General features: G+C 72.8%; 98 protein-coding genes, 1 tRNA gene, 1 pseudogene and 1 riboswitch (1 of these 101 running past the window's edge). Of the genes and pseudogenes, 55 read left to right on the top strand and 45 right to left on the bottom strand.

Going from position 1 to position 112,579, the window contains the following annotated elements; translation table 11 throughout:
- A protein-coding gene (locus ACZ7GJ_RS01935) for a helix-turn-helix domain-containing protein (RefSeq protein WP_470748416.1) crosses the window boundary here: on the bottom strand, window positions 1-379 show its 5' portion. The gene continues 491 nt to the left of window position 1, outside the view; the window shows 379 of its 870 coding nt (coding positions 1-379); it begins with the start codon at window positions 377-379; its stop codon lies beyond the left edge, outside the window.
- A gap of 335 nt (window positions 380-714) precedes the next feature.
- On the opposite strand from ACZ7GJ_RS01935, the gene ACZ7GJ_RS01930 reads away from it, so the two are divergent.
- The 3 genes from ACZ7GJ_RS01930 to ACZ7GJ_RS01920 all read left to right on the top strand — a co-directional run bounded on the left by ACZ7GJ_RS01930 (window position 715) and on the right by ACZ7GJ_RS01920 (window position 3,190).
- Window positions 715-1,383: a helix-turn-helix domain-containing protein gene (locus tag ACZ7GJ_RS01930; protein ID WP_365919022.1), complete on the top strand. Its 669-nt coding sequence runs from the start codon at window positions 715-717 to the stop codon at window positions 1,381-1,383.
- A gap of 65 nt (window positions 1,384-1,448) precedes the next feature.
- Entirely contained in the window at window positions 1,449-2,006 is a 558-nt protein-coding gene (locus tag ACZ7GJ_RS01925; RefSeq protein ID WP_470748414.1) for a toxin-antitoxin system, toxin component, read from the top strand.
- Window positions 2,003-3,190, top strand: coding sequence for an MAB_1171c family putative transporter (locus ACZ7GJ_RS01920; protein ID WP_470748412.1), 1,188 nt, complete (start codon window positions 2,003-2,005; stop codon window positions 3,188-3,190). The genes ACZ7GJ_RS01925 and ACZ7GJ_RS01920 overlap by 4 nt, the downstream gene beginning before the upstream one ends.
- A 4-nt stretch (window positions 3,191-3,194) precedes the next feature.
- Here ACZ7GJ_RS01920 and ACZ7GJ_RS01915 read toward each other — a convergent pair whose 3' ends face one another.
- A complete protein-coding gene (locus tag ACZ7GJ_RS01915; RefSeq protein ID WP_470748410.1) occupies window positions 3,195-3,971 on the bottom strand; it encodes a bestrophin-like domain in 777 nt (258 codons plus the stop codon).
- Between the two features lie 50 nt (window positions 3,972-4,021).
- Window positions 4,022-4,588, bottom strand: a complete 567-nt coding sequence (locus tag ACZ7GJ_RS01910; protein WP_470748408.1) for a hypothetical protein — start codon at window positions 4,586-4,588, stop codon at window positions 4,022-4,024.
- Window positions 4,589-4,726: 138 nt separating this feature from the next.
- Here ACZ7GJ_RS01910 and ACZ7GJ_RS01905 point away from each other — a divergent pair, with 138 nt between their 5' ends.
- The 3 genes from ACZ7GJ_RS01905 (at window position 4,727) to ACZ7GJ_RS01895 (ending at window position 8,994) form a co-directional block, all read left to right on the top strand.
- A complete protein-coding gene (locus tag ACZ7GJ_RS01905) occupies window positions 4,727-5,869 on the top strand; it encodes a cytochrome P450 (protein WP_470748406.1) in 1,143 nt (380 codons plus the stop codon).
- A 141-nt stretch (window positions 5,870-6,010) separates the two neighbouring features.
- Window positions 6,011-7,429, top strand: a complete 1,419-nt coding sequence (locus tag ACZ7GJ_RS01900; protein ID WP_470748404.1) for a M20/M25/M40 family metallo-hydrolase — start codon at window positions 6,011-6,013, stop codon at window positions 7,427-7,429.
- Window positions 7,426-8,994, top strand: a complete 1,569-nt coding sequence (locus tag ACZ7GJ_RS01895; RefSeq protein ID WP_470748402.1) for a YfcC family protein — start codon at window positions 7,426-7,428, stop codon at window positions 8,992-8,994. Before ACZ7GJ_RS01900 ends, ACZ7GJ_RS01895 begins: the two co-directional genes overlap by 4 nt.
- 68 nt (window positions 8,995-9,062) lie before the next feature.
- Here the strand turns inward: ACZ7GJ_RS01895 and metG are convergent, their stop codons facing one another.
- On the bottom strand, window positions 9,063-10,778 hold the full coding sequence (metG, locus tag ACZ7GJ_RS01890; RefSeq protein WP_470748400.1) for a methionine--tRNA ligase: 1,716 nt from the start codon (window positions 10,776-10,778) through the stop codon (window positions 9,063-9,065).
- Window positions 10,779-11,278: 500 nt separating this feature from the next.
- Here metG and ACZ7GJ_RS01885 point away from each other — a divergent pair, with 500 nt between their 5' ends.
- The 4 genes and pseudogenes from ACZ7GJ_RS01885 to ACZ7GJ_RS01870 all read left to right on the top strand — a co-directional run bounded on the left by ACZ7GJ_RS01885 (window position 11,279) and on the right by ACZ7GJ_RS01870 (window position 15,535).
- Window positions 11,279-11,806 (top strand): RNA polymerase sigma factor, encoded by a 528-nt coding sequence (locus tag ACZ7GJ_RS01885; protein WP_470748398.1) that lies wholly within the window; start codon window positions 11,279-11,281, stop codon window positions 11,804-11,806.
- A 746-nt stretch (window positions 11,807-12,552) separates the two neighbouring features.
- A pseudogene (locus ACZ7GJ_RS01880) lies at window positions 12,553-13,323 on the top strand (IclR family transcriptional regulator domain-containing protein); the annotation flags it as partial.
- Between the two features lie 498 nt (window positions 13,324-13,821).
- A complete protein-coding gene (locus ACZ7GJ_RS01875) occupies window positions 13,822-14,574 on the top strand; it encodes a 3-hydroxybutyrate dehydrogenase (RefSeq protein ID WP_470748396.1) in 753 nt (250 codons plus the stop codon).
- A 40-nt stretch (window positions 14,575-14,614) separates the two neighbouring features.
- Window positions 14,615-15,535: an aminoglycoside phosphotransferase family protein gene (locus ACZ7GJ_RS01870; RefSeq protein ID WP_470748394.1), complete on the top strand. Its 921-nt coding sequence runs from the start codon at window positions 14,615-14,617 to the stop codon at window positions 15,533-15,535.
- A gap of 27 nt (window positions 15,536-15,562) precedes the next feature.
- Here ACZ7GJ_RS01870 and ACZ7GJ_RS01865 read toward each other — a convergent pair whose 3' ends face one another.
- From ACZ7GJ_RS01865 to ACZ7GJ_RS01850, 4 genes are all read right to left on the bottom strand, one after another.
- Window positions 15,563-16,570, bottom strand: coding sequence for a hypothetical protein (locus tag ACZ7GJ_RS01865; RefSeq protein WP_470748392.1), 1,008 nt, complete (start codon window positions 16,568-16,570; stop codon window positions 15,563-15,565).
- Between the two features lie 13 nt (window positions 16,571-16,583).
- Window positions 16,584-17,576 carry an LGFP repeat-containing protein gene (locus tag ACZ7GJ_RS01860; protein WP_470748390.1) on the bottom strand — a complete coding sequence of 331 codons (993 nt, stop codon included), beginning with the start codon at window positions 17,574-17,576 and terminating at the stop codon, window positions 16,584-16,586.
- 171 nt (window positions 17,577-17,747) lie between these two features.
- Complete coding sequence (locus tag ACZ7GJ_RS01855) at window positions 17,748-19,175, bottom strand: serine/threonine-protein kinase (RefSeq protein WP_470748388.1); 1,428 nt, start codon at window positions 19,173-19,175, stop codon at window positions 17,748-17,750.
- Between the two features lie 91 nt (window positions 19,176-19,266).
- On the bottom strand, window positions 19,267-20,721 hold the full coding sequence (locus tag ACZ7GJ_RS01850; RefSeq protein WP_470748386.1) for a DUF6056 family protein: 1,455 nt from the start codon (window positions 20,719-20,721) through the stop codon (window positions 19,267-19,269).
- A 287-nt stretch (window positions 20,722-21,008) separates the two neighbouring features.
- On the opposite strand from ACZ7GJ_RS01850, the gene ACZ7GJ_RS01845 reads away from it, so the two are divergent.
- A complete protein-coding gene (locus ACZ7GJ_RS01845; RefSeq protein ID WP_470748384.1) occupies window positions 21,009-22,256 on the top strand; it encodes a glycoside hydrolase family 15 protein in 1,248 nt (415 codons plus the stop codon).
- A gap of 51 nt (window positions 22,257-22,307) precedes the next feature.
- On the opposite strand, the gene ACZ7GJ_RS01840 is transcribed toward ACZ7GJ_RS01845, so the two are convergent.
- From ACZ7GJ_RS01840 to ACZ7GJ_RS01810, 7 genes are all read right to left on the bottom strand, one after another.
- Complete coding sequence (locus tag ACZ7GJ_RS01840) at window positions 22,308-22,751, bottom strand: hypothetical protein (protein ID WP_470748382.1); 444 nt, start codon at window positions 22,749-22,751, stop codon at window positions 22,308-22,310.
- Window positions 22,752-22,909: 158 nt separating this feature from the next.
- A complete protein-coding gene (locus ACZ7GJ_RS01835; protein WP_470748380.1) occupies window positions 22,910-25,024 on the bottom strand; it encodes a PIG-L family deacetylase in 2,115 nt (704 codons plus the stop codon).
- 251 nt (window positions 25,025-25,275) lie between these two features.
- Window positions 25,276-25,407: a DUF6766 family protein gene (locus tag ACZ7GJ_RS01830; protein WP_470748737.1), complete on the bottom strand. Its 132-nt coding sequence runs from the start codon at window positions 25,405-25,407 to the stop codon at window positions 25,276-25,278.
- Between the two features lie 309 nt (window positions 25,408-25,716).
- Window positions 25,717-26,193, bottom strand: a complete 477-nt coding sequence (locus ACZ7GJ_RS01825) for a hemerythrin domain-containing protein (RefSeq protein WP_470748378.1) — start codon at window positions 26,191-26,193, stop codon at window positions 25,717-25,719.
- Between the two features lie 14 nt (window positions 26,194-26,207).
- The gene (locus ACZ7GJ_RS01820) at window positions 26,208-26,483 is read right to left on the bottom strand and encodes an isoamylase early set domain-containing protein (protein WP_365919210.1); all 276 of its coding nucleotides are present in this window, start codon (window positions 26,481-26,483) and stop codon (window positions 26,208-26,210) included.
- A gap of 124 nt (window positions 26,484-26,607) precedes the next feature.
- On the bottom strand, window positions 26,608-27,162 hold the full coding sequence (locus ACZ7GJ_RS01815) for a hemerythrin domain-containing protein (protein ID WP_470748376.1): 555 nt from the start codon (window positions 27,160-27,162) through the stop codon (window positions 26,608-26,610).
- Window positions 27,163-27,262: 100 nt separating this feature from the next.
- The gene (locus ACZ7GJ_RS01810) at window positions 27,263-28,558 is read right to left on the bottom strand and encodes a cytochrome P450 (protein ID WP_470748374.1); all 1,296 of its coding nucleotides are present in this window, start codon (window positions 28,556-28,558) and stop codon (window positions 27,263-27,265) included.
- Window positions 28,559-28,701: 143 nt separating this feature from the next.
- Between ACZ7GJ_RS01810 and ACZ7GJ_RS01805 the strand changes: the two genes are divergently transcribed.
- The 5 genes from ACZ7GJ_RS01805 (at window position 28,702) to ACZ7GJ_RS01785 (ending at window position 31,846) form a co-directional block, all read left to right on the top strand.
- Complete coding sequence (locus ACZ7GJ_RS01805; RefSeq protein ID WP_470748372.1) at window positions 28,702-29,361, top strand: nucleotidyltransferase family protein; 660 nt, start codon at window positions 28,702-28,704, stop codon at window positions 29,359-29,361.
- Entirely contained in the window at window positions 29,358-29,612 is a 255-nt protein-coding gene (locus tag ACZ7GJ_RS01800) for a hypothetical protein (protein ID WP_470748370.1), read from the top strand. Before ACZ7GJ_RS01805 ends, ACZ7GJ_RS01800 begins: the two co-directional genes overlap by 4 nt.
- Window positions 29,609-30,337, top strand: a complete 729-nt coding sequence (locus ACZ7GJ_RS01795; RefSeq protein WP_470748368.1) for a metallophosphoesterase family protein — start codon at window positions 29,609-29,611, stop codon at window positions 30,335-30,337. Before ACZ7GJ_RS01800 ends, ACZ7GJ_RS01795 begins: the two co-directional genes overlap by 4 nt.
- An 88-nt stretch (window positions 30,338-30,425) precedes the next feature.
- On the top strand, window positions 30,426-30,779 hold the full coding sequence (locus ACZ7GJ_RS01790) for a PRC-barrel domain-containing protein (RefSeq protein ID WP_470748366.1): 354 nt from the start codon (window positions 30,426-30,428) through the stop codon (window positions 30,777-30,779).
- Between the two features lie 56 nt (window positions 30,780-30,835).
- Entirely contained in the window at window positions 30,836-31,846 is a 1,011-nt protein-coding gene (locus ACZ7GJ_RS01785) for a glutathione S-transferase family protein (protein WP_470748364.1), read from the top strand.
- A 7-nt stretch (window positions 31,847-31,853) separates the two neighbouring features.
- Here ACZ7GJ_RS01785 and ACZ7GJ_RS01780 read toward each other — a convergent pair whose 3' ends face one another.
- The gene (locus tag ACZ7GJ_RS01780) at window positions 31,854-34,274 is read right to left on the bottom strand and encodes a SpoIIE family protein phosphatase (protein WP_470748362.1); all 2,421 of its coding nucleotides are present in this window, start codon (window positions 34,272-34,274) and stop codon (window positions 31,854-31,856) included.
- Window positions 34,275-34,487: 213 nt separating this feature from the next.
- Here ACZ7GJ_RS01780 and ACZ7GJ_RS01775 point away from each other — a divergent pair, with 213 nt between their 5' ends.
- Window positions 34,488-35,933, top strand: coding sequence for an MFS transporter (locus ACZ7GJ_RS01775; protein ID WP_470748360.1), 1,446 nt, complete (start codon window positions 34,488-34,490; stop codon window positions 35,931-35,933).
- A 57-nt stretch (window positions 35,934-35,990) separates the two neighbouring features.
- A complete protein-coding gene (locus tag ACZ7GJ_RS01770; protein ID WP_470748358.1) occupies window positions 35,991-37,904 on the top strand; it encodes a helix-turn-helix domain-containing protein in 1,914 nt (637 codons plus the stop codon).
- 34 nt (window positions 37,905-37,938) lie between these two features.
- On the opposite strand, the gene ACZ7GJ_RS01765 is transcribed toward ACZ7GJ_RS01770, so the two are convergent.
- A tRNA-Leu gene (locus ACZ7GJ_RS01765) sits at window positions 37,939-38,026 on the bottom strand.
- A gap of 169 nt (window positions 38,027-38,195) precedes the next feature.
- Window positions 38,196-39,677 carry an MFS transporter gene (locus ACZ7GJ_RS01760; RefSeq protein ID WP_470748356.1) on the bottom strand — a complete coding sequence of 494 codons (1,482 nt, stop codon included), beginning with the start codon at window positions 39,675-39,677 and terminating at the stop codon, window positions 38,196-38,198.
- A 77-nt stretch (window positions 39,678-39,754) separates the two neighbouring features.
- Between ACZ7GJ_RS01760 and ACZ7GJ_RS01755 the strand changes: the two genes are divergently transcribed.
- From ACZ7GJ_RS01755 to ACZ7GJ_RS01745, 3 genes are all read left to right on the top strand, one after another.
- Entirely contained in the window at window positions 39,755-40,339 is a 585-nt protein-coding gene (locus ACZ7GJ_RS01755) for a helix-turn-helix domain-containing protein (protein WP_470748354.1), read from the top strand.
- A gap of 33 nt (window positions 40,340-40,372) precedes the next feature.
- Window positions 40,373-40,996 (top strand): class I SAM-dependent methyltransferase, encoded by a 624-nt coding sequence (locus tag ACZ7GJ_RS01750; RefSeq protein ID WP_470748352.1) that lies wholly within the window; start codon window positions 40,373-40,375, stop codon window positions 40,994-40,996.
- Between the two features lie 68 nt (window positions 40,997-41,064).
- Window positions 41,065-42,399, top strand: coding sequence for a radical SAM protein (locus ACZ7GJ_RS01745; RefSeq protein ID WP_470748350.1), 1,335 nt, complete (start codon window positions 41,065-41,067; stop codon window positions 42,397-42,399).
- Between the two features lie 20 nt (window positions 42,400-42,419).
- On the opposite strand, the gene ACZ7GJ_RS01740 is transcribed toward ACZ7GJ_RS01745, so the two are convergent.
- Window positions 42,420-43,361, bottom strand: a complete 942-nt coding sequence (locus tag ACZ7GJ_RS01740; RefSeq protein ID WP_365918957.1) for a beta-ketoacyl-ACP synthase III — start codon at window positions 43,359-43,361, stop codon at window positions 42,420-42,422.
- A gap of 216 nt (window positions 43,362-43,577) precedes the next feature.
- Between ACZ7GJ_RS01740 and fdhD the strand changes: the two genes are divergently transcribed.
- Window positions 43,578-44,411 carry a formate dehydrogenase accessory sulfurtransferase FdhD gene (gene fdhD, locus ACZ7GJ_RS01735; protein WP_470748348.1) on the top strand — a complete coding sequence of 278 codons (834 nt, stop codon included), beginning with the start codon at window positions 43,578-43,580 and terminating at the stop codon, window positions 44,409-44,411.
- Window positions 44,412-44,451: 40 nt separating this feature from the next.
- On the opposite strand, the gene ACZ7GJ_RS01730 is transcribed toward fdhD, so the two are convergent.
- From ACZ7GJ_RS01730 to ACZ7GJ_RS01720, 3 genes are all read right to left on the bottom strand, one after another.
- The gene (locus ACZ7GJ_RS01730; RefSeq protein ID WP_470748347.1) at window positions 44,452-44,724 is read right to left on the bottom strand and encodes a hypothetical protein; all 273 of its coding nucleotides are present in this window, start codon (window positions 44,722-44,724) and stop codon (window positions 44,452-44,454) included.
- Window positions 44,725-44,812: 88 nt separating this feature from the next.
- On the bottom strand, window positions 44,813-45,250 hold the full coding sequence (locus tag ACZ7GJ_RS01725; RefSeq protein ID WP_470748345.1) for a (2Fe-2S) ferredoxin domain-containing protein: 438 nt from the start codon (window positions 45,248-45,250) through the stop codon (window positions 44,813-44,815).
- Window positions 45,251-45,259: 9 nt separating this feature from the next.
- The gene (locus ACZ7GJ_RS01720) at window positions 45,260-46,312 is read right to left on the bottom strand and encodes a bile acid:sodium symporter family protein (RefSeq protein WP_470748343.1); all 1,053 of its coding nucleotides are present in this window, start codon (window positions 46,310-46,312) and stop codon (window positions 45,260-45,262) included.
- Between the two features lie 151 nt (window positions 46,313-46,463).
- On the opposite strand from ACZ7GJ_RS01720, the gene ACZ7GJ_RS01715 reads away from it, so the two are divergent.
- The 7 genes from ACZ7GJ_RS01715 (at window position 46,464) to ACZ7GJ_RS01685 (ending at window position 55,859) form a co-directional block, all read left to right on the top strand.
- Window positions 46,464-47,315: a LysR substrate-binding domain-containing protein gene (locus ACZ7GJ_RS01715; RefSeq protein WP_470748342.1), complete on the top strand. Its 852-nt coding sequence runs from the start codon at window positions 46,464-46,466 to the stop codon at window positions 47,313-47,315.
- A 423-nt stretch (window positions 47,316-47,738) separates the two neighbouring features.
- Window positions 47,739-49,571: an AMP-dependent synthetase/ligase gene (locus tag ACZ7GJ_RS01710; protein WP_470748340.1), complete on the top strand. Its 1,833-nt coding sequence runs from the start codon at window positions 47,739-47,741 to the stop codon at window positions 49,569-49,571.
- Between the two features lie 102 nt (window positions 49,572-49,673).
- Window positions 49,674-50,936 (top strand): ABC transporter substrate-binding protein, encoded by a 1,263-nt coding sequence (locus tag ACZ7GJ_RS01705; RefSeq protein ID WP_470748338.1) that lies wholly within the window; start codon window positions 49,674-49,676, stop codon window positions 50,934-50,936.
- A 10-nt stretch (window positions 50,937-50,946) separates the two neighbouring features.
- Entirely contained in the window at window positions 50,947-53,709 is a 2,763-nt protein-coding gene (locus tag ACZ7GJ_RS01700; RefSeq protein ID WP_470748337.1) for an ABC transporter permease subunit, read from the top strand.
- A complete protein-coding gene (locus ACZ7GJ_RS01695; RefSeq protein WP_470748336.1) occupies window positions 53,706-54,476 on the top strand; it encodes an ABC transporter ATP-binding protein in 771 nt (256 codons plus the stop codon). Before ACZ7GJ_RS01700 ends, ACZ7GJ_RS01695 begins: the two co-directional genes overlap by 4 nt.
- A 107-nt stretch (window positions 54,477-54,583) precedes the next feature.
- A complete protein-coding gene (locus ACZ7GJ_RS01690) occupies window positions 54,584-55,432 on the top strand; it encodes an aldo/keto reductase (RefSeq protein WP_470748335.1) in 849 nt (282 codons plus the stop codon).
- Between the two features lie 7 nt (window positions 55,433-55,439).
- Window positions 55,440-55,859, top strand: coding sequence for an RICIN domain-containing protein (locus ACZ7GJ_RS01685; protein WP_470748333.1), 420 nt, complete (start codon window positions 55,440-55,442; stop codon window positions 55,857-55,859).
- A gap of 54 nt (window positions 55,860-55,913) precedes the next feature.
- Here the strand turns inward: ACZ7GJ_RS01685 and ACZ7GJ_RS01680 are convergent, their stop codons facing one another.
- Entirely contained in the window at window positions 55,914-56,219 is a 306-nt protein-coding gene (locus ACZ7GJ_RS01680; RefSeq protein ID WP_470748331.1) for a 4a-hydroxytetrahydrobiopterin dehydratase, read from the bottom strand.
- Window positions 56,220-56,394: 175 nt separating this feature from the next.
- Between ACZ7GJ_RS01680 and ACZ7GJ_RS01675 the strand changes: the two genes are divergently transcribed.
- The gene (locus ACZ7GJ_RS01675; protein ID WP_470748329.1) at window positions 56,395-58,215 is read left to right on the top strand and encodes a hydroxysqualene dehydroxylase; all 1,821 of its coding nucleotides are present in this window, start codon (window positions 56,395-56,397) and stop codon (window positions 58,213-58,215) included.
- A 25-nt stretch (window positions 58,216-58,240) separates the two neighbouring features.
- A complete protein-coding gene (locus ACZ7GJ_RS01670; RefSeq protein WP_470748327.1) occupies window positions 58,241-59,044 on the top strand; it encodes a helix-turn-helix domain-containing protein in 804 nt (267 codons plus the stop codon).
- Here ACZ7GJ_RS01670 and ACZ7GJ_RS01665 read toward each other — a convergent pair.
- On the bottom strand, window positions 59,030-59,473 hold the full coding sequence (locus ACZ7GJ_RS01665) for a hypothetical protein (protein WP_470748325.1): 444 nt from the start codon (window positions 59,471-59,473) through the stop codon (window positions 59,030-59,032). The genes ACZ7GJ_RS01670 and ACZ7GJ_RS01665 overlap by 15 nt on opposite strands.
- A gap of 146 nt (window positions 59,474-59,619) precedes the next feature.
- Window positions 59,620-61,248 carry a ribosomal protection-like ABC-F family protein gene (gene abc-f / locus ACZ7GJ_RS01660; protein ID WP_470748323.1) on the bottom strand — a complete coding sequence of 543 codons (1,629 nt, stop codon included), beginning with the start codon at window positions 61,246-61,248 and terminating at the stop codon, window positions 59,620-59,622.
- Between the two features lie 274 nt (window positions 61,249-61,522).
- Here abc-f and ACZ7GJ_RS01655 point away from each other — a divergent pair, with 274 nt between their 5' ends.
- From ACZ7GJ_RS01655 to ACZ7GJ_RS01640, 4 genes are all read left to right on the top strand, one after another.
- Complete coding sequence (locus ACZ7GJ_RS01655; RefSeq protein WP_470748321.1) at window positions 61,523-62,539, top strand: hypothetical protein; 1,017 nt, start codon at window positions 61,523-61,525, stop codon at window positions 62,537-62,539.
- Entirely contained in the window at window positions 62,536-63,099 is a 564-nt protein-coding gene (locus ACZ7GJ_RS01650) for a toxin-antitoxin system, toxin component (protein ID WP_470748319.1), read from the top strand. The genes ACZ7GJ_RS01655 and ACZ7GJ_RS01650 overlap by 4 nt, the downstream gene beginning before the upstream one ends.
- Window positions 63,100-63,225: 126 nt before the next feature.
- The gene (locus ACZ7GJ_RS01645) at window positions 63,226-64,776 is read left to right on the top strand and encodes an NAD(P)/FAD-dependent oxidoreductase (RefSeq protein ID WP_470748317.1); all 1,551 of its coding nucleotides are present in this window, start codon (window positions 63,226-63,228) and stop codon (window positions 64,774-64,776) included.
- Complete coding sequence (locus tag ACZ7GJ_RS01640; RefSeq protein WP_470748315.1) at window positions 64,773-66,050, top strand: MAB_1171c family putative transporter; 1,278 nt, start codon at window positions 64,773-64,775, stop codon at window positions 66,048-66,050. The genes ACZ7GJ_RS01645 and ACZ7GJ_RS01640 overlap by 4 nt, the downstream gene beginning before the upstream one ends.
- 124 nt (window positions 66,051-66,174) lie before the next feature.
- Here the strand turns inward: ACZ7GJ_RS01640 and ACZ7GJ_RS01635 are convergent, their stop codons facing one another.
- On the bottom strand, window positions 66,175-67,686 hold the full coding sequence (locus tag ACZ7GJ_RS01635) for a peptide MFS transporter (protein ID WP_470748313.1): 1,512 nt from the start codon (window positions 67,684-67,686) through the stop codon (window positions 66,175-66,177).
- A 145-nt stretch (window positions 67,687-67,831) separates the two neighbouring features.
- Window positions 67,832-68,677, bottom strand: coding sequence for a bifunctional 5,10-methylenetetrahydrofolate dehydrogenase/5,10-methenyltetrahydrofolate cyclohydrolase (locus ACZ7GJ_RS01630; protein WP_470748735.1), 846 nt, complete (start codon window positions 68,675-68,677; stop codon window positions 67,832-67,834).
- Between the two features lie 66 nt (window positions 68,678-68,743).
- Window positions 68,744-68,838, bottom strand: a riboswitch (ZMP/ZTP riboswitch).
- A 57-nt stretch (window positions 68,839-68,895) separates the two neighbouring features.
- On the opposite strand from ACZ7GJ_RS01630, the gene ACZ7GJ_RS01625 reads away from it, so the two are divergent.
- Both ACZ7GJ_RS01625 and ACZ7GJ_RS01620 read left to right on the top strand, forming a co-directional pair.
- A complete protein-coding gene (locus ACZ7GJ_RS01625; RefSeq protein WP_470748311.1) occupies window positions 68,896-69,657 on the top strand; it encodes a methyltransferase domain-containing protein in 762 nt (253 codons plus the stop codon).
- Window positions 69,658-69,872: 215 nt separating this feature from the next.
- Entirely contained in the window at window positions 69,873-71,459 is a 1,587-nt protein-coding gene (locus ACZ7GJ_RS01620) for an RNA polymerase sigma factor (protein ID WP_470748310.1), read from the top strand.
- A gap of 5 nt (window positions 71,460-71,464) precedes the next feature.
- Here ACZ7GJ_RS01620 and ACZ7GJ_RS01615 read toward each other — a convergent pair whose 3' ends face one another.
- The 6 genes from ACZ7GJ_RS01615 to ACZ7GJ_RS01590 form a co-directional block, all read right to left on the bottom strand.
- A complete protein-coding gene (locus tag ACZ7GJ_RS01615) occupies window positions 71,465-73,288 on the bottom strand; it encodes a vWA domain-containing protein (protein ID WP_470748308.1) in 1,824 nt (607 codons plus the stop codon).
- A complete protein-coding gene (locus ACZ7GJ_RS01610; RefSeq protein ID WP_470748306.1) occupies window positions 73,285-74,346 on the bottom strand; it encodes an ATP-binding protein in 1,062 nt (353 codons plus the stop codon). Before ACZ7GJ_RS01610 ends, ACZ7GJ_RS01615 begins: the two co-directional genes overlap by 4 nt.
- A gap of 94 nt (window positions 74,347-74,440) precedes the next feature.
- Window positions 74,441-74,881 carry an SRPBCC family protein gene (locus ACZ7GJ_RS01605; protein WP_470748304.1) on the bottom strand — a complete coding sequence of 147 codons (441 nt, stop codon included), beginning with the start codon at window positions 74,879-74,881 and terminating at the stop codon, window positions 74,441-74,443.
- A 54-nt stretch (window positions 74,882-74,935) separates the two neighbouring features.
- A complete protein-coding gene (locus ACZ7GJ_RS01600; protein WP_470748302.1) occupies window positions 74,936-76,357 on the bottom strand; it encodes an amino acid permease in 1,422 nt (473 codons plus the stop codon).
- A gap of 75 nt (window positions 76,358-76,432) precedes the next feature.
- Complete coding sequence (locus tag ACZ7GJ_RS01595; RefSeq protein ID WP_470748733.1) at window positions 76,433-78,595, bottom strand: phage holin family protein; 2,163 nt, start codon at window positions 78,593-78,595, stop codon at window positions 76,433-76,435.
- Window positions 78,596-78,767: 172 nt separating this feature from the next.
- Window positions 78,768-79,172, bottom strand: a complete 405-nt coding sequence (locus ACZ7GJ_RS01590) for a recombinase family protein (protein ID WP_470748300.1) — start codon at window positions 79,170-79,172, stop codon at window positions 78,768-78,770.
- A gap of 138 nt (window positions 79,173-79,310) precedes the next feature.
- Here ACZ7GJ_RS01590 and ACZ7GJ_RS01585 point away from each other — a divergent pair, with 138 nt between their 5' ends.
- Both ACZ7GJ_RS01585 and ACZ7GJ_RS01580 read left to right on the top strand, forming a co-directional pair.
- The gene (locus tag ACZ7GJ_RS01585; protein WP_470748298.1) at window positions 79,311-80,099 is read left to right on the top strand and encodes an MBL fold metallo-hydrolase; all 789 of its coding nucleotides are present in this window, start codon (window positions 79,311-79,313) and stop codon (window positions 80,097-80,099) included.
- A gap of 2 nt (window positions 80,100-80,101) precedes the next feature.
- Window positions 80,102-80,746 carry a DedA family protein gene (locus tag ACZ7GJ_RS01580; protein ID WP_470748732.1) on the top strand — a complete coding sequence of 215 codons (645 nt, stop codon included), beginning with the start codon at window positions 80,102-80,104 and terminating at the stop codon, window positions 80,744-80,746.
- Window positions 80,747-80,767: 21 nt separating this feature from the next.
- On the opposite strand, the gene ACZ7GJ_RS01575 is transcribed toward ACZ7GJ_RS01580, so the two are convergent.
- The 3 genes from ACZ7GJ_RS01575 to ACZ7GJ_RS01565 all read right to left on the bottom strand — a co-directional run bounded on the left by ACZ7GJ_RS01575 (window position 80,768) and on the right by ACZ7GJ_RS01565 (window position 83,841).
- Window positions 80,768-81,847 (bottom strand): MBL fold metallo-hydrolase, encoded by a 1,080-nt coding sequence (locus ACZ7GJ_RS01575; RefSeq protein WP_470748296.1) that lies wholly within the window; start codon window positions 81,845-81,847, stop codon window positions 80,768-80,770.
- Window positions 81,848-81,934: 87 nt separating this feature from the next.
- A complete protein-coding gene (locus ACZ7GJ_RS01570; protein ID WP_470748294.1) occupies window positions 81,935-83,152 on the bottom strand; it encodes an aminotransferase class I/II-fold pyridoxal phosphate-dependent enzyme in 1,218 nt (405 codons plus the stop codon).
- Between the two features lie 116 nt (window positions 83,153-83,268).
- A complete protein-coding gene (locus ACZ7GJ_RS01565; RefSeq protein WP_470748292.1) occupies window positions 83,269-83,841 on the bottom strand; it encodes a TIGR03086 family metal-binding protein in 573 nt (190 codons plus the stop codon).
- Between the two features lie 224 nt (window positions 83,842-84,065).
- Between ACZ7GJ_RS01565 and ACZ7GJ_RS01560 the strand changes: the two genes are divergently transcribed.
- Window positions 84,066-84,914, top strand: coding sequence for a class I SAM-dependent methyltransferase (locus ACZ7GJ_RS01560; protein ID WP_470748731.1), 849 nt, complete (start codon window positions 84,066-84,068; stop codon window positions 84,912-84,914).
- 61 nt (window positions 84,915-84,975) lie between these two features.
- Here ACZ7GJ_RS01560 and ACZ7GJ_RS01555 read toward each other — a convergent pair whose 3' ends face one another.
- Entirely contained in the window at window positions 84,976-86,943 is a 1,968-nt protein-coding gene (locus ACZ7GJ_RS01555; protein WP_470748290.1) for a DUF5107 domain-containing protein, read from the bottom strand.
- 93 nt (window positions 86,944-87,036) lie between these two features.
- Here ACZ7GJ_RS01555 and ACZ7GJ_RS01550 point away from each other — a divergent pair, with 93 nt between their 5' ends.
- Window positions 87,037-87,633, top strand: a complete 597-nt coding sequence (locus tag ACZ7GJ_RS01550) for a DinB family protein (protein ID WP_470748288.1) — start codon at window positions 87,037-87,039, stop codon at window positions 87,631-87,633.
- 46 nt (window positions 87,634-87,679) lie between these two features.
- Here ACZ7GJ_RS01550 and ACZ7GJ_RS01545 read toward each other — a convergent pair whose 3' ends face one another.
- Together ACZ7GJ_RS01545 and ACZ7GJ_RS01540 are read right to left on the bottom strand one after the other, a co-directional pair.
- Window positions 87,680-88,579, bottom strand: a complete 900-nt coding sequence (locus ACZ7GJ_RS01545) for an arginase family protein (RefSeq protein WP_470748286.1) — start codon at window positions 88,577-88,579, stop codon at window positions 87,680-87,682.
- A 45-nt stretch (window positions 88,580-88,624) separates the two neighbouring features.
- Entirely contained in the window at window positions 88,625-89,173 is a 549-nt protein-coding gene (locus ACZ7GJ_RS01540; protein WP_470748284.1) for a GNAT family N-acetyltransferase, read from the bottom strand.
- A 41-nt stretch (window positions 89,174-89,214) separates the two neighbouring features.
- Here ACZ7GJ_RS01540 and ACZ7GJ_RS01535 point away from each other — a divergent pair, with 41 nt between their 5' ends.
- On the top strand, window positions 89,215-89,931 hold the full coding sequence (locus ACZ7GJ_RS01535; protein ID WP_470748729.1) for a hypothetical protein: 717 nt from the start codon (window positions 89,215-89,217) through the stop codon (window positions 89,929-89,931).
- A gap of 15 nt (window positions 89,932-89,946) precedes the next feature.
- Here the strand turns inward: ACZ7GJ_RS01535 and ACZ7GJ_RS01530 are convergent, their stop codons facing one another.
- From ACZ7GJ_RS01530 to ACZ7GJ_RS01515, 4 genes are all read right to left on the bottom strand, one after another.
- Window positions 89,947-91,956 (bottom strand): prolyl oligopeptidase family serine peptidase, encoded by a 2,010-nt coding sequence (locus tag ACZ7GJ_RS01530; RefSeq protein ID WP_470748282.1) that lies wholly within the window; start codon window positions 91,954-91,956, stop codon window positions 89,947-89,949.
- 10 nt (window positions 91,957-91,966) lie between these two features.
- Window positions 91,967-93,316: a M20/M25/M40 family metallo-hydrolase gene (locus ACZ7GJ_RS01525; RefSeq protein WP_470748727.1), complete on the bottom strand. Its 1,350-nt coding sequence runs from the start codon at window positions 93,314-93,316 to the stop codon at window positions 91,967-91,969.
- Window position 93,317: 1 nt separating this feature from the next.
- Window positions 93,318-94,151 carry a M55 family metallopeptidase gene (locus tag ACZ7GJ_RS01520; protein ID WP_470748280.1) on the bottom strand — a complete coding sequence of 278 codons (834 nt, stop codon included), beginning with the start codon at window positions 94,149-94,151 and terminating at the stop codon, window positions 93,318-93,320.
- 195 nt (window positions 94,152-94,346) lie between these two features.
- On the bottom strand, window positions 94,347-94,790 hold the full coding sequence (locus tag ACZ7GJ_RS01515; protein ID WP_470748278.1) for an SRPBCC family protein: 444 nt from the start codon (window positions 94,788-94,790) through the stop codon (window positions 94,347-94,349).
- A 153-nt stretch (window positions 94,791-94,943) separates the two neighbouring features.
- On the opposite strand from ACZ7GJ_RS01515, the gene ACZ7GJ_RS01510 reads away from it, so the two are divergent.
- The 3 genes from ACZ7GJ_RS01510 (at window position 94,944) to ACZ7GJ_RS01500 (ending at window position 98,181) form a co-directional block, all read left to right on the top strand.
- Complete coding sequence (locus ACZ7GJ_RS01510; protein WP_470748276.1) at window positions 94,944-96,002, top strand: Rv2578c family radical SAM protein; 1,059 nt, start codon at window positions 94,944-94,946, stop codon at window positions 96,000-96,002.
- A 115-nt stretch (window positions 96,003-96,117) separates the two neighbouring features.
- A complete protein-coding gene (locus ACZ7GJ_RS01505; RefSeq protein ID WP_470748274.1) occupies window positions 96,118-97,713 on the top strand; it encodes an alpha/beta hydrolase in 1,596 nt (531 codons plus the stop codon).
- A 24-nt stretch (window positions 97,714-97,737) separates the two neighbouring features.
- A complete protein-coding gene (locus ACZ7GJ_RS01500; RefSeq protein WP_470748272.1) occupies window positions 97,738-98,181 on the top strand; it encodes a RidA family protein in 444 nt (147 codons plus the stop codon).
- Here the strand turns inward: ACZ7GJ_RS01500 and ACZ7GJ_RS01495 are convergent.
- Complete coding sequence (locus ACZ7GJ_RS01495; RefSeq protein WP_470748270.1) at window positions 98,178-99,758, bottom strand: FG-GAP-like repeat-containing protein; 1,581 nt, start codon at window positions 99,756-99,758, stop codon at window positions 98,178-98,180. The genes ACZ7GJ_RS01500 and ACZ7GJ_RS01495 overlap by 4 nt on opposite strands.
- A 312-nt stretch (window positions 99,759-100,070) precedes the next feature.
- Here ACZ7GJ_RS01495 and ACZ7GJ_RS01490 point away from each other — a divergent pair, with 312 nt between their 5' ends.
- On the top strand, window positions 100,071-100,472 hold the full coding sequence (locus ACZ7GJ_RS01490; protein WP_470748268.1) for a hypothetical protein: 402 nt from the start codon (window positions 100,071-100,073) through the stop codon (window positions 100,470-100,472).
- A gap of 7 nt (window positions 100,473-100,479) precedes the next feature.
- On the opposite strand, the gene ACZ7GJ_RS01485 is transcribed toward ACZ7GJ_RS01490, so the two are convergent.
- Window positions 100,480-101,049, bottom strand: a complete 570-nt coding sequence (locus ACZ7GJ_RS01485; protein WP_470748266.1) for a HEAT repeat domain-containing protein — start codon at window positions 101,047-101,049, stop codon at window positions 100,480-100,482.
- Window positions 101,050-101,429: 380 nt separating this feature from the next.
- Here ACZ7GJ_RS01485 and ACZ7GJ_RS01480 point away from each other — a divergent pair, with 380 nt between their 5' ends.
- The 9 genes from ACZ7GJ_RS01480 (at window position 101,430) to pssA (ending at window position 112,427) form a co-directional block, all read left to right on the top strand.
- Window positions 101,430-103,232 carry a 3-hydroxyacyl-CoA dehydrogenase family protein gene (locus ACZ7GJ_RS01480; RefSeq protein ID WP_470748264.1) on the top strand — a complete coding sequence of 601 codons (1,803 nt, stop codon included), beginning with the start codon at window positions 101,430-101,432 and terminating at the stop codon, window positions 103,230-103,232.
- A gap of 166 nt (window positions 103,233-103,398) precedes the next feature.
- Window positions 103,399-104,211 carry a TetR family transcriptional regulator gene (locus ACZ7GJ_RS01475; protein ID WP_470748262.1) on the top strand — a complete coding sequence of 271 codons (813 nt, stop codon included), beginning with the start codon at window positions 103,399-103,401 and terminating at the stop codon, window positions 104,209-104,211.
- Between the two features lie 396 nt (window positions 104,212-104,607).
- Window positions 104,608-105,945 carry a crotonyl-CoA carboxylase/reductase gene (gene ccrA / locus ACZ7GJ_RS01470; RefSeq protein ID WP_470748260.1) on the top strand — a complete coding sequence of 446 codons (1,338 nt, stop codon included), beginning with the start codon at window positions 104,608-104,610 and terminating at the stop codon, window positions 105,943-105,945.
- A 30-nt stretch (window positions 105,946-105,975) separates the two neighbouring features.
- Window positions 105,976-108,036 carry a protein meaA gene (locus tag ACZ7GJ_RS01465; RefSeq protein ID WP_470748259.1) on the top strand — a complete coding sequence of 687 codons (2,061 nt, stop codon included), beginning with the start codon at window positions 105,976-105,978 and terminating at the stop codon, window positions 108,034-108,036.
- Entirely contained in the window at window positions 108,033-109,007 is a 975-nt protein-coding gene (locus ACZ7GJ_RS01460; protein ID WP_361762038.1) for an HpcH/HpaI aldolase/citrate lyase family protein, read from the top strand. The genes ACZ7GJ_RS01465 and ACZ7GJ_RS01460 overlap by 4 nt, the downstream gene beginning before the upstream one ends.
- A gap of 4 nt (window positions 109,008-109,011) precedes the next feature.
- Entirely contained in the window at window positions 109,012-109,524 is a 513-nt protein-coding gene (locus ACZ7GJ_RS01455; RefSeq protein WP_030010163.1) for a MaoC family dehydratase, read from the top strand.
- A gap of 2 nt (window positions 109,525-109,526) precedes the next feature.
- Window positions 109,527-110,732, top strand: a complete 1,206-nt coding sequence (locus ACZ7GJ_RS01450) for an acyl-CoA dehydrogenase family protein (protein WP_365925062.1) — start codon at window positions 109,527-109,529, stop codon at window positions 110,730-110,732.
- A 185-nt stretch (window positions 110,733-110,917) separates the two neighbouring features.
- Window positions 110,918-111,574: a phosphatidylserine decarboxylase gene (locus tag ACZ7GJ_RS01445; protein WP_030010161.1), complete on the top strand. Its 657-nt coding sequence runs from the start codon at window positions 110,918-110,920 to the stop codon at window positions 111,572-111,574.
- 34 nt (window positions 111,575-111,608) lie between these two features.
- A complete protein-coding gene (gene pssA / locus ACZ7GJ_RS01440; protein WP_365925067.1) occupies window positions 111,609-112,427 on the top strand; it encodes a CDP-diacylglycerol--serine O-phosphatidyltransferase in 819 nt (272 codons plus the stop codon).
- Window positions 112,428-112,579: the final 152 nt, after the last annotated feature.

Here is a 112,579-nt window from a genome sequence, read left to right as displayed (position 1 = left end):
CCGACTGGAACAGCCGGTCGAAGGCCGAGTTGGTGAGGGCCACGTCCCAACGGTGGTCCACCAGGAAACTCGGGTAGGGCACGGCCTCCATCAGGGCCGCGTAGTCACACAGGTAGTCACGCTGGGCCGGGTCCTCGGGCAGCCGGTTCTCCTCGGCCGCGCGCCAGGTGGGCGGCGGGTCGCGGTCGACCATGACCCGGAAGAGCCAGAAGCGCTGCCGCTCGCTCATCTCCAAGGCCTCGGCCAGGGCGAGCAGTTTGCGGTCCGTCCACTCCTTGACCAGGCCGCGTTCCCAGTTTCCGTACGCACGCACGCTGATCCGCAGCCGTGCCGCCAGGTCCTCCTGGCTCAGCCCCAGCTCTTCCCGGCGTTGGCGCAAAATCTCCTTGCGTCGCTCTGACCGCACGGCGCCGCGTGCGGACTCATCGCCCGCCAGGCGCTCCTCACCGGCTCGGGCGAGGCCATCGGACGGGCCCACCGCTGCGAGATGTGGCACCGAGAGCTCCCCCTCCTCACGGTCTGGATCTTCATTTCCGTGTGGCGATCCTGCTACCGACTTCATTCGAGTGTCAACTATTGTGGCAATTCCAGCCTCTTGACAGCTCATTCCCGCCACAGCTGTGGCAAGTTCTAGCCCTCCGCAGCGTAAGCGGCTAGATTCCAGGAGCCGACCATGTGCCCGTACCGACCTCGCGCGATCTAGGAGAACCACTGGTGACAGACGGCTTCCCGGCTCCCGTCGCGGTGGCCAACGCGCCCCTGGCAGCCACCGTCACGCGCGTCGCCGAACTCGCGGGCAAAATGGGCCGCGACCTGAACCAGGTCTTCGACCTGCGCCGGCTCTCCGAGGCCTCCGGCGTCCCCGCGGACGTGGTCAGGACCCTGCTGGACGGCCGGCCCGCCGGTGAACCCGATCTCCAGGCCCGCTTCCTCCAGCGCCTCGACCTGCTGCGCCGCACCCGGGTCAAGTCCAACGGACGCCGGTACACGCAGCAGGAGATCGCGGACGGCGCCGCCATGTCCCGGCAGCAGGCCGGGGCCCTGATCAACGGGGACCGGCGGCCCACCATGGAGCACTGTGACGCCATCCAGCGCTTCTTCGGCGTCCACGCGGGCTTCCTCACCGCCCACGACGCCGACGCCCTCACCGACGCGCTCCAGCGGACCGAGCAGCAACTGCTCCAGGACTTCGCCGGAAGAGCGCGCGAAACCGTACCGGCCGCGGCCGCTTCGGCGGGCGATCCGCTGGCAAGACTTCTCCAGAACCACGGCGTACGCGGCATCGCCTGGCGAGCCGCCCAACTGCCCAGCGACAAGCACCGGGACAAGGTGACCGAATGGCTGGACATGCTTCTCGAAAGCGTAAAACCGAACGAGTCCTGACCCAGTCGAAAGTCTGGGTCTGATCCTTAGAGTCCTGATCCGGATCCGCGCCGACGGGGAGAACGGTGAGCATAGGCAGAGAGCAGCGGCGGTTGTGCGGGGAGCTGGTGGCCGGCATCACGCTGACCGCGCCCGTGGAACCCGTGGACCTCTACGCCGCCCTCTGCGAGGGCATGAGCAAACACCGCGGCCGCCGGGTGGAGTTCCGGATGGCCTCGTTCCCGCCGGGGACGGCCAGCGGCCTGTGGCTCGACATGGCGGACCGCGATCTGGTGGTCATCGAGGAACGCACGGCGCCGGACCACCAACTGGTGATCCTCGGCCACGAGCTGTGGCACATGAAGGCCGGCCACTGCAGCCACCACGTCGACGGCGCCGCCGTCGCCGCCCGGCTGCTCTCCGACCAGGCCGACCTCGGCGAGACCGTCCGGCGGGTCGCCGCGCGCACGCGCGCCGACGTCCAGGAGGAGACCGAAGCGGAAACCTTCGGTTTACTGCTGGGCAGCAGATGCCGTACGTGGCTGGCCGGTTCGGCGAGCCACCGCGCACCGGCACAGCGTGATCAGTTGGCGGGCCGCATCGAGGCCTCGCTCGGATACCGGGGGCACAGGAACGACCGTTGAACGGCCAGGACTACTACATACCGGCAGTCGCGATGGGGGTCTCCCTCGCCTTCAAGCTGCCGACCCTGCGCAACAACTGGCGGGACCCGCTGCTCCGCTCGGTCTGCGCCCTGCTGACCCTGGCCGGATCGGTGTTCACCTTCGCCGCCCCGCCGACCATCGAGGCGGTCAACCGCTGGACCGGCATCCCGAATTTCTCCGCCCCGCTCGTCTACTGCCTGATCACCGCCTTCAGTGCCGCCTGCCTCGTACTGATCGTCAACTGGCGGGGCGGCCCGCCCGAGGAGACCCGTCGCATCTCCCGCCGCTGGATCCTCGGCTACGGCGCGGTGATCGCGACGTTGCCGGTGCTGTTCGTCCTCGGTGACGCCCCGGTGGAGCGGCTGCGCGACTTCGACACGTACTACGCCAACACCCCGTACATCCGGGAGCTGATCGCCCTCTACCTGGTGGCGCACAACGTGGCCGCCTTCGTGATGGTGGCCATGTGCTGGCGCTGGTCGCTCCAGGTGCGCGGCTGGCTGCGCGTCGGCCTGATGATCATCGTCCTGGGCTACGTCTTCAACCTCAGCTACGACGCGACCAAGATGAGCGCCGTGGTCGCCCGCTGGACCGGCCACGACCTCGACTGGCTGAGCACCGACCTCGCCCCGCCGGTCGCCTCCCTCGGCGCGCTCATCAGCGCGGTCGGCTTCGTGCTCCCACTGGTGTGCCAGCGGTTGTCCGACAGCTGGCAGAACTGGGCCACCTACCGGCGGCTCGGCGCGCTCTGGCACGAGGTGCAGATCTCCGCGCCGGGCGGCACCCCCTGCGTCCGGATGTCCTGGTGGGCCGCCGCCGAGCTCCGGATGATCCAGCGCGAGTCGGACATCCACGACGGGTTCCTGCACCTGGGCCCGTACTTCGACCAGCGCCACCGGGACGGCGCCCTCGCCCGGGCCCTCGCCGGCGGGGCCGACGAGGAGACGGCCCGCGCCGTCGCCGACGCCGCCATGGTCGCGGCCGCCGTACGGGCCCGCTCCGCCGACCCCGAGGGCAAGGTCATCGGGGCCAGCGAGGAGAGCGCGCAGCACGCCGCCGACGGGCCGCGGGACCTCGTACGGATCTCCCACGCGCTGCGGCACTCGCCGGTCGTGGCGGAGGTCCGGCGGCAGACGGCGCTGTCCGGGGCGCCGGGAGTCTGACCACTCAGCTTCCGGCGGCCACCGTCACCGCCGGGAACAGGTCCTGGAAGGCGCCGGCGGAATCGAGGCCGCTGCGGCCATAAGGTGCGTCGAAGCTCCACACCATGAACAGCAGGAACACGATCAGCGCGCTGAACAGTCCGGCGAGCAGCAGTTCCCTGCCCGAGCGCCGGATCTGCAGGGTGAAGATCAGCCCGACGGTGACCACTCCGCCGACCAGGAGCCCGAGCCACACCACGCTCGGCAGCGTCGACTCGTCGCTCTGTGTCCGCGAGTGGCGGGCGTCGTCGGCGGCCGCGATGTGGTCGAGCAGCGGCTGGTAGGCCTGTGCCTGGAGCTCGTTGGCCGGGGCCTGGTGGGTGACGTCGCTGCGCAGCTTGCCCAGCAGCCCGGCGCCCTCGGCGGACGCGGCCTCGCCTGCGGTCAGCCGCGGCCAGTCCACGTTGACGGTGTGGGAGACGTACGCGTCCACCTCGCCCCTGATCCGGTCGCGGACCGGCGCCGGGTAGACGTCGGCGCGCTGGGTGACCTCGTACAGCGACTGGGCCTCCCGGCGCACGCTGTCCTCGGCGGCGCCGCGCGCCTCCCAGACGCCCGCGATGGCCAGACCCAGCACGATCGCGTAGACCACGCCGACCATCATCGTCATGTACTCGATGACGTCGGGGGTTTCGCTGGTGTCCTCGTCTTCCGCGGCCCGGCGGTGCCGGATCGCGGTGATGGCGAGGACGACGGCGCACACGAGCGCCATGGCGATGGCCAGGACCAGCCATTCGGACACGAGGGTTCTCCCGTTGGTGAATCGATCGGACGGATCGAGCGGATGAGGCGTCAGCTGCGGCTCTTGCCCCGGGGCCGCAGCGCGGCGGCCGCGAGGACCGCCGGGGTGGTGACGACGGCCATGAGCATCACGGTGGACAGACCGTCCGGGCCGCGCCGCGCCAGGGCCGATGAGTGGTACGGGCGCACGTGGAAGCGGCGTACGGGCGCGGCCGGCGCTCCGACCGCGGCCGGAACCACGGCTTCGGGCTCGGCCGGCGCCGCAACCGGCTCGGCATCCGCCCCGGGTGGCGGCGGCTTCGACGGCGCCTCCCCCGCCTTCGCCGTCGGCCCGGCGAGCCCCGGCAGCGCGGCCCCGGGCGCGGGCGCGGCCGGCAGCGGCCCGGCCCCGGGGTGCCGCACGGTCGGCAGCACCGGCCCGGGCACGATCGCCCGTACGGAAGGCCGCCCGTGCGGCGGCAGCGCGGACGGGGGCCGGACCGGCTTCGTCCCCGCCGGCACGCACAGGTCGACGCGGGCCCCGCGCCCGTGGCCGTCGCCCGCGACCTCCACGTGGCCGTGCAGCGGGCAGAGCGCCGCCACCAGACCGGCTCCGGCGAAGTACTGCCAAGCGGTCACCGCGCGTCCTCCCGCATTCCGCTGTCAAGGGACCCCTCCTGCAGAAACGATCACGGCAGGGCTTCGATACGCGGCAGACAAGTCAAGATCCCTGTACGAGGGGTCACTTCAAGCCATCGGCGGCACTAGCCTGCCCGGATGGAGGAATGGGAACGCTGGGAGCGGCGCGTACAGGCGGCCGCGCACCCCGTCGCCTACCGGCTGCTGAGCGCGGTCGCCGCCCGGGGCCCCGCCGTGCGGGTGCCCCGCGTCGGGGTGGTGGTCAGCGACGCCGCCCTCGCCCGGGAGGTGCTCCTGGACACCGAGGGCTACACGAAGACCGGGCCGGGCGCGGCGGCCGGCCTGTGGACCCCGGTGCTCGGCCCGCGGGTGCTGATCAACATGGACGGCGCCGAGCACGCGGCACTGCGCGGACGGCTGGCCGGGCTGTTCACGCCGGGCCGGGTGGCGGCCGTGTGCGAACGGGTGCTCCGCGCCCCGCTCGGCGGCCTGGAGCGGCGGCTGGCGGCGGGCGAGGAGGTGGACCTGGTCCGGGTCGTCCGGGACGGCGCCACCGATGTGATCCGGGAGCTGGTCGGACTCCCGGACGCCGGGGCGGACTTCGCCGAGGCCTCCGCGGTGCTGTCGGCGGTGCGGCTGTGGCGCACCTCGCTGACCGGCCGCCAGGCGGACCGCGCCCGGGCCGCGTTGGCCCGGCTGAGCGGGGCGGCGGTCGCCGCGTACCGGGCGGGCGACGAGTCCACGGTGCCGGGGCGGCTGCGGGCGCTGGGGCTGGACGAGGGCGAGGCGCGGGGCGCCGTCGGGGTGTTGCTGCTGACCGGCACCGAGACTCTGGTCTCCTTCGTGCCCCGGCTGATCGCCCTGGTCCACGACAGCGGCCGCGGGCCGGACCGGATCACCGACGCGCTGGTCGAGGACGCGCTGCGGGTGACCTCGCCGACCCCGGTGATGCTGCGCAGCGCCGCCCGGCCGGGGCGCCTGGGGGGTGTCCGGGTCGGGGCCGGAGAGCGGGTGGTGATCGCCACGCTGCTGTGCACCCGGGCGTACGGGCCCTTCGCGCCGGAGCGGCCGGGCGGTCCGGGGCACTCGGCGGAGCTGCGGCGGCTCTGGTTCGGGGCCGGTCCGCACTTCTGCCTGGGGATGCCCTTGGCGATGGCCGAAATACGCGCGGTGGCCGACGCCCTGCGGGGCTTCCCGGAACTGCGCGTCGTCGACCGCCGCCCGGCCCGGGGCGTGCTGATCCCCGCGTACGCCCGGCTGTCGCTGCGCGCGAGCCCGTAGGCCCGCAGTACTTCGCCTCGCCGGGAACGGTTCACCCGTCCGGCGCAGTCCGCCACGCCCCCGGCCCGGCCCCACCGCATGATCGGAGGAGCGGTTCCGCAGCTCAGCGGGGTCACCAGGGGAGCAGAGGGACGGTGCCGGGTGGAATCGGACGACAGCCACACCAGCGGCGGCGCCACCCGCCGCGGGACCCTCGAAGCGCAGGTCGACGCCCTGATGGACGGCCTGCGGGCCGACCTCGAACGCCTCGCGGCGATCCCGTCCATCGCCTTCCCCGGGTACCCGCCGGAACCCGTCCAGGAGGCGCACGACCTCATCGTCTCGCTGCTGCGGGACGCCGGGGTCCCCAGGATCGAGCGCATCGACCTGCCGGACACGCCACCGGTGATCTACGGCGAGATCCCGCCGCCCCATCCGGACGCCCCGACCGTCCTGCTGTACGCGCACTACGACGTCCAGCCCGCCGGCGCCGCCTCCCTGTGGCTCTCCCCGCCCTTCGAGCCGACGCCCGTTCCCGGCGGCCTGCGGGCCCGCGGCATCGCCGACGACAAGTCGAACGTGATCGCGCACCTCGGCATGCTGCGGCTGTACGGAGGCCGCCCGCCGGTCGGGATCAAGCTGGTGATCGAGGGGCAGGAGGAGTACGGCAGCCCCTTCGACGAGTACCCGCCCTCCGACCCGGGGCGCTTCGCCTGTGACGCCATGGTCATCGCCGACCTCGGCAACCTGCGCCCCGGCACCCCCACCCTGACCACCGGACTGCGCGGCGCCTGCGAGGTGATGGTGGAGGTCCGCACCCTCGCCGAGCCCCGGCACAGCGGGGAGTTCGGCGGCGCCGCCCCCGATGCCCTGCTGGTCCTGCTCCGGGCGCTGGCCACCCTGCACGACGCGAGGGGCGACGTGGCGGTGGCGGGCCTGCGGCGCGACCCGTGGGACGGCACGACCTACACGGTGGAGGAGTTCCGCGACCTCGCCTCGGTGCGCAGCGGCGTACCGCTGATCGGTACCGGCTCGCTCGGCGAACGCCTGTGGAGCGGCCCCGCCATCACGGTCATCGGGCTCGACGCACCGGACGTGGCGGGCGCCGCCTCCGCGGTGGTCCCGTACGCCCGGGCCAAGCTGAACCTCCGCTTCCATCCGCACCAGGACCCGGTCGAGGCCAGGGCCGCGCTGGTGCGGCACCTGCGCGCACAGCGCCCCTTCGGCATCCCGCTGACCGTCACCCCGGGCGATACGGGGCCGGGCTTCGAGGCCCGTACGGGCGGGCCGGCGTACCGGGCGGCGCTCACCGCGCTCAAGGAGGCCTGGGGCACGGAGGCCTCGTACGTGGCCACAGGCGGCTCGATCCCGCTGGTGAACGGCCTGGCCAAGGCGGCTCCCGCTGCCGAGGTGCTGCTGTTCGGCGCACAGGACAGCATGTGCAATCTGCACGCGCCCAACGAGCGGGTGCTGCTGTCGGAGCTGCGCAACACGGTGGTGGCGATGGCCGCGTTCGTACGGGAGTACGCGGCCGACCACCGCGACGCGGCAGGCCCCCGCGACGCCGGAGGCACCCGATGACGACCGCCCCGCCGCCCGAGCCCCCGGCGCCGCCCGCTCCCCCGCAGGAGCCGATCCCGGGGCTCGATCCGGATCCGGCCCCCGCGAGGAAGTTCTCCTTCCCGAGCGCGCTGACGATCCTGGCCCTCGTCACGGTCGGGATCTGGATCCTGGCCTTCCTGATCCCGTCCGGCCAGTACGACCGCAACGACAGCGGCGCACCCGTCTCGGGCACCTACCACCGCGTCGACAACACGCAGAGTTTCGCCGGCCGGCTGAACGACCTGTTCCTCTCCCCCGTCAACGGCCTCTACGGCATCCAGGACGAGAAGACCCAGCAGGTCGGGCCGAGCTTCTCCGGCGACCTCTACGGCAGCGCGGGCGTCTTCCTCTTCGTGCTCGCCATCGGCGCGTTCATCACCGTCGTCTTCGCCACCGGCGCCCTCGACCGCGGCATCGCCCGGCTGGCCCACCGGCTGCGCGACCGCGGGGCGCTGCTGATCGCGGCCGTGATGGTGGTCTTCTCGATCCTGGGCACCGTGGAGGGCTTCGCCGAGGAGACCCTCGGCTTCTACGGCCTGCTGGTCCCGATGATGCTGGCCCTCGGCTACGACCGGCTCGTCGCGGTCGGCGCCTCGATCCTGGGCGCGGGCGTGGGCGTGCTGTGCTCCACCGTGAACCCCTTCGCGACGGGCGTGGCCTCGTCCGCCGCCGACATCTCACTGGGCGACGGCATCTTCCTGCGCTTCGCGATGTGGCTGGTACTGACCGCCGTGACGGTGCTCTACGTCATCCGGTACGCGCGGCGCGTCCAGAGGGACCCCGCCAAGTCCCTGTGCGGCTTCCTGCCGGGCGACCGGGAGCAGAAGGCGACCGGCGCCGGCGAGGTGGAACCCGAACTGACCGGCCTGCACAAGACGGTTCTGGTCCTGCTGACCCTGGTCTTCGCCTTCATGATCTTCTCGGTGGTGCCCTGGTCCAGCGCGCTCACCGGCAAGGCAGACGCGACCCCGTACGCCTGGGAGCTGGACTGGACCTTCCCGCAGCTCTCCGCGCTGTTCATGTGCGCGGCGGTGCTGGTGGGCCTGGTGGCCCGGATGGGCGAGGCGAAGCTCAGCGCCACGATCATCCAGGGTGCGGCGGACTTCATCTCGCCGGCCCTGGTCATCATGCTGGCGCGCGGGGTCACCGTCATCATGAACAACTCGAAGATCACCGACACGGTCCTGCACTCCATCGAGGGCGTGGTCAAGGGGACTTCGTCCGGGGTCTTCGCGGTGATCATCTTCCTGGTGAACCTCCCGCTCGCCTTCCTGATCCCCTCCACCTCCGGGCACGCCACCCTCGCCATGCCGATCCTGGCCCCGCTGGCCGACTTCGCCGGCGTCTCGCGCGCGGTGGTCGTCACGGCCTGGCAGTCGGCCAGCGGCTGGATGAACCTCTGGGTCCCCACCACTGCGGTGACCATCGGCGGCGTCGCCCTGGCCAAGGTCGGCTACGACAAGTACCTGCGCTTCGTATGGCCGCTGCTCGCCATCCTCTTCGTGCTGATCTGCGGCTTCGTAGCCCTGGGCGCGGCCCTGTAATGAGGCTGTGACCTTGTACGCCGCAGGGGCGCGACCCGGTGGGTCGCGCCCCTGCGTCAGTTCTGGGGTCAGGCGTCCGGGTTGCCGCCGAAGCGCTCCCGGTACGACTCCAGGTCCTCCTCGGTGATCTTCGCGAAGAGCACCGGCGGCACGGTGAACGGCGTCCCCGCCGGGACCGTGTCCAGGGACTTGGCCTGCTCCGGGGTCACCCACGCCGCCGTGTCGTCGGCGAGGTCGAACGCGGAGCGCATGGCGCGCGCCGAGGCCGGGATGAACGGCTCGGAGACCACCGAGTAGAGGTGGATGAGGTTCATCGCGGTGCGCAGGGTCAGCGCCGCACCCTCCAGGTCGGTCTTGACCTCCAGCCAGGGGGCCTTCTCGTCGAGGTACGCGTTGCCGGCCGACCACAGGGCACGCAGCGCGGCCGCGGCCTTGCGGTACTGGAGGGACTCCATGTGGCCCTCGTACTCGGCCAGCAGCTCGGCGATCTGCTCGCCCAGCTTGGCCTCGGCCTCGCCGGCGGCGCTGCCCGCGGGGACCTCGTCGCCGAACTTCTTGCGGGAGAAGGTCAGTACGCGGTTGACGAAGTTGCCGAGGGTGCCGCCGAGGTCCTTGTTGACCGTGGCGGCGAAGTGCTCCCACGTGAAGGACGAGTCGTCGGACTCGGGGGCGTTGGCGATGAGGAAGTAGCGCCAGAAGTCGGCCGGGAGGAGCTCCAGCGCCTGGTCGGTGAAGACGCCGCGCTTCTGCGAGGTGGAGAACTTGCCGCCGTAGTACGTCAGCCAGTTGAAGGCCTTGACGTAGTCGACCATCTTCCACGGCTCGCGGACGCCGAGCTCGGTGGCGGGGAACATCACCGTGTGGAACGGGACGTTGTCCTTGGCCATGAACTGGGTGTAGCGGACGTCCTCGGCCTCGTACCACCACGACTTGTAGTCGCGGTTCTCCGGATCGGCGTCCGCCCACTCCTTGGTGGAGGCGATGTACTCGATCGGGGCGTCGAACCAGACGTAGAAGACCTTGCCCTCGGCGGCCAGCTCGGGCCAGGTGTCGGCCGGGACCGGGACGCCCCAGTCGAGGTCACGCGTGATGGCGCGGTCGTGCAGGCCCTCGGTCAGCCACTTGCGGGCGATGGAGGACGCGAGCTGCGGCCACTCCTCCTCGTGCTGCGCGACCCAGGCCTCGACCTCGTGCTGGAGCTTGGACTGGAGGAGGAAGAGGTGCTTGGTCTCGCGCACCTCCAGGTCGGTGGAGCCGGAGATGGCCGAGCGGGGCTCGATCAGGTCCGTGGGGTCCAGGACGCGGGTGCAGTTCTCGCACTGGTCGCCGCGGGCCTTGTCGTAGCCGCAGTGCGGGCAGGTGCCCTCGACGTAGCGGTCCGGCAGGAAGCGCTCGTCGACCGGCGAGTAGACCTGCCGGATCGCGCGCTCCTCGATGAAGCCGTTCGCCTGGAGCTGCCGCGCGAAGTGCTGGGTGATCTCGCGGTTCTGCGCCGAGGAGCTGCGGCCGAAGTAGTCGAAGGACAGCTCGAAGCCGTCGTAGACCGCCTTCTGGGCGTCGTGGGCCTGCGCGCAGAAGGCGGAGACCGAGAGGCCGGCCTCCTTGGCGGCGAGCTCGGCGGGCGTGCCGTGCTCGTCGGTGGCGCAGATGTAGAGGACGTCGTGGCCGCGCTGGCGGAGGTACCGGGAGTACACATCCGCCGGAAGCATCGACCCGACCATGTTGCCCAGGTGCTTGATCCCGTTGATGTAGGGAAGCGCGCTGGTGATCAGGTGTCGAGCCATCCTCGGATGCTCCATTTCATATATGCCGGTACAACGTGACGGTGCGTGGCGGATTGATCCGGTTCATCGTATCGAACCGCCGAAACGCCACGTGCGGCATTTCTTCGGGGTGGGCGTAACGCAGAAGCGAGGACAGTGACCACTGCGTCACGGCCCTCGCGCTGGGGACATGCTACAGCGGGGGAACCGGCGCCCCGAACGGCAGCCGGGACCGCGCCCCGGTGCGGGCCGGATCATCACCCCTCGTACGCCCACGGCAGCGCGCGAATGAGGACGGCATATGCGTTTGCGCTGGTTGGGCGGGGTCGTGATCGATACCGATCACAGGTCGGTCATCACCGAACGTAATGCTCCCAGGTTTCATCTATGCGCCCTCCCGGTGCGCCCGCGCTGATTTCCTGGCCCGGCACACGGGATGGGGTGGAGCGGTGAACGATGGCGGACCGGAGGAGTCCGGTGGGGCTGTGGGACTACCGAGCCGGCGACGGCGGCCGACGCCCATGAGTCAGTGGGATCCGACGGCGCGCCTGTCGTACTGGGCCTTTCACACCAACCGGCGCCCGGCGTACATGCGTTTCGCGTACTTGCAGCTGGGCTCCGACGCGGCGGCCGAGCAGGCGGTGGACGCCGCCTTCGATTCGATCATGAACGAGTGGCTGCTGATGCTTCACATGGACCGCCTCGACGCCTACGCCTGGACCGTCCTCAAACAGCGCATCGTCGACCGGCAGCGCCGCCGGAACCCCTGGCCGGAGCCCATGGACATCAGTGCGTTCGAGGCCGCGCTCAAGGAGGCCCACGCGGAGACCGACCAGTACGAGGTGCTCACCGACACCATCCGCTTCTACTCCGCCGTGTCCCGGCTCGCCGAACGGCAGCGCGACGCCGTGCTGCTGCGGTACGGACTCCAGTGCACCCCCGGCGAGGCCGCGGCCGTGATGGGCGTGGACGAGGCCACGGTCCGCTCGCAGCTGGGCCAGGCGCACCGGCGGCTCGCCCGCCTGCTCGACACGCCCGCCGAATCATGAGCCGCAACATGAGCCCGAGCATGAGGCACGACGACGGCGGACTCCCCCGCTCCCTGGCCGAGTTCCTGGCCCGGGCCGGCGTCCGCGACCGCTACCCGCACTACGACATGGGCGCCGCCGAGGCCCGGCTGCTGCGCGGCACCCGGCGCTCGCCGTCGGCGGCCCCCGCCCGGCGCCGTTCGTACGGCTGGAGCGATCCCGTGCGGGACTGCCCGCTCGACTCCGAGCGGGCCCGGCGCGACCTCAAGGCAGTCTGCCTCGCCGCCGTGTGCGGGCCCCGCGCCGGAGCCGACCTCGACACCTTCGTGACCGGCGGCCACGTCCACCTGCCCGGGGCCCTCGTCTTCGGCTGCCTCCTGCACCTGGCCGGGCTGCGCGAGGGGGCCCGCTTCTGGTGGCAGTTCGCCGCCGGGTCCGGGCGCGCGCGGACCGCTCCCGCCGCCTACTGCCTCTTCCTCGACCACTCCCGGCGCGGCGAGCACCACGACGCCCGCGTCTGGGCGCGCGAGCTGGGCCGGCGCTCGTTCCGGCCGAGCGGCCGCCGGGACCTGCGGGAGGTGCGGCTGTGCGCGCAGGCCGCCGTCCTGCGCTACGTCGACCAGCTCGACGACCCCGACCTGGGCCCGGTACCGCTGCCGCGGCCCGGGCTGACCGCTGTCCTGGCCGCGTTCCGGTCGCCGCCGCCCGCGGCCGCGGTCCCGGCCGAACCGCCCCGCCTGAGTCCGGGCCCGCTGCGCCACCCCGCGCTGACGGCCGCCGCCCGCGGAACCGTCGTACGGGCCGACCCGGGCGAGGCCCTGGCCGAGGCGCGCCGCGCCCTGGCCGTCGTACGGGTCCTCGAACGGCATCCGCTCGGAGTACGGGCCGCACAGCTGCGGCGGGAGGCGGGCCTGGCCGAGGCGGAGCTCGGCCCGCTGCTGGCGATGCTGTGCGAGGAGGGCTACGCGTACCGCCCGGGCGTCGGGGTGTACGGCCGCGGGCCCGCCCTCGACCGGCTCGCGGCCCCCGGCGGCCGGGGCCTCGCCCGGCAGCTCCAGCGCACGCTGGCCCTGGCCCGGGACAGCGCGGGCGCGGCCGTGTACCTGAGCCGGTACACCGACGGCGAAGTCCGGATCACCCAGATGGCGGACGGACCCGGAGCCCCGCCGGTGCGGGAGTGGGTGGACTTCCGGGACGCCGCGCACGCCAGCGCGGTCGGCAAGTGCCTGCTGACCCAGCTCGACCACGACCGGCGCGCGGACCACGTGGCCCGGCACCGGCCGGCCCGGCTCACCCCGCACACGATCACCGACAGCCGGGCCCTGTTCACCGCGCTGGACGCACTCGCACCGGGCGCGCCCGTCTTCGACCTGCGCGAGTACTCCCCCGGCGTCGTCTGCTCCGCGGTGCCCATCGCGACCGGCGACGCCGCGGGCAGCCTCGCGCTCTCCCTGCCCGCCACGCACGCCCACCGGCTGAGCGCGGCCACCGAGGCACTGCGCCGCAAGGCCGTACCGGTGCTGCTGGCCCTGCTCCTGTCGGGTGCGATCCCGCCGGACGCCCCGGACGCGGTGGCGGAAGGTGTCACCGGCCCCGACGCCCCGGACGCCGGTGACGACGGGGCCGGGGGCGCCGCCGCGCTCGAAGCCCTGGAGGCCGACGCCGCACTGGGCCTCCCGGAGCAGCCGCTGCGCGGAGCCGTCACCCCGGAGACCGTGCGGCACCTGCGGAGCCTCTTCCGCACCGCCCTCGCGCCGCTCGCCCGTAGCGCCGCCGCGGCCGACGGCCCGCACCTGGTCAGCGACACCACCGCGGCGGCAGCGTACCTCTTCGACGCCCCGGCGGACGCCGGACCGCCGCGGCTGGCGCTGCCGCGCACCTTCGCCCCGCTCAGCCCGGGCAGTCTGCCCACCGCGAACGGGCTGGTGGTGCTGCGCACCTGAGAGCCCCGTGTGCGGGGGCACCATGGCACCGGCCGCGAGTATGGCGCCCCGCACCATGGGCGGCGTACCCGCCGGTGCCTACTGTTGCCCGCCATGACCAGCGAATTCCTTCGGGGGCGGGTCGCCCTCGTCACGGGCGGCGGCAGCGGCATCGGCCGGGCCTGCGCGGTGGCCCTGGCCGCCGCCGGGGCCCGCGTGCACATCGTGGACCGCGACGGGGAGTCGGCCGCGTCCGCGGCGCGGGCGGTGGGTGGGCAGGCCCACACCGCCGACCTGTCCGACCCGGCCGCCATCGCGAACCTGCCGACCGCCGTGGACGTCCTGGTCAACAGCGCCGGGCTGCAACACGTCGCCCCGCTCACCGAGTTCCCGCCCGAGCGCTTCACCCTGATCCAGCAGGTGATGGTCACCGCGCCGTTCCTCCTGCTGCGCCGCGTGCTGCCGCACATGTACGGCGCCCGCTGGGGGCGCGTGGTCAACATCTCCAGCGTCCACGGCCTGCGGGCCAGCGCCTTCAAGTCCGCCTACGTCGCGGCCAAGCACGGGCTGGAGGGGCTCAGCAAGGTCACCGCGCTGGAGGCCGCCCCGTACGGCGTGACCAGCAACTGCATCAGCCCCGGCTACGTACGCACGCCCCTGGTCGAGGCGCAGATCGAGGCCCAGGCCGCCGCGCACGGGATCAGCCCGGACGCCGTGCTGTCCGAGGTGCTGCTGGCCCGGTCCGCGATCAAGCGGCTGATCGAGCCCGAGGAGGTCGCGGCGGCCGCGCTGTGGCTGTGCGGGCCCCACACCGGCCACCTCACCGGAATATCGCTGCCGCTCGACGGCGGCTGGGGGGCAAACTGATCTTGCCGCCCGGCCTTTCGCTCCGCCCGAGGGGATCACCATGACCACCGCGAAGATGCATGCCGACGAGCTCGACATCGACGAGCCGCTCGTACGGCGCCTGATCGCTTCGCAGTTCCCGCAGTGGGCCGGTCTGCCCGTCTCCGCGGTGGCCTCGGCGGGCACGGACAACGCCATGTACCGGCTGGGCGAGAACATGGCGGTGCGGCTGCCGCGCGTTCCGGGCTCCGCCCGGCAGGTCGACAAGGAGCAGCGCTGGCTGCCCCGTCTGGGCCCGCACCTGCCGATGGCCGTACCCGTGCCGCTCGGCCTGGGCGCCCCGGGGGCGGAGTTCGGGCTTCCGTGGTCGGTGTACGGGTGGCTCGACGGGGCCAATCTGTACGACGAGCCGCTCACCGACCTCGCCGGCGCGGCGGCCCGGCTCGGCGGCTTCGTCGCCGCCCTGCGCAAGGTCGACGCCACCGGTGGGCCCGCGTCCTACCGGGGCGGCCCTGTCGCCACCCGCGACGCCGATGTCCGCGCGGCGATCCGCGATCTGGGCGCCGACGGCACGGTGGACGCGGACGCGGCCACCGCGGCGTGGGAGTCGGTCCTGCGGCTGCCGCAGTGGCAGGGGGATCCGGTCTGGGTCCACAGCGATCTGCTGCCGGGCAACATACTGGCCGACCGGGGCCGGCTGAGCGCCGTGATCGACTTCGGCGCCCTCGGTGTCGGCGACCCCGCCGTCGACGTGATGGCCGCCTGGACGCTGTTCACGGCCGAGACCCGCGGCCTGTTCCGGGAGGCCGCCGAGGTGGACGACGACACGTGGGCCAGGGGGCGGGGCTGGGCCCTGGCCTTCGGGCTCACGGCGGATCACTACTACCGCGTCGTGAACCCGGTCAACCCGGTCCTGGCGGGCATCGGCCGGCGGGCGGTGCGGGAGGCCCTGGACGACATCCAGGGCCTCGCGACCTCATGACCTGGCGGCCTTACGGCCTCCCGGTCGTCAGTTGTTGGTGATCCAGGTGCCCTTGGCGGGGTTCCAGTGGATCGTGACCTTCTGGAACTTCTGGGCCTTGCCACCCGCCTCGTCCATCTCGTCGGTCAACGCGTAACCCAGCGCCTTCTCGTGCCCCGCCGCATGGAACGCCTCGTAGATCGCCCCGTGCACCACATGCGTCCCCGTCTGCGGCGACCACAGGAACAGACCCTGCTCGAAGAACTGGTACCGACCCCGCGTCCCATCGGGCGCCTGCGCCGCATCCGCCTCGTCCATCGTCGGGAAACCCCAACGACGCTCCGCATCCGTCGCCCAGAACTTCTGCAGGATGTCCCCGTAGACCGCGTGGGCCACGTCCGGGTGCCAGATCAGGATCCCGTTCTGGAACTGCTGGAACCGACCGCCCAGCGAGGCATCGCGCTCACCCCTGGTCGGGGCGCCCAGCGGGCTGCCCGGGCCGCCCATGGCGTCGTACTTGGCGCCGATCGTGCCGTACGGCATCAGGTCGTCCAGCCGGTGGTACCGGCGGGGCGAGAACCCGCGCAGTCCGTCGTTCCACGCCCGCTCCTCCGCCACTTGGCCGAAGTCGTACGTCTCGCGCACCACGGGCTTGGTGTGGGCGTCGTCGGCCCACCGCAGGAACAGCGCCACGTGGTCCGTGCCGCCGGAGTCGCGCAGCAGGGCGTCGCCGGGCTGCAGGTCGCTCGCGGGGATCTCGTCCGTGACGTTCCACAGGTCCCAGGTGGTCAGGGACGAGTTCAGGTGCCAGGCCATCGACACGAAGCCCGAGCAGTCCGGGCGATAGCAGCCGAACTGGTTGTTGTGGCACCCGCTCTGGCTGTACGGCACCCGCTCGGCGATCCACGACCAGGCGCGGTCCATCGCCTCGCCCCGCCCGATCATCCCGCCGGGTTCCGAGGCGCTCGCGGCGGGCGCCGCGCCGAGCGTGGCGGCGACGGCCGCCAGTGTCAGCGCCACCCCCGCGAGCGCACGCCGAAGGATCAGCGATCGCATGACTGTCTCCCCGTCAGTTGTTGGTGATCCAGGTGCCCTTGGCGGGGTTCCAGTGGATCGTGACCTTCTGGAACTTCTGGGCCTTGCCACCCGCCTCGTCCATCTCGTCGGTCAACGCGTAACCCAGCGCCTTCTCGTGCCCCGCCGCATGGAACGCCTCGTAGATCGCCCCGTGCACCACATGCGTCCCCGTCTGCGGCGACCACAGGAACAGACCCTGCTCGAAGAACTGGTACCGACCCCGCGTCCCATCGGGCGCCTGCGCCGCATCCGCCTCGTCCATCGTCGGGAAACCCCAACGACGCTCCGCATCCGTCGCCCAGAACTTCTGCAGGATGTCCCCGTACACGGCGTACGCCACGTCCGGGTGCCAGATCACGATCCCGTTCTGGAACAACTGGAAGCGCCCGCCCAGCGAGGAGTCCTCCTCGGCGCGGACCGGCCAGCCGAGCGCGCCGTCGCGGCCGCGCAGCGCGTCGTACTTCGCGCCGATCGTGCCGTACGGCTGGAACGCCTCGTCCCGCTGCGCCCGTGCGATGCCCTCCACCTGGTCGTACCGCTCCGGGTAGGCGGAGCGCTGGACGGCCTGGGCGAGTTGCCCGGCGGTGCTGCCCTCCATGCCCGGTTCCATCTGCTGGGCCACCTCGAAGAACTTGTTCGCCGCGTAGTCGACGTCGAGGATCTGCTCCCGCGTGCCCCAGCCCTGCGAGGGGCGCTGCTGGAAGACGCCCAGCGAATCCCGGTCCCCGCAGTCGAGGTTGTTCATACGGGACTCGACCCAGCCCGTCTCGAAGCCGGCGAGCATCACCTTGTCGGACACGCCGCGGCGCTGGCCGACCTCGTAGACCTTGCGGGTCACGGCGATGTCCCGCTCCGCGGGAATGCCGCAGTACACCTCGGCCGTCGCGGTGTGCCCGAGGGGGCCGGGCACCTCGTTCGCGACCTGCGCCGCCCGTGCCGGTCCGGCAAGGGTGGACACGGCCGTCATGACCAGCAGGATCGACATCCTGAATCTCGCGCGTCGTGCAGCAGCCAAGCCAGGCACGGCCTGCTCCTTCGCCTCGGAATCACCTTGCGGCGGAAGGTAGTCGCGGGGGCTACCGGCAAGGCATCCGGAACGATCCGGAGTGACGGCGCACGAACTTCCCTGTTAGGAATTCGTGGTTAGGAATTCGGGTTAGGAGGCGCCGTCGGCGGGGCGGGGGCAATGGGCCAGTTCGGGGTGGTCCTTCGTGCGCACGGCGGGCAGCCAGGCGGTGGGCGGTGTGGAGCCGAGCGGGAGGCGGACGCGGAACCATTCGGTGGACACGGCGTCCGACTCGTCGATGATGGGCACCCCTTGGGTGATCCGGCAGTCGGCCTGGAGGACGTCTCCGTGCCAGACCCGGGTCGCGACGACGTTGTCGGCGGTGTACGCCTTCAACGGGTCGACCGCCAGACCCAGACTGCACTGCGGGTGGCGGTCCGTACGGTCCCGGCAGCTCTGCTCGGCGTTGAACACCCGTATCGGGCCCACGGCTTCGGGACCGGGGCCGGGCGCGCCGTCGCGTGCGGCGTACGAAGACCACACCGCAGCGGCCGCCGCGCACCCGGCGACGGCCACCGCGGCCACCGCGGCGGTGCGGGTGCCGCTCCGCCTACGGGCCGTCGGACGCGGGGCCGGGTCCGCGTCGGGCGCCTGGGCCTCGGCCTCCGCCTCGCGTGCGCAGATGCGCGCCAGCAGGCTCTCGGCGGTGTGCGCGGCGCGCGCTCCGTGCGTCGGGGCCAGGCAGTCCGCGGCCAGCGCGCGCCAGAACGGCGGTACCGCGTCGTCCAGGCGCAGCGGTGCCAGGCCGTGGGCGTACTCCTGGGTCGCGGCGCCGCGCGAGCCGGGCGTGGCGCCGGGGAACGGCAGGGCGCCGGAGGCGAACACCTCGTGGATCACGATGCCGAGGGCCCAGATGTCGGCGCTGGGCCGGACCTGCACCCCGCGCTCGCCGAGCGGGGCGTTCCACCGCTCGGGCGGGAGGTAGTCCAGGGTGCCCATCGGGGGCGCGTACCCGTGGGTGCCGTGGGTGCCGGTCAGTTCCGTGGCGAGCCCGAAGTCCGAGAGCTTCACCGAACCGTCCGCCATGAGCAGGATGTTGTCCGGTTTGAGGTCGCCGTGCACCCAGCCGCTGCGGTGCAGGTGCACCAGGCCCTCGCAGATCTCGGTGATCAGCCGGGCACCTTCGTCCTCGGCCGTCGCCCCGGCGTCGAGGAGGTTCCGCAGGCTGCGTTCCGCCCGCTCCATGACCAGTACGATCGCGCCGTCCAGCAGCGGGTGTTCCGGTTCGCTGAGCACGACGGAGTCCCATAAGCGGATCAGCCTGGGATGGCCGGCCCTGCGGCCGAGTTCGACCTCGCGCCGGGCGGTCTCCGCGACCTTGCGGGCCTGGCGCGGTGCGAGCCCGGCGGTCGGCAGGAACTTCAGGGCCACGCCCTCCCGGCCCGCCGCCGGGTCGCTGGCGTCAGCGTCACCGACCGGCCGTGCCGCATGGACCGTTCCCCAACCACCGGCCCCGATCGGCTCGGTGACCTCCCAGCCGCCGACGCGGTAGCCGCGCGGTGGCAGTTCCGCCCCCACGATCCCCTCCCAGGTCAGCGGTGTTCAAGTACACCGAACGTTACACATCCGGTGGTCGCCGGTAGGGGTGAGGAAGGTCTCCTCGGGCGCTTCAGAGGCGGTGGATCCGGTCGATTCCGTACCACTTCGACAGGCAGGCGGCGACCCAGTCCCGCTGGTAATTGGACGTGTAGAAGGGCTCGGCCAGATTTCCGATGTACATCGGCCGATAGCCGATGTCCGTCGCGCCCTTGGCCGCCTCGGCCCGGATGCGGGAGTTCTGGGCGTCCCAGGCCACGGCGCGCGTCACCGTGGCGGTGGTGAGCTGCTGGACATCGGGGACGAGCACGGCCACCGACGCCAGGGCCAGCCCGCCGGCCGCCAGGGCAGCGGCCGGCAGGGCCAGGGCGGCGTTCGGGCGGGCTGCCAGCGACCGGCGGGCCCAGCCGCCGAGCAGGGCGCCGTAGAGGCACAGCGCCAGTTCCAGGGGGACGAGGTAGCTCGTCCAGGTACGGGCGTACGTCCACCCGCTCGGGCCGTAGCCGCTGCGCAGGCCGACCACCACCGCGAGGGACCCGAGCACCACCACGGGCACGGGAAGCAGCACCAGGGCGACCAGCATCCTGCGCGGCACGGCGATGCGGCGCAGCTCGGGCCTCGCGAGCAGGCCCAGCAGGATGCCGACGGCGGCGGCTCCGAGGTAGGCCCACTGCCCGGTGACGGTGTCCCACATGTGCAGCCAGTCCCGGACGGTGCCCCTGAGTTCGCGCGCGGAGAGCAGGGAGTCCCTCTCCGGCTGCTGGGCGCGGCGCCACCGGGCGCCCGGGGACGTGTAGAGCACGATCAGACCGCACAGGAGTCCGGCGCACCAGGTCAGGCACCAGGTGAACGGGCGCCAGGTCCGGGCCGCTCCGAGGCGGGGCAGTGCCAACAGCCCTACGCCGACGGCGAGCAGGCCGCTGACGAGCGCGAACGGCTCGCTGAGGGTGCCGATCGCGAAGCCGATGAGGAACGCCGCGACGAAGCCGCCGGTGCGTACGGCGGCGCGGGGGTGGCGGACGGTCAGGACGGCCAGCAGGAGCGCCCACACCCCGATGACGCTGGGAACGGTGTGGGAAATCGTGGCGGGTGCCCACAGCAGCACCTGATAACTGCGCGTTCCCGCGAAGTAGAGCAGTGCCTGGATGACCAGGGCGCAGGCGGCCAGGACCAATACCCGGGGTTTTCCGCCGAGGATGCGGATGAACTCGTACCCCAGCAGGACGAGGCCGACCGTGAAGGTGACGACGATCACCGTCGGCAGGACCTTGATTCCGGCCAGTCCGTCACCGTAGATGACGCCGCTCAGGAAGGAATTGGTGATCCGGCCGTTCTGGGTCCGGTAGAAGTCCGAGGTGATGCCGAAGACTCCCAGGTCGCGGGCCTTCCAGCCGGCGCACCAGTCGTCCGACGTGGGCCGCACGTAGAGGCCGAGGAAGCACCCGACGGCGATCAGGGCTCCGGCCGCCGCGACGAGGATCCCGCCCATGACGGGCGGAAATCCGCGGGCGAAGGGGTGTCGGCCCATTCCCCGGCCCATTCCTCGGCCCATTCCTCGGCCCATTCCTCGGCCCATTCCCCGGCTCGCGTCGTGCTCGGTCGAAGGAGTTCTCATTTACCAGCCCTTCGCAGCGAGGCTCGGCCGGAACAATGATGTGCACGGTTGTTCACCACCGGCATCCGAGGGGCGGGGCTGCTGGGCCGCGAGGTTTCGCCTTCACCCGGGTGGCGGCAATTCGTGGCGAGCCCCGAACCCCTCTCCCACGATGGAATTCCGGCTCGCGTGCGCACGGGAGCCCGATGGAAGGAGTGGTGATGCCCGCTGCCTCGCTGGTTCGCTGGGCGGCCGTCACGGCGTCCTTCGCGAGCCTCGTCCTTCCGGCGTCCGGCCCGGGACACCGCGGCAGCGGCGATACCGGGGCCCGGGACGGGCTGAGCAACGTCCTGAGGCTGCCGTCCGGCTGGTCGCACGCCGAGAACCGCGACTGGCTGGCCGCCGGCGCGGTCCCGGGCCGGACACCGGCTCAGCGTGCGGCGGCCGAGCGCGCCCTCCTGGCCATGCGCGCCCTCCTCCAGCCGAACGGCGCCCTCGCGGCGGGGTGGGCGCACGGCTGGAACTACTCCTGGCCCCGCGACTCCAGCTTCGCCGCGGCCGCCTTCGCGCACACCGGCCATGACGCCGAGGCCCATCGAATACTGCGCTACAGCGCCGCGACCCAGCGGAAGGACGGCACCTGGGACGCGCGGACGAAACTCGACGGATCCGGGCCGCCGGACGGCAGACGGTGGCAGCTCGACGCCAACGGCTGGGTCCCCTGGGCCACCTGGCAGTGGTACCAGGCGGCGCCCCGGGCCGGCCGCGGCGCCCGGCTGGCCGGCCTCTACCCGATGGTCCGCAAGGCGGCCGACCATGCGGCGGCCTCCCTGCGGGCCGACGGCCTGCCCCCGGTCTCGCCCGACTACTGGGAGCTGATGACGACCACGGCGAACATAGGCACGGCCGCCCCGCTGCTGGCCGGGCTCAATGCCGCCGCTGACCTCGCCGCGGCGGCGGGCCGGCCGGCCGACGCGACACGCTGGGCCGGTGCCGCCGGGCGGCTGTCCGCCGGGATATCGGCGAAGTTCGCCCCCTTGGGATACCAGCGCACCGTCGACGGACGCCACGGGCACGACAGCGCGGTGGCGTTCATGGCGCCGCCCTTCAACTCGGCCCCGGCCGACCTGCCCCGGGCGCTCGATGCCACGTACGAGGCCCTGCTCCTGCCCAACGGGGGCCTCACGCCGGGGAACGATCCCGGGGCACCCTGGGGAGCGACCGCCTGGACGCCCAGCACCTCCTTCTTCGCCCTCGCATGGGCCGCTACGGGCCAGACGGCGAAGGCCGGACGGGTCCTGGACTGGGTCCTCTCCAAGCGGGACTGGCGCGGCGAACTGCCCGAGAAGGTGGACAGGTCGGGCAGGCCCGCATCGGTAGCCCCGCTGGCATGGACGTGCGCGATAGCCGTGCTGTCCCTGGTGGCGCTCGACGGCAAGGTGCTCCCCACCCCGCCGCTACGGCCGTAGGGGGTGTCTGGCGGATGTCCGCCAGACACCCCCTAGCGTCCCGGCGGCACGTCAGACGGGCTCGGCCCCGTCGCCCGGCGGCGGAGCGGTGCGGACGCTCTCCAACTCGGCGAGCAGACGCCGCAGGGCGAGCCGCTCCGCCACGACCGCGCGCCGCAGGGGCAGGTAGTGCGGATCGTTCCGGAACCGGGCCTGGCGCACGGCGGCTGCGCGGCGTTCCCGCGCCCGGGCCAGATCGGTCCGCGCCCCGAGGTATCCGTCGTCGAGGAGCTCGTGCTCCAGGACCTCGCCGAAGGCGCGCTCCGCCAGTGCGCCGAGCCGGTCGAGTTCGTCCACACAGGTCGCCGGGGTCGTCTCGTCGCAGCGCCGGTCGAGGGCGTCGGAGAACGACTGCAAGGTCGTCCGGAGCTCCGGGTATCCCCAAGGCGGTACGGAATCGTTCCTGCACCCGGTCGCGAACGGCGCGAGGATCGCGACGGCGGCGGAGGCGGCCACGGCGCGGATCGTGCCCGATCTCACACCCACCCGTCGCCGCGAGATGAAGGAAGGGATCATGGCAGCCTCGATCGCCGGTCGGTGTGCCCGCATCGTCGCCCGCCCCGATCCGCGCCGCCACCCGGCGGCTCCAGGTGGCGCACGCCGTACGGGAGGTACTACCGCTGCGGCTGACCAACGGCCGGGGGAACGGCCCGGCGCCACGGGCCCGGGGGCTGGCTGCCGAGCTGCGCGGAGCGGGCCGGAGCGGGCGGCGTGACGTGCAGTTCGGCGTCCAGGCCGAGGACTGCCGCGAAGGCCGTACCGGCCGACTCGGCCACCCCGGCCGGGGCGCCGGTGTACAGCATCCGGGACTCCTGCCAGTACTGCGGATCCGGACCCTCCGGGCCCGCCGTGCTGACCGTTCCGGCGCCCGCGCGGCCCGCGAGCAGGCGGCCCGCGATGCCCACCGCGCCGTACCCGGCCTGGCCGCCCGCGTCGGCCACCGGTGAGAACAGGGGCGCGCCCCCGCCCGCGGCGGCCGTGGCCAGGGTCGTACCGACGGTGCCCGTACCGGGCCGGCGGAAGTACAGGCGGACGCCGTCACCCTCCGGGCTCGCCGAGAGAGCGCCCGTGGTCTGCGGCAGCCCGGTCGGGTACGGGCCCGCGAGCGGGGCGCCCGGTGCCGGCTGGATCCAGGCCAGCACGGACCCGGCCGTGGCCGCGTACACGTGGCGCCGCCCCGACGCGTCGGTCGCGGCGACCGGATCGCCCTGGAGACCGGCGCCGCCCAGGGTCTGCCACGCGCCGAAGGGCGCGTCCGGGGCCGCCTGGGCCCGGGCACGCAGCGTGCGCCCGGAATCCCGTACGTACACGCTCATGCGGCCCGCGGGGTCCACGGCGACGGACGGTTCACCGATCGCCGAGGTGCCGGACCGGTCCGCGGTGTCCGGCGTGCCGAGCGACTGCCACGGGCCGAACGTTCCGTCGGGCCCGCTCTGGACCGCGTACACGACGTCCCGGCCGTAGTCCTGCGGCGCCGTGCCCAGGGTGGTGCGGGTGGCGAGCACCGCGATCCTGCCGTCGGGGAGCCGGGCCGCGGTCGCCCCCGTGTCGATGCCCGTGCCGGGGAGGAAGCGGGGTCCCTGCCAGGGGGCCTTGGGCCCGCTGCGCGTCCAGTACGCCATACGGCCGTCCAGGGCGGCGAAGGCCCACAGCCGGCCGGAGACGCCCTCGGCCATCCAGGAGGTGCCGTCGCCGCGGCTGTAGCGGATGGCCTGGCTCCAGCCGGCGCCGGCGGGCCGGGTCGCGGTCTTGCGGTCGCCGCACCCGGCGGGGCTGCCGCACCAGTCCTGGCGGTCCATCCACGCGTAGGTCTTGAGGTAGCCGAGCTTCTCCTCGGCCGTCCGCGGGTCGAGCGTCGGGGGCAGCGAGCTGTTGGGGTAGCTGACGTAGTTCTGGACCGAGAAGTGCGGCCGGTCCGGGGTCCTCGCGTAGCTGTCGGCGGCGGCCTGCACGAAGCGGGCCCCGTACATGTGGTCCTGGTGGTCGAGGAAGGCGCCGCCGCCCGCCGCCCTGCCGGGCGTCGGGTCCTGGGTCCGTATCGTCGTCGGCTCGTACATCGCGAACACGTCGGCGATGGCCGCTATGGCCTGCTCCTTGGTGTACGTGAAGGGGTCCTTGACCGGCGTCCCCGAGGTCAGCTGGGCGCCCAGGGCGGCGACCTTGCCGTCCCACAGGCCGCGGAGGCTGTCCGGGTTGTCGTCGGAGATGCTGCGGGCCTCGCGCAGCTGCATCCACACCAGGTTGACCTCGGGCCGGGCGACGAGGACGTCGACTTCCGCGCTGCCCCCGCCGGCGGTGGGTACGGACTTGCGCTGCCAGGCGCTGGTGCGGTCACCGGTGGCCATCTGCGCGTAGGCGCCCCGTATGCCGTTCTGGCGGGCCTCGGCGTAGGCGGCGCGGTCGGCGGGTCCCGCGGCGTCCTGCACGTGCGGGCCGTGGGCCTCGTTGCGGCCGTCGGACTCGCCGGAGGTCAGGTAGACGGTGGTGACCTTGATGCCGGTGGATATGGAACGGCTCAGGTCGGGGTTCATGAAGAAGAGGTCGTCGTCGGGATGGGCGACGACCTGGAGGGCGGAGCCCTCGGTCACGCTCGGTCGGACGACCGCCTCGGGGGCGGCGGGCTGCTGCCGCTCGGTCCCGTATCCGTACGCCCAGGTCGTCACGCCCGCGGCACCGACGGAGAACGCGGCGAGCAGGGCCGCGAGGCGGGTGCGGCTGGCCAGGGACATCGAGAACGCCTTGAGGGTCGGTCCGGTGCGGAAACCGGTACGGAAATCCGCCTGGGAGGTCAGTCGGTGCCCCGATGGCTCCACTGCTTCCGGAGACGACCGCGCCGATTATGCCTCGCGCGTTTGTGACTGACACACCCTCAAGAGGCATATGCGGGAAGAAGATACAGAATGGGCAATATGCTCGTTTTTGCGATGCTTCAGGACCTTCGGCCGTGTGCGGACGGCATGCGCATACGCATGCCGTCCGGTCAGCCTTCGACGCCGGTGGCGGTGTGGGCGGCGCCGACCGGTTTGGATTCCGGGGAGCCCCGCTGGCGCAGGTAGATGGACAGCACGACCATGGCCGCCACCGCGAGGAGCTCGGACTGGCAGTTCTGCAGGGACCGGTTCCAGAAGTCGGGCGTGACGACGTAGCCGGCCCACGTGACGGGTCCTCGAGCTGGCGGAGCCGCAGGTCGTTGTAGGCGGCGGTGCCGGTGATGGACTGCGCCAGCCAGGACAGTACGAACAGTCCGCCCATGACCGCGCCGAGGAGACAGCGGCCGCGAAGGCGGCTCCCGCCGCGGCCGCGGCGTCCTGCCGCGCGGCCGGCGCCCCGCACCCGCTCGATCCGAGGGCCACCGCGGTCGCCGCGGACGCCAGGATCAGCGCGTACCCCTGACGGCCGATCCCCCGGGACCGTGCCCGCTTCACTTCGAGGCGGCGCTGGGAACGGCCAGCGGATCACGCGGCGCCCGCTTCTTCCCGGCCTCCATCTCCTCGCCGAGTTCCACGAGCCGGTTGCGGCCCATCGCCTTGCGGACGTCGGGGAACCAGTCCTGTTCCTCTTCCTCGACGTGGTGGCGGACCTGCTCCATGACCACGGTCATCTTGGCCTTGAAGCGTTCGTCGCCCGGATCCATGTCCTTGATCTCCGACAGCATCCACACGACCGCGTGGTGTTCCTCGATGCTCTCCAGGATGTGGTCGGTCGTCTCCGGCGCGGACTGCCGGGCGGCCGGGTAGAAGAACTTCTCCTCGATCCACGCGTGGACCGTGAGCTCCTCGATCACCTCGTCGGCGATCCGGCGGCGTTCCGCCGTGTCGTCGTCGGAGGTCTTCTCGAACTTCTTGAACAGCTTCTCGACCGTCTTGTGGTCCTCGCGCAACAGCACGATCGCGTCCACGAGCGCGCCCCTCCTCAGGTGTGGACGCGGCTGTTGGCGCCGTCGTGGCCGTCGGCCTGGTCGTCGTCGAACCAGTAGTCGCCGGCCGCCAGATAGCGGAACGAATGGCCGCTGTGAGTGGGCAGGACGACCGTGGCCGCGCGGGTGCCGTCGCCGCGGGGGGCGAGGGGGTGCGCGGTGGGGTTCCAGTGGTTGAAGTCCCCCACCACGCTGACCGGCCCGTCCGGTGCGCCTTCCGGGAGGACGAAGGTGACCTGCGTACGACCCTTGAGCTTCTTGCGTTCGAGCACCGGCGAACTCCCACGGAAGGGCTGGCAGAGACTCGAGCACCCTTGCACGGCTCGTGCCGCCCCGGCCCCGCCCACGCCGCGGGCAGCGGGACGGTCACCTGTTCAGGCCCTGGCGGCGGGGCCGCTACTTGCCCCGGCCGGTCACGAAGTCGCGGACGCGGTCCACGAGGCCGGTTCCGGGAGCCAGCAGCAGGTTGGCCGGAGGCCTGTCCGGCGCTCCCGGGTGGGGCCGGGTCGGGGCGAACTTCTTGGCGCGCCGGACCTTGTCGCCCAGTTCGTACAGGTCCTCCGCGGAACACGCCTGTCGGAGCCGGGGGAACAGGTTCTGCTCCTCGTCCCGGACGTGGGCGCTCACTTCGGCCCGGAGAACGGCGATCAGCCGGTCGAACTCGGGTCCCGCCGCGTCCAGCCCTTCGAGGTCCTTGAGCAGCTTCTCGACCCGGGCGTGGTCGGCGATCTCCTTGTCGGCGATCAGATCTCCGTCGGGGAACTGCTCCCGGATCGCCGGATAGAGGTGTTCCTCCTCGGCGACCGAGTGCCGGACGAGCTCGATCGTCAGCCTCTCGGCCCAGGTGCGCCGCTCGTGTGCGGGGGTGGTCTGCTCTATCACGCCGAACATCTCGTCCACCTCCCGGTGGTCGACGGTCAGTTCCGCGATGACGTCTCCGCCGTGTCCCATGGGGTCGTCTCCGTCCCGTTCGGGTTGCGCGACCGGCGGGGGTGCCGGTCGCCCCGCGGTTACCCGGGATACCGCCCCGCTAACGCCGGGCTGACCGGCCTCAGTGGCGGCCCGTGGCGGGTGCCGACGCCATCCGTGCCTTCGCCACGACGAAGCCGCTGCGCGGCCGGGTGGGCATGCGGCGCAGCGGAATCGTCAGGTCCTGGTCCGGGGCCTCGTACTCCAGCCGCGCCAGGGCGGTGGTCAGAGCCGTCAGGAGGCTCACGGTGATGTCCTCCCCGGGACACCGGTGACCGGTACGGGCGTCGCCGCCGCCCTGCGGGATCATGGCGTCGGCGGAGGGCTCGCGGCCGAGGAAGCGGAGCGGGTCGAAGTGGTAGGGCCGCGGCCACAGTTCGGGGTCGTGGTCGTGCCCGTACAGGTCGAGCAGGACGAGACCGCCTTCGGGGAGGACCGTCCCCCGCCATTCCAGGTCATGGGCGGCCAGAGCTCCGAGGAACGGCGCGAAGGGGTAGAAGCGGCGCACCTCGTGGGCGAATGCCCGGGCGTACGTGCCGTTGTCCGCGAGCAGCCGCTCGCGGTGGACCGGTTCGCGGTGCAGCGCGTGCGCGGCGAAGACGCCGAACCAGGCGAGGGCGACGGTGGGGCGGATGATGTTGAGCATCTCCACGGCGGCGGTGCGGGGGTCGAGCAGCCGGCCGTCGGAGTCCCGGTGCACCGCAACGGTCTCCAGCACGGAGCGCGGCCGGTCGTTGACCCGCGTGACGGCGAAGACGCCGCCCGTGGGGCCGGTCCCCCCGCGGACCGCCTCCACAGTGCGGGCCAGCTCACGCTCCTGCCGGCGCCGGGCCCGGCGGGCCCTGAGGTGGCGGGGGCCCACGGTGGCGAAGCCGTCGACCATGGACACGCAGTCCTCGGCGGTCGCACGGGCAGCGTCGGAATCGAGCGGCATTCCCGCCCAGTCGCAGACGGCGGTGGCCAGCACGGCGGCGATCTCGTCGAAGAGCACGACCTCGCGGCCCCGCCAGTCCTCTACGGCGAGCAGCCAGTGGGTCGACACCCGGTCCGTCAGCGCGGCCACGCCGCCCTCGGACATGAGGAGGGATACGAACATGTCCTTGCGGACCCGGTGCCGGTCGCCGTCGAGGGTGTGCACCGCGCCACGGCCGAACAGCGTGTCGAGGACGGGCCCGGGCAGCGCGCCCCCGCGCCGCAGGTGACGCTCGTCGTAGAAGAACTCCACGGCCTCGGGCCCGTGGAGCACCAGCGTCGGTCTGCCCATGAGGCGGGTCCGGACCGGGCCGCCGCCCTGCCGGTGCCGGCGGCGCAGGTCCGGCAGCCATGCGTAGCCACGGGTCAGCAGGGACAGGGTGCTGTCGGTGAAGGGGTACGACATGTGCGGCGCCTACCCCTGCGGCCGCCCCTCATTCCTCGCGGTCGGCGGCCCGCTCGGAGCGGCGAAGCATGGGCGGCCGCCCCGGTGGGTACCGGCCGCATGGGGGGGCGCACGCAAACCTCGGGGCACAGGAGGTGCCGCCCGTGATCGCCGAGAGGAACGGACGTAGCGGACCCGCGCCGCCCACCGCCCTCGGCGCGCCGCCGGACCGGGACGGCCCGCTGCCGCACGATCACACGCAGGCCATCCTCGAGACCACGAAGCACGTCGCGGTGCTGTTGAAGGCCTCCGGGCAGCGGTTCGCGCTCGCCGGGAGCGTGGCCGCCTTCGCGCACGGCCTGCCGGCCACTTTCCAGCACGACACGGACTTCTGCGTCCGTCGCGAGGACGCCGACGCCGTGATCCAGGCGTTGGAGGACGGTGGCATCGCCATGCGTCGGGCGCCCGAGGACTGGCTGGTCAAGGGGCATTCCGACGGGGAGGAGATCGATCTGATCTTCGAGTTCGCCCGGCGTCCGGTGGATACGGAGCTGCTCGACCGGGCCGAGGTCCGGGTCGTGGACTCGGTGTGGATGCCGGTCCTGTCGCCCACCGACCTGCTGGACAGCCGGCTGGCCGCGCTGTGCGAGCACTACTGCGACTTCGGTGATCTGCTGCCGATGGCCCGGATGCTGCGGGAGCAGATCGACTGGGAGCGGATCTACCTGGACCACCGGGACGCTCCGCTGTCCGACGCGTTCCTTTACCTCCTGGAACGGCTCCGCGTCGTGGAGCCGCCGCGGGAGCGGAAGGAGGAGCCATGAATGCGGTGGTGCACCTCGAATACCTCATCGAGCACCTGCGGGACCGGCTGGCGCGCGAGGACATCGCCGAGCTCGGCGTCCGCGTCGAGACCCGCGGGGTCGCCGTGCACATCTGGGGCAGTGTCACCAGCCCCGACTGCCGGGCGGCGGTCCTGCGGATCGCCGCGGAGGAGCTCGCGGACGTCCCCTGGCACGCGGACCTCACGGTGAACTGCCACAACCCGCCCGATCACCCCGAGGAGCTGTCATGATCCGCGTGGCGGCCGTGGGCGACATCCACCTCTCCCCCGGTAGCGAGGGCAGCCTGCGGCCCGCGTTCGAGACCCTGGGGGAATGCGCCGATCTGCTGCTGCTCGCGGGGGACCTGACCCGGCACGGCACACCGGAGGAGGCCCGCGTGGTCGCCGGCGAGGTGGCCGGGCTGCCGGTTCCCGTGGTCGCGGTGCTGGGGAACCACGACTACCAGAGCGACCAGGAGGCGGCCGTCACCCTGGAGCTGGCCCTGGCCGGGGTGCACGTACTGGAGGGGGACGGCGTACTGCTGGACGTGAACGGGTCCAGGGTCGGCGTGGCGGGGACCAAGGGGTTCGGCGGCGGTTTCGCCGGTCGCTGCGCCAGCGAGTTCGGCGAGCCCGAGATGAAGTCCTTCGTCCGCTACACCCGGCGGTGTGCCGACAACCTCGGACGCACGCTCCGTGAACTCCGGGAAGGCGGCGGCACCGTCCTGATCGCGCTCACGCACTTCTCGCCGGTGGCGGACACGCTGGCGGGTGAACCGCTGGAGATCTACCCCTTCCTCGGGAGCTACCTGCTGGCCGAGGCGATGGACGAGGGCGGCGCCGACCTCGCGGTCCACGGCCACGCGCACATGGGCAGCGAACACGGGATGACGGCCGGCGGGGTCCGGGTGCGCAACGTCGCCATGCCGGTCATCGACCGGGCCTTCGCCGTGTACCACCTGGGCTCCGCCCCGTGACCGGCGGGACATGCGTGGCCTCGGCCTTTCCGGGAAGACGCCCGGTGAACGGTGACACGGTCGTCGCCAGGCACAGAGAGGCTGAGCCATGAGCGAGGAAGGCATCTGGGGTTACCACGCGAGCTCGGGATACCGGACGGGCATCGATCTCATCGGCTACAAGGTGGAGGCCGAGGACGGCAGCATCGGAAAGGTGGACAAGCATTCGGAGGACGTCGACGCCTCCCACATCGTCGTCGACACCGGTGCGTGGATCTTCGGGAAGCGGGTCCTGCTCCCGGCCGGCACCATCTCGCGCGTCGACACGGTCGAGGAGAAGGTCTACGTCGGCCGGACCAAGGACCAGATCAAGGGCGCCCCGGAGTTCGACGAAGCCAAGTACGGCGGCGAGCCCAGCTATCTGGAGCAGTTCGCCCGGTACTACGGCCAGCCCCACATGTAGGACCACCGGCCACCGACCACCGGCCCGTGGCCCGTGGCCCGGACAAGGGGTTCCCCGTGAGCTACGTGAAATCCGGCGCGGCGTTCACGCGCGACAGCCGCTACATCACCACCCGGATCACCGCCGACGGGCGCGACGGATTCCCCGTCGAACCGGGCCGCTACCGGCTGGTCGTCAGCCGGGCCTGCCCCTGGGCGGGCCGGGCGGTCATCGTACGGCGGCTCCTCGGGCTGGAGAGCGCGCTGCCGATGGCCATGGCCGGGCCGACCCACGACGAGCGCAGCTGGACCTTCGACCTGGATCCCGGCGGCCGTGACCCCGTACTCGGCATCAAACGCCTCCAGGAGGCCTACTTCGCCCGCGACCCCGGCTACGACCGGGGCATCACGGTGCCGGCGATCGTCGACGTGCCGACCGGCAAGGTGGTGACCAACGACTTCGCGCAGATGACGATCGACATGTCGACACAATGGACGGCCCACCACCGCGAAGGCGCTCCCGAGCTCTACCCGCAGGCGCTGCGGCCGGAGATCGACGCCGTGAACGAGGTGGTCTACCGGGACGTGAACAACGGCGTCTACCGTGCCGGTTTCGCAGGGTCCCAGGCGTCCTACGCCGCCGCCTACGAGGCCTTGTTCGCCCGCCTCGACCAGCTCACGGAGCGGCTCACGCACTCTCGCTACCTGGTCGGTGACGCCATCACCGAGGCGGACGTGCGGTTGTTCACGACGCTCGTACGCTTCGACGCCGTCTATCACGGCCACTTCAAGTGCAACCGGCAGAAGCTGTCCGAGATGCCGACCCTGTGGGCGTACGCGCGGGACCTGTTCCAGACGCCGGGCTTCGGCGACACGGTCGACTTCGACCACATCAGGCGCCACTACTACCTGGTCCACGAGGACATCAACCCGACCGGGATCGTGCCGCTCGGCCCGGACCTGTCGGGCTGGCTGGAGGCCGTGGACCGGGCGTCGCTGGGCGGCCGGCCCTTCGGCCGCGGCACCGCGCCCGGGCCGGTCGCTCCCGAGGAGGCCGTCCCGGCCGGGCACGCACCGCCGGCACCGTGACGGCGGCTCACTCGCCGGTCGAAAGCGGAAGGTGGATGTCCAGGACGCACATGTCGTCCCGCTGGGCCGGGTGCATGGCGGACAGGAGCTCCGCCAGCGGCTCCGGCGCACCAGCGCCCATGGCGGACGCGGCTGCCTCGCCGAGGCGGACGAGCCCCTCGCCGATGTCCTCCCCCGGGACCTCGACGAGTCCGTCGGTGTAGAGGAGCAGGTGGTCACCGGGCTCCAGCCGGAGCGTCTCCTCCGTGTACACGGAGTCGAAGGACGCTCCGAGGAGATTTCCTTCGGGCAGGGGCAGGAAGAGCGCCTCGCCGTCGCGGACCAGCAGGGGCGGCAGGTGCCCGGCCCGTACCCAGGACAGGAGCCGCGCCGACGGCCGGTAGCGCATCATGATCATGGTGGCGGTGGTGGCGGACGCTTCGGCGGCCGTGTGCATGAGGAGCGCGTTGAGGCGGCCCATGGCGTCGGGCAGGGCGGAACCCGTGACGATCATGCCCTTGGCGGTGAACCGCAGCTGAGCCATGGTTCCGACGGCTTGCAGCCCGTGGCCGGCAACGTCCCCGACGACGAAGAGGGCGTTCCCGTCCGGGAGTTCGATGGCGCTGTACCAGTCGCCCCCGACGTTCACCCCGCTGTCGGAGGGCACGTAGGCGATGTCGACGCGCAGCCCGACCAGCTCGATCGACTGCTCGGGTACCGGCAGCAGCGCGTGGCGCAGACCTGCGGCGATCGTCCGCTCGGCCTGGAGCATGCCGCGCTGGACGAGTACGGACCGCTCGCTCTCCAGCAGGGCGAGCTCGGCGGCGCGCAGCCGGCTGAGGTCCTGGAAGAACCCGTGCACCTCCACGGGCGTACCGTCGGCGTCCGTCTCGGCCTCGGCGACGATCCGCAGGTGCCGGACTCCGGCCGCGGTGGCGATGCGGAACGACTGGTCCACCGGGGCCCCTTCGCCCAGCAGCCGCTGGACGGCCGCGGCGAGCACCGGCACGTCGTCCGGGACGGCGTACCGCGGGAGCTCCTCCAGCAGTACGGGCCCCTGCTCGGGCGCCCGGTCGAACATCGCGTAGACCTGCTCGGACCAGTCGATCGTGTCCGTGGTCAGATTCCATTCGGCCCAGCCGAGGTTGCCCAGGCGCCCCATGGTGGCCACCCGGACGTTCTCGCGCTCGCTGGTGTCGTGGCGGGTCCACGAGACGATCAGCCGGTCTCCCAGCCGCGTCGCGCGTACCGAGTAGACGGACGTCCCGGGGACGCCCGCGGTGACCTCCTGGTACTCGAACGGTTCGCCCTCGTAGACGGTCCCGGTGGCCAGGGCCTCGACGTAGCCCTGCCACAGGGGTGTCCCCGCCACCGTGGGATAGGTCTCCAGGATCCGCCGGCCCACGAGCTCCTTCCCGCGGCGGCCGGCCACGTCCACCGAGCCCGGAGCGGCCGCGACGACCCGGAAGTCCTCCACCGCACCGTCCGGGGAGCGCAGGGGCGACAGGAGGATCGCCGACCCCGGCAGGGCGTCGAGGATGCTCTGTACGGCGGCCACCTCCTCGTCCGCCGGCCCGGCCCGGGAGCGCTCCAGGGTGCGCAGGGCCCCGCCGCACAGCCGCACCGCCTCCTGGAGCAGGACCTTGTCGGCGTCACCGAAGGGGGTGGCGAGCGTCCGGAGGAATCCGACGGCACCGACGGTGGGCCCCTCCCCGAGCAGGGGGATCCAGGCGCGCGTGCGCCATCGCTCCGACGGGCCGATGAGCTGGTACCGCTCGGCGTCGCGCTCCATGTCCTCCAGCCATCGCGGCTCCCCGCAAGTGATCGCCTCGCGTGCTGCGACCCCGGTGAGCGGCGGAATGCCCTGCCACTGTGCGGCCAGTGACTCGTCGATCCCCGCGTGGCCCACGAGCCCCAGCCTCCCGGACTCGTCCACGTAGATCATCACGCCGTCCACCCCGAGGGGGCCGCGCAGCGCCTCGCGCAGGGCTTCCGCGGTGTCGCCCGGGCTGCGGGCACCGGCCAGCGCGGCGGCCAGGTCCGCCAGGACCGCGCGCGGGCCCGAGAGACCACGGCGCCCGGTGAGGTGGCGGTCCGCGCGGAAGACCGGGTCGGTCTCCAGGCCGTCCGGGGCCGGACCGCCACCTGCCACGGAGGGTGGGCGGGGCGACGCGGCGGGCCGCGGACGGATCCCGCCGAGCGTGATCCAGCACTGCTCCATCAGGGTCCGGGCCCGCAGCCCGGCCTCCCGGACCAGCGCCTCGTACGCCTCGTCGGCCGTGAAGCCCTCCCGGGCCATCAGTACGCCCTTGGCCCGCTCCACGATCGCCGAGGCGGCGGCAAGGCCTTCCAGGTCCGCCACCTCGGCGCGGAGCCTGGCCACGACCTTGGCCAGGGCGAGCACCTCGGGCGACGCACCGTCGCCGGTGACCGCCGGATCCGTCTGCACCCTTCGAGCATGGCATCAAACCGGCACCGCCTCCTGGAGAGGGGGCGGCCCCGCATTCGAGGCAGTGCGTGCCGCCCGCCCGGGCCGCGATATGGCGATCAGCCACACCAGACGGTGCCTGATTGTGATGACGAGCAACATATGCCGCTGACCTGCGGACTCCTACGTTGTGCCCACACACGACGTCCCCGCAGCCCCCTGGAAGTGGTTCACATGGCCTCCACCGCAACGGCCCCGTCGGCCCCCTCAGCCCCGTCAGGCATCAGACGGATCGTCGCCGCGAGCCTCATCGGGACCACCATCGAGTGGTACGACTTCTTCCTCTACGGCACCGCCGCCGCCCTGGTCTTCAACAAACTGTTCTTCCCCGCCGCCGACCCGCTGACGGGCACGCTGATCGCGTTCCTCACCTACGCCATCGGGTTCCTGGCCCGGCCGCTCGGCGGCGTGGTGTTCGGCCACTTCGGCGACAAGCTCGGCCGCAAGAAGCTGCTGGTGCTGAGCCTGCTCCTGATGGGCGGGTCGACCTTCGCGATGGGCCTGCTCCCCACCCACGCGAGCATCGGCGTCGGCGCCCCGATCCTGCTCACCGCGCTGCGCCTGATCCAGGGCTTCGCGCTCGGCGGCGAGTGGGGCGGCGCCGTCCTGATCGTCTCCGAGCACGGGGGCGACGAGCACCGCGGCTTCTGGGCCTCCTGGCCGCAGTCCGGCGCCCCGGGCGGCAATCTGCTGGCCACCGGCGTCCTCGCGCTGCTCGCCGCCGTACAGACGGACGCCGCGTTCCTCGCCTGGGGCTGGCGCATCCCCTTCCTGCTCTCCGGCGTCCTGGTGGCCGTCGGACTGTGGATACGCCTCTCCGTGTCCGAGTCCCCCCTCTTCCTTGCCGCGCAGGCCCGGGCGAGGGCCACGGCCGAGGCACAGGCCGCCCGCGGAGCCGGTGGCGTCCGGGAGCAGGCCCCCGTCGTCCAGGTGTTCCGCAAGGACTGGCGCCGGGTGCTGACCGCCATCGGCACCCGCTTCGGCGAGAACATCTCGTACTACGTCCTCACCTCCTTCCTCCTCGTGTACGTCACCGTCCACCTCGGCCTGCCCAAGACCACCGCGCTCAACGCCGTCCTCATCGGCTCGGCCGTCCACTTCGTCACCATCCCCGCCTGGGGTGCCCTCTCGGACCGGATCGGTCGGCGCCCGGTCACGCTGATCGGCTCGGTCGGGATGGTCGTGTGGGCGTTCGCCTTCTTCGCGCTCGTCGACACCGAGTCGTTCGCCGTGATCACTGCGGCCGTCACCACCGGCCTGCTCCTGCACGGCGCGATGTACGGGCCGCAGGCCGCCTTCATCTCCGAGATGTTCGACACCGAAGTCCGCTACTCCGGCGCCTCGATGGGCTCCCAGCTGGCCTCGATCATCGCCGGTGCTCTGGCTCCGGTCATCGCCGTCGAGCTCCTCAAGGACTACGGCTCCTCGGTCCCCGTATCGCTCTACCTCTCCGCGGCCGCGGTGGTGACCACCCTCACCGTCGCCTTCGCCGCGGAGACCCGCGGCCGGGACCTGGCGAGTACGGTGTACGCCACCCCGGCCGGCGCCCGCCCGGCGACGCAACCCGGCGCGCGGGCAACCCAGCAGTCGGCTCCGGAGACCACCCCGGACCCCGCCTGACCACCGCACCACCATCCGTATCTACCCGTATCCGTATCCGTACCGGAGGGCCGCCCCATGAACCCCGCGCACGACAAGGCGGCCGCCGCGCTGCGGGAGTTGCTGGACCTGCTGGACCGCGGGGCGCCCCTCGAAGACTTCTCCCGGCCGGCGGCGGCCGCCCGCGACGCCGGCGTCGGACCCGGCGAGCAGGCCCTCGTCGAGGAGGCCACCCGGGTGGCCCTGGACATCCGCCGCACCCTGGACCAGCACCGGCGGCGCGAGGCCGAACTCACCGCCCTCTTCGACACGGCCGGCGACCTCGCCGCCCTGCGCGACCTCGACGCGGTGCTGCGCGCCATCGTCCACCGCGCCCGCATGCTGCTGGGCACGGACGTCGCCTACCTCACCCTCAACGACCCGGCCGCCGGCGACACGTTCATGCGCGTCACCGACGGCTGCGTCTCCCCCGCCTTCCAGCAACTGCGCCTGGGCATGGGCGAAGGGCTCGGCGGCCTGGTCGCCCAGACCGCCCGCCCCTACGCCAGCGCCGACTACCGGACCGACTCCCGCTTCCGGCACACTCCCGCCATCGACAGCGGCGTGCGCGAGGAGGGGCTTCGCGGGATCCTTGGCGTGCCGCTGCGCGTCGGCGACCGGGTCATCGGCGTCCTGTACGCCGCCGACCGCCGCCTTCGGGAGTTCGCGCCCGACGCCGTCGCCCTGCTCGCCTCGCTCGCCGACCACGCCGCGGTCGCCATCGACAGCGCCCGGCTCCTGGAGGAGACCCGCACCTCGCTGGTGGAGCTGGGCGCGGCCACCGAGGCGGTGCGCGCCCACGGCGAGGCGATGCGGCTGGCCGCCGAAACCCACGACCGCCTCACCGAGTTGGTCCTGCGCGGCGGCGACGTCGCCGGTCTCGCGTACGAGGTCGCCGCGCTGCTGGGCGGCGGTCTCGTGGTGCACGACGCCGACGGCAGCGAACTGGCCCGGGTCGACAGCGAGCCGATCCCGCCGCCGGTACGGGGCGCCGCGGCCTCCCGCTCCGGGGGCCGGGCCGTCGCCGCGGACGGCATCTGGGTGTGCGCGGTGCTCGCGGGGCCCGAACTGCTGGGCAGCATCAGCCTCACCGGGCGCGCGGAGCTGGCGGACTCGGACCGGCGCCTGTTCGAGCGTGCCAGCCTGGTCACCGCGCTGCTCCTGCTGCTGCGCCGGTCGATCGCGCAGGCCGAGGACCGGGTCCGCGGCGAACTCCTGGGCGACCTGCTCACCGCCGAGCCCGACGGCCGTCCGCGCGATGCCGGCAGCCAGGCCCTGCGGGTGCTGCGGGCGCGCAAACTCGGCGTCGACCTGACCCGCCCGCACGCCGTGCTGGTCCTGCACTGCGACACCGCGCTACGGCCCCGGCTCGCGGCGGAGGCGGCCCGCCAGGCCCGCGCGCTCGACGGGCTGGCCGGGCTCCACGAGGGCCGGGCCGTCCTGCTGGCCCCGACCCCCGACCGGCCCGGCGTCCTCGCCGAGTCCCTCGCGGCGGACCTGGGCCAGGCCCTGGGCAGCCCCGTCACCGTGGGCTCCGCGGGCCCGGCCGATGGCCCCGCCGAACTCCCGGCCGTGTACGCGGAGGCCCTGCGCTGTCTGGAGGCCCTGCACGCCCTGGACCGCACGGGTACCGGCGCCGACCTCCCGGGCCTGGGCTTCCTGGGCGTCCTCCTCGGGGACCGGACGGACATGCCGGGGTACGTCGAGCACGTGCTCGGCCCGGTCCTCGACTACGACCGCAAGCGCGGCACCGAACTGGTCCGCACCCTGGAGGCGTACTACGCCCACGGCGCCGCCCTGAACCGGGCCAAGGACGCACTCCACGTACACGTCAACACGGTCGTCCAGCGCCTGGACCGCATCGCCCGCCTCCTCGGCGACACCTGGAACACCCCGGCCCGCTCCCTGGAGATCCAGCTCGCCCTGCGCCTCCACCGCCTGATGTCCCCGTAAACGCAAAAGAACCCCACCGAAGTGGGGTTCCTGCTGGTGTCCGAGGGGGGACTTGAACCCCCACGCCCGATAAAGGGCACTAGCACCTCAAGCTAGCGCGTCTGCCATTCCGCCACCCGGACCAGGTGGTCGGCCCCGGTTTCCCGCGGCGACATGGACAACAATAGCAAAGGTTCGAGGTGGTTCCGACCAGGTATTTCGTCCGGCGGTCCCGCGACGCGCCGCGCTGACCTGCGGGCATGTCCCGCGCGGAGTAGGGAGACGGTCCGTCTCGCTGATGGCCGCGGGGAATCAGGGGAGGCGGCCGGGGGCGGCCGCGTCCGGCGCCGCCCGCCGGGAGAGGGTGCGGGCTCCCGCCGCGAGGGCGAGGGCGATGGCGATGAGGGCCGCGGCGACCGCGAAGGTGACCCGCATGCCGGTGGCGACGGCGTCGGGTCGGGCCGCCGTCACGTCCGCCGTCGCCGAGGCGAGCGCGAACACGGCGCCCATGACGGACGCGCCGGTGACCAGCCCGAGGTTGCGCGACAGGTTGAGCATCCCGGACACGACGCCCCGCCGGTCCGGGGCGACGTCCGCCATGACGGAGGTGTTGTTGGCCGTCTGGAACACCGCGTACCCGGCGGTGACGACCACGATGGGGAGGACGTAGCCGAGCACGCCGAACCGTGCGGGCGTCACGGACAGTGCGACGGCGCCGGCCGCGATGGCGGCGAGTCCGGCGATCACCGTGCGCGGCGCGCCGAAGCGGTCCACGACGCGGCCGGCCGGCACCCCGGTCAGCGCGGCGACGAGCGGGCCGGCCGACAGGACCAGTCCGACCAGCGCCTCTTCGAGCCCGAGCGCGCGGGAGAGGTAGAACGGCCCCACCACCAGCGTGGCCATCATGACCGTCGAGACGAGTGCGCTCGTGGCGAGGCCGGCGCTCAGCGCCGGATCGCGGAACGCCGCCGGGCGGATCAGGGGTGCGGCCGCCCTCGCCTCGGTGCGTACGAAGAGGACGACCCCGAAGGCGGCGGCCGCGAGCAGAACCGCGTTGAGCGGGCCGAAACCGCCGCGCCCCAGGGTCATGGCGAGGGCGTAGGCCGCGAGCGTCAGGGCGAGCAGCAGCGTGCCCGCGTGATCGAAGCCGGCCCGGTCCGCCCGGGGCTCCCGGCGGTCGACGGGCAGGTGGCGGTGCGCGAGGGCGAAGGCGAGGAGGCCGAGCGGTGCGTTGACGAGGAAGACCGCCCGCCAGCCGAGGCCCGATATCAGGGCACCGCCGAGCGAGGGGCCGAGGGCGGTGCCGACCGCGGACATCGTTCCGAGCAGCCCCATGGCGCTGCCGGTCCGCTCCTTGGGGACCGTCCCGCCCACGAAGGCCATGGTGAGGGCCATCATGACGGCCGCTCCGAGCCCCTGCGCCGCGCGGGCGGCGATCAGCGCCCACAGCGTGGGCGCGAGGCCGCACAGCACGGAGGCCGCCGTGAAGAGCAGGATTCCGGCCAGCAGCAGCCGTCGGCGGCCGATGACGTCACCGAGCCGTCCGACGCTGACGATCACGGTGGTGATGGCGAGGAGATAGGCGAGGACGATCCACTGGACCTCCTGGAAGGACGCGGTGAACGCCTGCGCCAGGGTCGGCAGGGCGACGTTGGCGACGCTGGTGCCGAGCGAGGACAGCAGCACCGACAGGGAAAGGCCGGCGAGTACCCACCGGACCGACCGGGTCTGTTGCGCGGTCCCGGTCGCGGCCGCAGTGGACCCGGCTCGCCCTGCGCCGATTGGCTTCTTCATGCCGAGGAGAGTCCACCCGCCGCACCCCAGCGGCAATTATTGTTGCCGATTCCGGGACAGCGGGGTGGAATGCCCGCATGGACAATCCGGCGCCGTACCAAGAGGTCCTCGACGAGGTCGCCCCCCGGCTCAGGGCGCTGCGCGCCAAGCGCGGCCTGACCCTGGCCGCGCTCTCCGAGGCGACCGGCATCTCCAAGAGCACCCTGTCCCGGCTGGAGTCCGGGCAGCGCCGCCCCAGCCTGGAGCTGCTGCTGCCGCTCGCCGGCACGTACGGGGTGGCGCTGGACGATCTCGTCGGCGCCCCGGAGGTGGGGGATCCGCGCGTACGGATGACCCCCCGCGCCCTGCCGAGCGGAGGTACGTCCGTGGCCCTGACCCGGGGGCCCGGGCCCCTCCAGGCGTACAAGATGATCATCCCCGACCGGGGCGCCGAGCCGGACCTGCGTACGCACGAGGGCTACGAGTGGCTGTACGTGCTGGAGGGCCGGCTGCGGCTGGTGCTCGCCGAGCACGATCTGGTCCTCGGCTCCGGCGAGGCCGCCGAGTGGGACACCCGGCTGCCCCACTGGTTCGGCAGCGCGGACGGGCGGCCCGTCGAGATCCTCAGCCTCTTCGGGAGGCAGGGCGAGCGGATGCACGTCCGCGCGAAGCCCCGCACCTGACGGCTTGCCGGACCCGTTCGATAGCCTGTTCGGATGATCGATCCCAAGAGCCTTGCCAGCACTGCCGGTTACGGTGAATCCGCGGCCGCCCTCGTCGAGCAGTACGAGAGCGTGTCCTTCGCCGAGGTCCACCGCGACGTACTGCACCTGTTCCCCTCGCGACCCAGCGCGATCCTCGACATAGGCGCGGGCAGCGGCCGCGATGCCGCCGCGCTGGCCGGCCGGGGGCACCGGGTGACCGCCGTGGAACCCACCGCGGAGCTGCGGGCGCTCGGCCGGCGGATCCATGCCGACCGGGACATCGACTGGGTCGACGACTCGCTGCCCGGGCTGGAGGTGCTGCGCGGCCGCGGCGGCCGGTTCGACCTGATCCTGCTGACGGCCGTGTGGATGCACCTGGACGAGCCGCAGCGGGCTTCTTCGATGGAGGGCATCGTCGACCTGCTCGCCGCCGGGGGGCGCGTGGTCCTCTCCCTGCGGCACGGCCCCGTACCGCCCGGCCGGCGCATGTTCGACGTGTCGGGGGACGAGACGGTCGAACTCGCCCGCAGCCACGGCCTGAACCGCGTACACCTCAACGAGCGTGCGGATCCGCTCGGCAGGCCGGACGTGCGCTGGAGCTACCTGGGCCTGCAGCGGGAGCCCGCAGGACCCTGACCATCACGGCCGCGACCAGGGGGTTAGGCTTCGAAGCGACCCTCAACACGTCAGGGATGGAGCAGCACATGGAGAGCCTGAGCCGTACCGCGCTGGTCGAGGGGCTGATGGGGCGATTCCCGCACGTGCCCCGGGAAGCCGTGATCAAGGAGGACCTCCTGCGCGGCGGCATGGCCTTCGACGAGTCCGCGCTCAGCGGCACCGCCGACGGAGGTTCCGGCGAGGTCAAGCCGAAGTCCTACTTCATCTTCTCCTTCGACCACCGCACCCTGCCGGAGCTCGGCGCCGCCGCGCTCAACCGGCCGCCCGAGGAGATCGTGCTCACGGGCGGCCCCTACGATCTGCGCCGCACGGTCGTCTCCGTACGGGTCAACCCGGACTCCCCGTACATCGTGCGGGGCGGCGAGGACGGCACGCTCGGCCTGTACCTGGACGGCTCGCGGATCGCGGACGTCGGCCTGCCGCCGATGCCGGAGTACTACAAGCACAAGCTGTCGAACGGCAAGTCGGTGATGGAGGTCGCACCGACCATCCAGTGGGGCTACCTCATCTACCTGACGGTCTTCCGGGTGTGCCAGTACTTCGGGGCCAAGGAGGAGTGCCAGTTCTGCGACATCAACCACAACTGGCGCCAGCACAAGGCGGCGGGCCGCCCCTACACCGGGGTGAAGCCGGTCGAGGAGGTGCTGGAGGCCCTGGAGATCATCGACCGGTACGACACCGCGGGGACCTCCCGGGCGTACACCCTCACGGGCGGCTCGATCACCTCGCACGTCGCCGGCCGCGACGAGGCCGACTTCTACGGGCACTACGCGAAGGCCATCGAGGAGCGCTTCCCCGGCCGCTGGACCGGCAAGGTCGTCGCCCAGGCCCTGCCGCGCGACGCCGTGCAGCGCTTCCACGACTACGGCGTCAAGATCTACCACCCCAACTTCGAGGTGTGGGACCGCCGGCTGTTCGAGCTGCACTGCCCGGGCAAGGAGCGCTACGTCGGCCGCGACGAATGGCACCGCAGGATCCTGGACTCCGCCGAGGTGTTCGGCCCGCGCAACGTGATCCCCAACTTCGTGGCGGGCATCGAGATGGCCGAGCCCTTCGGCTTCACCAAGGTGAGCGAGGCGATCGACTCCACCGCCGAGGGCCTGCGGTTCTTCATGTCGAACGGCGTCGTGCCCCGCTTCACCACGTGGTGCCCGGAGCCGACGACACCGCTCGGCAAGGCCAATCCGCTGGGCGCGCCGCTGGAGTACCACATCCGCCTGCTGGAGACCTACCGCGCGACGCTGGAGGAGTACGGGCTGAGCTCGCCCCCCGGCTACGGCCCGGCCGGGCCCGGCCGGGCGGTGTTCTCCGTCAGCTCGTTCATGGACAGCCTGGAGGGCCTGGAGGGCTCGCCCTCCTGAGCCCCGGGGCCAGACACCCCCTAGGGGCAGCGGATGACCTGGCCCGCGTAGGAGAGGTTGCCTCCGAAGCCGAAGAGGAGGACGGGGGCCCCGGAGGGGATCTCGCCGCGCTCGACCAGCTTGGACAGGGCCATCGGGATGCTGCCGGCCGAGGTGTTGCCGGAATCGACGACATCGCGGGCGACGACGGCGTTGACGGCGCCGATCTTCGCCGCGAGCGGCTCGATGATCCGCAGGTTCGCCTGGTGGAGGACGACGGCGGCCAGCTCCTCCGGGGTGACCCCGGCCTTCTCGCACACCTTGCGGGCCAGCGGAGGCAACTGGCTGGTGGTCCAGCGGTAGACCGACTGGCCCTCCTGCGCGAAGACCGGGGGCGAGCCCTCGATCCGGACGGCGTGGCCCATCTCCGGCACCGAACCCCACAGCACGGGGCCGATGCCGGGCTCGTCGCAGGCCTCGACGACGGCCGCGCCGGCGCCGTCGCCGGTGAGCACGCAGGTGGTGCGGTCGCTGTAGTCGGTGATCTCGGTCATCTTGTCGGCGCCGATGACCAGGGCGCGGGTGGCGGAGCCGGCCCGGATCGCGTGGTCGGCGGTGGCCAGGGCGTGGGTGAAGCCCGAGCAGACGACGTTGATGTCCATGACGGCGGGGCCGCCGCCCATGCCCAGCTTGGCGGCGACGCGGGCCGCCATGTTGGGCGAGCGGTCGATCGCGGTGGAGGTGGCGACGAGCACGAGGTCGATGTCGTCCGGGCTCAGGCCGGCACTCGCGAGGGCCTTGCCGGCGGCCTGGAAGGCCAGCTCGTCCACCGGCTCCTCGGGACCCGCGACGTGCCGGGTCTTGATGCCGACCCGGGAGCGGATCCACTCGTCGTTCGTGTCGACCATGGCCGCGAGGTCCTCGTTGGTGAGCACTTTCGCGGGCTGGTAGTGCCCTAGCGCCACCACGCGTGAACCGGTCATGGGCGGGGTCCCCCCTCGTACGGCAGTCAGGACCTCCCAGCTTCGCCTGCTACCGATGGGTACGAATGCGTGTGACCCGACAGGATTCCGGCACCGGAATTTGGAGAATTCCGAGGATCTTGCTGCCGGGGACGTCGCCAGGAGCGGATCCGCGAGAATGGGCTCGTCAGATGCACGACGAAGTGCGGGCGAGTACAGAACGGGTGGACTGATCACATGGGACGGGTCACCGAACGCCGTCGCGTCGTCCGGATCCGGAACGGCGTCGCCGGGGCCCGGCCCGACACGCTGGTCGCCGAGGAGCCGCTGGAGATACGCCTGAACGGCAAGCCGCTGGCCATCACGATGCGCACCCCGGGCGACGATTTCGCCCTGGCGGTGGGATTCCTGGTGAGCGAGGGCGTGCTGGGCTCCGCGGCGGACGTACGGGCCGTCACCTACTGCGAGGGGGCGACGGAGGACGGCTCGAACACCTACAACGTGGTCAACGTGCAGCTCGGAGCCGGGGTTCCGCTGCCGGACATCACGCTGGAGCGCAACGTCTACACGACCTCGTCCTGCGGGCTGTGCGGGAAGGCCAGCCTGGACGCGGTGCGCACGGCGAGCCGGTTCCCGGGGCTCGCCGCCGACCCGGTACGGGTGTCCGCGGACCTCCTCGCGGAGCTGCCGGACCGGCTGCGGGCGGCGCAGAAGGTCTTCGACCGGACGGGCGGGCTGCACGCGGCCGCGCTGTTCTCGGCCGCGGGCGAGCTGCTGGACGTGCGGGAGGACGTGGGCCGGCACAACGCGGTGGACAAGATCATCGGCCGGGCCCTCCAGGCCGGCCGGCTCCCGCTGGCGGGCGCGGTCCTGCTGGTGTCGGGCCGGGCCTCCTTCGAGCTCGCGCAGAAGGCCGTGATGGCGGGCATCCCGATCCTGGCGGCCGTCTCTGCGCCGTCCTCCCTGGCCGTGGACCTGGCGCTGGAGACGGGGCTCACGCTGGTCGGCTTCCTGCGGGGCCGGAACATGAACATCTACGCGGGCGAGCAGCGGATCGACCTCCCGGCGTAGCGGGGGCGGGTCCCGCGGCGGGCCCGCCCCCGGGGGATCGCTACCGCGACGCCTTCGCCCCGGCTCCGGTGTGCGGGGTGTCCGGCCCGGCTTCCACGGTCTGGCTGTACGGGTTGTCCTCGGAGGCGGGCCGGACCTGCTGCCCGTCGACGTGGTCCGTACCCGGGGAGGCGTCGACGGTCTGCCGGTGCTGGGCCGGGTCGCCGGAGCCGGAGCCGGAGCCTCCGTCGGCGGCGTGGGCGGCCCCGCCGAGGGCGAGGGTGCCCATCAGGACGGCGGCCGAGGCGGCGGCGATGCGCTTGCTGAGCTTCATGGGAGGGGTTCCTTGTCGTTGGCGCTCGACTGACACCCCGAACCTAGAAGAAGCGGACATTTCCTCACCTTAACGCCCCCGGTGCGACTCAGCGCCCGCGGCGGGCGCGCCGCGACCCCGACCCGGACGTGCCCGGGTTCGGGACCGGTGGCTCGATGCGGTGGAGGTCCAGGGTCGGCGGGACCGGGGTGGCTCCGGGGCCGCCGGACTCGGCCCAGGCGATGATCTCGTCGGTCGCCGTGTCGTCCAGGGCCCACCCGAACCACGCCGCGCGAGCGCCCCGGCGGCGGGCCTCCGTGGTGGGCTGCACCACGATGACGTTGGCCTGCGCACAGGGCCCGAGGCAGTCCGTCGTACGCACTGCCAGGCGGCCGCCGGAGGCTGCGGCGGCCTCGCGCAGCCGGGCCAGTTGGCCGGCGTGGTCGGAGCCGGGGTTCTTGCGGGGGTCGCCGCAGCAGCAGCCGCGGCAGACCACCAGGGTGCAGGGGCGTTCGGCGTGGGCGGAGAGCGGGCGTATCCAGGTCACCGCCGCACGTTACCGGGCCTGCGAGCTGGGGTGTTGACGGCTCGGCGAGACCTCCGCCACACGGGCGGCGGGCAGTTCGGCGCCGGACTCCCCCGCCGGGTCCTGCGCGCGGCGGCGGGCCAGCACCGCACACACCATCAGCTGCATCTGGTGGAACAGCATCAGCGGCAGCACGGCGAGGCTCGCCTGGGCGCCGAACAGCACGCTGGCCATGGGCAGTCCGGCCGCCAGGCTCTTCTTCGAACCCGCGAACTGGATGGCGATGCGGTCCTCGCGGCTGAACCCGAGGCGCTTCGCCCCGTACCAGCTCACCAGGAGCATGACGGCCAGGATGGCGGCCTCGACGGCCAGCAGGACGCCGAGGCGCGGGACGCTCACCTGGTGCCAGATCCCCGCCACCATGCCGGCGCTGAAGGCGGTGTAGACGACGAGCAGGATCGAGCCGCGGTCCACGTATCCGAGCGCCTTCTTCCTGCGGACCAGGAAGGCGCCGACCCACGGGCGCAGTGCCTGGCCGAGGAGGAAGGGCGCCAGCAGTTGGAGGACGATCTTGAGGAGGGAGTCGAGGGAGAAGCCGCCCGCGCTGTTGCCGAGCAGGCCGGCCGCGAGGAGGGGGGTGACGAAGATGCCGGCGAGGCTGGAGAAGGAGCCGGCGCAGATCGCGGCGGGGACGTTGCCGCGGGCGATGGAGGTGAAGGCGATGGAGGACTGGATGGTCGAGGGGACCAGGCAGAGGAAGAGCAGGCCGCTGTGGAGCGGGGGTGACAGCAGGCTCGGTACGAGGCCGCCGGCGGCCAGGCCGAGCAGGGGGAAGAGGACGAAGGTGCAGGCGAGCACGGTGACGTGGAGCCGCCAGTGACGCAGGCCCTCGACGGCCTCGCGGGTGGAGAGCCGGGCTCCGTAGAGGAAGAAGAGCAGGGCCACGGCCGCGGTGGAGGCCGCTTCGGCGGCGGAGGCGGCCGCGCCGCGGGCGGGGAGCAGGGCGGCGACGGCGACGGTGGCGAGCAGACCGAGGATGAACGGGTCGGCGGGGAGCCAGGCGGGGATCTGCGGGCGGCGCATGGGGCAGGGTGCTCACTTGCTCTGTCGGCGTCGGGGGCGGTGTGGTCGGGGGTCCTCCTTCGATGGTCGGCGGTGAGGCGGTGATCGGGAAACCCGCACACCGCACTGACTGTCATCACGGAACACGATGACCACGCCTAGGATGGGCGGTATGTACGATCCCGTGCAGTTGCGCACCTTCCTCACCGTGGCCCAGACGCTGAGCTTCACGCAGGCCGCCGGGCGCCTCGGCGTGCGCCAGTCCACGGTCAGCCAGCACGTGCGCCGCCTGGAGGAGGCGACGGGCCGGACCCTGTTCGCCCGCGACACGCACAGCGTGGAGCTGACGGAGGACGGCGAGGCGCTGCTGGGCTTCGCGCGTTCGATCCTGGAGGCGCACGAGAGGGCGACGGCCTTCTTCACCGGTAAGCGGATCCGCGGGCGGCTGCGCTTCGGGGCGTCGGAGGACTTCGTGCTGACCCGGCTGCCCGAGGTCCTGGAGGGCTTCCGTCACGAGCACCCCGAGGTCGAGCTGGAGCTGTCGGTGGAGCTGTCGGGAACGCTCCACGAGCGGCTCGACGCGGGCCGCCTCGACCTGGTGCTGGCCAAGCGCCGGGGCCCGGGCGACGAGCGGGGCAGGCTGGTGTGGCGCGACCGCATGGTGTGGATCGGGGCGGAGGGACTGCGGGTGGACCCCGACCGGCCGGTGCCGCTCATCGTCTTCCCGCCGCCCGGGATCACCCGGGCCCGCGCGCTGGACGTGCTGCAGGGCCACGGGCGGCCGTGGCGGATCGCGTGTACGAGCGGCAGTCTGAGCGGTCTGATCGCGGCGGCCCGCGCGGGCCTGGGAGTCATGGCCCACACCCGGGGCCTGATCCCGCCGGGGCTGGTGCGCGTGGGCGGCCTGCCGGAACTGGGGCCGGTGGAGTTCGCCCTCCTCCACGGCCGGCGCCCGACCCCGGCCTCCGAGGCGCTCGCGGCCGCCATCCTGGCAGGCGGCGACCGCCTGAGCCGCCCGGCCTAGCGCCTGGCCGGCGGATCGGGGTCGGACAGGCCGCGGTGTCTGGCGCGGTGCATCGCAAGGCGCCGGAGAGCCGTTGGGGCGTTTCGGAAACGCGGCGAGGCGCCGTGCCACAAACCGTGGCCCCGGCCATGATCCGCCGGACACCCCCTAGCGCCGCTGGCGCGGCAGGCAACGCAGGCCCGCCGAGGCGCCCCCGGGCGCCGGGGTGCCCGGCGGGGGCGACCGGCTCCGCGAGCGCCACGGTGCGCTCTCGGCGTGGCGGCCGACGCGGCGGGCGGACGCTGGCCGACGCGGCGCCGGGCGGCCCAGCCGCGCTGGTCACGCCGGGTGGGGCGGGGGGATCTTGTGGAGGTTTCCGCAACGCTGCCGGGCGGGCGGGCCGGTGGGGTAGCGTCACCGCGCTGTGCCGAGAGGAGCGGGGCCTTGCGCGAGATCACCGTCCCACCGGTCGTCACGGGCTCGCCCGTGGGCGGCTTGGCCGACGTCGTCTTCCTGCATGCCCGGCAGGACCCCGGCCGGGTCGTGCTCGGCCGGAAGGCGGACGGCGTCTGGCAGGACGTGACCTCCGGGGAACTGGCCGCCGAGGTACTGGCCTTGGCCAAGGGGCTGCTGGCCCAGGGCATCCGCTTCGGCGACCGGGTCGCGGTCATGTCCCGCACCCGGTACGAGTGGACGCTGTTCGACTTCGCCCTCTGGGCCATCGGCGCCCAGCCGGTGCCGGTCTACCCCACCTCCTCCGCCGAGCAGGTGCACTGGATCCTGTACGACTCCGAGTGCACGGCCTGCGTGGTCGAGAACGAGGACCAGGCCATGACCGTCGGATCGGTCATCGAGGGGCTGCCGCTCCTGCGCAGGCTGTGGCAGCTCGACTCGGGCGCGGTGGACGGCCTGGTCGAGGACGGGCGCGGGGTGTCCGAGGACGTCGTGCACCGCCATCGCGGAGCCGTGACCCCCGATGCGATCGCCACCGTCATCTACACCTCGGGCACCACCGGCCGGCCCAAGGGCTGCGTGCTGACGCACGGCAACTTCATGTACGAGGCCGACACGATGGTCGCGCGCTGGGAGTCCGTCTTCCAGGCCGGGCCGGGGGAACAGCCCTCCACGCTGCTCTTCCTCCCCCTCGCCCACGTCTTCGGGCGCATGGTGGAGGTGGCCGCCGTCCGGGCCCGCGTGAAGCTCGGTCACCAGCCCGTCCTGGCGGCGGCGGAACTGCTGCCGGACCTGGCGGCGTTCCGGCCGACCTTCATCCTCGGGGTCCCGTACGTCTTCGAGAAGGTGTTCGCGGCCGCGCGCCGCAAGGCCGAGTCGGAGGGGCGGACCGGCCCCTTCGACCGGGCGGTGGAGACGGCCGTACGGTACGCGGAGGCGCGCGAGCAGAAGGCCTTCGGCACCGGGGCCGGACCCTCGGCCAAACTGCGCATGGAGCACCAGCTGTTCGAGAAGCTGGTGTACGGGAAGGTCCGCGATGCCATGGGCGGCCGGGTGCGGCACGCCATGTCGGGCGGGTCGGCGATGTCGCGCCGGATGGGGCTGTTCTTCGACGGCGCCGGGGTGACGGTCTTCGAGGGATACGGGCTTACCGAGTCGTGCGCGGCGGCCACGGCGAACCCGCCCGGGGCCACGAAGTACGGAACGGTGGGGCAGCCGATCCCCGGCAGTACGGTGCACATCGCCGACGACGGGGAGGTGTGGCTGCACGGCGGGCACATCTTCTCCGGCTACCTCAACGACCCGCGCTCGACGGAGGCGGTGCTGCGGGAGGGCTGGCTGGCGACGGGGGACCTGGGGCGGCTCGACGGGGACGGCTACCTGACCATCACCGGGCGCAAGAAGGAGATCCTGGTGACCTCCAACGGCAAGAGCGTCTCGCCGACCGCCTTGGAGGAGCGGGTGCGTTCGCACCCCCTGGTGTCCCAGTGCGTGCTGGTGGGCAACGACCGGCCGTACATCGCGGCCCTGATCACCCTCGACATGGAGGGGATAGCCCACTGGCTGTCCATGCGCGGCCGGGCGCAGCTTCCGGCGGCGGACCTGGTGCACGACGCCGATCTCGCGGCGGAGGTCCGCCGGGCGGTGGTGGCCGCCAACACGCTGGTCTCCCAGGCGGAGGCGATCCGCAACTTCAGGGTGCTGGCCGAGCAGTTCACCGAGGAACGCGGCCTGCTGACCCCCTCGTTGAAGCTGAAGCGCCGGGCGATCGAGAAGGCCTACGCGACGGAGGTGGCGGAGCTGTACTCGCCCAGGCCCGCCTGACCCACGAATCTGACGGATCGTCACTTCACTTGTCCCCACGATATTGACGATGCGTCAGGTCGCGCACAGAATGCGGGGATTCCGACCGGAGGGGATCCACACATGTTGCGACCGATCCGCACCCTGGCCGCCGCGGCAGCGGCCCTCGCGCTCGTCTCCGCCTGCAACTCCGCCTCCAACAGCACCTCTCCCGGCAAGCCCGGCGCCACCGGCAACTCCCGCGGGGTGAGCGCCGACTCGATCAAGGTCGGCGGCATCGTGTCGATGACCAGCGCCAGCGGATACAGCAAGAAGGACACCGACCTCGGCGCCAAGGCCAGGTACCTGAGAGCCAACGCCGAGGGCGGCGTCAACGGCCGGAAGATCGACTACATCGGCGCGGAGGACGACGGCCAGGACCCCGCCAAGAACCTCGCCGCCGCCCGCAAGCTGGTCCAGCAGGACAAGGTCTTCGCGGTCTCCCCCATGAGCTCGGTCACCTTCTCCGGAGCCGACTTCCTGGAGCAGGAGAAGGTCCCCACCTTCGGCTGGGGCACGCTGCCCTCCTTCTGCGGGCCCAAGTACATCTACGGCTTCAACGGCTGCCTCGTCCCCACCCCCGGCGGCACCATCAACCAGACCTGGCCGGAGGGCATCGGCCAGCTCCTCGGCGGGGCCCAGGGCAAGTCGGTCGCGATCATCGCCAACGACAGCGACGCCGGCAAGTTCGGGGTGCGCACCTTCCAACAGGGCTTCACCAGCGCCGGGTTCAAGGTGTCCTACGCCAAGGCGGCCGTGCCGGGCACCGCGGTGCCGAGCGACTGGTCGGCGTACGTGAAGGAGATCCTCGACAGCAACGACGGCAAGGCACCGGACGCCGTCGTCTCGGTCATGCAGACCCCCAACAACATCGGGCTGTTCACCGCGCTCAAGCGCAGCGGCTACAAGGGCCTGCTCTCGGACCCGACCGACTACGACCCCGGGCTGCTCGCCAAGGACGCCACCAAGCAGGCCCTGGACGGGGTCCACGTCCTGCTCCAGTTCCAGCCGTTCGAGTCGACCGACCCGAAGATGGCGCAGTTCAAGGCCGACATCAAGGCCGCCGCGGGCGGGCAGGACGTACCGCTCAACATGCACATGTTGACCGGGTACATGTCGGCCGACCTCTTCGTGTCCATCGCGCAGAAGGCGGGCAAGGCCCTGACCGTCGAGTCCTTCCAGGCCGCCGCGCAGAGCTTCTCCGACACCGGCACGCTCGTCGGCGACCGGGCGGAGCCCAAGGGGCAGAAGGACAGCTTCGGCTGCGGGGCGCTCGTCCAGCTGAAGAACGGGGCGTACGAGGTCTCCGTACCGTTCAAGTGCCACGAGCCGATCCCCTTCAAGTAGGGGCACGGGCATGGGAGATCTGCTCGCCGTCGTTCTGAGCGGTCTGGTGTCCGGCGCCCTGTACGCACTGCTCGCCACCGGGCTGGTGCTGTCGTACTCGGCGTCCGGGCTGTTCAACTTCGCGCACGGGGCCACCGCCTACCTGTGTGCGCTCACCTTCTACGAGCTGCACTCCGGGCTGGGGTGGCCGGCCGTCCCGGCGGCACTGCTGGTGGTGTGCGTCCTGGCACCCGGGCTCGGGTGGGCCCTGGACCGGCTGATGTTCCGGCGGCTCGCCCGCGTCGGGGAGACGGCGCAGATCGTGGCCACCATCGGGCTGCTGGTGGCGCTGCCGGCGGCCGGGCTGTGGGCGGTGGAGCTGCTGGCGGACGCGGGGGCCCCCATGAAGCCGGCCGAGAACCAGTTCGGCCTGCCGGGCGTGGGGCCGAGCCCCGCGAAGGCCTGGCAGCCCCTGGAGGGCGTCGGCGTCGACTCCGACCAGCTGATCACCTGGGTGGTGACGGCGGTGGTGGCGGTGGCCCTGTGGGTGCTGATGCGGCACACGCGGCTGGGGCTGCTGCTGCGGGCCGCCGTGGACAACCGCTCGCTCACCGAACTGCGCGGGATCAGCGCCGACCGGCTGTCGTCGGTGGCGTGGATGATCGCGTCGGGGCTGGCGGGACTGGCGGGGGTGCTCGCGACGCCGCTGCTGGGTCTGTCGGCGCACGACTTCACGCTGTTCCTGTTCGTGTCGGCCACGGCCGCGGTCATCGGGCGGTTCGCGTCCGTTCCGCTCGCCTTCGCGGGCGGGCTGGGGCTCGGCGTACTGCAGAACCTGGCCGTCGGGTACGCGCACTTCGCCGACGACATCACCGGATTCCGCACGGCGGTGCCCTTCCTCATCCTGTTCGCGGGGCTGCTCGTGCTGACCCGGCGGGCACGCACCGCCGGGACGGCCGCCGTGGACGCCCCGCCGGTGGACCACCTCGCCGGGGCACCGTGGCTCCGGCGGTGGGGGGTCTGGGCGGGCGCGGCGCTCGTCCTGGGCACGGCGTTCTACACCGTGACCACGCCGTTCTGGAGCGGGCTGCTCGCCCAAGGCCTCGCGCTGGCCCTGGTGTTCATGTCCTTCACGGTCGTCACCGGGCTCGGGGCGATGGTGTCGCTGGCCCAGGGGACCTTCGTGACCGGGGCCGCGCTGGTGGCGGGGCTGCTGATGAGCCGGGGCTGGCCGTTCGTGGCGGCCGCCGCGGTGGGCACCTGTGTGGCGGCGGTGCTCGGAGCGCTCGTGGCGCTGCCCGCGCTGCGCCTGGGCGGGCGCTCGCTGGCGCTGGCCACGCTGGCGCTGGCGTTCCTGGCCGACCAGGTGCTCTTCCAGATGCGGTGGCTGCGCAACGGCGACTCGGGCTGGTCGCTGCCGCGGCCGGTGTTCGGGCCGGTGGACCTGTCCGACGACCGGGCCCTCGGGGTGGCGCTGGTGGTACTGGTCGCCGTGGTGGCTGCGGGGCTGAGCGCGCTGCGGAACTCGCCGACCGGGCGGGCGGTGCTGGCCGTCCGCTCCGCCCCGGCCGCGGCGATGGCCTCCGGGGTGTCGGTACTGCGTACGAAGCTGCTGCTGTTCACGCTGTCGGCCGGGCTGGCCGGTTTCGGGGGCGTGATGTACGCCTCGTACAACACCCGGATCACGGCCACCGACTTCACGGCGATGACGGGGCTGGTCTGGCTCGCGGTGGTCGTGGCGGCGGGCGTGCGCCGGCCGCAGTACGCGATCGTGGCGGGGCTGGTGTTCGCGCTCGCCCCGCGCGTCCTGTCCGACTACGTGACCTCCTCGGCGCACCTGCCGGTGATCCTGTTCGGCCTGGCCGGCCTGGCCCTGGCCAACGACCCCGACGGCTACTGCGCGGCCGTTCCGGTGCGGCTGGCGCGCAAGCGCGCCGCCGCGTCCCAGAGCCCGCCGGGAGGCGTGGTCGGCCGGGAGGCTGCCCCGCCGGTGTTCGAGGTACGGGAGCCCGGGGCCCGGGCGGCGAAGGGCCCCGCGGGGCCCACCGCACCCACCGCGCCCACCGCACCCGTCGCACCCGTCGCACCCGTCGGCGCGCCGGCGCCCGCCCTGGAGCTGCGGGGCGTCACCGCCGGGTACGACGGGGGCCTCGTACTGCACGGGGTGGACCTCGTGGTCCGCAAGGGGGAGATCCTCGCCGTGCTCGGCCCCAACGGCGCCGGGAAGAGCACCGCCTGCCGGGTGGCCGCCGGGCTGGTGCCCGTCGCGGGCGGCAGCGTCCGCGTCGGCGGCCGGGACATGACCGCCGACGGAGCCGTGCGGCGCGCCCGGGGCGGGGTGCTGCTCGCCCCCGAGGGGCGGGGGATCTTCCCCGCACTCAGCATCGAGGAGAACCTGGCCCTGTACCTGGCCGACGCCGCCGAACGGGACGCGGTCTACGAGCGGTTCCCGCGCCTGCGGGAGCGGCGCCGGATCCCCGCCGGGGCCCTGTCCGGCGGGGAGCAGCAACTGCTGGCCCTCGCCCCGCTGCTCCAGCGGCCGCCCGAGGTGCTGATCGCCGACGAGCCCTCGCTCGGGCTCGCGCCCCGCGTGGTCGAGGAGGTGTACGCGCTGCTCACCGAGCTGCGCGCCGCCGGGACCGCGCTGCTGCTGGTGGAGGAGAAGGCCGCCGAGATCCTCGGGATCGCCGACACCGTCGCCTACCTCTCGCAGGGCCGGGTCTCCTGGTGCGGCCCGCGCGCCGAGGTGGAGGCGGACCGGCTCACCGAGGCCTACCTGGGGATTGCCACATGACGACGCCGTACGTGCTTCAGGGCAGCGGGATCAGTGTCCGGTTCGGCGGTGTCAGGGCGCTGACGGAGGTCGATCTCGGGATCAGGGCCGGCGAGGTGTGCGGACTGATCGGTCCGAACGGGGCCGGGAAGACCACCCTGTTCGACGTCCTGTCCGGGATCCGGCGGCCGGACCGGGGGCGGATGCTGCTGGACGGGCAGGACATCACCCGCCGCTCCCCCGTGTGGCGGGCCCGGCACGGGATGCGCCGGACGTTCCAGCGCCAGCAGCTGTTCGGGCAGCTCAGCGTGGCCGACAACGTGCTCGTCGCGCAGGAGTGGCGCGGCGGCGGGGGCGGTTTCGCGGCCGATCTCCTCTCGTCCCCGACCCGGCGCCGCCGCGAGCGGGAGCGCCGGGAGCGAGGGGAGCGCGTACTGGAGGCGTGCGGCATCGGCCCGCTCGGGGCCGCGTACGCCGGGGGGCTGCCCGTGGGGCAGGCCCGGATGGTGGAGCTGGCCCGCGCGGTGGCCGACCCGCCGCGGGTGCTGCTGCTGGACGAGCCCGCGTCGGGCATGTCGGCCCCCGAACGGGAGCAGCTCGCGGCGGTCGTCCGGCGGCTGGCCGAGGAGGAGGGCTGCGCGGTGCTGCTGGTCGAGCACAACGTCGCCTTCGTGATGGACCTCTGCACCCGCGTGGTCGTCCTGGACCTCGGTACGGTGCTGGCCGAGGGCACGGCCGCCGAGGTACGGGCCGACCCCCTCGTGCGGGAGGCCTATCTGGGGGCCTGAACCGTACTCCCGTGCGGATCATCGGGGTGGCTGGGAATACCGGGTACGGGAGGCAGGTTGTCGCCGGTCGTAGGAGCTCCACAGACGACCCCGAGGAACGACGAGACGTGAACCAGGTCCCCAGCACCAAGCTCAACAACGGCACGCTCATGCCCCAGCTCGGCTACGGCGTCTGGCAGGTGCCGGACGCCGAGGCGGAGCAGGCCGTCACGACCGCGCTGGAGGCGGGCTACCGCAGCATCGACACGGCGTCCATCTACGGCAACGAGGCGGGCACCGGCAAGGCCATCGCCGGTGCCGGCGTGCCGCGCGAGGAGCTGTTCGTCACCACCAAGCTCTGGAACGGGTCGTCCGAGACCTGGGGCCGGGACAACGTACTGCGCGAGTTCGACGCGTCGCTCGGCAAGCTGGGCCTGGACCACGTCGACCTGTACCTGATCCACTGGCCGCGCCCGATGCGCGAGGACTTCCTCGCCATCTGGAAGACCTTCGAGGAGATCGCCGAGAGCGGCCGCGCCAAGGCCGTCGGCGTGTCGAACTTCCGCCCGGCCGACCTGGAGCGGCTCGGCGCCGAGAGCTCCCTGGTGCCGGCCGTGAACCAGATCGAGCTGCACCCGCTGTTCCCGCAGGCCGAGCTGCGCGAGGTGCACGCGCGCCTGGGCATCGCCACCGAGGCCTGGTCGCCGCTGGGCCAGGGCAAGGAGCTGCTCACGCTCCCCGCCGTCGCCTCGATCGCGGCCAAGCACGGCCGCTCGGCCGCCCAGGTGGTGCTCCGCTGGCACCTCCAGCTCGGCAATGTCGTGATCCCCAAGTCCGTGACCCCCTCCCGGATCCGGGAGAACCTGGACGTCTTCGGCTTCGAGCTGGACGCCGCCGACATCGCCGCGCTGGACGCGCTGGGCGCCGGCTCCGCGGGCCGCCGGATCGGGCCCGACCCCGCCGTCTTCGACATCTGAGCGGCCGATGAACGTCCCTGACGGCGTCTACCTGGTGCGCAATGTCGCCAGCGGCCTGCTGCTCCAGGTGGAGGCCGGCAACCGGGTGTGCGTCGGCCCCGACGACGCGCCGCCGACCGCCCTGCACTGGGAGATCTCGCCGGTGCACAGCGGCGGCGGCCTCTTCCACCTGGTCAGCGTCCACAACGGCAAGCGGCTGGATGTCGCCAACGCGTCCACCGAGAGCGGCACGCGCATCCAGGTGTGGCGGGCCAATGCCTTCGGCGCCCAGGAGTGGATCGTCGAGGAGCACCTCGACGATCCCGGCGTGGTCTCGCTGATCGCGGCGATCAGCGGCCTGCCCCTGGAGGCGGACGCGGAGGGCCGGGCCCGCCAGTACGAGGACACCGACTCGCCCGCGCAGTGGTGGCGCCTGGAGCCGGTCTGACCGGCCCCGGGCGGCCGGTTTCTGTACGGGGGATCATCGCCCCGGTGTGCGGCGTCAGGCGGCGCCGTGTGCCGGGGCGAGGCCCTCGACGCGCTGGGCCAGCTCGAAGTCCTTCTCGGTCACCGCGTCGCCCGCGTCGTGGCTGTTCACCGACAGGCGGACCGTGTTGTAGCCGAGGGTGAGGTCGGAGTGGTGGTTCAACTCCTGCTGCACGGCGGCGATGTGGGCGACGAGCGCGCTCGCCGCGAAGTGCGTGCCCAGGCGGTAGGTGCGGAAGATCCGGTCGTCCTCGAAGGCCCAGCCGGGAAGTTCCCGCAACCGGTCCTCGATCTCCTTCTGTGACAGCGGCTCACTCGGCATGCACCGGCTCCTTTTCCCCGTGACGTGTCGTCAAGGTTCCCACAGCGCAGGCCGGAGCGAGCCTTTCGCGCCATAGTGCGCTCGGGTACTCCTGCCCGCTTCCATGCCCACCACGCCAGCCCTATGCTCCTGCGCCTGACATCACTGTTACCACCGGTAACCAAGGGGCGTGGCTATGACAGGCACCAGTACGGGCACGGGCGCGGGCAGCTCCAGGCGCACCTTCATAGCGGGTGCGGCGGCCACGGCCGGAGCCCTGTCGGCGGCCGCCGCTCCGGTGGCGGCCGCGGCGTCCGCGGTGGCGGCCGAAGGCGCGGCCGCCACCGCACCGCCGGCCGGCCGCAGCGTCGCCGTCCTCGGCGGCGGGGTCGCCGGCCTGACCGCCGCGCACGAGCTCGCCGAGCGCGGCTACGCCGTCACCGTGTACGAGCGCCGCGCCCTCGGCGGCAAGGCCCGCAGCATGGACGTACCCGGCAGCGCCCGCGGCGGCCGCAGGCCGCTGCCCGCCGAGCACGGCTTCCGCTTCATCCCGGGCATCTACCACAACCTGCCCGACACGATGCGGCGCATCCCCTTCCCCGGCAACGCCAACGGCGTGTGGGACAACCTCGTCGCCCCGCGCGAGATGATGTTCGCCCGCGCCGCCGGCCGCGAGGACCTGCGCGCACCCATCCCCTGGCCCGAGCACTCCCCCGCCGAGCTGACCCCCGACGAGCTGCGCCGGGCGCTGGCCGGCATCATGCAGTCGCTGGTCAGGCTCCCGCCGCACGAGACGGCGTACTTCGTCGACCGCGCCCTCGTCTTCCTCACCAGCTGCGACGAGCGGCGCAACGAGGTCTGGGAGCGCACCCCTTGGTGGGACTTCGTGCGCGCGGCGCGGATGTCGAGCGAGTACCAGCGCATCCTCGCCATCGGCGTCACCCGCAACATCGTGGCGACCAAGGCCGAGGAGGCCTCCACCCGGACGGTGGGCACGCTCGGCGAGGCCTTCGTCTTCAACCTGCTCGGCCGCGGCGCGGACGGCCCGCCGGACCGCATCCTCAACCTGCCGACCAACGAGGCCTGGATCGACCCCTGGGAGGCCCATCTGCGGTCCCTCGGCGTCGAGTTCAGGATCGGCTGGACGGTGCGCGAGGTGCAGTACGCCGGCGGCCGCGTGAGCGGGGTCGTCACCGAGGACCCCGCCGGGGTCCGGAAGACGGTCACCGCCGACCACTACGTCAGCGCGCTGCCCGTCGAGCACGCCCGCCGCACCTGGGGCCCGGCGCTGCGGGCCGCGGACCCGATGCTGGGGCGCTGCGACAAGCTGGAGACCGACTGGATGACCGGCATCCAGTTCTACCTGACCGAGCGGGCACCCCTCGTACACGGACACCTCAACTGCATCGACTCGCCCTGGTCGTTGACGGCGATCCAGCAGGCCGAGCACTGGCCCTCCAGGGACTTCCCCGCCGACTACGGGGACGGCGCGGCGGTCGACTGCCTGTCGGTGGACATCTCGGAGTGGGACAAGCCCGGCATCCTGTACGGGAAGACGGCCAAGGAGTGCACCCGCGACGAGGTCGCCCGAGAGGTGTGGGCGCAGCTGAAGGCCTCGCTCAACGACACGGGCAGGACGCTGCTGGCCGACTCCAAGCTGCACTCCTGGTTCCTGGACCCGGGCGTGGACGGGCTCGGCACCCCGAACCCCACCAACCAGGACCAGTTGCTCATCCACCCGACCGGCACCTTCCACAACCGGCCGAGCGCGGGCACCCGGATCCCGAACTTCTTCCTCAGCGGGGACTACGTGGCCGTCGACATCGACCTGGCCACGATGGAGGGCGCCAACGCCTCGGCCAGGGCCGCCGTCAACTCCCTGCTGGACCGGGACGGTTCGAAGGCCGCCCGGTGCACGGTCCGGCCGCTGTACCGGGCCCCTGAGGTGGAGTCCGCGAAGCGGCACGACCTGTGGCGCTACCGTCTCGGCCTGCGAAACGTCTTCGACCTCGGGTGACCGCGGCTCGGCTACCGTCGTGGGCATGACGACGACGAGTGTGGGAGCCCTGCTGCGCACCTGGCGGGAGCGGCGCGGCATCAGCCAGCTGGAACTGGCCGGCCGCGCCGACTCCTCCTCCCGGCACATCAGCTTCGTGGAGACGGGCCGCTCCCGCCCCAGCGAGGAGATGGTGCTGCGGCTCGCCGACCGGCTCGACGTACCCATGCGGGACCGCAACGCGCTGCTGCTGGCCGCCGGTTACGCACCCCGGTACGCGCACACCCCGATGGACGCCCCGGAACTGAGGGTGCTGCGCGAGGGCCTGGAGCGGCTGCTCAGCGGCTACGAGCCGTACCCGGCGCTGGTGGTGGACGCCACGTACACGGTGGTGGCGGCGAACCGGGGCATCGCCATGCTGCTGGAGGGGATGCCGGAACACCTGCTGGAGCCGCCGCTGAACGCGATGCGGATCACCCTGCACCCCGAGGGGCTCGCCCCGCGGATCCACAACCTGCCCGAGTGGCGCGGGCATCTGCTGGAGCAGATGGAGCGGCAGATCGCACTGGCCCGCTCGGAGCCGCTGCGCGCCCTGTACGAGGAGGTGGCGGCCTACCCGGTGGCGCCGGCGCCCGCCCCGCGGTACGGGGACACCGGGGCGGACGGGGTGGCGGTCCCGTACATCGCCCTGCCGCTGCGGATCGAGCACGACGGGCATCTGCTGTCGTTCGTGTCGTCCATCTCCACCTTCAACACGCCGATGGACGTGACCGTCGCCGAGCTGGCCATCGAGACACTGCTCCCGGCCGACCCGGCGACGGCGAAGTACCTGCACTCACTCGGCTCCTGAGCCCGGGCCTTCCCCCGAGCCGGCCGAGCGCAGCGCCAGGTGCTGGAGCAGGGCGAAGGAGGCGACGGTCAGGGCCTGCGCCGGGATCCACATCGCACCGGCGGCGGTCGGCGAGAACCAGGCGAAGAGCGAGACCAGACTGAGCACCGTCCAGGCGCAGTTCGTCTCGATGACCAACCGCACCGGGAATGCGGCGGGCCGGCTCCGCGAGGCGAGCCAGCTGACCCCCGCGCCGTAGGCGGTGAGGAGGAGCCCCAGCTCGAACAGGGTCGTCGCACCGACCCCGAGCAGCCGCCCGAGCGGGGCGGAGAAGGCGGCGTAGGCGAGGCCGTTGCCGGTGGTGACCACGGCGTCGAGGGCGAGGACCCGGCGGAGCGCGGTCCGCGGGACGGTGGTGCGGGCGACGGTGGCGAGCAGGATTGCGGACACGACGGCTCCCTGGAGGTGGAATCGCTGCTGGTGGGCCGGGTCCCGGAGCCGAGTGCGCGGCCCCGGAACCCGTAGCCACCACCCTGCCGCCGCCGCGGCGCGGGGTCGATTACCTCCGGGGTAAGGAGCGCCCGCAGCGGCCGCGGTCAGCGTCTGCGGCCGGCGCTCAGTTCCAGCCGCTCCGCGAGGAAGCGCCCGCGGAAGCCGCTGTCGTGCGAGACCACGACCACCGCGCCCGGGTACGCCGCGAGCGCCGCCTCCAGGTCCTCGACCAGGTCGAGCGCGAGGTGGTTCGTGGGCTCGTCGAGTACGAGCAGGTCCGCGGGCCGGGTCACCAGGCGCGCGATCTGCAGCCGCCGCTGCTGCCCGGCGGACAGCGCCGCGACCGGTACGTCCAGGTCCTCCTCGCGGAACAGGCCCAGCGCCAGCAGCTGTTCGGCGTGCTCCTGCGGCGGACCGGGCCGCCCGGCCGCGAAGGCGGCGAGCAGCGGGATCCGCGGGGAGCGCACGGGCAGTTCCTGTGCCAGGTACCCGGTCCGGGCGGCGCGGCGCGCCGTGCCCCCGTCGGGGGCGAGGTCGCCCGCCAGGACGCGCAGCAGGGTCGTCTTGCCCGCCCCGTTCTCGCCCGTGACCAGCAGCCGCTGCCCGGGGGTGATCGTCAGCAGCCCGTCCAGACGCAGCCGCTCGCCGACCGTGACGCCGTCGAGTTCGACGAGCGGGCGGTCGGCGGGCCGCCCGGCGTCCGCCGCCGCCGGCCCCGCCGTGAACCGCAGGGGTTTCGGCGGCGGCGCCACGGGGTTGCGCCGTAGCTGGGCCAGCCGCTCGCGGGCCGCCCGTACCTGCCCTCCGAGCTTCGCCTCGTGCGAGCGGCGGTGCTTGCCGAAGCCCTCCCCGGGGTCCCTGCCGGTGGTGGCCAGCCGCTTGCCTGCCGCCTCGACCAGCACCTCGGTACGGGCCACCTCCTGGAGCCAGTCCGCGTGTTCCTGTTCCGCGCGGCGCCGGGCGGAAGCCTTCGCGGCGCGGTAACCGGCCCAGCCGTCGCCGTAGCGGTGCACTGTACGGGTGTCCCGGTCGACCTCCAGGATCGTGGTGGCGATGGTTTCCAGGAACCCGCGGTCGTGGGTGACCGCGACGACGGTGCCCCGGTGCGCCCGCAGGTGTTCCCCGAGCCAGCGCACGGCCGCCGCGTCGAGGTGGTTCGTCGGCTCGTCGAGGAGCAGCAGCTCGGGGGCGGCGGCCAGCACGCAGGCGAGCGCGAGGCGCGACTGCTCTCCGCCGGAGAGCGAGCCGAGTACGCGCTCGCGGGTGATCCCGGGGAGCCCGAGCCCGTGCAGGGCGGCGTCCACGCGGGCGTCCGCCTCGTACCCGCCGCGCTCCTCGTACGCGATCAGCAGCTCCCCGTACGCGTCGAGCTCCTGCTGCGACGCCCCGCCGAGGCCCTCCTCCGCGCTGCGCAGCCGGCGCTCCATGTCGCGCAGTTCGGCCAGGGCGAGGTCGACGGCGTCCTGCACGGTGCGGTCCGGGTCGAGGCCGAGGGTCTGGGCGAGGTGGCCCGTGCCCCCGGGAAAGCTGACGGTGACCTCGCCGGTGTCCGGCGCCTCGGCCGCGGCGAGCAGCCGTAGCAGGGTGGACTTGCCGGATCCGTTCTCGCCGATGACGGCGGCCTTCTCCCCCGGGCGGACGGTGAAGGACACCCGGTCGAGGACGGTCCGGGTGCCGTAGGACTTGGTGACGTTCTTGACGGACAGCTGTGCGGTACTGGCGCGTTCGCGCATGGGGCTTTCCCTGACGGTACGAAGGGTCTACGGGCGGTAGAGACGGCGCGGGCCGTGCCCGGACTCAGAGGAAGCAGAAGAAAGCCATGCCCTCACCATATAACAAGACGGTTCGTCTCGTCTCGATTTATGCACCAACCTTTTTTGAGACAGACGCAAAGAAAGGTTGGGGGGCGGCCTGGTTCGCCACGTAGCGGAGGGCTACTCTTCACGCACAGCAACCGAATCGAACGTCCTCTCTACTTGACGCCTCTCGACTCTGGAGAACCGCCCGGTGCGAGCCGACCGACCCGACCTCACCACGACCTGGGGACGTGTCGTGGAGTTGGCGGAGCGGTGCGGACGCGACCCGGCCGAAGTGCTCTCCGCCGAGCGGCTGAGCCACCTGTCCGGGGTCGAACCCGCCCTCATCCCGCGCGTGCTGGCCGGCACCGCGCCCGAACTGCCGCTGTGCCGACGGGTGCACGAGCGCTTCCTGCGGCTGCGCGCCACCCGCCGGGACCGGTCCGGCCGCGAGTGGTCGCTCGCCGCCATCGCCGAGGACTTCGACGCCCCCGGGGCCTCCCTCGGGCCCCTCAACGCGGGTACCGGACTGCCCCGCCTCGGCCACGCGGCCGGCGTGCAGCGGTTCTTCGGGGTCTACGCGGGCTTCCTCCTCGCCGACAGCAAGAGCGCGGTCGAGCGGGCCCTGGCCACCACCGCCCTCGGCCCGGCGGGCCCGGCCGGTACGGACGACCTGGAGCACCTCTCGTACCTCACCGGCATCACCCCGCAGGGCATCCGGCTCACCCTCGACGGGAAGCCGCCCCGGCTCCCTCTCAAGGAGCAGGTGCGCCGGCGGTTCGAGCACCTGCGCCGCACCCGCCGGCGGGAGGACGGCCAGCCCCACTCGCTCTCCGCCATCGCCGGATCCTTCGACGCCTCCGGCCAGTCGCTGACGCGGCTGGCGCGCGGCGAAGGCCTGCCCAACCTCGCGGCGGCCGCCGGGATCCAGCGCTTCTACGGCGTCGAGAGCGGCTTCCTGCTGGCCGACGACACCGAGGCGCTCACCGCCGCCCTCGCCTGCGTGGAGCGCGGACTGGACTGCGCGGAACGGCCGGCCGAGAACCCGATGCTCGCCGTGATGCGGGCGCACGACGTACGCAACATCGTCACCCGGGCCGGGCGGCTCTCCCCGGGCGGCTGGAAGTCGCTGGCCGACCACCTGGACGACCTGCTCGCGCGGGAGGGACAGCTGAACCCCCCTCCCGCCGCGCCCTACGACCGAACTGCCGAGGGGGGAGCGCCATGAGGACGACACGGGCCATGCGGAGGCTCGGCTGCGATCTGCTGGCGGAGGCGCGCCTGGCGCCACCGGCCGAGGTCGGCGAGATCATCGGGAGCGTGTGCGCGGCGTACGCGCGCGGGCGCGGCGGCCGACCGGTGGAGTTCCGCTTCGCCGTCTTCCCGCCGGACACCGCCAGCGGGCTGTGGCTGGAGCTGGCCGAGCGCGACCTGCTCGTCATCGAGGAGCGCACCCGGCCGGAGCACCAGCTCGTCATCGCCTGCCACGAGTTGTGGCACATGGACGAGGGCACCTGCGACCGCCACGGGCCGGGCATGGCGGTGGCCGCCCGGCTGACCGGCCGCCGCGGCAGCCTCGCCGAGCTGCTGCGCTCCGACACCGGGCTCGGCACGGTGGTCCGGCAGGCCGCCGCCCGCGCGGACCGGGAGGACCCGGCGGAGATCCGGGCCGAGACCTTCGGACTGCACCTCGGCAAGCTGCTGAAGGCGTTCCTGCCACCACCCCGGGAAGAACAGGTCCCCGAAGCGATCGAGCGCATCAAGACCTCGTTCGGCTGGGGACGTTGAGCGCGGAAAAGAAGCAGGCCCTGGGACCCGGGGCGTGAGCACACCGGTGGCCGACCACCGCCTTCCCCGCCGACGCACCTCCTCCGCCGATGCCTCGGGCACGGCCCTGACAGAGAGCACCACACGATGACCCAGTCTTCCCCGCCCCGCCACGCCGTCGTCATCGGCGGCAGCCTGGCCGGTCTGCTCGCGGCCGCCGTGCTCGCCGAACACGCGACGGTCACGATCATCGACGCGGACTCGCTGCCGGACGGCCCGGCGCCGCGGCGCGGACTCCCCCAGGCCCGCCACGTGCACCTGCTGTGGTCGGGCGGGGCCCGTGCCATCGAGGAGATCCTGCCGGGCATCACCGACGACTGGACGGCCGCGGGCGCCTTCCGCCGGAGCCTGCCCACCGACCTGGTGACCAAGACCGCCCAGGGCTGGCTGCGGCGCCACGAGGAGATGCAGTTCAACATCTCCTGCAGCCGCGACCTCCTCGACTCGGTGGTCCGCTCCCGCGTCATCGGGCTGGCCGGCGTCACCACCCTCCAGCGGAGCCGCGTCCGGTCCCTGGAGGGCTCCGCCACCCGGATCACCGGGGTCCGCGTCGACACCCCGGAGGAGGAGAACCGGCTGGTCACAGCCGACATCGTGGTCGACGCGAGCGGCCGCGGCTCCCGGGCCCGCTCCTGGCTGGAGGCCCTCGGCCCGATCGGCCTGCGCCAGGCCGAGGTCGACTCCGGCCTCGTCTACGCGACCCGGATCTTCGAGGCGCCGGCCGGGGCCCACGCCTCGGGCTTCCCCATCATCAACGTGCAGTCCGACCCCCGGGTGCCCGTACCGGGCCAGACCGCGACGATCGTGCCGATCGAGGGCGGCCGCTGGCAGGCCACCCTGTCCGGCACCCGAGGCGGGCAGCCCACGGCGGACCCGGACGAGTTCATCCCGTTCGCCAAGGGCGTGCGCGACCCGATCGTCGGCGAGCTCCTCGAAGGCAAGAAACCCCTCACCGACGTGGCCGTCACCCAGGGCACCGCCAACCGCCGGGTCTACTTCGAGAAGGCCGCCCTGCCCGACGGCTTCTTCGCCGTCGGCGACTCGGTGGCCACCTTCAACCCGCTCTACGGGCAGGGCATGACGGTCGCCGCGCAGGGCCTGCTCGCCGTACGCGCCCTGCTGCGCGCCAAGGGCCTGGGCCACCCGGGCATCGGCCGCGAGGCGCAGCGCGTCATCGCCCCCCAGGTGGCCATCGCCTGGGACCTCGCCACCTCGCAGGACATCCTCTACCCGGGCGCCACCGGTATGAAGCCGCGCGCCGGGGCGGGGCTGCTGAACGGGTACATCGACCGGCTGATGACGGGCGCCCTGACGAACGAGTCCCTGGCCGCGGCCCTGCTCCAGGTCATCACCATGAACCGGCCGCCCACGTACTGGCTGCGCCCCGCCATGGTCTGGGAGGTGCTGCGGGCCTCCGACCGGGGGGCCCTGAAGGCCGCGCCGCTCACCACCGCCGAGCGGGCCGTGGGCGGCCTCGACCCCGCGCCGGGCTCCGCGCAGCCGGTGCGCCCCGGGAAGCCGGCGGGAGCCGCCGACGCCATCGCCCCGCCCGTCACCGTGGAGCCCGCTGAGCCCGCTGAGCCCGCGGACGCGGCCGAGCCCGTGGACGACGCCGACCCCGTCGGACAGGCCCGATGACGGAAGGCCTGATCCTCTACGTGCCGGGGCTGGTGATCGCCGCGGCGCTGATCGTCAAGGCACCGACGTTACGCCGGGGCTGGGACCAGCCCCTCATGCGAGCCGTCTGCACCCTGCTGGTGGTCGGCTCCCTCGCCGTGTTCCTGTCGGCGCCGCCGACGATCACCCTCGTCAACGACCTGACCGGCATCGTCAACTTCTCGGCCCCCCTGGTCTACAGCCTGCTCACCGCCTTCTCGGGGGCGTGCATCGTGCTGATCCTGCACTGGGGCGGCACCCCGACGCCGGGCGTGCGCCGGACCATCCGCCTGACCGTGGCCGCGTACGGCACGGTCACCGTGCTGATCGTCGCCCTGTTCGCCAAGGGCGACGCGCCGGTGGAGCGGCTGCGGGACATGGACACGTACTACGCGGACACGCCCTGGATCCGCGAGATGATCGTCTGCTACCTCGTGGCCCACACCGTGGGCGCCACCGCGCTCACCCTGCTGTGCTGGAAGTGGCTGCGCCGCCTCAGCCTCTCGACGGGCCGCACGACCTCGAAGAGCCCGATGCGCCCGCTGCGCACCGGGCTCGCCCTGCTCATGCTCGGCGGGGCCATGGACATGGCCTTCGTCACCGTGAAGTGGGCGGCCATGGGCGCCCACTGGAGCGGGCGCGACTGGGACGGGCTGTCCACGTACGGGGCTCCGCCCATCGCCGCCACGGCGGCCCTGCTGGTCGGTACGGGGTTCATCGTGCCGCTCGTCGGGGACTCGGCGGCCTGGCGGGACTTCAGCGAGTACCGGCGGCTCCAGCCCCTGTGGGCGGCGCTGCGCGGGTTCGCCGCGTCCAGCGTGATGACCGTACCGCTGACCTGGTGGTCGCCCGTCGGGATCCGGCTGATCCACCGGGAGTCGGTGATCGACGACGGGATCCTGGCCCTCGCGTGCTGGTTCGACCCCGCCGTACGCAGCCGCGCCCACGAGGCGGCGCTCGCCCAGGGCCTGGCCGAGCGGGAGGCCTCCGTGGTCGCGGACGCGGCCATGCTCGCCGCGGCCTGCCAGCACCGGGCCGCCGCGGACCGGGCGGGCGGCGACTGCGACGGGCCGGGGGCGGCGCCCGGCTGCCCGGACCCGTACGGAACGGACCCGAACGCAGCAGCCCCGTACGGATCGGCCCCTCACAGGCTGGGCTCCTACCGGCTGGACGCCCAGCCGCTGGCCGAGCTGGCGCAGGAGTTCCGCGCCTCCCCCATCGTGGCCGCGGCCCGCCGGCAGGCCTCCGGCGTCTGAGGCCGGAGGAGGCCCCGTAAGGCCCCGTACGGGGCCTTACGGGGCCTTACGGGGCCTTACGGGGCCTTACGGGGCCTTACGGGGCCTTACGGGGCCTTACGGGGCCTTACGGGGCCTTACGGGCTCACGCGGCCATCGGCACCTCGCGCCGCACCGCCTGCGCACCCGCCTCGCCCGTGAGCACCTTGAGCCGCTTGGTGAAGAACACCATCACCGCGCCCGCGGCGATGACCACGGCGCCCTGCCACAGGAAGTTCAGGCTCTGCCCGATCACCGCGTCCAGCCGGGGCAGCTGCGCGCCGATCGCGTCGCCGGTGGCGGCCGCGAGGAACCAGACGCCCATCATCTGGTTGGTGAAGGCGCGCGGCGCGAGCTTGGTGGTGACCGACAGGCCCACCGGGCTCAGGCACATCTCGCCCATGACCTGGATGACGTACACGCCGACCAGCCACATCAGCGAGACCTTGACGCCCTTGGCCGCGATGGCCGCGGCTCCCGACATGACCACGAAGGAGGCACCGGTCAGCAGCAGGGCCAGGCCGAACTTGAACGGTGTGCTCATGTGCCGGCCGCGCCGCACCCAGAAGGACGCGAACAGCGGGGCCAGGACGATCACGAACAGCGAGGGCAGCGACTGCGTCCAGCTGGCCGGGATGTGCAGGCCGAGCAGGCTCAGGTCGGTCTTCTGGGCGGCGAACATGTTCAGCTCGTTGCCCATCTGGTCGTAGACCAGCCAGAACAGCGTGGCCGCCAGGAAGAGCCAGACGTAGGCGCGCAGCCGGGTCCTCTCGGTGGCCGTGACCTTGGGGCTGCGGTACATCGACAGGAGCACGCCGGCCGGTACGACCACGGCGACGACCGTGAGCACGAAGGTGATGTTGTCGATGCTCAGCGCGTGCGCGGCGACGAGCAGGCCGATCAGGACGGCCGTGAAGACCAGCCCGTACGAGGAGGACGTGCGCACCCTGGCCCGCTCGGCGGGGGTCAGCCGGACCACGGGCTCCTCGCGCAGCTCCCGGGCGAGACGGCGGCCTCCGAGGACGTACTGGACGAGTCCGAGGGCCATGCCGACGGCGGCGGCGCCGAAGCCGAGGTGCCAGTTGACCTCCTCGCCGAGGAAGCCGACGACGAGCGGGGCGATGACCGCGCCGAGGTTGATGCCCATGTAGAAGATCGAGTAGCCGGCGTCGCGGCGCTGGTCGTCCTCGGGGGCGTAGAGGCGGCCGACGAGGGCGGAGATGTTCGGCTTGAGCAGGCCGGTGCCGATGACGATGAGCACCAGGCCGGGCCAGACGAAGGCGGGGTTCGGGACCGCCATCAGGACGTGGCCTGCCATGATCACCACGCCGCCCCACAGGACGGCGCGGCGGGCACCGAGGAAGCGGTCGGCGATCCAGCCGCCGGGCAGCGCCAGCAGCGAGATCATGGCCATGTAGACGCCCTCCACGGCCTCGGCCGTGCCCTGGTGCAGTCCCATGCCGCCGTGGCCGCGGGAGGCCGCGAGGAAGTGCACGAGGATGGCGACCATGCCGTAGAGGCTGAACCGCTCCCACAGCTCGGCGAGGACGAGGGTGGCGAGGCCGCGCGGGTGGCGCCGCTTCGTGCTCCGGGCCGGGCCGCCTGTCTGCATGTCCATCGATGCGTTCACCTGACCAGTGCACCCTCGGGGCGTCCGGGTACGGATCGGTCTTTCGGCCCCTACCGGGGGAAACGAAACGCCCCGGACCGTTGGGCCCGGGGCGTCCGTCCCTCCTCAGAGGTCAGCTCTCAGGGATCCGCGCTCAGAGGTCCGCGAGCGCCAGCCCGGCCTGCGCGGCAGCCGCCTGGACGGTCTGCTCCAGCAGTACGGCGATGGTCATCGGGCCGACGCCGCCCGGTACCGGGGTGATCAGCGAGGCGCGGGCGGCGGCCGACTCGAAGTGGACGTCGCCGACGTTGCCCTCGTTGTAGCCGGCGTCCAGGACGACCGCGCCGGGCTTGATGTCCTCGCCCCGGATGAACTCGGCCTTGCCGACGGCGGCGACCAGCACGTCCGCCTGGCGCACGATCGACGGCAGGTCGACGGTGCGCGAGTGGCAGTAGGTGACGGTGGCGTTCTGCTCCAGGAGCAGCATCCCGGCCGGCTTGCCGAGGATCGCGCTGCGTCCGACCACGACGGCGTGCTTGCCCGTGAGGTCCACGTCGTAGGCGGCGAGCAGGCGCATGATGCCGCCGGGGGTGCAGGAGACGAAGCCCGGCAGCCCGAAGCCCATGGCGGCGAAGGAGTGCATGGTGACCCCGTCGACGTCCTTGCCCGGGGCGATGGCCTCGAAAGCGGCGCGCTCGTCGATGTGGTGCGGGACGGGGTGCTGGAGGAGGATGCCGCTGATCTCGGGGTCCTCGGAGAGCGCGGTGAGGGTGGCCACCAGCTCCTCGGTGGTGGTCGCGGCCGGGAGCTCCACGTGGCGGGAGGTGATCCCGGCCTTGGCGCAACGGTTCTGCTTCATGCGTACGTAGGTCACGGACGCGGGGTCCTCGCCGACCAGCACGGTCGCGAGGCAGGGGGCGGTACCGGTGCGCTCGGTGATCTTCGCGGCGTACGCGGCGGTCTGCTCCGAGATGCGGCGGGCGAGGGCGGTGCCGTCCATCAGCTCGGCAGTGGCGGTCTGGGCAGTCGTCACGGGGTCTCCTGAACGTCGCTGCGGTTCGCGGTAGCGGTTCGCCCAGGCGCGCGGCAGTCGACGTACGAGACGTACGCCGGGCCGCTCCCCGGTGGTGATCCACCCGAACGCCAGTCACGGCCCGCCGCCCACTGTAGTCGACATATCCGGTGGATGACCGGCGCCCGGGCTGGGACGATCCAGACATGACGCGTACTTTCGACCATCTCGTCGCCGAGGCCGAGTCCGTATCCGTGGACGGCTGGGACTTCTCCTGGCTCGACGGCCGCGCCACCGAACAACGCCCCTCCTGGGGCTACCAGCGGCTGCTGGGCGAGCGGCTTGCCCGGGCCCGCGCCGCCCTCGACATCCAGACCGGCGGTGGCGAGGTCCTCGCCGGATCCGGCCCGCTGCCCCCGCTGATGGCGGCCACCGAGTCCTGGCCGCCCAACATCGCCAGGGCGACCCGGCTGCTGCACCCGCTCGGCGCGGTGGTGGTCGCCGACACCGACGAGCCCCCGCTGCCGTTCGGCGACGAGGCCTTCGACCTGGTCACCAGCCGGCATCCGGTGACCATCTGGTGGGACGAGATCGCACGGGTCCTGCAGCCCGGCGGCACGTACCTGTCCCAGCAGGTCGGCCCGGCGAGCGTCTTCGAGCTGGTCGAGTACTTCCTGGGCCCGCAGCCGGAGGAGGTCCGGCGCGGCCGGCACCCCGACGACGCGGTAGCGGACGCCACGAAGGCGGGGCTCGACATCGTCGATCTGCGCTCGGAACGGCTGCGAACGGAGTTCCACGACGTCGGAGCCGTGATCTACTTCCTCCGGAAGGTGATCTGGATGGTGCCCGGCTTCACGGTCGGGCAGTACCGGGACCGGTTGCGCGACCTGCACGAACAGATCGAACGCGAAGGCCCGTTCGTCGGGCACACCGCCCGTTTCCTCATCGAGGCCCGCAAAACGGGCTGATGAAAGGGGCCGACGGAGTCGCGCCGGAATGGTTGCCTCGCCACAGCGTGGCGCAGGTCACTCAATTCAGCGCGTAACGAATCGACTCGGGCATGCGATGAACCGACAGGTGTCCTCGCGCGGCCCCGGAATACAGACCCCCCTCGGGTCTGTTTCCCGAGTTCGCGCGATGATGTCCCGCCCACCCCTTATCTGTTCGCAACGAGAGGCTCCTTGTGTCGCTCAGCCCGTCCCGTACGTTCCCCACGGAGATCGCCGAATCCGAGGCCCTGGTCGCGCTTGTCGAGCGCGGCCGCGAGCAGGGTCACATCAACGGTGACGACGTGCGCCAGGCCTTCGAGGCCGGCCGCATCCCGGTGGACCAGTGGAAGCGGGTCCTGCGCAGCCTGAACCAGGTCCTGGACGAGGAAGGTGTCGCGCTGCACGTCAGCGCCGCGCCCGCCACGAAGGCTGCCGCCAAGAAGCCGCGCAAGGCGGCCGCTGCCCCGGCCCGCACCGCCACCAAGAAGGCTGCCGCCGCGCCGCGCCCCATCGGCGCGCGCAAGACCTCCGCCACCAGCGCTGCCCCGGCCACCGCTGCGGCGATATCCGCTTCGCCGGCCACCGCCGCCGAGGACGAGGCGACGGCCGAGGCCGCCGCCGAGCCGAAGAAGCGGACGGTCAAGAAGGCCACCGCGAAGAAGACCGCCACCAAGAAGACCGCGGCCAAGAAGACCACCGCCAAGGACGGCGACGAGGGCGAGACCCCCGCGGCCGAGGGCGAGGACTGGGCGGCCGAGGACCTCGTCGACGACACCGAGGAGGAGGCCCCCAAGCCCGGCGGCACCCAGGGCTTCGTCCTGTCCGACGACGACGAGGACGACGCCCCGGCGCAGACGGTCATGGTGGCCGGCGCCACGGCCGACCCCGTCAAGGACTACCTCAAGCTCATCGGCAAGGTGCCGCTCCTCAACGCCGAGCAGGAGGTCGAGCTCGCCAAGCGCATCGAGGCGGGCCTGTTCTCCGAGTACAAGCTCGAAGAGGAGGAGGACCACAAGCCCGCCTTCAAGCGCGAGCTGGAGATCCTGGTCGAGGACGGCCGCCGCGCCAAGAACCACCTGCTGGAGGCCAACCTCCGCCTCGTGGTCTCCCTGGCCAAGCGCTACACCGGCCGCGGCATGCTCTTCCTGGACCTGATCCAGGAGGGCAACGTCGGCCTGATCCGCGCCGTGGAGAAGTTCGACTACACCAAGGGCTTCAAGTTCTCCACGTACGCGACCTGGTGGATCCGCCAGGCGATCACGCGTGCCATGGCGGACCAGTCGCGCACCATCCGCATCCCCGTCCACATGGTCGAGATCATCAACAAGCTCGCCCGCGTGCAGCGCCAGATGCTCCAGGACCTCGGCCGGGAGCCCACTCCGGAGGAGCTGGGCAAGGAACTCGACATGACCCCCGAGAAGGTCATCGAGGTCCAGAAGTACGGCCGCGAGCCGATCTCCCTGCACACCCCCCTGGGCGAGGAGGGCGACAGCGAGTTCGGTGACCTCATCGAGGACTCCGAGGCGGTCGTGCCGGCCGACGCCGTGTCGTTCACGTTCCTCCAGGAGCAGCTCCAGTCGATCCTGGGCACGCTCTCCGAGCGCGAGGCGGGCGTGGTCTCCATGCGCTACGGCCTCAACGACGGCCAGCCGAAGACCCTGGACGAGATCGGCCGCGTGTACGGGGTCACCCGTGAGCGCATCCGCCAGATCGAGTCCAAGACCATGTCGAAGCTGCGCCACCCGTCGCGTTCGCAGGTGCTGCGCGACTACCTCGACTAAACCGGTCAGGTCAGTCGGAAGACCGGCCCCTTCGGTGTGAACGGCAGGGAGGCACCCTGCGGAACCAGAAACGCGTGCTCGCGCCGGATCCGCAGGGTGTCGCACTCCCCGTCCGTGATCACCAGTACGGGGGCCCCGGGCGGGAAGTCCTCCGCCCGCTGCAGCAGGTCGATGCCCGGCTGCAGCACGGTCCCGCCGCGCCCCCGCACCCGTACCCGGCCCTGGGCTCGCCCAGCAAGCACGGTCGGCGGCAGATAGCCCGCGTCGTACGGCGCCGCGTCGCAGAACACGACGCGTGCCGCCGGTACGTCGCGGGCTTGCGCGTACGAGGCGATGGCGCCCAGCGCCTTGCCGAGCAGGGCCGCGTTCATGGAACCCGAGGTGTCGAGCACCACCCCGAAGGTGCAGCGGGCGATCTCCTCGGGCGGGAAGTACCGGCCCGCGCGGGGGATGTCCGGAGTGGACGCCTGGCGGCGTGCCGGGCGCGCGTAGGACCGTACGGGCACGGGACGCGGCACGTACTCGTCGAACCAGCGGGCGAGGCGGGCGTCCCACGGCACCGGCGGGTGGGCGAGCGCCCGGATCTCCTGGATCAGCCCGGCGGGCAGCAGCCCGCGCTCCCCGTGCTCGTGCAGGTCGAAGCCCTGGGTCAGGCCGCGCCGGTAGAAGTCGTCCAGGTCGGAGTACGGACCGCTCCCCGGGTGGGGCAGCGGCTCGCCCAGGATGTCCCCCAGGCCCTTGCCGCGCAGGGTCGCGAGGCGTCGCATCCGGCGCAGGTCGGTCGTGATCCGGTCGTAGACCTCCTCGACGGACAGGTCCCGCAGCTCGGGGTCGTACAGCAGCCCCTCGGGCATCTCGCCGACCGCCATCTCCACGAGCCAGCCGTTGACCACGTAGTCGGCGGCCACGTTGTGCAGGTACGGGTCGCGGGCGCCGCGGCGCTCGCCGTGGCGCAGGGCGGCGTGCAGCATCTCGTGGGCCAGGATGAACCGCCATTGCCCGTCCGTGAAGGTGCGCAGCGGGTTGACGTAGATCTCGCCGGCGCTCGCGCTGACGGCGGCGATGGCGATGCCCTCGGCGCGGGCGAGTTCGGCGTCGGCGACGATCCGCAGGCCGCTCGCGAGGCCGCCGAGCAGCGGGTACGAGGAGACGAACCAGTTCAGCGCCCGGTCCCAGGGATGCTGGCGGGCCCGCTCCCCGGTGATCCGGTCGAGGCGGCCGCCCGCGACGTCCATGGCGGCGGAGACGCTGCGGGTCAGGGCGTGCGCGAAGGCGGTCTCCCAGTCGGGGACCTGTGCGTTGCCCCAGCCCGCCCATGCCTTCAGCACCTGGTCGGGGTGGTCCCCGGCGGTGCCGCAGTGCTCGTTGGCCGCCGGGATGCCGTCGCGGCGCCAGCGGGCGGCGAGCTGCTCCTCGTCGCCGCCGGGGTACTCGGCGGGGAGGTGGTCGGGGGCACGGCCCACGGGGAAGGTCAGCAGGAAGCGGTTGACGACGGTGCAGCGGGCGGCGAGGTCGAAGCGGTCGGGCTGCGGCCGGCCCTCGTCCTTGGCGGCGGGGACGTGGCCGAAGCCGAGGTGGAGCAGGGCGTGGGCGATCGTCCAGGCCCATTCCTTCGGCTCGGCGCGCTTGGTGGGGTGGACGTGGATCGTGCCGTTGGAGGTCACGAGGGCCAGGCCGCCGGCCGGTGTGTGCGGGCACTTGGCCTGGCGGCAGACGTCGGCGGTGAGGGCGGCGAGGGCCGGGTTCCGCTTGACCAGGGCGAGGCCTTCGGCGAAGGCCTGCGTGGCGGGGTCGGGCTTGGCCTCCTTGCTGCGCGCGCCGCGGCTCACCGGCGGGCCTCGACCAGGCGGGGCATGTCGCGGGCGGCCTCGATCAGGAACCAGGCGGGCAGGACCGGCAGTCCGTCGGCGTCGTCGGCGATGACGGTCTGGGCGACCTCGACGGAGATCTCGGCGAGCTGCACGAGCAGGGACTTGGCGCGGTAGGCGGTCTGCCGGACGGCGGGCGAGACGTGCTCCCGCTGTGCGGGGAGTTCCTTGACGAGGCGGCCGCGGAAGGCCTCGGCGAGGTAGTACAGCAGGTCGCGGTCGGCGAGGCGGGTGGGCCAGGAGGCGTCGCCCTTGATGATCGCCTCGATGCCGAAGCTGTGGCGGACGATCTTCGCGTAGCCGCAGAAGGAGACGGCGTGCGCGGGGGTGAGGGTGCCGTGGGCGACGACCTTCAGGGTCTGCTCGTCCAGGCCCGGCCCGAAGGAGTGCAGGGCGTCGGAGAGCATGTGCCAGGACCGCGGGGTGGAGAAGGGCTCCTCCGTCTTCGGCGGCTGCGACCACAGGTGGTCGGGGCGGTCGGTGAGGTAGTCGGTGACCCAGGGGTGGATGCCGTGCTCGCCGGCCCAGACCAGCCAGTCCTGCGCGGAGGCCGTCAGGTGCACATGCGTGAGGCGGTTGACGAGCGCCGAGGCGATGGGCCGGGCCAGCGCGTTGTCCGTGGCCCGGTTGCCCGCGCCGATGACGATGGAGCCCGGGGGCAGCTCGTAGGAGCCGATCCGGCGGTCGAGGATCAGCGAGTAGAAGGCCTTCTGGACGTCCGGGCTCGCGGCGTTGAGCTCGTCGAGGAAGAGGCAGTACGGCTCGTCGCGGGCGATGGCCTCGGGCGGGCAGAAGACGGAGCGGCCGTCACGGATCTGGGGTACGCCGATCAGGTCCTCGGGGGCGAGCTGGGTACCGAGGAGGCTGACGCACTCCAGGCCGAGGGAGTCGGCGAACTTCCTTACGAGCGAGGACTTGCCGATGCCGGGCGCCCCCCAGAGGAACACGGGCCGCACGGTGGCGAGGCCGAGGAGCAGTTCGGGAATCTGGGCGGGGGTGACGCTGACGGCAGCCTGCACGGGGTGTCGATGTCCTTATGGTCCGGGATGTGGTGCGCCCAGTGTGGGCGCACCACGGGGCCCCGAGCACCCGGTTTTCCCGTGGCCGGCGGTGTCAGTGCTCCAGCAGGTGCTTGAGCTTCTCCTCGCCCCGCGGCATCTCCTTGCGGACCATGGGCTTGACCATGAGGGGCACGAGGGCCCTGCCCATGCCGTGGCCCTCGAAGTCGACGGACAGGGTGACGCGTGAGCGGGCCCCGCCGTCGAGGGGTTCGATCCTGCCCCGTACGTCCGGGCGGACCGGGCCGTCGATGCCGTGGATGTGCCAGCTCCGCGGCGGGTCGAGTTCCGTGAACTCCATGGTCGTGGGGATCCTCCGCTTGCCGATCTGCCGGGTGACGACGACCTTCGATCCGACGTGGACGGGGAGGTCGCCCATGGGAACGGCGGATACGGCGCTGTCCTGCCACTCCGGCAGGTGCGTCGGGTCCGTGATGTAGGAGTAGACGTCCTCGGGCCTGCGGTCGATGTCGATGCTGTTGCTGATCGCGGACATGGCGACCCCTTAGAGCCCCCCTGGCGGACCTCTCCTTCCAAGCTACCGCGCGGGTCAGGAGGCCGCGCGGTGCCTGCGGGCGGCCATCACGGCGTAGACGAGCACGCCCGCGAAGAGGAACAGCACGCCCTGGTAGACGGCTGCGTAGCCGGATCCCGCGACCAGCCACATCGAGAACGCGAAGGCCAGGCAGGCCAGGACGGCGTCGCGCACGAGCCGGCCGCGCCGGACCTGCTCGGACCGGCCGGAGGCGAGGAAGTAGATCTGCGCGGCGGTGGAGAGCAGGTAGGGGACGGTCGCGGTGAAGGTGGTGACCAGCACCAGGACCTCGAAGACGCCCTCGGAGCCGAGCGTGTAGTTGTAGAGGGTCAGGCCGGAGGCCAGTACGACCGTGACGATGACGCCGACCACCGGGACGCCGCGCCTCTTCGTCCCGAAGGCCTTCGGGAAGAGCCCGTCCTTGGCCGCGGCGTAAGGGGTCTGCGCGCTGAGCAGGGTCCAGCCGTTGAGCGCGCCGACCATCGAGACCACGGCCGCGCAGGCGACGAGCGTGCCGCCCCAGCTGCCGCCGAACATGCCGTTGACGGCGTCGGTGAAGGGGGCCGTGGAGGTGACCAGCTCCTCGTGCGCGACCAGGCCGAACACGGAGACGGTGCCCAGCAGGTAGACGGCGGCCGCGCCGACCGTGCCCAGGACGGTGGCCCGGCCGACGTTGCGGGCCGGGTCGCGGACCTCGCCCGCGCTGACGGCGGCCGATTCGACGCCGAGGTAGCTGAACAGCAGGATCGCGGCGGCGGCGGAGACGGCGCCGACCGCGCTCTGGTCGGTGGCCCGGAAGGGGCCGAGGTTGGCCGGGTCGAAGAAGAACAGCCCGCCCACGGCGACGAGCAGCAGGGGCGCGAACTTCAGGACGGTGGAGATCAGTTGCACCGCGCCGACGTAGCGCGTGCCGGCCAGGTTGGCCAGCGCGGGCAGCCACTGCACGGTGAGGGCGGCCAGGCACATGGACCACTTGTGCTCCCCCACGGCCGGGAAGAGCACGCCGAGGTAGCCGACGGACGCGACGGCGAGGGCGGCGTTGGAGACCCAGGTGGTGATCCAGTAGCTCCAGGCCGCGAGGAAGCCCGCGAAGTCGCCGAACGCGGCGCGGGCGTACACGTACGGGCCGCCGGTCTGCGGGTGGCGTTCGGCGAGCCGTCCGAAGACCAGGGCGAGGGCGACGGCGCCGAGGGTGAGCACGGCGAAGGCGACGAGGCTGACGGTGCCGAAGGGCGCCACCGAGGCGGGCAGCAGGAAGATGCCGCCGCCGATGATGTTGCCCATGACCAGGCAGGTCGCGACGGGCAGGCCGAAGCGGCGGGCGTGCGGGCTGCCCTGCGGGGCGGGCTCGGCGGTTCCGCGGGAGTCGGCGGCCCCCTGGGTAGCGGCGGCACCCTGGGTATCGGTCGCGGTGGGCGGGGCTTCGGTGCTGGTCATCGGTGGTGCGCCTCGGGGTGTCTCACATGGTGGGCAGGTCAGCACATGGTTGACCAGCGCAAAGGCGGTACCAAATCAGCGGGTTTCGTCCCGTTGCAGGTCCCCTGCGGAAGGAAGGATTCCGTCCGTGGCGCCCTCCGGCCGGGAATCCTCCACCGGGCCGGCGCCGACCCGCACGCCCGGCCGCGGCCCGATCGGCACCTGCGGCCCGTCCGCCTCGCGGAGCCAGCGCCGCAGCACCGCGTGCACCGCCTCCGCGCCGACCAGCCCGGCGCCCGCCTCCTCCGGCTCCGGCTCCGGGCGCGGCTCCGACAGCTCGGTCGGCCACATCAGGAACGCGTGCCCCTGCTCCCCGCCGAGGCCGCCGTGCGAGCCGATCTGCTCCTCGAAGGCGTGCACCGTGCCCGTGTCCGGGTCGTACGCGGAGTTCACCATGATGTCGGCCACGTGCGGGAAGGAGTCGGTCCGGCGCACGGCCCGCGCCGCGCCCGGCCCGAACCTCGCCAGCGCCGCCTCCGCCTCGCCGGGTACGTCCAGCCGCGCCGCGGCCCCGCCGGGCCCCAGCACCACGCCGTCCACCAGCAGGAACCCGATCCCGGGGTGGTTGGCCAGGGTCGCCAGCAGGGCCGGGTGCGCGCGCTCGATCCGCTCCCGCGAAGCCCGGCCCGGCAGGTTCGGGAAGGAGATCAGCCCGAGGTTGCCCGAGGCCAGCACCACCGGGTCCGGGCCGGCTCCGGGGCGGGCCTCCTCGCCCTCCTCCTCGACCGGCCGGTGCAGGGCGGCCCGTACGGCGGCGCGCGCCTCGGCCCCGCTGTGGGTCCGGCCGGCCCGGCGGGACACCGGCAGCCCGCAGCCCGCGCGGACCAGGTCCTTCAGGGTCAGCCCGTAGCGGCCGAGGAAGGTCTCCCCGGGGCTCTGGCCGTGGTCGGACAGCAGCACGATCCGGTACTCCCGCGGCGCGTGCTCGGCGACCCGCGCGATGAGGGCGAGGCTCCGGTCGAGGCGGGCGAGGACCTGGTCGGTGTCCCGGCCGCGCGGGCCCGAGTGGTGGGCGACCTCGTCGTAGGCGACCAGGTCCGCGTACACGGCGGCGCGCCCGGCGAGCATGTCGCCGATCACCGCCGCGACCACGACGTCGCGCTCCACCACGGTCGCGAAGGCCCGGATCATCGGGTAGAGGCCGCCCCGCGACACGCGCGGAGCGTCCCCGCGCAGCCGGGCCCGTACCGACTGGCCGATCTCGCGGCCCACTTCGGCGGTGAAGGAGAGCGCGGTGCGCACCGCGTTGGCCGGGTCGGAGAAGTACGCGAAGTAGCCCGCGCGGGAGCGGTTGGCCCGGCCGCGGCGGGCGGAGACCGAGAGCACCAGGGCCAGCTGGTCGGCGCCGCCGCTGAAGAGGTTGCCGCGGCTGGCCCCGTCGAGGGTGAGCAGCCCGCCGTCCCCGGTGCGCGCGACGGCCCGCCGCTGGAGTTCGGCGGCGCTGGTGGGACGGTTGCAGACCACCACCTCGCCGGTGTCCTTCTCGTACCAGCGGAACGCCGGGACGTCGAAGTTGGAGCCGTGCAGGATGCCGAGCTGGCTGGCTCCGGTCTGGCTGGACCAGTCCGTGTGCCAGGGCGTGATGCGGTGGCTGCGCTCCAGCCACTCGGCGACCGTCGGCATCACACCGCCGTCGGCGGCCCGGCGCAGCACGTCGTGGCCGACGCCGTCGAGCTGGATGAAGATCATGCCGGGCGCCGTCTCGTCCGCGCCGGGGGCGCCCTGCCGGCGCTGCCTGCGGCGCCTGCGGTCGGCCAGCCGGTAGAGCCGGCGCCGGTAGGCCCCGTCGTCGCGTACGGCCAGCGCGGTCGAGGTCGCCGAGGCGACGGCGGACATCACCGCGGCGACCACCACGGCGGTCTCGGGGGCCGCTTCGCCGCGCCCGGCGGGGATCAGGTTGAGCGCGATCAGCAGCAGCGAGCCGTTGAGGAAGAAGACGAGCAGCCCGAGCACCAGGGCGGGCACCAGCAGCAGGGCCCGTACGAGCACCGGCCAGACCAGCGCGCTCAGCAGCCCGAAGGCGCCGGCGCCCCAGGCGGCGGTCAGCGCGATCCGCGTGATGCTGTCGCCGTCGGCGGACTCCAGCCGGAAGTCGGGCAGGATCCCCGCCAGGGCGAGCATGGTGAGGGTGGACACCGCCCATACGAGGATCACCCGCACCAGGGCGCTGCCCGTCTTCCGCCACCGGCCGCCTCGCAACACGCCTTACCCGCCTCACCACTGTGGCCCGCGCAGGTGCCCGCGAGCCCCCGTCCCTGCTCCCAGGCTCGCACAGCCCGGCGCACCGGGCCGGGTGACACGGGTGGCGTACGTTCGTGCGCGGGGGCGGGCCCGGCCGGGCCGGGGCGCTGCTCGGGCCCGCACGAGGGGGTTACGTGCCGTCGTAGCCGGCGGTCGGCATGGAGAGCCGGCGGTGCACCTCGGCCTTCATCGCGGAGGTGTAGCGCGGCTCGTCGAGCCCGGCCGTCTCCAGCCGTACGCCGCGCCGCTCGCACTCCGCGGTGAACTCCTCGACGGAGCGCAGCGCGCGGGCCAGCACGCGGTGGTTGGGGGTGACGAACAGGTCGACCTGTCCGGCGTCGACGTCGGACCACAGTCCGCAGTGGTCGGGGCGCAGCCCGTAGACCAGCAGTTGCCTCGTCACGACGTAGCCGCGGTCGGCGGCCCAGCGGGCGCACATGGCGTGCTGGGTCCGGGTGTCCACGGCGAACGGGTCGGCGTCGAGGTCTTCGAGCGGGGCCAGGCTGGCGATCGCGGCCACGCGCAGCTCATCCATGTCGCCCGACCCTACTCCGATCCGCGGCCCGGGAGGAGGGTCCGCCGGGTTCCGGTTCCAGGCGGACGGAAGGGGCAGCCTTTAGGCTCGGGAGATCCGGCACGTGCGAGAGGGACGTGCGAGAGGGAGGGGAGGCCGGTGCCGGTGGAGCTCACCTGGTGGGGCCATGCCACGTGCACGGTCGAGGACTCCGGGGTCCGGGTGCTGACGGACCCGCTGTTCGCGCGGCGGCTGGCGCACCTGCGGCGGCGGCGCGGGGCGGTGCCCCCGGCGCAGGCGGCCGTGGCGGACGTGGTGCTGGTGTCGCACCTGCACGCGGACCACCTGCACCTGCCGTCGCTGGCGCGCCTCGCGCCCGGGACCCGGCTGGTGGTGCCGCGCGGAGCGCGCCGGGCCGTGCCGGGGCTGGCGCGGCTCGCGCGGGTGCGCGCCTTCGCCGTCACGGAGGTGGCGGCGGGCGAGGAGATCGCCGTACGGGAGGACGCGGGCGCCGGCGTACGGGTACGGGCGGTCGGCGCGCGGCACGACGGGCGGCGGCTGCCGTTCGGGCCGCACCTCGCGCCGGCGCTCGGCTACGTGGTGCAGGGCTCGGCGCGGACCTACTTCGCCGGGGACACCGGGCTGTTCGACACGATGGCCGAGGAGGTCGGGCCGGTGGACGTGGCACTGCTGCCGGTCGGCGGCTGGGGGCCGCACCTGGGGCCGGGTCACTTGGACGCGGGGCGGGCGGCGCAGGCGCTGGCCGAGCTGGCCCCGGCGGCGGCGGTGCCCGTGCACTACGGGACGTACTGGCCGATCGGGATGGACGCGGTGCGGCCGCACGAATTCCACGCGCCGGGCGAGGAGTTCGCGCGGTTCGCCCGGCAGCTGGCGCCGAAGGTGACAGTACGGGTGCCCGCGCACGGGGAGCGGGTGCGGCTTCCGTGACCCTGCTCGACCTCGCGGCGGCGGCCGGTCAGGTCACGCCGGAGACGACCCAACAGGCCGTCGGCTACCCGGCGCTGTTCGTGCTGGTGGCGCTCGGGGCGCTGGTGCCGGTGATCCCGACGGGGGCGCTGGTGAGTTCGGCCGCGGTGGTGGCGTTCCATCAGCAGTCGCTGCCGTTCGGGCTGTTGCTGGTGTTCGGGGTGGCGGCGCTGGCGGCGTTCACCGGGGACGTCGCGCTGTACTGGCTCGGACAGCGCGGGATCCGCTCGCGCGGTGGCTCGCGCTGGCTGGAGGCCCTGCGCGGCCGGGCCACGCCGGAGCGGCTGGAGCAGGCGCAGACGCGGCTGGACGAGCACGGCGTACTGGTCCTGGTGGTCTCCCGCCTGGTCCCGGCGGGCCGGATCCCCGTGATGCTGGCCTGCCTGCTGGCGGAGCTTCCGCTGCGCCGCTTCGCCCGGGGCGACGCCCCCGCGTGCCTCGCCTGGGCGGCGACGTACGGCCTGATCGGGATCCTCGGCGGCTCGCTCTTCTCGGAGCCCTGGAAGGGCGTGGCCCTGGCGGTCGCCCTGACCCTGCTGATCAGCGCGGCCCCCTCCCTGCTGCGCCGGCTGCGCGGGGAGCCCGCGTCGCACGGCGAGGCTCCGTGACCGGCTGCCGGGGCGGGGCCGTCACAGGGTGCGGGAGGCGCCGATCGGGAGGTCCCAGAGGTCTTCGCGGGGCAGGCCGGCGCGGGTCCAGGCCTCCAGGGTGCGGTGCAGGGGTTCCATGACCGGTTCGGCGGAGAGGGCGAAGGTGGCCCAGTGCATCGGGGCCATCCGGCGGGCGCCGAGGTCGAGGCAGGCCTGGACGGCCTCCTCCGGGTCGGCGTGGACGTCGCGCAGCCACCAGCGCGGGGCGTAGGCGCCGATCGGGAGCAGTGCCAGGTCGATGCCGGGGTGGCGGCGGCCGATCTCGGCGAACCAGTGGCCGTAGCCGGTGTCCCCCGCGAAGTACACCTTCCTCGGGGCCGCGGCCCGGGCCTCGCTCAGCATCCAGCCGCCCCACAGGGTGCGGCAGGCGTCGAGCAGGGACCGCTTCGACCAGTGGTGCGCGGGGACGAACTCGAAGCGTACGCCGCCCAGTTCGGCCGCCTCCCACCAGTCGAGCTCGGTCACCCGGGTGAAGCCGCGGCGGCGGCACCAGCGGCCCAGGCCGGCGGGGACGAAGAGGGCCGTGTGGCGGGGCAGCCGCTTCAGGGTCGGCGCGTCGAGGTGGTCGTAGTGGTTGTGGCTGATCACCACGGCGTCCACCGGCGGCAGTTCCTCCCACGGCACCCCGACGGGGGTCATCCGCGCGGGGGTGCCGAGGATCCGCCGGGACCAGACGGGGTCGGTCAGTACGGTCAGACCGCCGACCCGCAGGACCCAGCTGGCGTGTCCCGCCCAGGTGGCGCAGACCGTCCCGGGGCCGGCCGGGGGCAGCGGGGCGGGTGCGTACGGCAGGTCGGGGATGCCGCGCAGCCCGTCGGGCCCGGGCCGGAAGGCGCCCTCTCGGGCGAGCCGGGCGAAGGCGCGCAGGCCCGGCAGCGGTGTGGTCAGCCGGTCCGCGAACGAGCGGGGCCACGCCCGGTGTTCCCCGAGCGGGCGCGGGGGCGCGGGCCGGGCCGGGGGCGGCTGCGGGGCCCGGGGCGCGGGCCGCGCCACGGGGCGCGGGGACACGGCGGGGCGCAGCACTTCCGAGGAGGCGGTCGTATCCGTCTGATCCCTCATCAAGAAGTCTCCGTCCACGTCGGGTGCGGCGGGTGCGGCGGGTGCGGCGGCTGCTGTGGGTGCGGCGGGTTCATCGGGTCCGGGCGGTCATGCGAGTCCGGCGAGGACCGCTCGGAGGTGGTCCAGGGAGCTCCGTACGTGCGGGAGCCCCAGCGGGTCGGGGGCGGCGAGCGCGGCCAGCCGCTCCTGCGGGGTGGCGCCGAGCAGCGGCCCGGTCGACAGCCGGACGCGCAGGGCGACGGGTTCGTCGGCGAACCGCTGGCCGCCCGGGGTGGGCGCCCCCAGCCGGCCGCCGAGCCAGTCCTCCAGCTCCATGGCGTCGCCGACCCCGTGCCGGGCGAGGCCCGCGCGCAGCGGGGTGAGGTCGGCGTAGAGGTGCCGTCCGGCCTGCGGGGGCCGGGCGAGCGCTCCGACGGCCAGCAGTTCCCGGTGGGCGGCGGCGGCCACGGCGCCGTGCAGGGCGGCGGCCGCGCGGGCGCGTGCGGCGACGGCCTCGGGCTCGTCCAGGGCGTACGCGGCGGCCCCGGCGACGGGTCCCGCGACGAACGCACCGGTGGCGGTCAGGACATCGAGGGTGCGGGCGCGCAGCCAGGTGCCCCGCGCGGTGTCGGGGAAGCGGACCACGGCGGCGGGCCAGCCGGCGGGCAGCAGGGCGCCGGCCAGGTCGACGAGCACGGCGGCCGCGTCGGGCAGCATCTCGGCGGGGCTGAGGACGAGGGTGTCGCGCGGGCGGTGCACGGTGTCACGCCAGCTCTCGTCGCTGACGACGAACAGCCCGGCGTCGGCGGCGGCCTCGCAGGCCTCCCGCAGCAGTTCGGGCGGCGGCACGGTGGCCGTCGGGTCGTCGGCGACGGAGAGCAGCAGGATGCGCGGGTCGCCGCCCTCGGCGCGCACCCGCCGTACGGTCTCCAGCAGGGCGTACGGGTCGGGTACGCCGCCGCACTCCGCCGGGGTCGGCACGTGGTAGGCCCGCCGCCCCAGCAGCCGGACCTGCGGGGTCCACCAGGCGGGGCAGGGCCGGGGCAGCATGACGTCGCCGCCGTACGCGCCGATGAGCGCGAGCAGCAGGGCGGCGGGTCCGGGTCCGGCGGCCACGTTCTCGGGTGCGGTCGGCAGTCCGCGGCGCCCCCAGTGGCGGCAGGCCGCCTCGCGCACCGGCTCTCCGCCGCCCGCGGGCTCGGGGGCGGCGCGTCCGGCGGCCGCGGCGAGTACGGCGGTGAGTTCGGGGAGCACGGGCAGGCCGGGCTGGGGGGCGGGCGGACCGTAGCGGACCGGACCACGGCCCTCGGCCGTCGTGCGCTGCATCCCCGCCACCTCTTTCCGCCCGTGCACGGGCCTCGCTCGCACCAACCCTGCCTTTATACGATTATTCGGGTGAATCTGCCCGTTGTGCCCCTCCACTCCTGCGCGGTGGGCGGCGGTCAGCCCCGCCTGCCGACGAGGGCGAGCAGCCGGGTCTGGGCGTTCGCGCCCGCCGGGATCTCCAGCGGCGGGTCGTAGGCCCCGCTCGCGGCGAGTCCGTCGGCGTACGGCATGACCTCCTTGATGGAGAACTCGACCAGGGCTTCGGGCAGCCGGTCGTCGGCGCCGATGGCCCGGGCGAGGTCCCAGGTGTGCACGACGCAGTCGGCGGTCAGCTCCGAGCAGTACGCCGAACCGAGCGCGGGCCCGTACGAGAGGCGCACGGTGCGGTCCAGCGCGCCGGGCGCGGTGAAGGCCGCGTGCGCGGCGGCCGCGGCCCGCTCCCAGGCGGCGGCCGGGTCCTCGCCGAGCACGTCGCCGGAGAGCTCCTCGCCGATGTCCTCGACGGTGCGGCCGTCCGTGACCAGCGGCGGGATCCAGAGCTGCTCGCCCGTCACGTGGTTGACGAGCTCCCGTACGTTCCACTCCGTGCACGGGGTCGGTGCGCCCCACTGGTCGTCCGCGATGGCGCGCACGTGCTCGCCGAAGAGCCGCAGCGCCTCGGCGTGCTGTTCGAGCAGCGTGTCCGGCATGGGTCCCACCGTCCTTCGCCATGGGGGTCCGCCCCCTGGGCCCCACTGTCCTCGCACCTGCTCGGCCCTGCCACCGCCCCGGTACCGACCTACCCAATCCCCATGCCGCACACGGATGGTGTCCACATGTCAAAACACATATCTCAGAGTCCGAACTGATCCTCTACGTTGGTGGCAACGCTTCGACCACGCTTCGACGAAGAGGAGTCGCTCCCGTGAACGCCATGAACGCGAACGCCGTGAACGCCATCAATGCCGGCGCCCCGAAGGAGACCGCGGTCTACACCCACGGCCACCACGACTCGGTCCTGCGTTCGCACCGCTGGCGCACCGCCGCGAACTCGGCCGCCTACCTGATCGGCGAGCTGCGGCCGGGGATGTCCGTCCTGGACGTGGGCTGCGGCCCCGGCACGATCACCGCGGACCTGGCGGAGCTGGTCGGTCCGACGGGGCAGGTCACCGCCGTGGACGCGGCGCCCGACGTACTGACCCAGGCGGACGCGTACGCGAAGGAGCGCGGCCTGGCGAACGTCCGGTTCGCCACGGCGGACGTGCACGCACTGGACTTCCCGGACGACTCCTTCGACGTGGTCCACGCCCACCAGGTGCTCCAGCACGTGGGCGACCCGGTACGGGCCCTGCGGGAGATGCGCCGCGTGTGCCGGCCGGGCGGGATCGTGGCCGCCCGGGACGCGGACTACGCGGCGATGACCTGGTACCCGGCGACCCCGGGGCTGGAGGAATGGCAGGCCCTGTACCGACGGGTCGCCCGCACGAACGGCGGCGAGCCCGACGCCGGACGCCGCCTGCGCGCATGGGCCCGGGCGGCGGGCTTCACGGACATCGCGTCCTCGGCGACGGCCTGGTGCTACGCGACCGCCGAGGAGACGGCCTGGTGGTCCGAACTGTGGGCGGACCGCACGACCGCCTCCGCGTACGCCGACATCGCGACCCGGGGCGGTCACGCGACCGCCCCGGAGCTCGCGGCCGTCGCGGAGGCCTGGCGCAGCTGGGGCTCCTCCCCGGACGCCTGGTTCTCGGTCCTGAACGGCGAGATCCTGGCCCGGGCCTGACCCCGGCCGGGGGCCTGACCCCGGCCGGGGGCCGGGCTCCCGGCCACACCGCGGGCCCGGCTCAGACCGGCGGGCGCATACGGAAGTTGTAGCGCGGCGGGAGCGGGCGGTCGGTGAGGGCGGCCCAGACCTCGGACAGGGTCTCGTCGCCCTCGCGGAGGTCCGGGAGCTCGAAGCCGTCCTCGAAGACCCGCCGGGCCGCGACCACATGCCCCTCCGCCGCCAGCAGGCGGGCGGCCAGCAGGCGGAAGCGGCCCTGGTCGCGCAGCGCCGGGCGGAGCCGGTCCCACACGGACCGCGCCTGGGCCAGGCGACCGGCGGCCAGCAGCGCCGCCATCGCCTCCCGCCCCAGCGCGGACTCGGCGGCCAGCCACTCGGCGCTGCCCCGGCTCTCCTGCGCCAGGTCCTCGAACGCCTCGGCGTAGCGGTCCGCCGCCCGCCCCCGGTCGCCCGCCAGCTCGTCGGCCGCCGCCAGGCACCTCAGCAGCGGCCACCGCGACGGCGCCAGCGCCAGCCCGCGCTCCCAGCTGCGTACCGCCTGCGCCACATCACCCGCACGCCACTGCGCGACCCCGAGGTGGTACTCGGTGAGCGGGTCGGCCCGGGCGGTCTCCAGCATGTCCCGCCAGTGCGGGGCCACCAGGCCCGGTCCCGGCGGAGCCGCCCGCCGCGGGGCCGGGAAAACGCCGGTGCGCCACAGCTCCAGCCACGGGGCCTGGGCGTCGCCCAGCGTGGATTCCGGGAAGGGCGTGCCCGGCAGCTTGAAACCCCCGCAGAGCACCTCCAGCGCACCCCAGCCCGAACCGGTCGCCAGCCGCTCCCCCGGTTCGGTGTCGGCGCACCCGCGCCACGCCTCGTACGCCTCCTCGACCCGCACCCGCGGCAGGGCCGCCGCCAGCGCCGCCTCCGCCGAGGCCCGCGCCGCCGCCCAGTCGCTCCCGTGCACCGCCGAGGCGTCGGCCGACAGCGGCCCGTACGCCTCCAGCCAGCTGAACTCCGCCCCGGCGTCGAGCCGTACGTGCTCCAGCTGGGTGCGGGCGAGGCCCGCCTGGATCTCCGCGTACCCGCCGGTCCCCGGCTGCGTCAGCCACTCCTGCCAGCGCCGCCCGCCCTCGCCCGCGCCCCACACGAAGAGCTTGCGGCCGCGCAGCCGGGCCGTCGAGGTCTGCACGAGGCCCCGGCCTTCCGCGTCGAGGGAGGCGATCCAGGGCCGGTCCCCGTCGCGGACCTCGTAGAAGAAGTCGGCCGGGTACTCGCTGCGCAGCGGGTACGTGCGGTCCGCGCCCTCCCACTGCGGTACGGGGATGCGCCGCAGCGAGCGCTCGTAGCCGAAGTGCCAGGCCTCCTCGGCCGGGGCCAGCACCCGGGTTCCCGCGTCCTCCGGTACGGCGATGTTGGACCACCAGTACACGGGCGCGGGCCGCTCGTGCGGGTTGCGCACGCGGACCGCGACGTAGAGGAACTCCGAGTCCCCGGGCAGCCACAGGTCCACCTGGAACGGCAGGTCGCGCAGCCGCTCCCACTCCCACAGCCGGACCATCGCTCCCCCGTCGGGCGCCGGGACGAGCGCGGCGTGCACGGGGGCGCAGGAGAGGGTGGTGTGGCCGGTGGCGCCGATGTTCCACTCGATGCCGCCGGAGAACCAGGCGCCGTTGAGGGCGAAGTTGGCCGGCTGGAACACCGGGTTTCGGTACAGCAGTTCACGCCCGGTGGGCAGGTGGACGAGCGAGTGGATCCGGCCGCCGAGACCGGGCAGCACGGTGACCCGCAGGTGCTCGTTCTCGATGACGATCGAGTCGAACTCCCGCTCCGTCCGCTGACGTTGGTAGCCGTCCAACTCCCGGACGGGCAGCAGCGAGCGCAGCGGCTCGTACCCGATCTGGCGGGCCATGTCGCGCGGCAGCCCTTCGCGCGACCGCTCGTCCAGTGCGTGCGGCCCGTCGGGCGCGCGGAGGGCGGGCAGCGGGTTCTCGGGCCCCAACGGGGCTGCGGGGAGGGTCAGCAGGGCACGTCGGACGGTGGTGGCCATGAAGGCATGGAACACGCAGCGACGGCCGCTGCACAGGGCTTTCGCGGATCACCACCGGTCAGGATTACGCAAAGATGGTCCATCATGGCGGACATGACCACTACGACCAATGCGACGAGCCCCCATGACAGCGCCGGCCCGGCCCCAGCCCGCAGGGCCGGCCTGCTCCAAGGAGCCGACGCCGAGCAGCGGTTCACCGGCCCCGCGACCGGCGACGAGCGTGCGCTGATCACCGGCATGCTGGCCGCCCAGCGCACGACGCTGCTGCTCAAGTGCTCCGACCTGGAGCCGGAGTTACTGTCCCGGCAGGCCGTCGACCCCTCGACCCTGACACTGCTCGGCCTGGTCCGCCACCTCGCCGACGCGGAGCGCCGCTGGTTCCGGCAGGTGCTGGCCGGGGAGGACGCGCCGGCGCTGTTCTTCTCGGAGGCCGAGCCCGACGGCGACTTCGACGTCGCGGCGCTCTCCCCGCGGGAGGTCGCCGAGTCCTGGGAGGCCTGGCGCGGCGAAGTGGCCTTCGCGGAGCGGTTCACCGCCGAGGCCCCCGACCTGGACGTCGAGGCCGATGACGAGTGGCGCGGCCGGGTGTCGCTGCGCTGGGTCCTGATCCACATGATCGAGGAGTACGCACGGCACAACGGACACGCCGACCTGCTCCGGGAGCGGATCGACGGCGCGACCGGCATGTGACGACGGCCTCCGGCGGGGGCGTTCGCCTAGAACCGTCAGACATCCCCTAGGCGAACGCTCCCGCCACCAGGTCTCCGAGGAGCGCCGCCGCGCGGCCGTCCGGATCCAGGTCCGGGTCGTAGACGGTGACGTTGAGCCCCACGCAGCGCGGCGAACGCACCAGCACCCCGAGCAGTTCGGCGAGTTCGTCGGGGACCAGCCCGCCCGGGTCCGGGCTGTCCACGGCCGGCATCACGCTCGGGTCCAGCACGTCGGCGTCGAGGTGGACCCAGAACCCGGCCGTCGTCGGCGGGTGCAGCCCGTCCAGGGCCGTGCGCGCCACCGGCCCGGCGCCGCGGTCGCGGATCGCCCCGACCGTGGCGGCGAAGAACCCGGCCGCGCGCAGCTCCTTGAGGTCGGGGTCCCCGTCGCGCAGTCCGAAGAGCCGTACGTCCTCGTCCCGCAGGTACGGGGAGAGCCCCTCCAGGTCGGCGAGGCCTGCCTGGCCGCGCCCGGTGGACAGGGCGAGCTCCTCGCCGCCGGCCGCGCCGACGGGCCCGTTGACCTCGGTGTTCCCGGGGTGGCGGAAGTCGGCCGAGCCGTCGATGGCGGCCAGCCCGTACCGCCCGAGCCGCCGCATGGCGAGGGCCGCGCCGAGCTGGATCGAGCAGTCGCCGCCCAGTACGACGGGGAACTCCCCGGCCCGCAGGTGCTTCTCGATCCGGTCGGCGAGGGTCACGGTGTACGCGGCGATCGCGTCGGCGTGGAACACGCCGTCGCCCTCCCGCCAGTCTCCGCGGTCGTAGCGCGGCGGGACGACGACCCCGCCCTCGCGGGCGCCGAGCCGGGCCAGCAGGCCCTGTTCGCGCAGGGCGCCCGCCAGCTTGTAGACGCCGGGTACGGTGCCGGGTGCGGGCGGCCGCAGGCCGAGGTTGGACGGGGCATCGAGGAGTACGAGGCTTCTCATGCCCTCATCCTGTGGGATGGGCGCGCCGCGGGCCCGTCATTTCGGTCATGCCGCCGCGGCAGCCGTGACGGCCCAGCGTTCGTGGTCCCGCCAGGCGCCGTCGACGTACAGGAAGTCCGGGGAGAGCCCCTCCAGCCGGAAGCCGCGCCCCCTGACCAGGGCGATCGAGGCGGCGTTGCCCGGCTGGATGTTCGCCTCCAGCCGGTGCAGCCCGAGTTCGCCGAAGGCGTGGCCGAGGACCAGGTCCAGCGCCTCTCCCAGCAGCCCCCGGCCGGCGGCGTGCGCGAAGGCGCCGTAGCCGAGTGCGCCGCACTGGAAGGCGCCGCGCACGATGTTGTTGATGTTGACGAAGCCGGCGATGGCCCCGGTCGCCAGCTCGCAGACGAGGAACCCGGCGCGGCCGCCGTCACCGTCGGTGGCGCTCAGCCGGGCCGCATACGGCTCGTACTCGTCGATGGTGGAGGGCGGGAACAGCCACGGCCGGTGCAGCTCTCGGCTCTCGCGCGCGCGGGCCGTGAACTCGGCGCCGTCGGCGAGCCGGTAGGGGCGCAGGCCGACGCGCGCCCCCGCGGCGAGGTACGTGGAAAAGGTCATCGGCCCAGGTTAGGGCGTGTGGCATCATCCCCGGTGTGATCATCACCCCGGACATCCAGGAACTCCTGCTCGCGGCGGCGCGCAACAACGCCGAGTGGTGCGACGCGGTCTGCCGCGGCCACGACCTGCGGCCCGAGTTCGCCCCGGACGCCTGGACCAGCGCCCGGCGCACGCCGCCGTACTACCCCGACGCCGTGTCCCTCACCCCGGACGCCTCGGCGGACGCGGTCGTCGCCGCGGTCGACACCGGTTCGCCTGGGTGCTCGGTCAAGGACAGCTTCGCCACGCTCGACCTGGCCCCGGCCGGCTTCGAGGTGCTCTTCGAGGCGCAGTGGATCCACCGTCCGGCCGCCGCGGGAGCCGTCGCGGCCGCGGACTCCCGTCTGGAGTGGTCCGAGATCGCGGGCGCCGAGGAGTTGGAGGCCTGGGAGGCCGCCTGGGACGGCGAGGAGTGCACAGGGCTGTTCCGCCCGTCCCTGCTCGGCGAGGACATCGTCTTCCTGGCGGGCCGCGCCGGGGGCCGGATCGTCGCGGGAGCCGTCGCGAGCACCGGCGGCGGCGTGGTGGGCGTGTCCAACCTGTTCGCCCAGGACGACGCCGACACCGACGCCGCCTGGGCGGGGACCCTGGCCGAGATCGCCGTCCGCTGGCCGGAGCTGCCCGTCGTGGGTTACGAGAGCGGGGACGACCTGGACGCCGCCGTCCGCGCCGGGTTCGCCCCGATCGGTCCGCTCCGCGTCTGGCTGCACACCGCCTGACGCTGGCCTGGGCCGTCAGGCCCGCAGGTCCAGCCGCGGGACGTCCGTCCGCTCGATGCCGAACACCTGGGCGTACAGCGACAGTTCCGCCTCCAGCGCCCGGACCATCGTCTCGGCCCGCCGAAAGCCGTGGCCCTCGCCCTCGAAGGCGACGTACGCGTGCGGCACCGGGCGTCCGCGCATGGCGGCGAGGAGGCGCTCCGCCTGGGCCGGCGGGCAGACCGGGTCGTCGAGGCCCTGGAGCAGCACGAACGGCGCGGTGATCCGGTCGGCGCGGGCCACCGGTGAGCGTTCGCGGCAGAGCCGCGGCAGGGTCTGCGGCGGCCCGGCCAGGCCCTCGACGTAGCGGGACTCCAGGTCGTGGGTCTCCTCCGCGAAACCGAGCAGGTCCAGCACCGGGTAGATGACCGCCGCGCAGGCGTACAGGTCGGTGGCGGCCAGCGAGGCCGCCGCCGTCCAGCCCCCGGCGCTGGCGCCCCGGATCGCGAGCCGGGCGGGGTCCGCGGTGCCCTCGGCGGCCAGGGCCCGGGCCACCGCCGCGCAGTCCTCGACGTCGACCACGCCCCACTGCTCGCGCAGCCGCTCCCGGTAGGCGCGCCCGTAGCCGGTGGAGCCGCCGTAGTTCACCTCGACCACGCCGATGCCGCGCGAGGTGAAGTACGCGATGTGCAGGTCCAGTACGGGCGGCACGTGGTCGGTGGGCCCGCCGTGCGCCCACACCACGTACGGGGGCAGCTCGTCGGCCGGGGCCGGGCGGGCCGGGTGGTGCGGCGGGTAGACGTGCGCGTGGATCTCCCGGTCGGCGGGGCCGAGGAACGTCCGGCTCTGCGGCTCCGGGTAGTACGCGGGGTCCACCGGGTCCACCCCCGCGGACCCGATCACCCGGGCCAGGCCGGTGGCGGTGTCCAGCTCGACCACCTCGTAGGCGCTGCGGGGGCTCGCGGCGACCCCGTAGACCCGGCCGCCACTGACGGCGAGGGTGGGCTGCCAGGCCGTCCACGGCCCGGCCGCGTCCACCAGGTCGCCGCTCTCCGGGTCGAGCACGCCGAGCACCGAGGAGCCCTGGCCGTGCAGGACGGCGACGAGTCCGCCGGGGAGCGGCGCGAGCCAGCGCAGCCCCGGCTTCCACAGCGGGCCGCCGAACTCCTCTTCGCGCGGGCACAGGTTGACCGCCCGGCCCGTCGCGGGATCGACCCGGTACGGGTTCCACCAGCCGCCGCGGTCGCTCACCGCGAGGAGGGTTCCGCCGGTGGTCCACTCCACCTGGGCGATGGATTCCTCGGGGCCGCCGAGCACGGTACGGGCCTGCGCGAGCCGGCCGTCGGGCGTGACCTCGGCGATCCTCAACTCGGTGCCGTCCCAGGGCATTCGGGGGTGGTCCCACACCAGCCAGGCGGCCCGCTGCCCGTCCGGCGACAGCCGCGGCCCGGTGGTGAACCGGTACCGGTCGTCGGTCAACTCCCGTACGAGGGACCGATCCCCGGCCGCCGACCCGTCCAGCGGTACGGCGGCCAGCACCCGGCGGACGTCGGTCGGCGCGGGCCCGGTGAACTCCTCCAGCACGCACCAGACCTCGCCGCCGCGCAGCACGGGGTCGGCCCAGCGCAGGCCGCCGCCGACCGCCGAGAGGGGGGTCAGGGGCCTCGGGGCGGCGCCGGGGAGGTCGGGCTCGTACGCGTACAGCCGCTGGTCGGCGAAGTGGACGAAGACCAACAGGGGTCCGCCCTCGGGGCGTTCGGCGCCCGCCCAGGGCTGCCCGCCGTACTCGGTGACCCGGCTGCGCACGTTCCACGGGGCGGGCAGGGCCGTGACCTCGGGGCCGCCGTCCGCGGGCCGGCGCACCAGTGCGCGGCGGCCGCCCTCCTGCGGACGGGGCTCGGTCCACCACACTTCGGCGCCGACCGTGCCCACGTACTCGGGCCGCCCGTCGAGCGAGGCGGCGAGCGCGGCGTCGATGGGCGAGGGCCAACTGCCGTAGGCACCGGCCCCGGCACCAGCACCGCCCCCTGTCGGCGCGGCCGTCACCGGGCCCCCATCACAGGGTCCGCAGCGCGCGGTCGAGGACGCGGACCCCGAAGTGCAGCGCCTCGACCGGGACCCGCTCGTCCACCCCGTGGAAGAGGGACCAGTAGTCGAAGCCGGGCGGCAGCTTGAGCGGGGAGAAGCCGTAGCCGGTGATGCCGAGCCGGGAGAACTGCTTGGCGTCGGTACCGCCCGCCATGCAGAAGGGGACCACGTGCCCGTCGGGGTCGAAGTGCTCGACGGACTCGCGCAGGATCTGGTACGTCCGCCCGTCCACGGGGGCTTCGAGGGCGACCTCCCGGTGGTGGAACTCCCACTGCACGTCGGGTCCGGTGAGGGCGTCGAGGGTGGCGATGAACTCGGCCTCGCCGCCGGGCAGCATCCGGCCGTCCACGTACGCGGTGGCCTGGCCGGGGATCACGTTCAGCTTGTAACCGGCGCTGAGCATCGTCGGGTTGGCACTGTTGCGCACCGTCGCCTGGACGAGGGCGGCGGCCGGACCGAGCTTGCCGAGGAGCCCGCCGAGGTCGAAGTCGCGGCTGCACGGGTTCACCGACAGGCCCTGCAGGGCCGCCAGTTCGGTGATGCAGGCGACGACGGTGTCGGTGAGCCGGACCGGCCACTCGTACTCGCCGATCCGGGCCACCGCGGCCGCGAGCCGGCTGACGGCGTTGGCCCGGTTGGGCTTGGAGCCGTGCCCTGCGGTGCCGTGGGCGGTCAACTTCAGCCAGGCGGTGCCGCGTTCGCCTGCCGCGATCGGATAGAGGGCCTGACGGGGTCCGGTGTGGACGGTGAAGGCACCGGACTCGCTGATGCCCTCCGTGCAGCCTTCGAAGAGGTCGGGGTGGGAGTCGGCGAGGAAGCCCGAGCCGTCGACCGCACTGTCCTCCTCGTCGGCGGTGTAGGCGATCACGATGTCCCGGCGCGGCTTCACGCCCGCCCGCGCCCAGGCGCGTACGACCGCGAGCACCATCGCGTCCGCGTTCTTCATGTCGACCGCGCCGCGGCCCCAGACCACGCCGTCGCGGATCTCCCCGGAGAAGGGGTCCACGCTCCACTCCCCGGCCTCGGCGGGGACCACGTCGAGGTGGCCGTGCACCAGGAGGGCGGGAGCTGCGGGGTCGGACCCCTCGACCCGGGCCACCACGTTCGTGCGGCCGGGGGTGCGCTCCAGCATCGCCGGTTCCAGGCCGGCGGCCGCGAGCCGCTCGGCGACGTACTCGGCGGCGGGCCGCTCGCGGCAGTCGCCGCCGCCGCGGTTGGTCGTGTCGATCCGGATCAGGCCGGAGGTGAACTCGACCGCCTCGTCGAGTGCCGTCCGGTCGACGGGGGAATCGTCGACGGGGGGATTCAGGTCGTACATGTCAGCCATACTGCTCCTCCACCGCCGCCGAGACGACCGTCGTGACCGCCTTGAAGGTCCGGATCCCCTCGTACATCGTCTCGCTGGTGTACGCGACCCTGCGCTCCCCGGACGGGGTGACGCCGGGGACGACGGTGGCAGCCATCCCCAGGTGCTCGGCGTCGAACTCCAGCTCCACCGCGAACGGGCCGGCCCGCAGGGGTTCGCGCCGGACGGCGAGCGCCGCGGCCTCCTTGGCGGCGGCGCGGATGTCGGCGGCGGTGCGGGCGGGGGTGCGGCAGACGGCGGCGTAGCGCGACACGTGGTCCTTGACCGCCACGGTCACCGCGTCCGGGGCGTAGCCGGCCGCGTCGAGGCAGGTCAGGTCGTCGCCGGTGACCAGGACGACCGGCACGCCGTACTCGGCGACGACGTGGGCGTTGAGCAGGCCCTCGCTCGCGCGGACGCCGTTGAGCCAGACCCCGGTGATGGAGTTGGCGAGGTAGGTGTGGGCGAGGACGCCGTCGGTGCCGGCGCCCGTGTGGTAGCCGACGAAGGCGACGCCGTGCACGTCGCCGTGCTGGACGCCCTCGACCATGGAGAGGGTCTTGTGGCGGCCGGTGATCATCTCGACGCGGGCGTCGAGGCGCTCCAGCAGCAGGTTGCGCATGGTCCAGTGGGCCTCGTTGACGAGGACCTGGTCGGCGCCGCCGTCGTAGAAGCCGAGTACGGCGGCGTTGACGTCGGAGGTGAACAGCGCCCGGCAGCGCTCCCATTGCGGTGTGCCGGGCAGCACGTCGGCGGGCCAGGTGACGCCGGTGGCGCCCTCCATGTCGGCGGAGATGAGGATCTTCATCGGGCCCCCGGGCGGTCGGCTGCGCTCAGCTCCCCCACACTAGCCGCCGGGCCCCCTCGGGACCCCGGGGCCACGCCCGCCGCGGCGGGCTTCCGCAGATCGGCCCCAACGGGCGGTGTCGCGGTCGCCCCGCGGGCCGACCGGTTCACCCGATCCGGTGAGGCCGCGCGCCGGCCTCACCGTCAACGGCAGGGCTCAGCCCTCGACTTCGGCCGCCAGGTTGGCCAGCACGGTGTCGTAGATGCGGGTGAGGCCCTTGGGGGCGAAGGTCCGCTCGAAGAAGCCGCCGATGCCGCCGGCGCCGTTCCACACGGTGGTGATCACGGCCTTGGACTTGCCCTCGCCGGCCGGGGTGACCGTCCAGGTGGTGACCATGGAGGAGTTGCGGTCCTTCTCCACCAGCTGTCCGTCGGTGGGCTCGGTGACCTCCAGCAGGCAGTCGCGCACCCGCTTGCTGGTGGCCTGGAGCTTCCAGTGGACGAGGGTGCCCTCGCCGTCACCGCCCTCGCACACCTCGTACTCGCTGAAGTGCTCGGGCAGGAGCTTGCCCCGGGTCCCGGTGTAGTCCGCCAGCGCGTCGAACACGGTCTCCGCGTCGGCCGCGATGATCCGCTCCGTGGTGGCCTCGACCTGCGCCATAGCTGTTCCTCCAGCAGTTGTGATCGCTCGTCACCGCGAAGCCAACCATCTCCGGCGCAGCCGCCCAAATCCGGGTCGGACGCAATAACGGCCCACACGATCATGGGAACGTTTGTTCTATTCTCGGGTGAGGTCGAACGAAGGAGGCGCACCATGCGCTGGGAGAACCAGACCGACGAGACGGGCGGCGGCCCGCGGGCCACCGGTCCCGCCGCGCTCTTCGGGGCCGACGCCGTCGTCACCCGTACCTTCGACACCCCGGAGTTCCGCGGGATCACCTTCCACGAGGTGCGGGCCAAGTCCCTGCTCAACCGGGTCCCCGGCGCCTCCCGGATGCCGTTCGAGTGGACCGTCAACCCGTACCGCGGCTGTAGCCACGCCTGCGTGTACTGCTTCGCCCGCAAGACCCACAGCTACCTCGACCTCGACACCGGCCTCGGTTTCGACTCGCAGATCGTCGTCAAGACCAACGCTCCCGAGGTGCTGCGCCGCGAGCTCGGCGCGCGCCGCTGGACCGGCGCGCACGTGGCCATGGGCACCAACGTCGACTGCTACCAGCGCGCCGAGGGCCGCTACCGCCTGATGCCCGGGATCATCGAGGCGCTGCGCGACCGCGCCAACCCCTTCTCCATCCTCACCAAGGGCACCCTCATCCTGCGCGACCTCCCCCTCCTCCAGGAGGCCGCCGAGGTCACCGCCGTCGGCATCTCCGTCTCCGTCGGCTTCACCGACACCGCCCTGTGGCGGACCGTCGAGCCCGGTACGCCCTCCCCCGCCGCCCGGCTCGCCGCGGTACGGGCGCTGACCGACGCCGGCATCGAGTGCGGGGTGCTCATGGCCCCCGTGATCCCCTTCCTCGGGGACGCGCCGGAGCAGCTGCGGGCCACCGTCCGGGCCGTCGCCGAGGCGGGGGCGGTCTCCGTGACACCCCTGGTACTCCATCTGCGGCCCGGGGCGCGCGAGTGGTTCACGGCCTGGCTGGGCGAGCACCACCCCCACCTCGTCCCGCGGTACGCGCGGATGTACGCGGGCGGGTCGTACGCGCCCACCTGGTACCAGCGCCGGATCACCCGCCAAGTCCACGAACTCGCGGCGGAATTCGGCATCGGCCCGAGCGGTCGCGGTGCGGCGCGCCGGGTCCTCGTACCCGAGCGGCCGGGCGGCGCCGAGGCCGCCGCGCAGGACCGGCCGACCCAGCTGAGCCTGCTGTGAGGACCCGGCGCGCCGCCTGAAGGGTCATCACATCGGGCCAATGGGCCGCACAATCCCGCCTTCCGGGCGCGGGTTCCGGGACGATTCCGCCCAGAACCCTCGGCTGGGAGGCCACATGCTCCGACCCTCGATCCGCCCCTCGACCCTGACGAAGCGCGCTGCCGTCCTGCTGTCGATCTCCACCGTCGCCGCCGTCCTGGCGAGCCCGGTCACCGCCGCCCCGGTCGCCGCCGCGCCGCCCGCGGCCCCGGCGCAGGCCGCGGCTCTCAAGTGGACCGGCTGCGCGACCTCGCGCTACCCCACCCTCCAGTGCGCCTCCCTCCAGGTCCCGCTCGACCACGACCGGCCGGGCGGGCGCACGATCGCGCTGGCCCTGACCCGGGTCCCGCACACCGCCGCCACGTCCCAGGGGCCGCTGCTGGTCAACCCCGGCGGCCCCGGCGGCAGCGGCCGGACCCTGGCCGGTTACGTCGCCTCCGCGCTCCCGAAGGACGTGGCCGGCCAGTTCGACGTGATCGGCTTCGACCCCCGCGGCGTGGGCAAGAGCGAGCCGGCCCTGGACTGCGGGGCGGGGCACTTCGCGCCCGTACGCCCGGACTCGGTGCCGCGGGACGCGCAGACCGAGCGGGCCAACCTGGAGCGGGTGCGGAAGTTCGCCGAGTCCTGCCAGACCAGGCACGCGGACGTGCTCCCGTACATCGGGACGGTCTCGGCCGCCCGCGACATCGAGGCGGTGCGCACCGCCCTCGGCGCACCGAAGATCAGCTACTTCGGCTACTCGTACGGGACCTACCTCGGCGCGGTGTACGCCAAGCTCCACCCGGACCGGGTGCACCGCCTGGTCCTGGACTCCGTCGTGGACCCGAGCGGCGTCTGGTACGAGGACAACCTCGCCCAGGACCAGGCCTTCGACGCCCGCCACAAGGCCTTCCTGGCCTGGGTCGCGCAGTACGACGACAAGTACCGCCTCGGCACCGACCCGGCGGCGGTCGAGCGGCGCTGGTACGCGATGCGCGACTCCCTGCGCGCGACCGCGGCGGGCGGCAAGGTGGGTCCGGCGGAGCTGGAGGACACCTTCCTGCCGGGCGGCTACTTCAACGGCTACTGGCCGAACCTGGCCGCGGCCTTCTCGGCTTACGCGGTGGACAACGACCCGAAGCCGCTGGTGGCGGCGTACGAGCGGTTCGGTGCGGTGGAGCCCTCGGCGGGCAACAGCTACAGCGTGTACACGGCGGTGCAGTGCCGGGACTCGGCCTGGCCGAGGGACTGGAACCAGTGGCGTACGGACATGTGGCGCACGCACGCCAAGGCACCGTTCATGACGTGGAACAACGCCTGGTACAACGCCCCGTGCGCGTTCTGGCCGGGTGAGCCGCTCCAGGCCCCGGACGTGACCAACGCCGACCTCCCGCAGGCGCTCCTCTTCCAGGCGACGGAGGACGCGGCGACCCCGTACGAGGGCGCGGTGAGCATGCGCAGCAAGCTGGCCGGCGCGGCCCTGGTGGTCGAGGAGGGCGGCGGCAACCACGGCATCGCGCTGGCCGGCAACAAGTGCCTGGACGAGAAGCTGTCCGCGTACCTGCGTACGGGCCGGGCCGCGGACGCCACCTGCCCCGCGCAGCCGGCCCCCAAGCCGACGGCGGCGACCCGGGCGGTGGCGCCCTCGGCGGGCGGCGCGGCCCTGCACGGGCTGCTGGGGTTCCGGGGATGATCTCCAGCGGGCAGGATCAGGGGCGTGAACACTCCTGATCCTGCCTCCGCGACCGACCGCCACCTGACCCGGATCGCCACCCCCGAGGGCGTCAGCCCGGGCGTCAACTACAGCCACGTCGTCTGGGGTACGGGGCGGTTCGTCGCCGTCTCCGGGCAGTGCGCCCTCGACGAGAAGGGCGAGGTGGTGGGCGAGGGCGATGCCGCCGCCCAGGCCCGGCAGGTGTTCGAGAACCTGCGCCGGTGCCTGGCGGCGGCCGGGGCGGGCTTCGACGACGTGGTGAAGCTGACGTACTTCGTCACGGACATCGCCCACCTCCCGGCCGTCCGCGTGGCGCGCGACGAGGTGATCGCCCCGGACCGCCTCCCGGCCTCCTCGGCGGTCCAGGTCAGCGCCCTGTTCCGGCCGGAACTCCTGGTGGAGGTGGAGGCCTTCGCGATCCTTCCCGTCACCGCCGGGACGCCTTAGGGGGTGTCTGGCGGGGCGATGACCGTGCCGATGCCGTTCCAGCCGTTCGGGCCGGAGGGGTCGCCGCCGTCGAAGAGGTACGCGCTGACGGCTGCGGAGCCGGATCCGGAGCCGGATCCCGCCTCGGCGAGCAGGTAGTCCGCGTGGGTGTCGGCGTTGAAGTCGGCGAGCTGGACCCGGGTGTGGTCGGTGGTCACGCCGGAGGCGGTCCTGCCGAGGTACTGCCAGCCGCCGTGGCCGTCGCCGCCCCGGTTCAGGTAGGTGGTGACGGCGCCGCCGGGGCTGATCATCCAATAGTCCGCCCGGCCGTCGCCGTCGTAGTCGGCCAGCCGCACCCGCGTGCGGTCGGTGGTCGTGCCCGTGGCGGTCTGGCGCAGGGCCTTCCAGCCGCCCCCGCCGTCGCCGCCGCGGTTGAGGAAGGTGGTGACGGCGCCGCTGTCGGCGATGGTGAGGTAGTCGGCCCGGCCGTCGCCGTCCCAGTCCGCGAAGCGGACCTGGTCGCTGCGGTTGGTGGTGCCGTGGGCGACCTGCCCGATGTCCTTCCAGCCGCCGTGGCCGTCGCCGCCGCGGTTGAGGTGCACGTTGACCGACCCGTTGGCGTTGATGACGAGGTAGTCGAACCTGCCGTCGCCGTCGAAGTCGGCCAGCCGTACGCGCGTACGGTCGGCGGTCGTCCCGGTGGCCACGCGGCCGAGGGCCTCCCAGCCGCCCCCGGTGTCGCCGCCCCGGTTGAGCCGCGCCTTGACCTCGCCGTCGGCGGCGATCGTCAGGTGGTCGGGGCGGCCGTCGCCGTCGAAGTCGGCCCAGCGGACGGTGTCGGTGCCGCCGGCCTCGGTTCCCGCCCGCGGAGCGCGCGGCCGTACGCCCCACCCGTCGGCGACGGCCTGCTCCAGGCCGTCGTGGAAGATCCCGGCCATCTTGCGGTAGCCCGCGTCGTTGGGGTGGAGGTGGTCGGGCAGCTCGGCCGCGACGTCCAGGCGGGGCGGCTCGACGTACCGGAACCGCTCGCCGCGGCTGCGCCGCTCGCTCTCCTGGCCGCGGATGACGGCGTTGAAGTCGCGTGTCTGCTGCTCGAAGCCGGTGGTGTCGGTGAGCAGCCCCTGGACGATGACGGTCACGCCGGGCCGGTTCGCCAGTACGCGGTCGATCAGCGAGGACAGCCGCCCGGCCGCTTCGAGCGGGTCGGCGTGGTCGTGGCGGAGGTCGTTGATGCCCAGGTGCAGCAGGACGACGTCCGGGTCGGCCGCGGCCTGCCAGCCGTCGATGTTGGACCGGATTCCTTCGATCGTCCAGCCGCTGTGGCCCTCGTTGTCCGCGTCGGCGACGGCGCCGAAGGAGCCGGAGCCGACGAAGTCGGGCGTGTAGCGGGACTGGCCTGCCATCAGCTCCCAGAGGGGCGCCCGGTATCCGGCGTTGCCGGAGCTGCCCGCGCCGGCGGTGATGGAATCGCCGAGCGGCATGATCCGTACGAGGGGCGGGGCGGGTGTCGTCGCTGCCGTGGCGGTCGTGGGGCAGAGCCCTGCGGTGCCGATGGCGGCGAGCAGGGCGAGGCCGAGGGCGGCGGTGCGCTTCGTCATGTGTGTGCGGTGCCTTTGGGGTGTGGTGCGGGCCCCGGATGCGGCTCGCGGGATGGTGCGGGATGGTGCCGCCGTTCCAGGCGTAGACGGTGGCGGTGCTGCCGGCGCCGGCAGCACCGATGTCACGACACGAACGTTCAGGCCCACGGGCCCGGTCCCGAGCAGACGGTAGCGCCCCACCCGCGGCTCGCTCAACTGTGATTGACCGGCATTCAACTATCATTGATTTTCATCGGGCCTGGGCGTACCGTCTGGCAGGCCGGGCGCCGCCAGACCCGGAAGCGACGCCGGCGCGCGTCGGGAGTGCCTGCGGTGCGACGCTTCCCATGGCTCTACCGGTGGGCCCGGAGCGGACACGAAGGGAAGCGGATCCTGAACGTCGAGACCAAGGCCATTCGCGTGCTGGCCGATTACGAATGCCACCCGCTCTGGCTCACCGGCGCCGACGCCGGCGACCTCGCGCCGCACGACCCGGCGCTGGGGCTGACGCCCGAGCTGGCCCGGGAACTAAACACATGGGCCGAGGCGTACGACGCGACGCTCGACGAGGACGATCCCATCCGGTCCGGGTTCCCCACCGAGGAGGCCGAGGCCGCCTTCGTGCGGACCGGTGAGGCGCTGGCCCGGCGGGTCGCCGCGGAGCTCGGCCCCGCCTGGAAGGTGACCTACTTCAACGAGTGCCTGCACACCGACGTGGAGATCCCCTCCGCCTGATCCGGGATCAAGGTGCGGCCCGCCCCGGGGCCAGACCCCGCAGGGCCCTCGTCGCCGCCTCCGCCAGGCGGGGGTGGGACTGGGCGCGGGTCAGGACCTCGCGGGCCCGGGGGTCGGCCAGGGTGCCCAGGCCCTCGACGCAGGCGAGCGCGACCCGCCAGTACGGGTCGTTCGGCGCGAGCAGCCTGCCCAGGGTGGCGATCAGCGCCGGGGCCGACTCCGGGGCGCGCAGCGCGGTGAGCAGCCGGACCGGCTGGAGGGCGTAGGCGGTGCGGAGCCGGTTGGTCGCCAGGGCCGCCGCCGCTCGGGCGGTGCGCGGGTCGCCCAGCACGGCGAGGGCCTCGGCGGCGGCCGTGCAGCGCGGCGGGTCGCGGTGGTTGAGCAGCAGCACCAGCGGTTCGAAGGCGCGGGGGTCGCCCGCCAGGCCCAGCCGGTACGCGGCCAGTTCGCGGGCCCACAGGGGCAGCCCCGCCGAGGTCAGGGAGGCCGCAAGGGCGTCGGGCGGCGCCGCCAGCAGCACCTCGTACTCCGGTGACGGTCCGGCCTCCGCCCGCAGGCGCTCCAGCACGTGGTTCACGCGGCCACCCTAGGGGGGCGAGGGGCCCGCCACTGCCCGTTCTCAGTGATTGATGATCGATGATCGATGATCGGTACATTTGGGCGGTACAGGTCACATCTCCGCGCTCTGGCGCACCAGTTACCGGCGAGTTACTGTCACTCCAACACGTACGGGACCGGCCTGGTGACGCAGCCGCCCCGTGCCAGTCGGTTCTGTACGACTCTTCGCTCCACCCCTCGCACGACCCACGGCGTGGCCCCGGGACAGGGCCGCCGCTTCGGCCCCTGCGGGCCCCCGGGCATCCCGTGCGTTCCCTCTCGATCACCCTGCCGGCCGCGAGCTGTGCACCGCGCGCCGCGCCACCCTCAGTCGTCACCCTCTTCCACTGGAGTCCCGCGATGGACCGTCCGTCCACGTCCAGTCAGTCCACCCTCCAGACCATCGCCGTCGTCGGCCTCGGCACCATGGGCACCGGCATCGCCGAGGTCCTCGCCCGCTCCGGCCGCGAGGTCATCGGCATCGACGTCAGCGTCGCCGCCGCCGCCCGCGCCACGGCTGCCCTCGCCGCCTCCACGGCCCGCTCCGTCACCCGGGAGCTGCTGAGCGAGCAGGACCGGGCCGACGTGCTCGCCCGCTTCCGCACCTTCTCCGAGCTGAGCGCGGCCGCCGAGGCCGATCTCGTGATCGAGGTCGTCCCCGAGTCCTACGAGCTCAAGCAGCAGGTGTTCCGCGAGCTCGACGCGATCGTGCGGCCCGACACGATCCTGGCCACCGGCACCAACGCCCTGTCGGTGACCCGCATGGCCGCCGAGTCCCAGCGCCCCGAGCGGGTGCTCGGCCTGCACTTCTTCAACCCGGCTCCGGCGATGAAGCTGGTCGAGGTGGTCTCCTGCGTGCTGACCGCCCCGCCCGCGGTCGAGGCCGTCACCGCGCTGGCCCGCGAGCTCGGCAAGGAGCCGGTCTCGGTGGGCGACCGCCCCGGCTTCGTCGCCGACGGCCTGCTCTTCGGCTACCTCAACCAGGCCGCCGCGATGTACGAGTCGAAGTACGCCTCCCGCGAGGACATCGACGCGGCGATGCGGCTGGGCTGCGGTCTGCCGATGGGCCCGCTCGCGCTGCTGGACCTGATCGGCGTGGACACCGCGCGGACCGTCCTGGAGGCCATGTACGCCTCCTCAGGCGACCGGCTGCACGCCCCGGCCCCGATCCTGGGCCACCTCGCCGAGGCCGGCCTGACCGGGCAGAAGTCCGGGCGCGGGTTCTACACGTACGCGGAGGCCGGCAGCTCGGCGGTCGTCGCCGACGCGCAGACCCCGTCGGCCGACGCCGGGACCGGCGCGGGCCGCCCGGTCTCCTCGGTCGGCGTGGCCGGCTCGGGCACCATGGCGAGCGGCATCGCGCAGGTCTTCGCGCAGTCGGGCTTCACCGTGGTGCTGGCCGCGCGCAGCCAGGAGAAGGCGGACGCGGCGAAGGCTGCGATCGGCAAGTCCCTCGGCCGTGCGGTGGCCAAGGGCCGGCTGACCCAGGAGGCGGCCGACCAGACCCTGGGGCGGATCACCCCGGCCGGCTCGCTGGACGCCTTCGCGGAGGTGGACCTGGCCGTGGAGGCGGTCGCCGAGGACCTGGCGGTCAAACAGGAGCTGTTCGCGTCGCTGGACAAGGTCTGCAAGCCCGGTGCGGTGCTCGCGACGACGACGTCCTCGCTGCCGGTGATCGCGATCGCCCGTGCGACGGCGCGTCCGCAGGACGTGATCGGCATGCACTTCTTCAACCCTGCGCCGGCGATGAAGCTGGTCGAGGTGGTCCGGACCGTGCTGACGGCCGACGACGTGCACGCCACGGTCCGCGGGATCTGCTCGAAGGTGCGCAAGCACCCGGTGGACTGCGGGGACCGGGCCGGGTTCATCGTGAACGCGCTGCTGTTCCCGTACCTCAACAACGCGATCAAGATGGTCGAGCAGCACTACGCCAGCCTCGACCAGATCGACGCGGCGATGAAGCTGGGCGGCGGCTACCCGATGGGGCCCTTCGAGCTCCTCGACGTGGTCGGCCTGGACGTCTCGCTGGCCATCGAGCAGGTCCTGCACAAGGAGTTCCGCGACCCGGGCCTGGCCCCGTCCCCGCTGCTGGAGCACCTGGTGGCGGCGGGCTGCCTGGGGCGGAAGACCGGCCGCGGATTCCGTGAGTACGCCCGCCGGTAAGCGCCGGCCGGGCCATGAGCCGGATGCGTGGGGAGGGCTGCTCGGGTCCGCCGGACCCTCACGGCGGACTAACCCTCCCGAGCCCAGTGCGGGCTCTCCCCCGCATCCATCCCCGTCCCACCCCCCTCAGGCGCGCCCTCCTGCGCAAATGAAGTACTTTCGCTCTATGTCCCAGCCCGCCAAGACCTCGCCCCGCCCCTCCTCGGCCTCCGACGCCCCGGAGAGCCCGGCCGGCACCAAGGCGGCCGCGCAGCGGCTCAAGATGCGCCGTGAGCTCGCGGCGGCCGCGATGGAGCTGTTCGCCACCAAGGGGTACGAGGCGACGACGGTCGACGAGATCGCCGCGACGGCCGGGGTGGCCCGCCGGACCTTCTTCCGGCACTTCCGGTCCAAGGAAGAGGCGATCTTCCCGGACCACGACGACACCCTGACCCGCGCCGAGGCGGTCCTCGACGTGGCCCCGGCGCACGAGCACCCGCTCGACACGGTGTGCCGGGGGATCAAGGAAGTCATGAAGATGTACGCCGCCTCGCCCGCGGTGTCGGTGGAGCGCTACCGGCTGACGCGCGAGGTGCCGGCGCTGCGCGAGCGGGAGATCGCCTCGGTGGCCCGCTACGAGCGGCTCTTCACCCGCTATCTGCTCGCCCACTTCGACGAGCAGGACCACCACGACGGCAACGACGACCCGCTGCTGGCCGAGGTGGCCGCCTCCGCGGTGGTGACCGCCCACAACCACGTGCTGCGGCGCTGGCTGCGGGCCGGCGGCCAGGGGGACGTGGAGGCGCAGCTGGACCACGCCTTCTCGATCGTCCGCAAGACCTTCGGTACGGGGATCGGCGCGGGCCGCACCCTGACCACCCCGCCGGCCGCGCCGGCGGCGGTCCGCACCCAGGGCGAGGTGCTGGTGGCGGTGGCCCGGACGGACGCCCCGCTCGACGAGGTCATGCGGACCATCGAAGAGGCACTGCGCAACAAGTAGTCCCAGGAGCAACACGCGCGATTCTCGTCACAGAGGGCCGCCCCCGGCACGGGGGCGGCCCTCTGTGTTTGTCCGGCTTGCCCCTACTCACGGGTAACTCTGATCGATCATCGCTCATCGGTGCAGGTCAATCGGCAAATGAGAGAAAGTTTTGGCACGCGGTGCCTTGCCGGGTGACACGGGGTGCCATACGTTGAATCTCGTCCGGATGTCCCCGCGGCCCTCGCCCACTCGGCTCGGAACGCGCCCCGGATGCCTGCGTCACCAGGCTCCCGCTCGCCGCACCACAGGCGGGCCGCACCACCGCTCCGCCGAACCGACGGCACCCACCACACGCACCGCGCACCCGCGCAATCCCTCAGCGCACCCTCATCAGCGCTTGCCGGAGGCAATACCGTGAAGGACATCCTGGACGCGATTCAGTCGCAGTCCGCCACCGCCGCAGACTTCGCGGCGCTGCCGCTGCCCGACTCGTACCGCGCGATCACCGTGCACAAGGACGAAGCGGAGATGTTCGCGGGGCTCACGACCCGCGAGAAGGACCCGCGCAAGTCCCTGCACCTCGACACCGTCCCGGTGCCCGAGCTGGGTCCGGGCGAGGCCCTGGTGGCCGTCATGGCCTCTTCGGTCAACTACAACTCCGTGTGGACCTCGATCTTCGAGCCGGTTTCCACCTTCAGCTTCCTGGAGCGCTACGGGCGCCTGTCGGAGCTCACCAAGCGCCACGACCTCCCGTACCACATCATCGGCTCGGACCTCGCGGGCGTCGTCCTGCGCACCGGCCCCGGTGTCAACGCCTGGAACCCGGGCGACGAGGTCGTCGCGCACTGCCTCTCGGTCGAGCTGGAGTCCTCCGACGGCCACAACGACACGATGCTCGACCCCGAGCAGCGCATCTGGGGCTTCGAGACCAACTTCGGCGGCCTGGCGGAGATCGCCCTCGTCAAGTCCAACCAGCTGATGCCCAAGCCCGGCCACCTCAGCTGGGAGGAGGCCGCCTCCCCCGGCCTGGTCAACTCCACCGCATACCGCCAGCTGGTCTCCCGCAACGGCGCCGGCATGAAGCAGGGCGACAACGTCCTGATCTGGGGCGCCAGCGGCGGACTCGGCTCGTACGCCACCCAGTTCGCGCTGGCCGGCGGCGCCAACCCGATCTGCGTGGTCTCCAGCCCCGAGAAGGCCGACATCTGCCGGGCCATGGGCGCGACCTCGGTCATCGACCGCAACGCCGAGGGCTACAAGTTCTGGAAGGACGAGCACACCCAGGACCCGAAGGAGTGGAAGCGCTTCGGCAAGCGCATCCGCGAGCTGACCGGTGGCGAGGACATCGACATCGTCTTCGAGCACCCCGGCCGCGAGACCTTCGGCGCCTCGGTCTACGTCACCCGCAAGGGCGGCACGATCACCACCTGCGCCTCGACCTCGGGCTACATGCACGAGTACGACAACCGCTACCTGTGGATGTCGCTGAAGCGGATCATCGGCTCGCACTTCGCCAACTACCGCGAGGCGTGGGAGGCCAACCGCCTCATCGCCAAGGGCAAGATCCACCCCACCCTGTCGAAGGTCTACTCCCTGGAGGAGACCGGCCAGGCCGCCTACGACGTCCACCGCAACCTCCACCAGGGCAAGGTCGGCGTCCTCGCGCTCGCCCCCGAGGAGGGCCTGGGCATCCGCGACCACGAGATGCGCGCCAAGCACCTCGACGCGATCAACCGCTTCCGCAACGTCTGAGACGCCCAAAGGCCAAAGGGACAGCCTGAGATGACAGAGCGCCAGAAAGACCGTCCGTGGCTCATGCGGACGTACGCCGGCCACTCCACGGCCGAGGCGTCCAACGAGCTGTACCGCCGCAACCTCGCCAAGGGCCAGACCGGCCTGTCGGTCGCGTTCGACCTGCCGACGCAGACCGGCTACGACCCGGACCACATCCTCGCCCGCGGCGAGGTGGGCCGGGTCGGGGTCCCGGTCTCCCATCTGGGCGACATGCGGCGACTGTTCCAGGACATCCCCCTGGAACAGATGAACACCTCGATGACGATCAACGCCACCGCCATGTGGCTGCTGGCGCTCTACCAGGTGGCCGCCGAGGAGCAGGGAGCGGACATCTCCCTGCTCCAGGGCACCACCCAGAACGACATCGTCAAGGAGTACCTCTCGCGCGGGACGCACGTCTTCCCGCCGGGTCCCTCGCTCCGCCTGACGACGGACATGATCGCGTACACGGTCAACCACATCCCGAAGTGGAACCCGATCAACATCTGCTCGTACCACCTCCAGGAGGCCGGGGCCACCCCGGTCCAGGAGATCTCGTACGCGATGTCCACGGCCATCGCCGTCCTGGACTCGGTGCGCGACTCGGGCCAGGTGCCCGAGGAGCGCTTCGGCGAGGTCGTCGCCCGCATCTCCTTCTTCGTGAACGCGGGCGTCCGCTTCATCGAGGAGATGTGCAAGATGCGCGCCTTCGGCCGCATCTGGGACCAGGTCACCCGCGAGCGGTACGGCATCGAGAACGAGAAGCAGCGCCGCTTCCGCTACGGCGTCCAGGTCAACTCCCTGGGCCTGACGGAGGCGCAGCCGGAGAACAACGTCCAGCGCATCGTGCTGGAGATGCTCGCGGTCACCCTCTCCAAGGACGCCCGGGCCCGCGCCGTGCAGCTGCCGGCCTGGAACGAGGCGCTGGGCCTGCCCCGGCCCTGGGACCAGCAGTGGTCGCTGCGCATCCAGCAGGTGCTCGCACTGGAGAGCGACCTGCTGGAGTACGAGGACATCTTCGCCGGATCCCACGTCATCGAGGCCAAAGTCGACTCCCTGGTCGCCGACTGCCTGGCCGAGATCGACCGGATCCAGGAGATGGGCGGCGCCATGGCGGCCGTCGAGTCCGGGTACCTCAAGTCCGAGCTCGTCTCCTCGCACGCCCGGCGGCGGGCGCGGATCGAGGCCGGCGAGGACAAGATCGTCGGTGTCAACTGCTTCCAGCAGACCGAGGAGAACCCGCTCACGGCCGACCTGGACGGCGCCATCATGACGGTGGACGGTGCGGTGGAGGCGCTGACCGTCGAGCGCATCGGCCGCTGGCGCGCCGAGCGCGAGGAGTCCTCGGCCCGGCAGGGCGGCGGCGACCCCTTCGTCTTCCCCACCACCCGGCAGGCCCTGGAACGCCTCAAGGAGGCGGCGGCCGGCACCGAGAACCTCATGGAAGCCACCCTGGAGTGCGCCCGCGCCGGCGTCACCACCGGGGAGTGGGCGACCGCGCTGCGCGAGGTGTTCGGCGAGTTCCGCGCCCCGACCGGGGTCTCCTCGGCCCCGGTGGCCGTGACCGCCGAGCCCGGTACCCCGATGCACGAGGTCCGCGAGAAGGTGTCCCGTACGGCCGACGAGCTCGGCTCGGGCCGGCTGCGCCTGCTGGTCGGCAAGCCCGGCCTGGACGGGCACTCCAACGGTGCCGAGCAGATCGCCGTACGGGCCCGGGACGCGGGCTTCGAGGTGGTCTACCAGGGCATCCGGCTGACGCCGGAGGAGATCTCCTCGGCGGCGCTGGCCGAGGACGTGCACTGCGTGGGACTGTCCATCCTGTCCGGATCGCACAGCGCACTCGTCCCGGACGTCCTCGAACGCCTGCGTGCGGCGGGGGCGGGTGACATACCCGTCATCGTCGGCGGCATCATTCCCAACGCGGATGCCGTGACCCTCAAGGCGGCCGGAGTCGCCGCCGTCTTCACCCCCAAGGACTTCGGCATCACGGAGATCATCGGCCGTATCGTCGACGAGATCCGCAAAGCGAACAAGCTCAGCCCCCTCATCAGCACGGAGGTCCCCGCATGACCACGCCCGTCCACCCGGTGAACCGCCTTCGCCCGCGTCGCTCCTGCCTCGCGGTGCCGGGTTCGAACCCGCGCTTCCTGGAGAAGGCCCAGGGCCTGCCGGCCGACCAGGTCTTCCTCGACCTGGAGGACGCCTGCGCCCCGCTCGCCAAGGAAGGCGCCCGCCACACCATCGTGGACGCGCTGAACAACGGCGACTGGACCGGCAAGACCCGTGTGGTGCGCGTCAACGACTGGACCACCCACTGGACGTACCGCGACGTGATCACGGTCGTCGAGGGCGCCGGCCAGAACCTCGACTGCATCATGCTGCCGAAGGTCCAGGACGCCCAGCAGGTCGTGGCCCTGGACCTGCTGCTCACGCAGATCGAGAAGACCATGGGCTTCGAGGTCGGCAAGATCGGCATCGAGGCGCAGATCGAGAACGCCAAGGGCCTCGTGAACGTCGACGAGATCGCCGCCGCCTCGCCGCGGCTGGAGACGATCATCTTCGGCCCGGCCGACTTCATGGCCTCGATCAACATGAAGTCCCTGGTCGTGGGCATGCAGCCGCCCGGCTACGGCGCGGACGCCTACCACTACATCCTGATGCGGATCCTGATGGCGGCCCGTATGCACAACCTCCAGGCCATCGACGGCCCCTTCCTCCAGATCCGCGACGTGGACGCGTACCGCGAGGTGGCCGGCCGCGCCGCCGCCCTCGGCTTCGACGGCAAGTGGGTCCTGCACCCCGGCCAGGTCGACGCGGCCAACGAGGTCTTCTCCCCCTCCCAGGAGGACTACGACCACGCCGAGCTCATCCTCGACGCGTACGACTGGTGCACCTCGGAGGCCGGCGGCAAGAAGGGCTCCGCGATGCTCGGCGACGAGATGATCGACGAGGCCAGCCGCAAGATGGCCCTGGTCATCGCGGGCAAGGGCCGCGCCGCCGGCATGGAGCGCACCACCAAGTTCGAGATCCCGGAGGCGTAGGGCCATGCAGTTCGGACGCACTTACGAAGAGTTCGAGGTCGGCGCGGTCTACAAGCACTGGCCCGGAAAGACGGTCACGGAGTACGACGACCACCTCTTCTGCCTGCTGACCATGAACCACCACCCGCTGCACATGGACAGCAACTACGCCGAGAACACGACCGACTTCGGCAAGAACGTGGTCGTGGGCAACTACATCTACTCGCTGCTGCTGGGCATGTCCGTCCCGGACGTCTCCGGGAAGGCGATCGCCAACCTGGAGATCGAGTCCCTGCGGCACGTGGCGCCGACCTTCCACGGCGACACCATCTACGGCGAGACCACGGTCCTCGACAAGACCCCGTCGAAGTCGAAGAACGACCGCGGGATCGTGTACGTGGAGACCAAGGGCTACAAGCAGGACGGCACCCTCGTCTGCGTCTTCCGGCGCAAGGTGATGGTCCCGACCGAGACGTACATCAAGGAGCGCGGCGGCGAGCAGCCCGGCCGGCCCACGCTGAAGGAACAGGGGAAGTAGCCATGGCCCGACTCGCCCAGACCGCCGGGCTCAACGACGTCCAGCGGGAGATCCTCAAGACCGTCCGCGAGTTCGTCGACAAGGAGATCATCCCGGTCGCGACCGAGCTCGAACACCGTGACGAGTACCCGCAGCAGATCGTCGACGGCCTCAAGGAGCTCGGCCTCTTCGGCCTGATGATCCCGGAGGAGTACGGCGGCCTGGGTGAGTCGCTGCTCACCTACGCGCTGTGCGTCGAGGAGATAGCGCGTGGCTGGATGTCCGTCTCGGGCATCATCAACACCCACTTCATCGTGGCGTACATGCTCAAGCAGCACGGCACCCAGGAGCAGAAGGACTACTTCCTGCCCCGGATGGCGCTGGGCGAGGTGCGCGGCGCGTTCTCGATGTCCGAGCCGGGCCTCGGCTCGGACGTGTCGGCCATCACGTCGAAGGCGGTGAAGGACGGTGACGAGTACGTCCTGAACGGCCAGAAGATGTGGCTGACGAACGGCGGCACGTCCACGCTGGTGGCCGTTCTCGTCCGGAGTGACGAAGGACACCCGGAGGGCACGGCCCCGCACAAGTCGATGACGACCTTCTTGATCGAGAAGGAGCCGGGCTTCGGTGAGGTCCGTCCGGGCCTGACCATCCCCGGCAAGATCGACAAGATGGGCTACAAGGGCGTCGACACGACCGAGCTCATCATGGACGGACTGCGCATTCCGGCCAATCGGGTGCTCGGCGGCCAGACCGGCCGAGGGTTTTACCAAATGATGGACGGGGTCGAGGTCGGCCGCGTCAACGTGGCGGCCCGTGGTTGCGGCGTCGCTCAGCGTGCGTTCGAGCTGGGTGTCTCTTATGCCCAGCAGCGTCACACTTTCGGCAAGGCCATCGCCGAGCACCAGGCCATCCAGTTCAAGCTGGCCGAGATGGCTACCAAGGTCGAAGCCGCCCATGCGATGATGGTCAACGCAGCACGCAAAAAGGACTCCGGGGAACGAAACGACCTCGAAGCAGGGATGGCGAAGTACCTCGCCTCCGAGTACTGCAAGGAGGTGGTGGAGGACGCCTTCCGTATCCACGGTGGCTACGGCTTCTCGAAGGAGTACGAGATCGAGCGCCTCTACCGGGAGGCCCCGATGCTGCTGATCGGTGAAGGTACCGCCGAGATCCAGAAAATGATCATTGGGCGACGCTTGCTCGAGGAGTACCGACTCCAGGGCTGAAAGTCCCTTTTGCGGTCAATCGTCCAGCGATTTTCCGCAAAAGAGTCACTTGCAGTCACTGGTCGGCGGTCATCGACTCGGCTTCTGGCTTGCCCAGTTGTTGCGTGCAACCGATAGCATTCCAGTAAAGCCGCCGTCCCGTCCCCCCGTTTACGGCGCGGCATCACCCGCTACGAAGGTCATCCATGCCCCACAGCCAAACCTCTGCACCTCGCGACAGCCTCCTTGGCGTACGCCTCGCGCGCGGAGCATCGCCGTGGCTTCTGCCGACCGTCGCCACCGCGGCGCTCAGCCTCACCCGGGCCCGCAAGTCCGGACGCTGGGCCGCGGCGGCCGTGCCCGCCACCGCACTCGCGGCGGGCATGCTGTGGTTCTTCCGCGACCCCGAGCGCGAGATCGCTCAGGGCCGTGTCATCTCGCCCGCCGACGGTGTGGTGCAGAGCATCATGCCGTGGAAGGACGGACGGACCCGGGTCGCGATCTTCATGAGCCCGCTGAACGTCCACGTCAACCGCGCGCCCCTCGCGGGCACGGTGACGTCCGTGGAGCACATCCCCGGCGGGTTCGTCCCGGCGTTCAACAAGGAGAGCGAGAACAACGAGCGCGTTGTCTGGCACTTCGACACCGAGCTCGGCGACATCGAGATGGTGCAGATCGCCGGCGCCGTGGCGCGCCGGATCGTCCCGTACCTGCCGGCCGGCACCAAGGTGGAGCAGGGCGAACGCATCGGTCTGATCCGCTTCGGCTCGCGCGTCGACATCTACCTCCCGGAGGGCGTCGAGGTCGCGGTCGAGGTCGGTCAGGCCACCACCGCGGGGGTGACCCGAATTGACCGTGACTGACCCCGAGACTCCTGCGACTCCGTCGCAGGGATGGGTGCCCGAGGCTTCGGAGGCGGATTCCGCCGAAGACGACATGCCGCTGTCGCTGCGGCTGTCGATAGCGGACACCCTCACCCTCGGTAACGCGACGTGCGGATTCATGGCGGTGTACTTCACCACCACCGGGATCCTCATTCCGCACCTGACCGGCAGCGGCGAGTCGGGCATGGCCCGCAGCAGCGCCGCGACGGCAGTGATACTGATGCTGCTCGCCGCGGTCTTCGACCTCTTCGACGGCATCGTGGCCCGCAAGCTGCGCAGCTCGCCGATGGGCGCGGAGCTGGACAACCTGTCCGACCTGATCAGCTTCGGGCTCGCCCCGGCGTACTTCGTGCTCGTCTACGGCATGGTCGCCGTGGACGCGCACCAGAAGATGTCGGCGCTGGCGGCGATCGTCGTCCTGCTCGCGGTCGTGCTCAGGCTGGCGAGATTCAGCTGCGTGACGATGAAGGACGGCATGTTCCAGGGCATGCCGAGCCCCTTCGGCGCGCTGACGGTCGTCTCGATCGTGCTGCTGGAGCTGCCGTTCGTCCCGACGCTGCTGGCGATCATCGGGGTGGCGTGGCTGATGGTGAGCCGCGTCGAGTACCCCAAGCCGCGGGGTGTCCTCGCGGTGGCGATGCTGAGCTGGATCGTCGGTGCGATGGGTCTGCTGGCGGCCTGGGCGTTCGACGCCCCCGGTGGTCAGCTGCTGCTCCAGACTGGCTGCGCGCTGCAGATCGCTCTGGCCGCGACGATCCCGCTGTTCGCCACGACGCGTCGTGCGAACACGTTCCGTCACAACCGCCGTGAGGCGCGGGCCACGACCCGCTAGCCGTACGGGAGAGGGGGGGGGGGGGGGGGGGGGGGGGGGGGGGGGGGGGGGGGGGGGGGGTTTGTTTTTCGTCTTCGCGTTCGGTGGTGGTGTTGGGGGGTGGGGGGGGGGGGGGGGGGGGGGGGGGGGAGGAGGAATAACCACCCACCACC

Source organism: Streptomyces sp. NPDC037242 (genome assembly GCF_055604165.1).
The sequence above is the reverse complement of the archived record's forward strand: the minus strand, read 5'-3'. Positions and strand labels throughout refer to the sequence as shown.

Excerpts from the sequence above, each read along its gene's own strand:
- ACZ7GJ_RS01815 (WP_470748376.1), bottom strand. The coding sequence starts at position 27,162 with ATGGGACACGGCGGAGACGTCATCGCGGAACTGACCGTCGACCACCGG.
- ACZ7GJ_RS01750 (WP_470748352.1), top strand. The coding sequence starts at position 40,373 with ATGATCGATCCCAAGAGCCTTGCCAGCACTGCCGGTTACGGTGAATCC.
- ACZ7GJ_RS01865 (WP_470748392.1), bottom strand. The coding sequence starts at position 16,570 with ATGCGATCGCTGATCCTTCGGCGTGCGCTCGCGGGGGTGGCGCTGACA.
- ACZ7GJ_RS01885 (WP_470748398.1), top strand. The coding sequence starts at position 11,279 with ATGAGTCAGTGGGATCCGACGGCGCGCCTGTCGTACTGGGCCTTTCAC.
- ACZ7GJ_RS01845 (WP_470748384.1), top strand. The coding sequence starts at position 21,009 with ATGCCCGCTGCCTCGCTGGTTCGCTGGGCGGCCGTCACGGCGTCCTTC.
- ACZ7GJ_RS01895 (WP_470748402.1), top strand. The coding sequence starts at position 7,426 with ATGACGACCGCCCCGCCGCCCGAGCCCCCGGCGCCGCCCGCTCCCCCG.
- ACZ7GJ_RS01775 (WP_470748360.1), top strand. The coding sequence starts at position 34,488 with ATGGCCTCCACCGCAACGGCCCCGTCGGCCCCCTCAGCCCCGTCAGGC.
- ACZ7GJ_RS01650 (WP_470748319.1), top strand. The coding sequence starts at position 62,536 with ATGAGGACGACACGGGCCATGCGGAGGCTCGGCTGCGATCTGCTGGCG.
- ACZ7GJ_RS01715 (WP_470748342.1), top strand. The coding sequence starts at position 46,464 with ATGTACGATCCCGTGCAGTTGCGCACCTTCCTCACCGTGGCCCAGACG.
- ACZ7GJ_RS01475 (WP_470748262.1), top strand. The coding sequence starts at position 103,399 with ATGTCCCAGCCCGCCAAGACCTCGCCCCGCCCCTCCTCGGCCTCCGAC.
- fdhD (WP_470748348.1), top strand. The coding sequence starts at position 43,578 with ATGGGACGGGTCACCGAACGCCGTCGCGTCGTCCGGATCCGGAACGGC.
- ACZ7GJ_RS01545 (WP_470748286.1), bottom strand. The coding sequence starts at position 88,579 with ATGAGAAGCCTCGTACTCCTCGATGCCCCGTCCAACCTCGGCCTGCGG.
- ACZ7GJ_RS01635 (WP_470748313.1), bottom strand. The coding sequence starts at position 67,686 with ATGGACATGCAGACAGGCGGCCCGGCCCGGAGCACGAAGCGGCGCCAC.
- ACZ7GJ_RS01590 (WP_470748300.1), bottom strand. The coding sequence starts at position 79,172 with ATGGATGAGCTGCGCGTGGCCGCGATCGCCAGCCTGGCCCCGCTCGAA.
- ACZ7GJ_RS01685 (WP_470748333.1), top strand. The coding sequence starts at position 55,440 with ATGAACGTCCCTGACGGCGTCTACCTGGTGCGCAATGTCGCCAGCGGC.
- ACZ7GJ_RS01560 (WP_470748731.1), top strand. The coding sequence starts at position 84,066 with ATGAACGCGAACGCCGTGAACGCCATCAATGCCGGCGCCCCGAAGGAG.
- ACZ7GJ_RS01575 (WP_470748296.1), bottom strand. The coding sequence starts at position 81,847 with ATGAGGGATCAGACGGATACGACCGCCTCCTCGGAAGTGCTGCGCCCC.
- ACZ7GJ_RS01800 (WP_470748370.1), top strand. The coding sequence starts at position 29,358 with ATGAATGCGGTGGTGCACCTCGAATACCTCATCGAGCACCTGCGGGAC.
- ACZ7GJ_RS01760 (WP_470748356.1), bottom strand. The coding sequence starts at position 39,677 with ATGAAGAAGCCAATCGGCGCAGGGCGAGCCGGGTCCACTGCGGCCGCG.
- ACZ7GJ_RS01720 (WP_470748343.1), bottom strand. The coding sequence starts at position 46,312 with ATGCGCCGCCCGCAGATCCCCGCCTGGCTCCCCGCCGACCCGTTCATC.
- metG (WP_470748400.1), bottom strand. The coding sequence starts at position 10,778 with ATGGCTCGACACCTGATCACCAGCGCGCTTCCCTACATCAACGGGATC.
- ACZ7GJ_RS01745 (WP_470748350.1), top strand. The coding sequence starts at position 41,065 with ATGGAGAGCCTGAGCCGTACCGCGCTGGTCGAGGGGCTGATGGGGCGA.
- ACZ7GJ_RS01600 (WP_470748302.1), bottom strand. The coding sequence starts at position 76,357 with ATGACCAGCACCGAAGCCCCGCCCACCGCGACCGATACCCAGGGTGCC.
- ACZ7GJ_RS01625 (WP_470748311.1), top strand. The coding sequence starts at position 68,896 with ATGACGCGTACTTTCGACCATCTCGTCGCCGAGGCCGAGTCCGTATCC.
- ACZ7GJ_RS01480 (WP_470748264.1), top strand. The coding sequence starts at position 101,430 with ATGGACCGTCCGTCCACGTCCAGTCAGTCCACCCTCCAGACCATCGCC.
- ACZ7GJ_RS01700 (WP_470748337.1), top strand. The coding sequence starts at position 50,947 with ATGGGAGATCTGCTCGCCGTCGTTCTGAGCGGTCTGGTGTCCGGCGCC.
- ACZ7GJ_RS01645 (WP_470748317.1), top strand. The coding sequence starts at position 63,226 with ATGACCCAGTCTTCCCCGCCCCGCCACGCCGTCGTCATCGGCGGCAGC.
- abc-f (WP_470748323.1), bottom strand. The coding sequence starts at position 61,248 with ATGCGCGAACGCGCCAGTACCGCACAGCTGTCCGTCAAGAACGTCACC.
- ACZ7GJ_RS01565 (WP_470748292.1), bottom strand. The coding sequence starts at position 83,841 with ATGCCGGACACGCTGCTCGAACAGCACGCCGAGGCGCTGCGGCTCTTC.
- ACZ7GJ_RS01870 (WP_470748394.1), top strand. The coding sequence starts at position 14,615 with ATGACCACCGCGAAGATGCATGCCGACGAGCTCGACATCGACGAGCCG.
- ACZ7GJ_RS01740 (WP_365918957.1), bottom strand. The coding sequence starts at position 43,361 with ATGACCGGTTCACGCGTGGTGGCGCTAGGGCACTACCAGCCCGCGAAA.
- ACZ7GJ_RS01445 (WP_030010161.1), top strand. The coding sequence starts at position 110,918 with ATGCCCCACAGCCAAACCTCTGCACCTCGCGACAGCCTCCTTGGCGTA.
- ACZ7GJ_RS01505 (WP_470748274.1), top strand. The coding sequence starts at position 96,118 with ATGCTCCGACCCTCGATCCGCCCCTCGACCCTGACGAAGCGCGCTGCC.
- ACZ7GJ_RS01770 (WP_470748358.1), top strand. The coding sequence starts at position 35,991 with ATGAACCCCGCGCACGACAAGGCGGCCGCCGCGCTGCGGGAGTTGCTG.
- ACZ7GJ_RS01790 (WP_470748366.1), top strand. The coding sequence starts at position 30,426 with ATGAGCGAGGAAGGCATCTGGGGTTACCACGCGAGCTCGGGATACCGG.
- ACZ7GJ_RS01755 (WP_470748354.1), top strand. The coding sequence starts at position 39,755 with ATGGACAATCCGGCGCCGTACCAAGAGGTCCTCGACGAGGTCGCCCCC.
- ACZ7GJ_RS01465 (WP_470748259.1), top strand. The coding sequence starts at position 105,976 with ATGACAGAGCGCCAGAAAGACCGTCCGTGGCTCATGCGGACGTACGCC.
- ACZ7GJ_RS01905 (WP_470748406.1), top strand. The coding sequence starts at position 4,727 with ATGGAGGAATGGGAACGCTGGGAGCGGCGCGTACAGGCGGCCGCGCAC.
- ACZ7GJ_RS01875 (WP_470748396.1), top strand. The coding sequence starts at position 13,822 with ATGACCAGCGAATTCCTTCGGGGGCGGGTCGCCCTCGTCACGGGCGGC.
- ACZ7GJ_RS01850 (WP_470748386.1), bottom strand. The coding sequence starts at position 20,721 with ATGGGCCGACACCCCTTCGCCCGCGGATTTCCGCCCGTCATGGGCGGG.
- ACZ7GJ_RS01510 (WP_470748276.1), top strand. The coding sequence starts at position 94,944 with ATGCGCTGGGAGAACCAGACCGACGAGACGGGCGGCGGCCCGCGGGCC.
- ACZ7GJ_RS01450 (WP_365925062.1), top strand. The coding sequence starts at position 109,527 with ATGGCCCGACTCGCCCAGACCGCCGGGCTCAACGACGTCCAGCGGGAG.
- ACZ7GJ_RS01835 (WP_470748380.1), bottom strand. The coding sequence starts at position 25,024 with ATGTCCCTGGCCAGCCGCACCCGCCTCGCGGCCCTGCTCGCCGCGTTC.
- ACZ7GJ_RS01680 (WP_470748331.1), bottom strand. The coding sequence starts at position 56,219 with ATGCCGAGTGAGCCGCTGTCACAGAAGGAGATCGAGGACCGGTTGCGG.
- ACZ7GJ_RS01810 (WP_470748374.1), bottom strand. The coding sequence starts at position 28,558 with ATGTCGTACCCCTTCACCGACAGCACCCTGTCCCTGCTGACCCGTGGC.
- ACZ7GJ_RS01555 (WP_470748290.1), bottom strand. The coding sequence starts at position 86,943 with ATGGCCACCACCGTCCGACGTGCCCTGCTGACCCTCCCCGCAGCCCCG.
- ACZ7GJ_RS01515 (WP_470748278.1), bottom strand. The coding sequence starts at position 94,790 with ATGGCGCAGGTCGAGGCCACCACGGAGCGGATCATCGCGGCCGACGCG.
- ACZ7GJ_RS01630 (WP_470748735.1), bottom strand. The coding sequence starts at position 68,677 with ATGGACGGCACCGCCCTCGCCCGCCGCATCTCGGAGCAGACCGCCGCG.
- ACZ7GJ_RS01795 (WP_470748368.1), top strand. The coding sequence starts at position 29,609 with ATGATCCGCGTGGCGGCCGTGGGCGACATCCACCTCTCCCCCGGTAGC.
- ACZ7GJ_RS01730 (WP_470748347.1), bottom strand. The coding sequence starts at position 44,724 with ATGAAGCTCAGCAAGCGCATCGCCGCCGCCTCGGCCGCCGTCCTGATG.
- ACZ7GJ_RS01860 (WP_470748390.1), bottom strand. The coding sequence starts at position 17,576 with ATGTCGATCCTGCTGGTCATGACGGCCGTGTCCACCCTTGCCGGACCG.
- ACZ7GJ_RS01525 (WP_470748727.1), bottom strand. The coding sequence starts at position 93,316 with ATGTACGACCTGAATCCCCCCGTCGACGATTCCCCCGTCGACCGGACG.
- ACZ7GJ_RS01570 (WP_470748294.1), bottom strand. The coding sequence starts at position 83,152 with ATGCAGCGCACGACGGCCGAGGGCCGTGGTCCGGTCCGCTACGGTCCG.
- ACZ7GJ_RS01705 (WP_470748338.1), top strand. The coding sequence starts at position 49,674 with ATGTTGCGACCGATCCGCACCCTGGCCGCCGCGGCAGCGGCCCTCGCG.
- ACZ7GJ_RS01670 (WP_470748327.1), top strand. The coding sequence starts at position 58,241 with ATGACGACGACGAGTGTGGGAGCCCTGCTGCGCACCTGGCGGGAGCGG.
- ACZ7GJ_RS01695 (WP_470748336.1), top strand. The coding sequence starts at position 53,706 with ATGACGACGCCGTACGTGCTTCAGGGCAGCGGGATCAGTGTCCGGTTC.
- ACZ7GJ_RS01495 (WP_470748270.1), bottom strand. The coding sequence starts at position 99,758 with ATGACGAAGCGCACCGCCGCCCTCGGCCTCGCCCTGCTCGCCGCCATC.
- ACZ7GJ_RS01640 (WP_470748315.1), top strand. The coding sequence starts at position 64,773 with ATGACGGAAGGCCTGATCCTCTACGTGCCGGGGCTGGTGATCGCCGCG.
- ACZ7GJ_RS01675 (WP_470748329.1), top strand. The coding sequence starts at position 56,395 with ATGACAGGCACCAGTACGGGCACGGGCGCGGGCAGCTCCAGGCGCACC.
- ACZ7GJ_RS01605 (WP_470748304.1), bottom strand. The coding sequence starts at position 74,881 with ATGTCCGCGATCAGCAACAGCATCGACATCGACCGCAGGCCCGAGGAC.
- ACZ7GJ_RS01550 (WP_470748288.1), top strand. The coding sequence starts at position 87,037 with ATGACCACTACGACCAATGCGACGAGCCCCCATGACAGCGCCGGCCCG.
- ACZ7GJ_RS01460 (WP_361762038.1), top strand. The coding sequence starts at position 108,033 with ATGACCACGCCCGTCCACCCGGTGAACCGCCTTCGCCCGCGTCGCTCC.
- ACZ7GJ_RS01520 (WP_470748280.1), bottom strand. The coding sequence starts at position 94,151 with ATGAAGATCCTCATCTCCGCCGACATGGAGGGCGCCACCGGCGTCACC.
- ACZ7GJ_RS01455 (WP_030010163.1), top strand. The coding sequence starts at position 109,012 with ATGCAGTTCGGACGCACTTACGAAGAGTTCGAGGTCGGCGCGGTCTAC.
- ACZ7GJ_RS01540 (WP_470748284.1), bottom strand. The coding sequence starts at position 89,173 with ATGACCTTTTCCACGTACCTCGCCGCGGGGGCGCGCGTCGGCCTGCGC.